The following is a 107687-nucleotide window of genomic DNA, read 5'->3' as shown; positions in this document are numbered from 1 at the left end:
AAATTGTTAAAGAGCAGTTGCGACGCGCTTCAGCGCTCTGTCGCGAGGTGGCGTATATTACGCTTTCCTCTTTCAGAGTCAACCCTGATTTTCAGGATTTTTTCTCTTCAACCGACCGGTCTGTTTGTGAAGTGATTCACATCCGCCGTGTCGATGGAGGCGCATTATAGGGAGTTCCCGGGCGACCGCAACCGAAAAGTTGCAAAAAGATGACTGACTGCTGTATTCCCCAGCAAAACCCCGCCTTATACCCTTTTACGCACAGACTTATCCACAATACAACGCATAAGCACAATAAGAACCCACGGATTGAGGGGGATAATCAACTATACTATTGGCAAATATTCTCCCCGACAGACGACATCCATGACCACACAACGCCTCACCCGAGACTGGCGGCTCCCTGGCGCAGGCCTCATGACGCTGCTGCTTCTTATTGCGGGCTTCACTCTGCACGCACACTGGGGTGCTTTCATCCAGTGGTGCCTTGCCACACAAATTACCCTGCACCGTTATCTGGTGATGTACCTTCTGCAGCTTAATAACCATCAGTACAGCGGTGGATTATGGCTTTTAACCGGCGCTTTCCTCTATGGCGTACTTCATGCTATCGGGCCGGGGCACGGCAAATTTATTGTCACGACCTATCTCAGTACCAATAAAGAGAGCGACCTTGCCGCCCGGGTTGTCCCTTTTTTTGGCAGTATGCTGCAGGGCGTCAGCGCCATTCTGTTTGTGTTTATTCTGGCGGTGGGGTTTAACCTGGCTTCAGGGGATATCAGTACCAGCCGCTGGTATGTCGAGAAGATAAGCGCGGTCCTTATTGGCGCATTCGGCGCGTTTGTCATTTACCAGGCGCTGAAAAGCCTGCGTCCGCGCAGGATGAGGATCTCCGCCATTACGCCTCTTCATCAGCATGACGAACAGTGTGGCTGCGGCCATCACGGCGTAGGTGCAGACCTGACGCAGGGTGACTGGAAAACCCGTCTGGGTGTGATTCTGGCGATCGGTGCGCGTCCGTGTAGCGGGGCCATTATGATCCTGATGTTCTCGAACGCGCTGGGCATTGTCACCTGGGGAATGGCTGCGGTAATGACCATGTCGCTGGGAACCGCGCTGTCGATTATGGGGCTATCGCTGGCTGTGCGTTACGCCCGCGAGCGTACGGTTTCCTGGTTTGGCGGCAGCACCTCGCTGAACTGGCTGGTTCCGGCGGTCAAGATTGCTGGCGGGATTGTTCTGATCCTGTTTGCGACCATCCTGTTCCTGACGGTGATCCCCATCAGCGCCAATGGCGATTACATCGCCGCAGGATGCTAATAAAAGAAAACCCGCCAGCGGCGGGTTTTTTTATTACTCGTTGATGCGTGGATGTTGGTCCACCAGTCGGGAGCGTTTTTTCTGCAGTTCTTCAATCTCTGCGTCAATATCTTCAATCTTCTGCTCGACGTTATCGTAGTGCTCGCGCAGGATCTCTTTCGCTTCCTGGATATCTGATGCCGCAGGCGTCGCCCCTTTCAGAGGACGGTTCGCCGTCTCCTTCATGGTAATCCCGGTAATCAATCCAATCACCGCGATCACCATCAGGTAATAAGCGGGCATCATCAGATTCTGCGTGCTTTCCACCAGAGAGGCGGCAAGCGTCGGCGTCAGACCGGCAATCAGTACTGAGATGTTAAAGGCCGCCGCCAGTGCACTGTAGCGGATATGCGTCGGGAACATGGCCGGCAGTGTAGAGGCCATCACCCCGATGAAGCAGTTGAGGATCACCGCCAGCATCAGCAAGCCGGCAAAAATCAGGCCCAGCACATTGCTGTTAATCAAAATGAATGCCGGAATGGCAAGGGCAAACAGCGCAACGCTACCCAGAATAATGAACGGTCGACGGCCGAAGCGGTCACTCAACAGACCCATAATCGGTTGCACAAACAGCATACCCACCATGATGGCGATAATGATCAGCACACCGTGGTCTTCCGAGTAGTGCAGGTTATGCGACAGATAACTCGGCATGTAGGTCAGCAGCATGTAGTAAGTCACGTTCGTGGAGATCACCAGACCGATACAGGCCAGCAGGCTGCGCCAGTGTTTGGTCGCGATCTCTTTAAAGGAGACTTTCGGGCCATCCTGCAAACCTTCACGATCGCCCTGCTCAAGCTTATCAACGTGCTGCTGGAATGCAGGCGTCTCTTCAAGCGCATGACGCAGGTACAGGCCAATGATCCCCAGCGGCAGCGCCAGGAAGAACGGAATACGCCAGCCCCAATCCAGGAAGTTCTCTTCACCGACCACGGTCGAAATCAGCACCACCACGCCCGCGCCCATGACGAACCCGGCAATAGAACCGAAGTCCAGCCAACTGCCCATGAAACCACGCTTACGGTCCGGGGAGTACTCTGCAACGAAGATCGAGGCACCGGTATACTCTCCCCCGACGGAGAAGCCCTGAGCCATCTTACACAGCAGCAGTAGAATCGGCGCCCAGATACCAATCGTGGCATAGGAGGGGATAAGGCCGATACAGAACGTACTGATCGACATAATGACAATGGTGATAGCGAGGATCTTCTGACGGCCGTACTTATCACCGAGCATACCGAAGAACAGACCACCCAGCGGGCGAATAAGGAAGGGAACCGAGAACGTACCCAGCGCGGCAATCATCTGCAGGCTGGGGTCGGCGCCGGGGAAAAACACTTTACCTAACGCATAGGCCACAAAGCCATAGACACCAAAATCGAACCATTCCATCGCATTACCGAGCGAGGCGGCAGTGATCGCTTTACGCAGTTTTGCATCATCGATGATGGTGACGTCGCGAAGCGTGATGGGTTTAATCTTTTTCCTTCTAAGCATAGCTTTCCTCGTAGACTCAGCCCTGTCCATTACACAGTTCACCCGGTGAACAGTGCAACGGGGATCCGCTCCATGCGAATCGCCTTATTCAAGCGTAGCAGGTTTACTTACATTGACGTTTTACGTCGATACAACCGAACCTGTTGACGCCTGTCTGGGCAGTTAATGACCTTTTTACCCTACCAGCGTTTATATTTGTGATCAACTTCACACATATTTTTCCTTATCGTCAATTGCGTTCAGTATTTGTCAATTACGGCACAGAAGACCTTTCCCAACCATCCCAAAAGCACGTCCTCACGCACGTTATTATTCCGTTCCCAACGTTCAAAAAAACCATTCGGCTTCACATCAGATTTACATAAATTTTAATTATTAAAACATGGTTCGAATATTTACATTGAATATGTGATGGAGATAACTAAAACACTGTTTTATTTTCATTGAATCATCATTCCAATGATCGCATGATAAATCCGAACACAACGTCCAGCGTGTTTTTGAGCAGCGTTAATCAAAAGCACGACATTAATTTCATTGTATGGAAAACGAAGCCCTCCGCTTCGTAACCATTTAATTAATTGAATTTATTGATTTTATTTTTCATAGCATTCCGTCCGCCACGCGGGACATGATGTGAGGGTTGTACATGAAGATTAAAGCCACAATAGAACGCATCCCCGGTGGGATGATGCTGGTTCCCCTGGTACTGGGCGCCATCCTGAATACCCTGGCACCTGATACGGGTGCTTATTTTGGTGGTTTCACAAAAGGAATGATCACGGGCACCGTTCCCATTCTCGCCGTCTGGTTCTTTTGTATCGGCGCATCTATTAACCTGCGGGCAACAGGAACCGTATTACGTAAATCCGGAACGCTGGTTATAACGAAAATTGCAGTGGCCTGGGTTGTGGCAATGGTCTGTGCGCTGTTCATTCCGGAAAATGGAATTCAGACCGGATTCTTCGCCGGATTATCCGTTCTGGCGATCGTCTCCGCGATGGATATGACCAACGGTGGTCTCTATGCCAGCCTGATGAACCAGTACGGTACAAAAGAGGAGTCAGGCGCGTTTGTGCTGATGTCTCTGGAGTCCGGTCCGCTGATGACGATGTTGATTCTGGGCTCGGCAGGGCTGGCCTCGTTTGAACCACACCACTTTGTCGGCGCGATCCTGCCGTTCCTGATCGGTTTTGCTCTCGGTAATCTGGATCACGATCTGCGCGATTTCTTCAGCAAAGCCACGCCGGTACTGATCCCGTTCTTCGGCTTCGCGCTGGGAAATACCATTAACCTGAACGTGATCCTTGATACCGGACTGCTGGGTATTGTCCTGGGCGTGGCCGTGATTATTATCACCGGCATTCCGCTGATCATTGCCGATCGCGTAATTGGCGGAGGAAACGGAACGGCAGGTGTAGCCGCCTCTTCAGCCGCAGGGGCCGCCGTGGCGAATCCGGTGATCATTGCCCAGATTAACCCGGCTTTCGAACCGGTTGCGGCCTCGGCAACGGCGCTGGTTGCCGCCAGCGTGATTGTCACCGCGATCCTGGTGCCGATCATCACGGCGCTGTACGCGAAGCGCTTCGGCAATCTCCCCGAGCCGGATACAGAACCGAAAGCGGTAGAGCTTCATCATTAACACACCGCATCAGACCCTCCCTCTTCCCGCCGGGGAGAGGGGTTCAACCAAAAATTTCTTCCACCATCCCATCCACCAGCCGCTTTGCCGAACAGAGTCGCGGCATACCCAGCGCGACCGTCTGCCAGTTTTGTGTCACTGACCAGCTCACCGGATGTTTATCCGCCTGACACCAGTCCCCCAGCCAGCCCAGCATATCTTTATGATCGATGATCCCCGGCGTGGAGGGCGTAGTCAGCCACTGGTGATAGAAATGGCGGGTAGTGGGAGAGGCATTGATCCCCTGCGCCAGATAATTTGCCGCCATACTGCGCAGGTTATCCTTAAGCATTGCCGCCACGTCTTCATTCGCCAGACGACAGGCATCGCCAAATGCTCCCCAGCGCAGCTCTTCCAGCACAATGTAGCAGCGTCCGGCCAGCGACCAGCCGTCATAGTTTCCGGCTCGCCAGCGGGTAAAAATCTGCTCGCTATGCTCGCCCGCCTGCACCGTTAACCCGCGCTGGGTTAACGCCTTTTCTTTATATGCCGCGCGTTGAATGAAATGCGAAGAGAGTTCAGCATACTGCTGAACCAGGCCCGGCGACTGTTGCACACGTGGAGTGGTTTGCTGGCGCAGCGCAACCAGTTTGTCTGCCATGCGCGTCAGCGCGAGATGACCCGGATCCAGCATACCGGCAAGTTTTTCCGCCAGCCCCAGGCGCAAAGCCGCATTTTCGTTGAGCATTCCCGCCATAGCCCAGGGCCGCAGCCGGGTGTGCGTCATGATCTCCTGAGTCAAACGCTCACGAAACTGCAGCTGTTGCGGCCCCAGGTGGGTATGACGCGCCGCGTCTACCCCCTGGACCAGATCGACCATAAATTTAGGATGGATACACTCCAGCATCCGCCCGGGACCGTCCAGTAGCTGTGTTGTCATGGTTGCTCTGCCGCGAAAAGGGTTTGAATATCATCGCGTAACAGTCGGGTATCTTCCTGAATCCACGTCGCAGTGGTAATACTTTCTTTCAACAGCTGGCTGAGCGCTCGGGTCGAATGCTCATTTTGCTGACGTACTGCGAGGCTATCACGCAAGCTTTCCTGTAACCCGGCAAGGCATAACGAAAATTCTGCAAAGAACGTTGCCATACCCGCCGTAACAGAGACATCGACCTGAGCGGTTAAAGCTTTACGGATTTGTTCACAAAACTGATCAATATGCTGCGTAAATTTGTCATGCAGCTGCGCAATATCGATAACGTATCGCGTGCGTGTCGCCACATACTCTTCCCAGCCCCAGCCAGGATTGTTCAGCCAGCGCGAAACCGTCTCACGCACGCTGCCCGTGGTCGATGGCTGGCCTGCCGGGCGGTTGTCCTGCGCGATCGCATCGTTAAACAGCGCCCGCGTATTGAAGTTAAGCTGGTTCGCCTGAAACGCCGGGAAGCTGATCCGCGCCCGGAAGCCGGCATGGCTCAACTGCTCTTTAATACGCAGTTCAATCGGCCGCATTGCCTCATTCAGCGAACGCGCCAACGTAGACTCCAGTTGATCAAAACGTAGCGCCAGTTCACGGCTGATTTTTGTCTGCGCATCCAGCATGACCTGCTCGCAGGAAGAGCGGATTTTACTCAGCGCAATCTGCGCCTGCCCTTCATCATCCAGCACCAGCTGTGTCAGCGCGTCCGGCTCGTCGTGGCGATGATTCAGCGGATCAATACCGGCCAAATCAAGAATATTGTGACGCTCAAAGACATGTCCAACCGCCTGTTGAAGGGCCTTTTTCTGCAACGCCATAAAATTGTCAGTGGCGTGAAGGGCCTGCTCCACTTCGTGTTTGACTTCCTCGCTGGCCACCCGCTGACGCGTCTGCAGCAGGGCCATATCCTCTTCGAGACGCGTAATATTCAGTTCCAGCGACTCAAAGGCGACCGTCAGTGCCTGATAGCGAAAATCAAGATGCTCCCTGGCATTTTGCGCGTAGTTAAGCAGCTTATGCGACGCCGAACGCAGCGCAAATAACGACGCATTGGCATAGGCGGCGTAAATCAGTTTGCGGATCGGTTGTTCAAATAACGAATCTTCCCACAGCAAATCAGCGGCATGGCGAATATGCTCGATATCGTCCAGGTCCGCCGTACGCCAGCGGCGTCCCAGCGCGGCTTCGGCAAAGTCCTGCACCCAGCGCTGCTCCTGATGATCCGGTAACTGCCCGTGCGTCGCCATCTCATAGCGGGCGCGGTTCGCCAGATAGGCCCACATCGACGAAACAGGGTAAATTTGTCCCGGTGAGATATTCCCTTTCATTAAGGTGCCGGAGATCATCGCCCTGACCTGCTCTTCATCATCGCTGTTGCGATCTTTCTGGTCGAATTTATTCACCAGCGCATATAAAGGCACCGATTTTCCCGCCACCGAAATGGCCTGACGAACCTCTTCATCAGAAATCGATTTGAGCTGCGTATAGTCCATCACCGCCAGTACGGCGGAGGCACGGGACAACTGCTCGGTGAGCATTTTTTGCAGATGCGGTTGCCCGGCTTCATTTGGCCCAGGCGTGTCCAGCAGCGTCAGTTGCCCCAGATGCGCATCCAGACCCGCAAGATGCACAAACTCCACCTCAATCACCGGTATATGTTCTATCGACGCGTACTCAGAGAACGGGAACGCCACGTCCAGTGCCTGAGAGAGCCTGACGAGGTCATTCAGGCTTTTCAGACAATGAAAGATCGGCTGCGCCCCAAGGTGGTGCTTCTCGAAAGCTTCCCCCTTTTCAATTCGCTCCAGCAGCGTATTCATGTCTTTATCAATTTCAAGACGCTGAGCCAGCTTGCCACGATCTTCATCACAGAGCTTTTTCTGCAGCAGCTGGATCAAATCATCGATGGGAGAGACATGCGAGAAATGCAGCACCGGCTCCTTCTGGCCCGGCGTATGACGGATCAGGGTAGGAAGCGCCGTCATCGGTCGATTACGGTTGGGCAACACTTCGGTGCCCACTATCGCATTAATGGTGGTCGATTTTCCCGCCTTCATGGTTCCCACAATAGCCAGCACCATTTCCAGTCGGGTTATTTTGCGTAATTCATTATTCAGCATCGCCTGCTGTGCTTCGACACCACGCGCGCTAAAATGCAGAGGTAAAACGTTGTTCTTTTCACCCGTAATGGCCGTCGCGGTACTCTCCATCATCGCCATCGGCATTGATTTCAACGTATCAAGATTTTGCAGGGCGAGCTGTAACAACCGCTCTGCTTCCTGGCTTAATTCAAAAATGGTCTGTGTGTGCATGATAAAAGCCTTTCCTTAACGCAAATTTATTACTTTTATTAAGCCACCTGGTTTTAATTATCTTTTTCGGCTTATATGATCACGTGTGGAAAACATGTTCACCGAAATATAACTGATTGAAGACAATCAGAAATAATTCGCTATCCTTGCATGGCGTGTAAAGCTCTACTCCTGGCCTGATAGCCAAAAGATAAAAAGCGTAGCCCATTTTTAAGAAACTTCAGGATATATCATCATTATTTACCCACCTAAAAAGAGAGGGAATGGCTCACCGTCATAACAGATGTATGACGACGAAAACCGGCGATAAATAACAATGTGTCGCTTCACCTTATCCGAAATGGAGGAGCGTAGCAATTTGCCGCAATAAAATATTCGATATATTGAGTGTCATTTCTTCCCAACGCGTTAATGAAGTTAGCATCGCTTAACCGACTGACAGAAAGTGTCACTCGCAACACGCTTTTCGGTTTTTTTTTATTAAACAATATCACCGACAACCGTGTGGATTTGCGTTATACTTGCCCTCTTTTTCGGCGCTCTGCCGTCATTTTGCTGGCACTTTCCAGCGTGTTATGCACTTTTTGAGGATACCCCTATGCAACTTCCACACTGCCCGAAATGCAATTCTGAATACACCTATGAAGATAATGGCATGTTCATCTGCCCGGAATGCGCTCACGAATGGAATGACGCAGAGCCGTCACACGATGCCGACGCGCTGATCGTTAAAGATGCTAACGGTAATCTGCTGGCCGATGGCGACAGCGTTACCGTGGTGAAAGACCTGAAGGTGAAAGGCAGCTCTTCCATGCTGAAGATCGGTACCAAAGTGAAGAATATCCGTCTGGTTGAAGGCGATCATAATATCGACTGCAAAATTGACGGCTTTGGCCCGATGAAACTGAAATCCGAGTTTGTGAAAAAGAACTGATTTACCCGCCCGGTGGCGCTTCGCTTACCGGGCATACAACCACTACACTTAATGGGCTTTTCTTACGTGAGGTAAAGATTATGCCGTTAAGTCCCTACATCTCTTTCGCCGGTAACTGTGCAGAGGCAACCGCCTATTATCAGCAGGCCGTCGGCGCAGAGCTCCTCTACAAAATCACCTTCGGCGAAATGCCCAAAGGCGAAAACAGCGAAGAAGGCTGTCCGTCTGGTATGCAGTTCCCGGATTCCGCTATTGCCCATTCCAACGTTCGTATTGCGGGCAGCGATATCATGATGAGCGATGGCCTGCCGCCGGGCAGCAAAGCGCAGTACGCCGGGTTCACGCTGGTTCTCGACACTCAGGATGTCAATGAAGGCAAACGCTGGTTCGACAATCTCGCGGATGGCGGAAATATTGAAATGGCCTGGCAGGAGACCTTCTGGGCACACGGTTTCGGTAAAGTCACCGACAAATACGGCGTGCCGTGGATGATTAACGTCGTTAAGCAACAGCATTAATTTTCTGGCGGTGGGCAGTCTGCCTCCGCCTGTCATCAAACTCCGCTCAACTCTTCAAACTCCCGCAACCTGCACTTAACCCAAATGTCACATTGATGCGCCAGCATGAGGCCACATTTATTGTGAGGCCCAGCATATGCAAACCGTCATCCGCGTCGAGAAACTGAGCAAGACCTTTCATCACAACAAGGCTCTGCATGCCGTTGATCTGACCGTCCAGCAGGGCGACATGGTGGCGCTGCTGGGGCCATCCGGTTCAGGTAAATCCACCCTTCTGCGTCACTTAAGCGGCCTGATTACCGGCGATAACACCCCGGAATGCCACGTCGAGTTGCTGGGCAACACCGTACAGCGTGCAGGGCGACTGGCGCGGGATATCCGCAAAAGCCGCGCGCAGACAGGGTACATCTTCCAGCAATTTAATCTGGTAAATCGACTGACGGTGCTGGAGAACGTGCTGATTGGCGCGCTCGGTAGCACCCCATTCTGGCGCACCTGTCTGCGCTGGTTCTCCCCGTTACAGAAGCAAGAGGCGTTGCGTGCGCTCACCCGCGTAGGCATGGCTCACTTCGCCCATCAGCGCGTCTCCACCCTCTCCGGTGGACAACAGCAGCGCGTGGCCATTGCCCGCGCCCTGATGCAGAAAGCAAAAATCATTCTAGCCGATGAACCCATTGCCTCGCTGGATCCGGAATCGGCCCGCATCGTGATGGAAACCCTGCATGACATTAACCAGAACGACGGCATCACCGTGGTGGTGACGCTGCATCAGGTGGATTACGCCCTGCGCTACTGCGAGCGCATTGTCGCCCTGCGTCAGGGACATGTGTTCTTTGATGGCGCAAGCCACCAGTTTGATAACGAACGTTTTGACCATCTCTACCGCAGCATTAACCGTGTCGAAGAGAACGCGCAGGCTGCATAACGTCCCCACTACGAGGAATGGAAATGAGCTATAAAACGGTTGCCGCGCTGGCTTTCACCAGCATGTTCAGCATCAGCACCCTGTTAAGCCCTGCGCACGCTGAGGAGCAGGAAAAAGCGCTGAACTTTGGCATTATTTCGACGGAATCACAGCAGAATCTGAAGCCTCAGTGGGAACCCTTCCTGAAAGATATGGAAACCAAACTGGGGATCAAAGTGAACGCCTTCTTCGCCCCGGACTACGCGGGCATCATCCAGGGGATGCGCTTTAACAAAGTGGACATCGCCTGGTATGGCAACCTCTCCGCCATGGAAGCGGTGGATCGTGCAAACGGCCAGGTCTTTGCCCAGACCGTTGCTGCCGATGGCTCCCCGGGTTACTGGAGCGTGCTGATCGTCAACAAAGACAGCCCGATCAATAACCTCAACGATATGCTCGCCAAACGCAAAGAACTGACCTTCGGCAACGGCGATCCGAACTCTACTTCAGGCTTCCTGGTGCCGGGCTATTACGTCTTCGCCAAAAACAATGCCTCTGCCAGCGACTTCAAGCGCACCGTCAATGCCAGCCATGAAACCAACGCCCTGGCCGTGGCCAACAAGCAGGTGGACGTCGCCACCAACAACACCGAAAACCTCGACAAGCTAAAGACCTCCGCCCCGGACAAGCTGAAAGAGCTGAAGGTGATCTGGAAATCCCCTCTCATTCCTGGCGACCCCATTGTGTGGCGCAAAAGCCTCTCTGAAAGCACCAAGGACAAGGTGTACGACTTCTTTATGACCTACGGCAAAACGCCGGAAGAGAAAGCCGTTCTGGCGCATCTTGGCTGGGCGCCTTTCCGCCCGTCAAGCGACCTGCAGCTGGTTCCGATTCGCCAGCTGGCGCTGTTTAAAGAGATGCAGGGCGTGAAGGACAACAAAGGCCTGAAGGACGAAGAGAAGACCAGCAAAGTGGCGGCCATTCAGGCCCAGCTGGAAGACCTGGATCGCCTGACCGCCGCACTCGGTGCGATGACCAGCGTAAATAAAGCGGTGCAGTAACGCTTTTCTCCCTCTCCCTCAGGGAGAGGGAACTAAACACAAAGGAGTCGACATGCAAACCATCACCCTCCCACCGCCGAAGCGCAGCTGGTTCTCGCTGTTCAGCTGGGCCATCCTGCTGGCGGTGCTGGTTATCTCCTGGAAGGGCGCGGAGATGGATCCGCTGCTGCTGTTTAAAGACGCCGGTAACATGGCCACCTTCGCTGCCGACTTCTTCCCGCCCGATTTCAGCCAGTGGCAGGACTACCTCGGCGAAATGGCTGTCACCCTGCAAATCGCCGTCTGGGGTACCGCCCTGGCCGTTATTCTCTCCATTCCGTTTGGCCTGATGAGCGCGGAAAACATCGTCCCGTGGTGGGTTTATCAACCGATGCGCCGCCTGATGGACGCCTGCCGCGCCATTAACGAAATGGTGTTCGCAATGCTGTTCGTGGTCGCCGTGGGTCTGGGGCCGTTCGCGGGGGTCATGGCGCTGTTCATCCACACCACCGGCGTACTCTCCAAGCTGCTTTCCGAGGCGGTGGAAGCCATTGAGCCCGGCCCGGTCGAAGGTATTCGCGCCACCGGCGCCAACAAAATTGAAGAGATCCTTTACGGCGTGCTACCCCAGGTCATGCCGCTGCTGATCTCCTATTCGCTCTACCGCTTCGAATCTAACGTCCGTTCCGCCACCGTCGTCGGCATGGTCGGCGCAGGCGGCATTGGTATCACCCTGTGGGAGGCGATCCGCGGTTTCCAGTTCCAGCAAACCTGCGCCCTGATGGTACTCATCATCATCACCGTCAGCCTGCTGGATTTCCTCTCTCAACGTTTGCGTAAGCACTTCATCTGAGAAGCGAGGCTTTGATTGGTATGCACTTATCCAGACATCCGACCAGTTACCCTACCCGCTGGCAAGAGATTGCAGCAAAACTCGAAGTGGAGCTGCGCACCCATTACCGCTGCGGAGACTACCTGCCAGCCGAACAGCAGCTTGCAGACCGCTATGAAGTGAACCGCCACACCCTGCGCCGCGCCATCGATCAACTGGTTGAGCGCGGATGGGTGCAGCGCCGTCAGGGCGTCGGCGTGCTGGTGCTGATGCGTCCGTTCGACTACCCGCTCAATGCACAGGCGCGCTTTAGCCAGAACCTGCTCGATCAGGGCAGCCATCCCACCAGCGAAAAACTGCTCTCCGTGCTGCGTCCGGCCTCCAGCCATGTCGCCGATGCGCTGGGCATTCAGGAGGGTGACAACGTCGTTCATCTGCGCACCCTGCGCCGGGTCAATGGCGTGGCCGTTTGCCAGATAGATCACTACTTCAGCGACCTGAGTCTCTGGCCGGTGCTGCAACACTTCTCCAGCGGTTCACTGCATGACTTTTTGCAGGACGCCACGGGTCTTGTGCTCAAACGTACCCAGACGCGCATCAGCGCCCGCCGCGCGCAGGCGAAAGAGAGCAAGGTGCTGGAAATTCCCAACATGGCTCCGCTGCTCTGCGTGCGCACCCTCAACCACCGTGACGGCGAGATCAACGCGACGGAGTACTCCGTCAGCCTGACCCGCGCCGACATGATTGAATTCACCATGGAGCACTGAATGCATTTCGATACCTCCACCCGTCAGCGCTGGATGCGCGTCCTGGCGCACAGCCAGCCCGTTGCGCTGGCGAGTCGCATGAGCGCGCTCAACCTGACGCCAGACTATGAAACGCTCCGCGCGCCGGAAATTGGCCTGGTACAGATCCAGGCAAGAATGGGCGGCACCGGGGAGCGCTTTTTCGCCGGTGATGCCGCCCTCACCCGCGCGGTCATTCGTCTGACTAGCGGCACGCAGGGCTACAGCTACGTGCTCGGTCGCGATAAACCGCACGCCGAACGCTGCGCGGTGATCGACGCCCTGCTGCAGGAACAACCCCATTTCCAGACCCTGATGGAAACCCTGATTGCCCCGCTGGAAGCCGACCTCGCCGCGCGCACTGCCGCACGTCAGGCGCAAGTCAATACCAGCCGGGTCGACTTCTTTACGCTTGTTCGTGGAGATAACGCATGACGCTTCAACCCGCTTTTACCCTGGCCGTCCAGGATGCCCAACACAGTTTTCGTCGCCTGCTGAAAGCCATGAGCGAGCCAGGCGTGATTGTCTCCCTGCATCAGCTCTCCCAGGGCTGGCTGCCGCTGAATCTGGCGACCACCAGCGTACTGCTGACCCTCGCCGACAACGATACCCCGGTGTGGCTTTCAGGGACATTATCCAATGACATCGCCAGCCAGAATCTGCGTTTTCACACTAACGCCCCGCTGGTTGAGCAGCCCCGTCAGGCGGTGTTTGCCGTTGCCGATGAGCAAATCAGCCATGAGCAGCTCAATGCCCTGAGTGAAGGCAGCGCGGTGGCACCGGAGACCAGCGCCACGCTGATCCTGCAGGTCGCCAGCCTGAGCGGTGGTCGCATGCTGCGCCTGACCGGGGCGGGGATTGCCGACGAACGCATGGTCGCGCCACAGCTGCCGGAGTGCATTATTCATGAACTGACCGAACGCCCGCATCCGTTCCCGCTGGGCATTGATCTGATCCTGACCTGCGGCGAGCGCCTGCTGGCGATCCCGCGAACCACCCACGTGGAGGTGTGCTGATGTACGTTGCCGTCAAAGGGGGCGAGAAGGCCATCGCCGCCGCCCATGCGCTGCAGGCGCACAGACGACGGGGTGATGAACAGCTTCCCGAGCTGAGCGTCGCCCAGATTGAGCAGCAGTTGAACCTGGCGGTGGATCGGGTGATGACCGAAGGCGGCGTCGCCGACCGTGAACTGGCGGCGCTGGCGCTGAAGCAGGCCAGCGGCGACAACGTCGAAGCCATCTTTCTGCTGCGCGCCTGGCGCACCACCGTTCCCCGCCTGGCGGTAAGCGAGCCGGTCAATACGGCAGAAATGCGCCTGGAACGGCGAATTTCCGCCGTTTATAAAGACATTCCCGGCGGCCAGCTCCTTGGCCCTACGTACGACTACACCCACCGCCTGCTGGATTTCACCCTGCTGGCGAACGGCGAAACGCCGCCGCTCAGCACCACGGAGACCGGGCAGGAAGCGTCTCCGCACGTCTTTAGCCTGCTGGCGAAGCAGGGCCTGGCAAAGGCCGAAGAAGAGACCGGAGCGCAACCCGACGACATCACCCGCACGCCCCCGGTTTACCCCTGTTCCCGCTCGTCTCGCCTGCAGCAGTTGATGCGCGGCGATGAGGGCTATCTGCTGGCGCTGGCCTATTCAACACAGCGCGGCTACGGGCGTAACCACCCGTTTGCGGCGGAGATCCGCAGCGGCTATCTCGACGTCGAAATCATCCCGGAAGAGCTGGGTTTTGCTGTGAACGTCGGTGAATTGCTGATGACGGAGTGCGAAATGGTCAATGGTTTTGTCGCGCCAGAAGATGACACCCCACACTTCACCCGCGGTTACGGGCTGGTCTTTGGCATGAGCGAGCGTAAAGCCATGGCGATGGCGCTGGTAGACCGCGCCCTGCAGGCGCCGGACTACGGCGAATCCATTTCCGGCCCGGCACAGGACGAAGAGTTCGTGCTGGCCCACGCGGATAATGTCGAGGCGGCGGGCTTTGTTTCGCACCTCAAGCTGCCGCACTACGTTGACTTCCAGGCCGAACTGGAACTGCTGAAACGTCTGCAACGGGAGCGTGAAAATGGCTAACTTAAGCGGCTACAACTTTGCTTATCTGGACGAGCAAACCAAACGCATGATCCGCCGCGCCATCCTGAAAGCGGTCGCCATTCCCGGCTATCAGGTGCCGTTTGGTGGTCGAGAAATGCCGATGCCCTACGGCTGGGGTACGGGCGGCATTCAGCTTACCGCCAGCGTCATCGGTGAGTCAGACGTGCTGAAGGTCATCGACCAGGGAGCCGACGACACCACCAACGCCGTCTCGATTCGCAACTTCTTTAAGCGCGTGACGGGCGTCAACACCACCGAAAAAACCGAAGATGCGACGCTTATCCAGACCCGCCACCGCATTCCCGAAACACCTCTTACGGAAGATCAGATTCTGATTTTCCAGGTGCCGATCCCGGAGCCGCTGCGCTTTATCGAGCCGCGTGAAACCGAAACCCGCACTATGCACGCCCTGGAAGAGTATGGGGTGATGCAGGTGAAGCTGTATGAAGATATCGCCCGCTTCGGCCATATCGCCACCACCTACGCCTATCCGGTGAAAGTCAACGGGCGCTACGTGATGGATCCGTCGCCGATCCCGAAATTCGATAACCCGAAAATGGACATGATGCCTGCCCTGCAGTTGTTCGGTGCCGGGCGCGAAAAGCGCATCTACGCCGTCCCGCCCTACACCCGCGTGGAGAGTCTCGATTTCGATGACCACCCGTTCACGGTGCAGGAGTGGGACGAGCCGTGCGCCATCTGCGGCTCGAAACACAGCTATCTGGATGAAGTGGTGCTGGATGACACGGGCAAACGGATGTTTGTCTGCTCCGACACCGATTACTGCCGCCAACAGAGCGAGGCGAACAGCCAATGAAACCGCTGCTTTCAGTGAACAACCTGACTCACCTTTACGCGCCGGGCAAAGGCTTCAGCGACGTCTCGTTCGAGCTGTGGCCGGGCGAGGTGCTGGGGATTGTCGGTGAATCCGGCTCGGGCAAAACCACCCTGCTGAAGTCCATCTCCGCGCGCCTGGCCCCGCAGAACGGCGAGATTTTGTATGAGGGCGCCTCCCTCTATGGCATGAGCGAGGCTGAACGTCGCCGCCTGCTGCGCACCGAGTGGGGCGTGGTGCATCAGCATCCGCTGGACGGGCTGCGTCGTCAGGTCTCGGCGGGAGGCAATATCGGCGAACGGCTGATGGCGACCGGCGCGCGGCACTACGGCAACATTCGGGAAACCGCACAGCGCTGGCTGACCGATGTAGAGATCCCCGCCTCGCGCATCGACGATTTGCCCACCACCTTCTCCGGCGGCATGCAGCAGCGTCTGCAGATCGCCCGTAACCTGGTCACCCACCCGAAGCTGGTGTTTATGGATGAACCCACCGGTGGGCTGGACGTCTCCGTGCAGGCGCGCCTGCTCGACCTGTTGCGCGGTCTGGTGGTAGAGCTGAACCTGGCGGTGGTGATTGTCACCCATGATTTAGGCGTCGCCCGCCTGCTGGCGGACCGTCTGCTGGTGATGAAGCAGGGCCAGGTGGTGGAAAGTGGGCTAACCGACCGTGTGCTCGACGATCCACTCCATCCGTACACCCAGCTGCTGGTGTCGTCCGTGTTGCAGAATTGAGGGCGCCCCCCGGCAAAACGAACGCCGTACCTTGTAGGCCGGGTAAGCGAAGCGCCACCCGGCAAGAAAACGCCACGAGGCCAAAATGATCCACGTAGAAAATGTCAGTAAGACCTTTGTGCTCCACCAGCAAAACGGCGTGCGTCTGCCGGTGCTGCAGAATGCCTCTCTGAAGGTGAACAGCGGCGAATGCGTGGTGCTACACGGCCACTCCGGCAGCGGAAAATCGACCCTGCTGCGATCCCTGTATGCCAACTACCTGCCGGACGAAGGCCACATTCACATTCGCCACAACGATGAGTGGGTTGACCTGGTTCAGGCCCCCGCGCGTAAGGTGCTGGAAGTCCGCCGCTCGACGATCGGCTGGGTGAGCCAGTTTTTGCGGGTGATCCCGCGGATCTCAGCCCTGGACGTGGTCATGCAGCCGCTGCTGGATCTCGGCGTGCCGCGTGAAACCTGCGCCGCCAAAGCCGCCAGCCTGCTGACGCGTCTCAACGTCCCCGAGCGCCTCTGGCATCTTGCCCCGTCGACCTTTTCCGGTGGCGAGCAGCAGCGCGTGAATATCGCTCGCGGGTTTATCGTCGACTACCCGATTTTACTTCTTGATGAACCCACCGCCTCGCTCGACAGCAAAAACAGCGCGGCGGTGGTGGAACTGATCGAACAGGCCAAAGCACGCGGCGCGGCGATCGTCGGGATCTTCCATGACGAGAGCGTTCGCAACCGCGTGGCAGACAGACTGCACCCGATGGGGACAAACGCATGATTATCAATAACGTCAAGCTGGTACTGGAAAATGAGGTCATCGACGGCTCGATTGAGATCCGTGACGGCACGATCCGCGCGTATGCCGAAACCCGAAGCCATTTGCCCGAAGCGATGGACGGCGAAGGCGGCTGGCTGCTGCCGGGGCTGATTGAGCTGCATACCGATAATCTGGATAAATTCTTCACCCCACGCCCAAAAGTGGACTGGCCCGCCCATTCGGCGATGAGCAGCCATGACGCGCTGATGGTCGCCAGCGGCATCACCACCGTGCTGGACGCGGTGGCGATTGGTGACGTGCGCGACGGCGGCGATCGGCTGGAGAATCTGGAGAAGATGATCAACGCCGTGGAAGAGACGCAAAAGCGCGGCCTCAACCGCGCCGAACACCGCCTGCACCTGCGCTGCGAACTGCCGCACCACATCACCCTGCCGCTGTTCGAAAAGCTGGTGGACCGCGACCCGGTCTCGCTGGTCTCGTTGATGGACCACTCCCCGGGGCAGCGCCAGTTCGCCAGCCTCGAAAAATACCGCGAGTATTACCAGGGCAAATATTCTCTTAACGATGTGGAGATGGCGCGCTACGAGGAAGAGCAGCTGGCGCTGGCGGCACAATGGTCACAGCCGAACCGTGTTTCGATTGCCGCGATGTGCCGGGACCGTAACATCGCGCTGGCCAGCCATGATGATGCCACGCACGACCATGTCCGCGAATCCCACCAGCTTGGTAGCGTGATCGCTGAATTTCCTACCACGTTTGAGGCGGCAGAGGCTTCCCGCGTACACGGCATGAACGTACTGATGGGGGCTCCGAACATCGTGCGCGGCGGCTCGCATTCCGGCAACGTAGCGGCAAGCAAACTCGCCTCGCTCGGCCTGCTGGATATCCTCTCTTCCGATTACTACCCCGCCAGCCTGCTGGACGCCGCCTTCCGCGTCGCGGATGACGACAGCAACCGCTTCACGCTGCCGCAGGCGATTCGCCTGGTAACCAGGAATCCGGCATCGGCGCTGAATCTTCACGACCGGGGCGAGATAGCCGAAGGAAAACGGGCGGATCTGGTGCTGGCCCACCGTAAGGGCGAGCACATCCATATCGACCACGTCTGGCGTCAGGGAAAACGGGTGTTCTGATGGGAAGACTCATCTGGTTAATGGGGCCATCCGGCTCCGGGAAGGACAGCCTGCTGTCCGCCTTACGGCAGCGGGAACACCCGCAGCTGCTGGTCGCGCATCGCTATATTACCCGGGCGGCGAATGCCGGCAGTGAGAACCATATCGCCCTGAGCGAACAGGAATTCTTCACTCGCGCCGGGCAGAATCTGCTGGCGCTCAGCTGGCACGCCAACGGCTACTACTACGGGATTGGCATTGAGATCGACCTGTGGCTGCATGCGGGGTTTGACGTGCTGGTCAACGGCTCCCGTGCGCATCTGCCCCAGGCTCGCGCCCGGTATGCCTCGGCGCTGCTGCCGGTCTGTCTGCAGGTTTCGCCGGATGTCCTGCGCAGCCGTCTGCAAAGCCGCGGACGCGAAAGCGAAAAAGAGATCGCGCAGCGTCTCGAACGCGCAGCGCGCTACACCCCGGCGGATTGCCACATCCTCAACAACGACGGAAGTTTGCTACAGTCAGTCGATAACGTTTTATCGCTTATCCGTCAGAAGGAGAAACAGCATGCCTGACTGCACGCTTCGCCCCGCCACCGCCGACGATGCACAAATCGTTTACGCGCTGATCTGCGAGTTAAAACAGGCCGAATTTGATCACCAGGCGTTTCACGCCGGGTATCTGGCCAATCTGCAGGACCACAATATGCGTTATCAGCTGGCAGAGCTGAACGGACAGGTGGTGGGTATGATTGGCCTGCATATGCAGTTTCACCTGCACCACGCCAGATGGATCGGCGAAGTCCAGGAACTGGTGGTAATGCCCGAGGCGCGTGGTCTCAAAGTGGGAAGTCAATTGCTGGCATGGGCAGAGGATATCGCGCGACAGGCGGGCGCGGAGCTGACGGAGCTCTCCACCAGCGTCCGGCGGCTGGACGCCCACCGTTTTTATGTTCGTGAAGGGTATACGCAGAGCCATTTTCGTTTCACCAAACCGTTGTAGAGGTGCACGATGAGTCTGACGATCACGTTAACGGGCACCGGCAGTGCCCAGCTGGTCCCGGTGTTTGGCTGCGATTGCGCGGCGTGCCGCCGGGCACGTCTGCAGGATAACTATCGTCGTCGCCCCTGCAGCGCGGTGGTCAAATTCAACGATGCGGTGACGCTGCTGGACGCCGGTATTCCGCACCTGATGGACGACTGGCCGGCCGGCAGCTTTCAGCAGTTTTTGCTGACCCACTACCATATGGATCACGTTCAGGGGCTGTTCCCCCTGCGCTGGGGGGTGGGTGCGACCATTCCGGTCTACGGCCCGCCGGATGAAGCCGGATGTGACGACCTGTTCAAACACCCGGGGATTCTGGATTTCAGCCATACGCTGGAGCCATTTGTGATGTTTGAGCTGCAGGGCCTGCGGGTGACGCCGCTGCCGCTCAACCACTCGAAGCTCACCTTTGGTTATCTGCTGGAGTCCGCCCACAGCCGCGTGGCGTGGCTCACTGATACTGCCGGATTGCCGGAGAAAACGGTCAAATTTCTGCTCAACAACCAGCCTCAGGCGATGATCATCGACTGTAGCCATGAACCGCGCCCGCAGACGCCGCGCAACCATTGTGATTTGAATACGGTGGAAGCGTTAAACGAGGTCATCGGCTGCCCGCAGGTGATCCTGACCCATATCAGCCATCAGTTTGACGTGTGGATGATGGATAACCCGCTGCCGCAGGGCATCGAAGCGGGGTATGACGGGATGGTACTGGTGCTGGACTAAGCGATTTCCCTCTCCCGTGGGAGAGGGTTGGGGTGAGGGCAACAGGCCGCACTTAACCGCGATCGTAATCGTCTTCTAACCGCCGCTCATCCTCTTCCAGGCGTCGTCTGTCGTCATCAAGCTGGCGCTGACGCTCGTCCAGACGGCGGCGTCTGTCTTCGAGCTGCCGACGGCGGTCGTCATACTGACGGCTATCAATGCGACGATTATCGTCATAACGATCGTCATCGTCGTCATCGCTGCTGCGGCTGCTGCCGGGATTATAGGCATCGTTGATCGCCTGCTGAATGTTGCCAATGGCATCATCAATCACATCGGCATGCGCCAGTTGGCTGGAGAGTGACAGCAGACCAAATAACAGAGCGGTAAAGTAACGTTTCATAAGGCCAGACTCGCAGGTGAACTGGCCTTACGGTAATGAACCGCAAACGGGAGAGGTAGCGGAGGAATCTCAAATTCTTTAGCGAGGCGACGCTTCCATTATTTGACGCGCTCGCTGTTTATTCTCTGCGACCAGCACAATCCCGGAGCATTTTTGGTCCGGAGAATGACTCCAGATGCGGTCTTCAGGAATACATCCTCCGTCATATATCACCTTGCTGCCATCATAAGGCCAGAATGCTCCCTGCTCTGTGTCGAGTACAAAAACAGCGATTTGGTCGGATTCACGGGCTATTTTCTGCCAGAGCATCTTTCCACCCTCATATTGCTCGAAGTCGCTGATTAAGGTCACGCCGCAATGTAAGACCAACGCTTCATAGAGACGAGTCGCCAGCCCTTTGTCTCGTTCGGCAGGATCGACGCAAATGCCTTCTACCTGGACAATGCGAGTATCTTCCCAGCATCGTTCTACTGCGATAATGTCCTTTCCCAGATGGGCTTTATGCTGTAAATCCAGAGCAGCAACAACCCGATGTCGGGGAACGCCATCAAAGGTTTCGATATCTGCTTCAATAATTGCAGCCCGGGGCGTCTGGCTATCATAAATGATATGTAACACCCGACCGGAGAGTTCAAATTCATCTACGAGCGTAAATGACCTGGCAACCGTATTCGGGCTGTATGTTGTAGGCATCACGATCATTTGTGAGTCCCCTCTTGTGAGTACCGGCATAATTTCCTTTATATCTTAATCCGCTAAATTTTGCGCAGATTAGCATCACCGACTTTACTCAGGCTCTTGATGAAATCCTAAATTCGCTGTTTAAGCGCTGATTTTCCGCAGCGCCTGCGCCAGCTGTACGCGGGTAAACGGTTTGCGCAGTAGCGCTACCTCCGGCAGCTGCGGGTTGTGCGTCGGACGTAAATCCTGCCCGCTGATCAGCAACACCGGCAGTTGCGGGTAGTGGCTGCGTACATGGTTAATCACCTCCGCCCCGCTCAGGCTGCCCGGCAGCATCAGGTCACTGATAAACATGCCGATATCCGGCGAGGCCGCCAGCATGTTCAGTGCCTGCTCACCGCTTTCCGCTTCAAGCGTCAGGTAGCCAAGCTGATGCAATTGCTCGCACAGGGTCTGGCGAACATCGGCTTCATCTTCCAGTACCAGCACCAGCCGTTCGGTTTCTGCGGATGCGGTGGCAGAGAGCGTTTCATCTTCAGGAACGGCGGGTAGCGTCGAGCGCGGCAGATGGAGCCGCACGGTGGTACCTTGCCCCGGTGCGCTCTCAATTTCCACACGGCCGCCGGACTGACGCACAAAACCGTACACCATCGACAGCCCTAACCCACTTCCACTGCCGGTCTGCTTGGTGGTGAAGAACGGCTCAAAGACCCGGGATTTGACCTCCTGCGACATGCCGCTGCCGTGGTCGATCACCTCCAGCGCCACCATATCCTGTCTGCGCCCGTCGCTGCGGGTCACACGCTGGTTCCACGTGCGGATCTTAATTACCCCCGTCTGCCCCTCCATCGCATCGCGGGCGTTCATCACCAGGTTGATAATGGCGTTTTCCAGCTGGCCGACGTCTATCCACGCCGCCCAGGCCGGGGATTGTGCCTCAATCTCCAGGGTCAGGGTGGCGGGCAAGGAGTGGCGCATCAACTCTCTGAGATTCTCCAGCAGCGGTTTCATCTCTACCGCATGCGGGGTCAGGGATTGCTTGCGCGAAAACGCCAGCAGACGCTGGGTCAATAACGCACCGCGCTCGGCGGCATTGAGCGCACGGACAATACGTGGGGCATCACTGGAGGCGGGATCGGTCAGCTCCAGGCTTCCGATAATCACCGCCAGCAGGTTGTTGAAATCATGTGCCAGCCCGCCCGTCAGTTGTCCGACGGCCTTCATCTTCTGGCTGTGCAGCAGCGCCTCCTCCAGTCCCTGACGCTCAATGCGGTCGATCTCCATCTGGGAGGTTTTCTCTTTCAGCAGCCGGGTTGTGTGCTCCAGTGAAGCGGTATTGCGGGCAAAGACGTTAAACGCACGCGCCAGCTCCCCCAGCTCATCACGCCGCTGCAGCGCGGGCACCGAAACATCCTGCTCACCGTGGGCAAGACGCGACATCGCCCGGGAGATCGCCGTCAGGTTAGAGCCGAGGTTGCGGTAGATATACCAGCAGGCGCATCCGGTGATGATCAACGCCAGCACGGCGAATATGCTGATAAACACGCTGATGGACCGCAGCTCCTGGTGGCTCTGGGCAGTGCGCAGCCGGGAAGCCTCCGCCACCTGCTCAACGTACTGATTGATATCGCTGTTTAATATCGCCACCAGCGCCTTGATGTGAAACATATACCAGCTTATCGCCAGGTCGCTCTCTTCGAGCTGCTTTGACAGCGGGGCAAGCCTGCGCAGCTCGTCGTTGAAATCGGGCAGAACAAGATTCACCACGGGCTGCGTCGCGCGCTGGGGCAACGCTGCGGTAACGGCGTCCAGCTGCTGTAAGGTGGCGCGCGGTGAGGGGGTATCGATGGCGGCGAGAATCAGCCTGTCCATTTCCACGAGCTGCTGTGCATCCGGGATGTTGCTGCCAGACCGACGGTTAATATCCTGCAGATGGCGTAAATAGCTCTGGCTTTGATACAGCGAGCTCAGCAGCGCGTTACGCTGCAGATGGCGCCGCTGTCCGCGCTCCAGCATGCCCGTCACGCTTTGCTGTAACTCATTACTGCGACGAATAATACGCGCCACCAGCCCCGGCTCCTGCTGCGCTAAGGGCGCGTCCGCGAGCTGCTCCAGCGAGTGCCGCAGCGCCATTTGGGTCTGCTTCAGCCTCTCGGCCTCCCCTTTGTATTCCAGCGCCCCCACCACCTGTGAAAGCCGTACCGCCGCAGTGGCCACGCTGGCGGTATCACGGGCGAGGTTCATGCTGCCGGTCATGTCATCCAGCGTCTGCTGTTGAACCTGTTCCTGAATCTGGCTGGCGTGACGAAAGCCGAGTACCGCCACGCCGCTCACCATCAGCGTAACGGCGACCACCAGCAGATTGAAAATCAGCAGGCGTCCGCGGGCGCTGGCGAAAAACGGGGGGCGTGATGGCATGGATTTGGGCTCCTCTGCGATTTGGTGTCCCCTCACCCTAACCCTCTCCCACAGGGAGAGGGAAAAGAGAAATGTGACAGCGATTAACTATTCATAACTATGACAAATATGAACGGCTTCTGACATTTTGCATTTACGCACCTGTGATGAAGTGCAGACATCAACCTTCACAGGAGATCCGCCATGAGCAGAATCCCGGTACTGGAGATGCGCAGCATTGCCAAAACGTTTGGCAACTTCCACGCGCTCAAGGGTGTGGATTTGACGGTCTTTCCCGGTGAGATCCACGCGCTGATGGGCGAAAACGGCGCGGGAAAAAGCACGCTGATGAAGATCCTCGCCGGCGCCTACACCGCGACCAGCGGCGAGATCCTGATTGACGGTCAGCCGTATCACATTAAAGGCCCGAAGGATGCGCTGGCCGCAGGCATTACCCTGATCTATCAGGAGATGCAGCTCGCCCCCAACCTGACGGTTGCCGAAAACATCTTTCTTGGCAGCGAACTCTCGCGCGGCGGACTGGTACAGCGTAAAGAGATGGCCGCCCAGGCTCAGGCGGTCATCGACCGTCTGGGTGCACACTTCAACGCCACCGACCTGGTGATGAAGCTGACTATCGCCGAACAACAGCAGGTGGAAATCGCCCGCGCGCTGCACCGTAACAGCCGCATTCTGGTGATGGATGAACCCACTGCCGCCCTCTCCTCGCGTGAAACCCATCGTCTGTTTGAACTGATCCTGCGCCTGCGGGATGAAGGGATGGCGATCATCTACATCAGCCACCGCATGGCGGAAGTGTACGAACTCTCTGACCGGGTCAGCGTCCTGCGCGACGGGCAATACGTCGGCAGCCTGACGCGCGACAAACTGAACGCGTCTGAGCTGGTGAAAATGATGGTGGGTCGCCCCTTAAGCGATCTGTTCAACAAAGAGCGTGATATTCCGCCTGGCAGCCCGCGCCTTAACGTGCATCACCTCACCGACGGTAAAAAAGTCCAGCCCTGCAGCCTGCAGGTGCGTTCCGGGGAAATCGTCGGGCTGGCGGGGCTGGTCGGTGCCGGTCGCTCCGAGCTGGCACAGCTCATCTTCGGGGTACGTAAAGCCACGGGAGGAATGATTGAAGTGGACGGTGAGCCGGTGGTGATCCACTCCCCACGCGCGGCCATTGAAAACGGGATCGGTTTTCTCACCGAGAACCGCAAGGAGCAGGGGCTGTTCCTGGAGCTGGCGGCGCAGGAGAACATCACCATGGCGACGCTGGAACGCGATGCGACCTTCGGCATGCTTAACCGCAAAAAAGCGCAGTCCATTTCTGACGATGCCATCGCCCTGCTTAACATCCGCGTGCCTCACGCCCAGGTGCGTGCGGGCGGTCTGTCAGGCGGTAATCAGCAGAAACTGCTGATCTCCCGTTGGGTGGCGATTGGCCCGCGTATTCTGATCCTCGACGAACCAACGCGCGGTGTCGACGTCGGCGCAAAAAGCGAAATCTACCGCATCATGAACCAGATGGCGCGCAAGGGCGTGGCGATTTTGATGATCTCCAGCGAGCTGCCGGAAGTGGTGGGCATGAGTGACCGCGTCTATGTCATGCGTGAAGGCAGCATCGCCGGGGAACTCCACGGACACGACATCTCTCAGGAAAACATCATGACGCTGGCAACCGGCGTGAACGACTCACATCATCAGGCGGTGCAACTATGACAACTCCAACCCATCCGCAACAGGTGGCAAAATCTGCCTCCGCCAAAAAAATGCTGATGAGCGATCTGATGCAAACGGTCGGCATTTTGCCCATTCTCATCCTGATCGTGGCGGTTTTTGGCTTTATCGCCCCCAACTTCTTTACCGAAAGCAATCTGCTCAACATTACCCGCCAGGCGTCGATCAACATCGTGCTGGCCGCAGGGATGACCTTCATCATTCTCACCGGCGGGATCGACCTCTCCGTCGGATCGATTCTGGGCACCACGGCGGTCGCTGCGATGGTGGTCTCGTTAATGCCGGAATTCGCCGGACTTTCTATTCCCGCCGCGCTGATGCTCGGCCTGGTACTGGGCCTGTTCAACGGCGCGCTGGTGGCCTTTGCCGGACTGCCACCGTTTATTGTCACCCTCGGCACCTACACGGCATTGCGCGGTGCGGCGTATCTGCTGGCCGATGGCACGACGGTGATTAACTCGAACATCAATTTTGAGTGGATAGGCAATAACTATCTTGGCCCCGTGCCGTGGCTGGTGGTGATCGCCCTGGCGGTGATTGCGGTGTGCTGGTTTATCCTGCGCCGCACCACGCTTGGCGTTCACATCTATGCGGTGGGTGGCAACATGCAGGCAGCGCGCTTAACGGGCATCAAAGTCTGGCTGGTGTTGCTGTTTGTATATGGCATGAGCGGCCTGCTCTCCGGGTTAGGCGGCGTGATGAGTGCCTCGCGTCTCTACAGCGCCAACGGAAACCTGGGCATGGGTTACGAACTGGATGCGATTGCGGCGGTGATCCTCGGCGGTACCAGCTTCGTTGGCGGGATCGGCACGATCACCGGCACGCTGGTGGGGGCGCTGATTATCGCCACACTTAACAACGGCATGACGCTAATGGGCGTCTCCTACTTCTGGCAACTGGTGATCAAAGGGGCGGTGATCATCATTGCGGTGCTGATCGACAAATACCGTACCCGACACCATCAAAGTGCATAACAACAATACCCTACGTGAGGAAGAGAGCATGAGATTGAAGCCCATATTGACCGCGCTCTGTGCTGGCGCGCTGCTTGCCGCAACGCCGTTTGCGCAGGCGAAAGATCTGAAGTCCATCGGCGTAACGGTGGGTGACCTGGCCAACCCGTTCTTCGTACAGATCACCAAAGGTGCCGAGCTGGAGGCGCGCAAGCTGGCGGGGGATAACGTCAAAGTAACGCTGGTCTCCAGCGGGTACGATCTGGGCCAGCAGGTGGCGCAGATCGACAACTTCATTGCCGCCAAAGTGGACATGATCATTCTTAACGCCGCAGATTCCAAAGGGATCGGCCCGGCGGTAAAACGCGCGAAAGAGGCTGGGATCGTGGTGGTCGCGGTTGACGTGGCGGCAGAAGGTGCAGATGCGACGATCACCTCCGATAACACCCAGGCGGGGGAAATGGCCTGTAAGTACATTACTGACCGCCTGAACGGCAAAGGCAATGTGGTGATCATCAACGGACCGCCGGTGTCTGCCGTACAAAACCGCGTGGAAGGTTGCCAGACAGAGTTCAAAAAACACCCGGATATCAAAGTCCTGTCGGATAACCAGAACGCCAAGGGCAGCCGTGAAGGGGGTCTGGAAGTCATGACCTCGCTGCTGGCGGCCAATCCGAAGATCGATGGCGTCTTCGCGATTAACGATCCGACCGCGATCGGTGCCGATCTGGCGGCGAAGCAAGCGCAACGCAACGAGTTCTTTATCGTTGGTGTGGACGGTAGCCCGGACGGCGAAGAAGCCCTGAAGCGGGAAAACTCCCTGTTTGTGGCGACGCCGGCACAAGATCCGCAGGTCATGGCGGCAAAAGCGGTTGAGATCGGCTATGACATTCTACAGGGCAAACCGGCACCGAAAGCGCCTGTGCTGATCCCGGTGACGATGATCGATAAAAAGAACGTTGGCACGTATAAGGGGTGGACGGTTAAGTAACGATTGTGCGGCCCGATGCCCTCACCCTAACCCTAACCCTAACCCTCTCGCACAGGGAGAGGGGACTGGGCCGACAAAAAACACAAGGAGTCCCCATGAAACGCTCCGAAATCAACGAAATCCTCGGCCACACGCGGCAGTTTTTCTCCATGCACGACGTGCATCTCCCCCCTTTTGCCAGCTTTCCGCCTACAAAATGGCAGCAGCTCGATCAGGCCGCCTGGCAGGAAGTGTTTGACCTTAAGCTCGGTTGGGACGTAACGGCCTTTGGCGGCAGCAGCTTTGCCGCGCAGGGACTCACGCTGTTTACCCTGCGCAACGGCTCCCCAAACGGCACGCCGTATGAAAAATGCTACGCCGAAAAAATCATGCACGTACGCGACGGCCAGGTCACGCCCATGCATTTTCACTGGCGCAAACGGGAGGACATCATCAACCGCGGCGGTGGAAATCTCATTATTGAGTTATGGAATGCCGGCGCCCATGAAGAGACCGAAAACACCGACGTCACCGTCACGATAGACGGTTGCCAGCAGACCCACGCCCCCGGCAGCCAGCTGCGCCTCACACCAGGGGAGAGCATCTGCCTGACACCCGGCCTGTACCACAGTTTCTGGGGTGAACGCGGTTTTGGCGACGTGCTGGTGGGCGAAGTTTCATCGGTCAATGACGATGAACACGACAACCACTTTTTGCAGCCCGTTGCCCGCTATAACAACATCGAAGAAGACGAACCGGCGGTGCTGGTGCTGTGCAACGAGTACAACCTGTTTCGGATATAAGGGGTAAATGATGCCATTGATTTCTCTTGCCGACGGTCTTGCGCACGCCAGGCAACATCGCTACGCGCTGGGCGCGTTCAACGTTCTCGACACCCACTTCCTGCGCGCCCTGTTTGCCGCGGCGAAGCAGGAGCGCTCGCCTTTTATCATCAACATCGCCGAAGTGCATTTTAAATACGTGTCGCTGGAGTCGCTTGTCGAAGCGGTTAAGTACGAAGCCGCCCGCCACGCGATCCCCGTGGTACTCAACCTCGACCACGGCCTGCACTTTGACGCCGTGGTACGCGCCCTGCGCTTAGGGTTCAGTTCCGTGATGTTCGATGGCTCGACACTGAGCTACGAAGAGAATCTTCGTCAGACGCGTGAAGTAGTGAAGATGTGTCACGCGGTGGGCGTGTCGGTGGAGGCAGAGTTAGGTGCCGTCGGTGGCGATGAAGGCGGGGCGCTCTACGGCCATGCGGATGAAGCGTACTTTACCGACCCGCAGCTGGCGCGGGAATTTGTCGATTCAACCGGTATTGACGCGCTGGCCGTCGCCATTGGCAACGCACACGGCAAATACAAAGGCGAGCCGAAGCTCGATTTCCCCCGTCTGGACGCCATTCGCCAGCAGACCGGCCTGCCACTGGTGCTGCACGGCGGCTCCGGGATCAGCGATGCTGATTTTCGTCGCGCCATTGAACTTGGTATTCATAAAATCAATTTCTATACCGGCATGTCCCAGGCCGCGCTTTCCGCCGTTGAGCAGCGTATGGCCAACCGCCAGCCGTTGTACGATGAGTTTGCCGAGCTGTTGCTGGGCATAGAAGAGGCGATTACCGATACGGTTGCCGAACAGATGCGCATCTTTGGCAGCGCGGGGCAGGCATAATGGAACGCAAAGGGATCATCGCCGCGGGCAATATGCTGGTGGATCACGTTCACCAGATCGTGCAATGGCCGGAACGCGGCTGGCTGGCAGAAATTACCCACAGCGAACGTTCCACCGGCGGCGCGCCGCTCAACGTCCTGCTGACGCTGGCGAAAATGCATGTCGGCCTGCCGCTACAGGCTGTGGGGCTGATTGGCGAAGACAGCGACGGGGATTACATTCTGGCGATGCTCGACCAGTATCACGTCAACCGGCAGCGCGTACAGCGCACCACCTTTGCGCCAACCTCCATGTCGCAGGTGATGACCGACCCCAGCGGACAGCGCACCTTTTTCCACTCACCCGGGGCCAACCGCCTGTTGGATCTCCCCGCGTTTGACCGTCTCGACGGCACAATGAAAATCTTCCACCTCGGCTACCTGCTGCTGCTCGACAGTCTGGATATGCCAGATGACGAATACGGCACCCGCAGCGCACGTCTGCTGGCGCAGATGCGCGAGCAGGGGTATGAAACCTCGCTCGATCTGGTCTCCCGCAAGGGCGATCCGCGCTATCAGCCGCTGGTCCTCCCTGCCCTGCGTCATCTCGATTATCTGGTCATTAACGAACTGGAAGCCGGAGAGTTTAGCGGCCTTGAGATGCGCGACAGCAACGACGCACCGCACGTTGCCCACATCGCTGAAGCCGCCGCGCAGCTGCTGGCGGCAGGCGTCCGGCAGCGGGTGGTGATCCACTGCCCGGAAGGCGCCTGGGGAGAAGCCGCAAACGAAGAAGGACGCTGGATCCCCTCATGGCGGCTGACTCAGGAGGAGATTATTGGCAGCGTCGGCGCGGGCGACGCCTTTTGTGCTGGCTTTTTATATGGCTGCCATGAATCGCTGCCGCTGGCAGAGAGTATTTATCTGGCACATGCCTGCGCCCGGGCAAGCCTGCTGGCCGCGAATGCCATTGATGGAGCAAAAACGCTGGAGGAATTGACGCGCTTTATTCAGGAGAGCAACACCTAAATTAACAAAAATTGCGATTTTTGATTACAGTTCTATGAATTTTGCATAGCCGAACTACACTCTCTGCGTCTGGCACATTCGGCGTGGGCAACATAATGCCCACACGCTTTTCCGAAATGAGAGGTACAGAGGACAAGGAAAAATGTTCGCAGCAATTATCATCGCTATATTTATTATCAGTGTTATTTATGCGCATTCGCGCGGCAAAGAAAAACAGACGCTTTCCCGTCAACTTTTCGACCACTCCACCTTTATGGCGCCCATCAATATGTTTATGACGGCGTTCTCTTCGCTGCCCGCCAGACAGCCCTTTTTTGAAACCGAGCGCTTTCCGGAATTAAATAAACTGACGGAAAACTGGGAGGTCATTCGCGAAGAGGCGCTGCGTTTGCAGGATCATATTAAGGCGGCACAAAATCATAACGATGCCGGTTTTAACACCTTCTTTAAACGCGGCTGGAAACGGTTTTACCTCAAATGGTATGCCGATGCGCATCCCTCGGCTCAGACCCTGTGCCCCGTTACGACACAACTGGTGAGTGAGATCCCATCCGTGAAAGCGGCAATGTTTGCCGAACTCCCGGCGGGCGCGAAGCTCGGCAAGCATCGCGATCCCTACGCCGGCTCGGTTCGTTACCATTTAGGCCTGGTCACGCCAAATGACGATCGCTGCTTTATAGAGGTTGACCAGCAGCGCCACAGCTGGCGTGACGGTGAGGCTGTCATCTTTGATGAAACTTACGTGCACTGGGCGGAGAATAAAGCGGATCACACGCGGATTATTCTCTTCTGCGATATCGAACGTCCGATGAAATGGCGCTGGGCGCAGGCGGTTAACCACTGGGTCGGGACAACGCTGATGTCAGCGGCCAGCTCCCCCAATGACGATAACGACCGCACCGGGGGAATTAACCGTATCTTCAAATATGTGCACGCCGGGCGAGAACGCGGTCAGCGACTGAAGAAGCGCAATCGAAAACTCTATTACGCACTGAAGTACCTGGTCATCACGGCGATTTTCGCCGCGCTTATTGTCGCTGCCATAACGTAAGCACTTACGCCGCCCTATCGGGATGACAGACATCGGCGGCAAAGACGTAGCCCAGCCCGCGGATCGTTTTGATTAATGCGGGCTGGTGCGGATTGGCTTCGATTTTCCGGCGCAGGCGCATGATCAATACGTCGATGGTGCGGTCAAACACATCGGCACTTTCGCTGTGGGTCAACTCAAGCAACTGCTCGCGGCTCAGTACCCGGCGGGCATTCTGGGTAAGCGCCAGCAGCAGGCCGTATTCACCCTGGGTCAACGGTACGGGGTTACGCTGCGGATCGATCAGTTCGCAGCGGGTGGTATCCAGCGTCCAGCCATTAAAAGCAATGCCCGCCACTCGTGGCGCGGGCGTGTCAGCCGCCAGCGCTCCGGTACGCCTGAGCACGGCTTTAACCCGGGCGACCACCACACGCGGATTAAACGGTTTGCCAATGTAGTCGTCGGCACCCATCTCCAGCCCTACCACCACGTCAGACTCACTGCCCAGCCCGGTAAGCATCACCACCGGCAGATCCGGGCGTTGCTTTTGCAGCTGCAGCAGGACCTGCAGGCCGTTGATATCCGGCAGCATCATGTCCAGCAGGACCAGGGCAATTTCCGGTTCCTGATGAACCCGGTTCAGTGCATCCTGTCCGTTATGGCAGACGAGCACCGTAAAGACGTGCTCGCTGAGCACATCCTGCAGCAGCTCGCACACTGCCGTATCGTCATCAACCACCAGAATCGCCGGTTTCATCGCATGCTTCCGTCAGGGGATTATGTTAAGTCTGAACTATTCTGCCGTCGGCTCCAGCCAAATGGATTTTTACGTGACGGAATTACAACCCATGTCACATCCGCTGCCTTTTCGACACGTCAATTTTGACGATTGCCTGCTTTTCGTCAGGGTTTTGCCGTGAGATCGCCCGTAAAGTCGGGTGATACCCACACTGAAAACATGGCATAAAAGCTGCATTATGGCTGCGAAATGATTAACTGGAGCAGACTGATGAAAAAAGTCGTCACGGTTTGCCCTTATTGTGCCTCAGGTTGCAAGATCCACCTGGTGGTCGATAACGGCAAAATCGTCCGGGCGGAGGCCGCACAGGGGAAAACCAACCAGGGCACGCTGTGCCTGAAAGGTTACTACGGCTGGGATTTTATTAACGATACCCAAATCCTCACCCCGCGCCTGAAAACCCCCATGATCCGCCGTGAACGCGGTGGCAAGCTGGAAGCCGTCTCGTGGAACGAGGCGCTGGACTACGTCGCCACTCGCCTGAGCGCCATTAAGTCTAAATATGGCCCGGATGCGATCCAGACCACCGGGTCATCACGCGGGACGGGTAACGAAACCAACTATGTAATGCAAAAATTCGCGCGCGCCGTTATTGGAACCAATAACGTCGACTGCTGCGCTCGCGTCTGACACGGCCCATCGGTTGCAGGTCTGCACCAGTCGGTCGGAAACGGCGCAATGAGCAATGCAATTAACGAGATAGACAACACCGATCTCGTCTTTATCTTCGGCTATAACCCGGCGGATTCTCACCCGATTGTCGCGAACCACGTTATTCGCGCCAAACAGAACGGGGCGAAAATCATCGTCTGCGATCCGCGCAAAATCGAAACGGCACGTATTGCAGATATGCACATCGCGTTGAAAAACGGCTCGAACATCGCGCTGTTGAACGCCATGGGGCACGTCATTATTGAGGAGAACCTCTACGACCAGGCGTTTGTCGCCACCCGTACGGAAGGTTTTGAAGAGTATCGGAAAATTGTCGAAGGCTATACGCCAGAATCTGTCGAAGCGATCACCGGCGTCAGCGCGCTGGAGATCCGCCAGGCAGCAAGGATGTACGCCGGAGCGAAAACCGCCGCCATTCTGTGGGGCATGGGTGTGACCCAGTTCTATCAGGGCGTGGAAACCGTGCGTTCCCTGACCAGCCTCGCCATGCTGACCGGCAACCTTGGCAAGGCACACGTCGGGGTGAACCCGGTACGCGGTCAGAACAACGTGCAGGGTGCCTGCGATATGGGTGCGCTACCGGACACCTATCCGGGCTACCAGTACGTGAAGTTCCCGGAAAACCGCGCGAAGTTTGCCAAAGCGTGGGGCGTGGAAAGTTTGCCGGAGCACACCGGGTATCGCATCAGCGAGCTGCCGCACCGGGCGGCACATGGTGAAGTGCGGGCGGCTTACATCATGGGTGAAGATCCCCTCCAGACTGACGCCGAGCTCTCTGCGGTGCGGAAAGGGTTTGAGGATCTGGAGCTGGTGATTGTTCAGGACATCTTTATGACCAAAACCGCGGCAGCGGCGGATGTGATTTTACCGTCAACGTCCTGGGGTGAGCATGAAGGGGTCTACACGGCGGCAGACCGCGGCTTCCAGCGTTTCTTTAAAGCGGTGGAGCCGAAGTGGGATCTGAAAACCGACTGGCAGATTATCAGCGAAATTGCCACCCGTATGGGCTACCCGATGCACTACAACAACACCCAGGAGATCTGGGACGAGTTGCGGCATCTGTGTCCGGACTTCTACGGTGCAACTTATGAAAAAATGGGTGAGCTGGGGTATATCCAGTGGCCATGCCGGGATGAGTCTGAGGCCGACCAGGGCACGTCGTATCTCTTTAAAGAGAAATTTGACACCCCGAACGGGCTGGCGCAGTTCTTCACCTGCGACTGGGTTGCCCCCATCGACAAGCTCACTGATGAGTATCCAATGGTGCTCTCCACCGTGCGTGAAGTGGGCCACTACTCCTGTCGTTCGATGACCGGCAACTGCGCGGCGCTGGCAGCACTGGCGGACGAACCGGGTTATGCGCAGATCAACACCGCCGACGCTGAACGTCTTGGCATTGAAGACGAAGCGCTGGTATGGGTGAACTCGCGTAAAGGCAGGATCATTACCCGTGCGCAGGTCAGCGATCGTCCCAACAAAGGGGCGGTGTACATGACCTACCAGTGGTGGATTGGTGCCTGTAACGAACTGGTGACGGAGAACTTAAGCCCGATAACCAAAACGCCGGAGTATAAATATTGCGCCGTCAACGTGGAGCCAATTGCGGATCAGCACGCGGCGGAACAGTATGTGATCGACGAATATAACAAGCTGAAAGCCCGGTTACGCGAAAGTGCGATGGGATAACGATGTTATTTAATCGATGAATAAAGGGAGTGAAATATTCACTCCCTTTTTATTTCCGCTTAACTCATTAAAAATATCAATTATTGAACTGGAAAGCTGCTCGCAGAAACAATGTAAATTTCACGAAAGAGAATTACATCTTTGTATTTTGATTCAAATGGATAAGATGTGCGGCGGGTGCTTAAGACTTTCTGTCTTGAGCATTGTTGAGGGACAGAAAGTGGAAAGCCCCGGGAAATAGTCATTTACCCGAGGCTACCCCCAACAACCTACAGGTTGAGAGTAGCCTCTTATTCTTTTTTTGACAAGGAGTAAAAGGCATGACGCCATTAAAAACTGCGTTAGGCATTGTCTTTATTATCTGCCTGACGATAGTGATCTTTACCTTTATTACTCGCGGAAAGTTATGCGAACTGACAATAAAGAGTGAACATCAGGAGGTGGCGGCGAAATTAGCCTGCGTTGCAGGCTAACCTCTGCGGGCGGAATGACAGTTCCGCCCGGCTTGCAGGATGCTGAGGTCTTAACGCACCCGTTTTTTTATTCCATGGCCGCGATTATACTGCGCGGCGTGTACCCAGATGATAAGAATCCATGAAACCATTTTTACTGTTGTTATTACTTGTTACCTCGTTCGTCCATGCCGATGAGATTGGCAGCCAGTACAAAGCGCAGGCGGAGGCGGGCGATGCACGCGCTCAGTATTATCTCGCCGATACCTGGTTCAGCTCCGGCGACAGCAAGCAGGCAGCGATGTGGGCAGAGAAAGCGGCAAAAGGGGGAGATGTCGATGCCATGGCGCTCTTGTCCCAAATCCAGTTTACCCAGGGTGATTACGCCCAGGCCAAAGCGCTGGCGCAGCAGGCCACGATTGCGGGCAGCAAGCGTGGTGCCATTATGCTGGCACGCGTCCTGGTGAATACCCAGGGTGGCAAAACAGACTACCCACAGGCCATCAAACTGCTGCAGACGGCCACCGAAGATATCGACAACGACTCTGCGGTAGATGCGCAAATGCTGCTGGGTCTGATTTATGCCAACGGTGTAGAAGTGGCCCAGGACGATGCTCTGGCGGCATCGTGGTTTAAGCGCAGCTCGTCTCTGTCACGCACCGGCTATGCCGAATACTGGGCGGGGATGCTGTTCCAGCAGGGTGAGAAAGGCTTTATTACGCCCAATAAACAGAAAGCGCTCTACTGGTTAAACCTGAGCTGTACCGAAGGGTTTGATACGGGGTGTGAAGAGTTTGATGCGTTGAGTGGGGAGTAGAATCCCCTCACCCTAACCCTCTCCCCACAGGGGAGAGGGAAGAATACGTTACATTACTGGTCAGCCGTCTTATCAAAACGACCCAGCACCTCGCGTTCATACGCCAGCGCTTTTTTACGGTCGAACTTGTGTTCCCATTTGGCGATAACCAGTACCGCCAGCGCGTTTCCGACCACGTTCAGCGCCGTACGCGCCATATCGAGGATACGGTCAACACCGGCGATAAACGCCAGACCTTCCAGCGGGATACCGACGCTGCCAAGCGTCGCCAGCAGCACCACGAAGGAGACGCCCGGCACACCCGCAATGCCTTTTGAGGTCACCATCAGCGTCAGCACCAGCACAATTTCCTGCCACAGCGACAGATCAATGCCGTACAGCTGGGCAATAAAGATGGCTGCAATGCTCTGGTACAGCGTCGAGCCGTCCAGGTTAAAGGAGTAGCCGGTTGGCACCACGAAGCTGGTGATAGAAGCCGGGGCACCATAGGCCTCCATCTTCTCAATAATTCGCGGCAGCACGCTTTCAGAGCTGGCCGTGGAGTACGCCAGAATCAACTCGTCTTTCAGAATGCGGATCAGGATCCAGATGCTCAGCCCACACAGGCGCGCCACAATGCCCAGCACCACCAGCGCGAAGAACAGGATGGCGAAATGCACCAGAATCACCAGCTTCGCCAGCGGCCACAGGGAGGCAAAACCAAAGTTCGCCACGGTGACCGCGATAAGCGCAAACACCCCTACCGGCGCGTAACGCATCACCATGTGAGTGACTTTAAACATGGTTTCAGAGATAGAACGGAACACGGTGACCAGCGGTTCACGGTGCGTGGCCGGCAGAGAGGAGAGGCCCAGACCAAACAACACCGAGAAGAAGATGATAGGCAGCATCTCGCCCTTCGCCATCGACGCCACAATATTGGTCGGCACCAGCGACAGGATCGTACCCATCAGGCCATGCGCATGGCTCTGCACATCAGCGGTCGTACTTTGGTATTTCGAAATATCCACCGTCGCCAGTTGCGACATATCAATCCCGGAGCCTGGCTGGAAGACATTCGCCATGGTGATGCCGAGAATGATGGCAATCGTCGTGATCACTTCGAAATAGATAATGGTTTTTGCACCGATGCGGCCTAACTGTTTTGCATCACCGACACCGGCGATACCCACCACCAGCGTAGAGATCACAATCGGCACCACAATCATCTTAATCAGATGAATAAAGATATCACCCGCCGGTGAGAGCAGGTTCGCAATCAGCCACTCACGGCTGTCGCTGTGATAATGGAGATAACTCCCCAGCAGGATACCCAGCACAAGGGCCAGCAGGATTTGCCAGGCCAGGCTGACTTTAACGTTTTTCATAGAAACTGACTTCCTCAATGAAGCGCCTTATTCACACAAACTGCATGAATATGGAGACATACTGAAAGGGTATGAATTGTGTTGCGTTGGTTTATGGGATTTTTTAACGCGGCGTATGAGTATCATTTGCGCGGTATGTTGCGCAAGCCTTAAAGAACGACGCATTTCACTACGAAAAGCCGCGATGACGCGAGTTTATGATAATTCTTATAAATAACCGTTTGTTATAAAAACGCTTTTTTAAACGCAAATGTGAATAATCCGCACGGTAAATTATTTTCCTTCAAAGTTTCATTCGCTCATTTTTCATACTATTCAAACAATGCGTGATCTGTAGCCCAAATAATAAACAAAGCTTGTAAAGCCCCTACTATTAACGTTTTTGCGACATATTATTAACATCTTACAAGGAGAAAAAAAGCCATGAGCCAAATACACAAACATGACATTCCCGCTAACATTGCGGACCGTTGCCTGATAAACCCGGAGCAATACCACGAGAAGTATCAGCAATCTGTCTCTGACCCTGACGCCTTCTGGGGCGAGCAGGGCCATATTCTTGACTGGATCAAACCTTACCAGAAGGTGAAGAACACCTCCTTTGCGCCGGGTAACGTTGCTATTAAATGGTATGAAGACGGCACGCTGAACCTTGCGGCGAACTGCCTCGATCGCCATCTTGCCGAACGCGGTAACGAAACGGCTATCATCTGGGAAGGCGACGACGCCTCTCAGAGCAAACATATCACCTATAAAGAGCTGCACCGTGACGTATGCCGCTTCGCCAACGTCCTGCTGGAGAGGGGCATCAAAAAAGGCGATGTGGTCGCTATCTATATGCCAATGGTGCCGGAAGCGGCGGTGGCGATGCTGGCCTGCGCGCGCATCGGCGCGATCCATTCCGTTATCTTTGGCGGGTTCTCGCCGGAAGCAGTTGCCGGGCGTATTGTCGACTCAAGTTCGAAACTGGTGATCACCGCCGATGAAGGCGTGCGTGCCGGGCGCGGTATTCCCCTGAAGAAAAATGTCGACGAAGCGCTGAAAAATCCGAACGTCAAAACCGTCAGCAACGTTATTGTCCTTAAGCGTACCGGTGGCAAGATCGACTGGAACGAAGGGCGTGACCTGTGGTGGAGCGATCTGATTGAGAAAGTGAGCGACCAGCATCAACCGCAAGAGATGAACGCGGAAGATCCACTGTTTATTCTCTATACCTCCGGCTCCACCGGCAAACCCAAAGGCGTGCTGCACACCACCGGCGGCTATCTGGTCTATGCGGCCACCACGTTCAAATATGTCTTCGACTACCATCCGGGCGATATCTACTGGTGTACCGCCGACGTGGGTTGGGTCACCGGGCACAGCTACCTGCTGTACGGCCCGCTGGCCTGTGGCGCAACGACGCTGATGTTTGAGGGTGTGCCGAACTGGCCGACCCCGGCGCGAATGTGTCAGGTGGTCGATAAGCACCAGGTTAACATTCTCTACACCGCGCCAACGGCCATCCGTGCGCTGATGGCGGAAGGTGACAAGGCCATCGAAGGCACGGACCGCTCTTCCCTGCGCATCCTCGGTTCCGTGGGTGAGCCCATCAACCCGGAAGCCTGGGAGTGGTACTGGAAAAAAATCGGTAACGAGAAATGCCCGGTCATGGACACCTGGTGGCAGACCGAAACCGGCGGCTTCATGATCACCCCGATGCCTGGCGCCACCCAGCTAAAAGCCGGTTCCGCAACCCGCCCGTTCTTTGGCGTCCAGCCTGCGCTGGTGGATAACGAAGGCAATCCGCTGGACGGTGCCACCGAAGGCAACCTGGTGATCACCGATTCCTGGCCGGGCCAGGCGCGTACGCTGTTCGGCGACCATGAGCGCTTCGAGCAGACCTACTTCTCAACCTTTAAAAACATGTACTTCAGCGGCGACGGTGCGCGTCGTGACGAGGATGGCTACTACTGGATCACCGGGCGCGTGGACGACGTGCTAAACGTCTCCGGCCACCGTCTGGGCACCGCGGAGATTGAATCCGCGCTGGTATCGCATCCGAAGATCGCCGAAGCCGCGGTCGTGGGTATTCCGCACAACATTAAAGGCCAGGCGATTTACGCCTACGTCACCCTGAACCACGGTGAAGAGCCGTCGCCAGAGCTGTATGCCGAAGTGCGCAACTGGGTCCGCAAAGAGATTGGCCCGCTTGCCACGCCGGATGTGCTGCACTGGACTGACTCTCTGCCGAAAACCCGCTCAGGAAAAATTATGCGCCGAATCTTGCGCAAAATCGCGGCAGGTGACACCAGCAACCTCGGCGATACCTCAACGCTCGCCGATCCGGGTGTGGTGGAAAAACTGCTCGAAGAGAAGCAGGCCATCGCAATGCCATCTTAATCTTTTCTCCCTCTCCCTGTGGGAGAGGGCCGGGGTGAGGGCATCAGACCGCACCTTCCTCCCCTCACCCTAACCCTCTCCCCACAGGGGAGAGGGGATAAAACAAACCAACCTTACTTCTGGAGATTTCTGTGATGAATAACGATATTTGTCAGCAGATAGAGAATAGTGCGCACTACAGGGAGCTCGTCGATAAACGGCAACGGTTTGCCTTCTTACTTTCCATCATCATGCTGATTATCTACGTCGGCTTTATTCTGCTGATTGCCTTCGCTCCGCACTGGCTGGGTACGCCGCTGCATGAGGGCACCAGCGTCACGCGGGGCATCCCGATTGGTATTGGCGTCATCGTGATTTCGTTTGTGCTGACCGGTGTTTATGTCTGGCGTGCGAATGGCGAATTCGATCGTCTTAATAAAGCGGTACTGCGTGAGGTAAAAGCATCATGAAGAGAGTCCTGACGGCGCTTGCCGCCACACTTCCCTTCGCGGCAAACGCCGCGGATGCCATTACCGGTGAGGTACAGCGCCAGCCAACCAACTGGCAGGCGATTGTCATGTTCCTGATTTTCGTGGTGCTGACCCTGTATATCACTTACTGGGCGTCAAAACGCGTGCGCTCCCGTAACGATTACTACACCGCGGGCGGCAATATCACCGGTTTCCAGAACGGGCTGGCGATTGCGGGTGACTTTATGTCCGCCGCCTCTTTCCTCGGGATTTCCGCGCTGGTGTACACCTCCGGCTACGATGGACTGATCTACTCTCTCGGCTTCCTGGTCGGCTGGCCGATTATTCTGTTCCTGATCGCCGAACGCTTGCGTAACCTCGGGCGTTTTACCTTTGCTGATGTCGCCTCCTATCGCCTGAAGCAGGGCCCGATTCGCATTCTCTCCGCCTGCGGCTCGCTGGTGGTGGTCGCGCTGTATCTGATCGCTCAGATGGTTGGCGCGGGCAAATTGATCGAACTCCTGTTCGGCCTGAACTACCACATTGCGGTGGTGCTGGTGGGTGTACTGATGGTGATGTACGTCCTGTTCGGCGGCATGCTGGCGACCACCTGGGTGCAAATTATCAAAGCGGTACTGCTGCTGTTCGGCGCCAGCTTCATGGCCTTTATGGTGATGAAACACGTCGGCTTCAGCTTCAATAATCTGTTCACCGAAGCGATGGCGGTCCACCCGAAAGGGGAAGCAATCATGAGTCCGGGCGGGCTGGTGAAAGACCCGATATCCGCGCTTTCACTCGGTCTGGGTCTGATGTTTGGTACCGCAGGCTTGCCACATATCCTGATGCGTTTCTTCACCGTGAGCGATGCCCGCGAAGCGCGCAAGAGCGTCTTCTACGCCACCGGGTTTATGGGTTACTTCTACATTCTGACCTTTATCATCGGTTTTGGCGCCATCATGCTGGTAGGCGCAAATCCGGCGTTTAAAGACGCGGCAGGCGCGCTGATTGGCGGGAATAACATGGCGGCAGTGCATCTGGCCGATGCGGTAGGCGGCAATCTGTTCCTCGGCTTTATCTCGGCCGTGGCCTTCGCCACCATCCTTGCCGTGGTTGCCGGACTGACGCTGGCTGGAGCGTCAGCGGTGTCGCATGACCTGTACGCGAACGTGTTCCGCAAAGGCGCAACCGAGCGTGAAGAGCTGAGAGTCTCAAAAATCACCGTACTGATACTGGGTGTGGTGGCGATCCTGCTGGGGATCCTGTTCGAGAAGCAGAACATCGCCTTTATGGTGGGGCTGGCCTTCTCGATTGCGGCAAGCTGCAACTTCCCTATCATTCTGCTCTCCATGTACTGGTCTAAGCTGACCACCCGTGGCGCAATGGTCGGCGGCTGGCTGGGGCTGCTGACGGCGGTGATCCTGATGATCCTCGGCCCGACGATTTGGGTGCAGATCCTCGGTCACGAAAAGGCGCTCTTCCCCTATGAGTACCCGGCGCTGTTCTCTATCGCCGTGGCGTTTATCGGGATCTGGGTCTTCTCCGCAACCGACAACTCGCCGGAGGGTAATCTGGAACGCGAGAAATTCCGCGCCCAGTTTATCCGCTCGCAAACCGGCCTGGGCGTGGAACAAGGCCGCGCACACTGAGTCTTTATCCCCGGTCCTCGGACCGGGGAGTTCAGAACATCACCCACGCCACCAGCGGCGCGATCAGCACCATCACCACGCCAGAGAGCATCATCACCAGACTTGCTACCACGCCTTCCTGCTGACCCAGCTCATAAGAACGAGCCGTTCCCGCACCGTGTGACGCCGCGCCCAATCCCGCCCCTTTTGCCATCCCTTCGCGGATGGAGAGCCGCAGAAACAGCATATCGCCCACCGCCATGCCGAAGACACCGGTAACGACCACAAACAACGCCACCAGATCCGGCTGGCCGCCGAGTGGTTTGGCTGCCGCCAGCGCAAACGGCGTCGTCACCGAGCGCACAGCCAGGCTGCGCTGAATTTCATCGGGCAGCGTAAACAACCGCGCCAGCCAGACCGAGCTACAGACCGCCACCACCGTGGCGGTGATCACCCCCGCGCTGAGTGACATCCAGTGGCGTTTGATAATCGCCAGATTGTCGTACACCGGCACTGCAAAGGCGATGGTGGCCGGACCCAGTAGCCACAGCAACCAGTGGGATTCACCGATGTAGTTCTGCCAGGAGATATGGCCGAAAACCAGCATCAGCACCAGCAGGATCGGCGTAAAGACCAGCGGCATCAGCGGCAGGGCGTGAAAACGACGATACAGGCGCTTGTTGGCAAAGTAGATAACCAGGGTGGCAATCAGGCACAGCACGCTGATTTGAAAGTTAGTCATTTTTTTGCCTGCTGATTTCGAACCGATAGACTTTGTCCACCACCCAGGCGGTAGCGCCCAGCACCATCAACGTGCTCAGCGCGATGACTGCGAAGATCCGCCAGCCGTCCACCATCAGCAGTTGCGCATAATTTACCACCGCCACCACGGCAGGGACAAAGAACAGCAGCATCTCCGCCAGCAGCCAGCGCGCGCCGGCGCGTACCCAGTTGAGGGGGATTACGCGACAAAGGATGAGCGTCAACATCAGCAGCATTCCCACCAGGTTGGCAGGCAGCGGCAGATGCAGCCAGCCGACAAGATATTCTGCAAAAACAAACAGTCCCGCGTAGAGCAGTACCTGAACCGGCACCAGGAGTCGTTGCACAACGGCAGGCGTAACACGGCTTAACGCCACGGCCATGGGGGTTTTCCTCAAAAATGAGACGAGGCGCCAGTATAGTGAGCGCACGGTATGGACTGAAATGAATTAAAATCATCGAAGGTATAGTTTCGAGGAATAATCATGGACATAAGAACGCTGCGCTATTTTGTTGAAGTGGTTCGCCAGCAGAGTTTTACCCGCGCAGCGGAGAAGTTATTTGTAACCCAACCCACCATCAGCAAAATGCTGAAAAACCTCGAAGATGAACTCAACTGTACCCTGCTTATCCGCGACGGACGCAAGCTGTTGCTCACCGATACCGGGCGCGTGGTGTTCGAACGGGGGCTGGCGATCCTGGCCGAGTTTCGTCAGTTGGAAGCGGAGCTTGATGATATAAATCATCTGACCAAAGGGGTGCTGCGCCTTGGCATCCCGCCAATGGTCGGGATGATGATGGCCGGGCCGATTAGCCTGTTTCGCCAGCGTTACCCCGGCGTCGAACTCAAAATTTCGGAGTTTGGTGGGTTAACCGTCCAGCAGGCGGTTACTAACGGCGAGCTGGACGTCGCCATGACAGCCCTCCCCGTTGAGGAAGAGAGCGGTCTGGCGACGCTTCCGCTCTTTAGCCATCCGCTGTGCGTGCTGGTTCCCCGCTCCGGTGACTGGCTGAAGCGAGACTCAGTGAAACCTGAACTGCTCGGTGAATACCCTCTGTTGATCTACAACGAAGATTTCGCCCTCAGCCGCCAGCTAATGACGCTGTTTAATCAACATAGCGTGAAGCCGCGCATTGCGGTGCGCAGCGGCCAGTGGGATTTCCTGGCAGCGATGGTGCAGGCAGGCGTGGGGATTGCCATTCTGCCGCAGCCCATTTGCGAGCGTCTGGATAAAAACACGCTGCGCTGGATCCCACTCGAAAGCGATTTGCACTGGCAACTGGGGATGATCTGGCGAGAAGGGATATATTTGTCGCACAGCGCCCAGGCGTGGCTGGCGTGCTGTGAGGGGTTTTGGGGCCCCTCACCCTAACCCTCTCCCACAGGGAGAGGGAACCGATCGAGCGCCACCGGGCAAAATCGCGCTACTGATTCTCGATCAACAACGCTTCCAGCAGATCCAGATCGTGCAGCAGTTTCTGCAGCGTTTCGTTGCTGATTTGCCGCGTGGCACGCAGATGGTACAACTCGGCACGCTCGGAGCGCAGCGCCGCCAGACGGAACCGGCGCTCGAGGTTCTCCTCCTGCAGCGAGCTTTCCACATCGTTACGCCCGTCTGCGCGGCGACGCAAATTACCAATCACGCGTGAGCTCACTTCCGTCAGCAGCTGATTGTCGATGTTCTCTTCGGCATCGGCGGCCAGGCGCTCCTCCATTTTCTGGATGGCCACAATCGCCACTTCGGCGGTAGCGGCGCGGGCAATCCGCTCCTCTTTATGCTGCTGGGTGGCGTCGCCTGCATCAATATGCTGTAGCAACAGCGGCAGCATAATTACCCCGACGAACAGGGAGAAGAGGATCACCCCCGCCGCCAGGAAGACCAGCTCGTAACGCGCCGGGAAGACATCCCCGGTAGGCAAGAGCAGCGGAATGGAGAGCACACCGGCAAGGGTGATCGCCCCGCGTACGCCTGCAAAGGAGGCAATCAGCAGTTCACGCGTTGTCCACGAACCGAACTCCATCGGCTTTTTCTTCAGGAAGCGCACGCTGAACTTTTTCATCGTCCACAGCCAGCCAAAACGCACCAGCATCAGCGCCATATAGATCAGCACGATATCGGTAAACAACATCCAGGTTTCTACGTTAGGGTCGGCTTCGGCCGCCACCAGCGAGGATTCCATAATGCCCGGCAGCTGCAGGCCCAACAGCAGGAACACCATGCCGTTAAAGACAAACTCCAGCATCGCCCAGGTGCTGTTCGCACGCAGACGCATGGCCAGCGGTGCACGGCGCATTACGCCAGAGCGGGTGATGGTCATCCCTGCCGCAACCGCCGCCAGAATGCCCGATACCCCAATGTGTTCGGCAATCAGATACGAGGCAAACGGCAGCAGGAACAGCAGCACGATCTGCGTAGCCGGCTCATCGCCACCCCAGCGACTGAGAAAGCGCAGCGAACGGCCATACAGCCAGCTCACCACAAACCCGGCCAGGATACCGCCGATAGCCACCTTGAAGAATTCCAGCGTTGCGCCACCGATAGTAAAGATCATGGTCCCCATCGCGACGGCCACGGCGAACTTCAGGGCAACCAGACCGGAGGCGTCATTCATCAGCGCCTCTCCCTGTAAAATGCCCATGATTTTCTTCGGAATTCGCCCCTCACCCACAATGCCGGACAGCGCCACGGCATCGGTTGGCGACAGGACTGCGGCCAGTGCAAAAGCGGGTATAAGCGGGATCCCCGGGACCACCCAGTAGATCAGGAAACCAATCCCGACCACGGTCACAACCACCAGCGCCAGCGCCAGACCGAAGATTTCGCGCCCATGTTCCAGAAACTCGCGTGTGGGTGTTTTCCAGCCATCGGCAAACAGCAGTGGCGGGATAAACAGCACGAGGAACAGTTCCGGGTCGAACTCAACGTGCAGGCCGAACGTCGGCCACGCCAGCAGCGCGCCGATGGCAATTTGCATTAATGGCAGGGGGACCTGAAAGGGCAGTACGCGTGTGACCACCCCGGATAATGAGACCACAAGGGTCATGATGAGTATTGTGAAAAAGATTTCCATGCGTTCCCTGTTTGCTGTGTTACTTATGTACTACGGAAGGCGTCGTGCCTTTTATTCTATCCTCCCCAGAGTAACGCAAAAGGCAACGGGATGAGTCCTGAAAATAAAAACGGGCGGCCTGAGCCACCCGTTTTCGCATCAAAGGACAATTTAGATAGCCCAGCCGCCCGCGTAGAACACCACCAGCGCAACGGCGATGACCACGGTGCCGATGTTCAGCTTGCGCCACTCACCGGAGACCAGGCGCCCAATCACCAGTGACGCGAAGCCGATCATGATGCCGGTCACGATGTTACAGGTCAGCACGATAAACACCGCCGTGATCAGGCCTGACATCGCGTCCACAAAGTCCGCAAAGTCAATTTTCGCCACGTTGCTCAGCATCAGCAGGCCGACGTACATCAGTGCCGGAGCCGTAGCGTAGGCTGGCACCAGGTAAGAGAGCGGCGAGAGGAACAGGATCAGCAGAAACAGCACACCAACGGTAATGGCCGTGAGACCCGTTTTACCGCCTGCTGCCGTCCCCGCAGCGGACTCAATATAGACCGCAGCCGGAGCAGCCCCGACCAGACCCGAGAAGACGCTGCTCAGGGAGTCGGTGGTCAGCGCTTTGCCACCGTCGATAATCTGACCGTCTTTATCCAGCAGGTTCGCCTGACCGGCCACCGCACGGATGGTACCGGTGGCATCAAACACCGCCGTCATCACCAGCGCCAGCACGCTTGGCAGGATCACCGGGTTCAGCGCGCCGACAATATCCAGGCTGCCAATCAGTGAGTTACCGTTGTCATCGCTCAGTGACGGCATGGCAAAAATACCGGAGAAATGCACGGTCGGGTCGAAAATCAGGCCGACAATGGACACACCGATAATGGTCAGCAGAATGCCGCCAGGGACTTTCAGTTTTTCCAGACCAATAATCACCGCCAGGCCAATCAGGGACATGATCACCGGGAAGCTGGCGAAGTGGCCCAGCGCCACCGGCAGACCGTCCAGCGGGTTCTTAATGACCAGACCCACGCCGTTGGCGGCAATCAGCAGCAGGAACAGCCCGATACCGATACCGGTGCCGTGCGCCACGCCGTGTGGCAGATTGCGCAAAATCCAGCTACGAATGCCGGTTGCCGAGATAATGGTGAACAGCACGCCCATCAGGAAGACGGCGCCCAGGGCAACCGGTACGCTGATGTGTTGGCCCAGCACCAGGCTAAACGCGGTGAAGGCGGTCAAGGAAATGGCACAGCCAATCGCCATCGGCAGATTCGCCCACAGCCCCATTACGATGGAGCCAACACCGGCGACCAGACAGGTTGCAACGAAGACCGCTGCCGGTGGGAAGCCTGCTTTACCGAGCATGCCCGGCACAACGATGACGGAGTACACCATTGCCAGAAACGTTGTCAGACCGGCAACGATTTCCTGGCGCACGGTGCTGCCGCGAGCAGAAATTTTAAAGATGGCGTCAAGTGAACCGCCGGTACGCGCGGATGGCGTAGACATAGAAAACATCCCCTGAGAGTTTTTATAGAAAGTCCGTAAGCGTGGTGGAGACTCCACTGCCAGCAAAACGTCAAATCCTTGTGCTGCGTTTGCGACGAAAAGGGGCGTCACAAAAAAAGCAAACGTTTAGCTCCGCGCTTACAAAACGGGTGGTCAAATTTAGGCAAACGATTATCCAGCCTAATCACCGCCCTTTTCAACTGAACTTTCTCGTTTTTCGCTAAATTTCCCTTATGACGACGAAGAAATAAGCAGAGGATGCGCAAACGTTATCGTTAATGCGCAATCAGGTTACAAATCACCCTTCCCCCGGAATCGTTAATGGCCCACCTTGTTCCAGCGTTCTCTGCCAGGCAGGACAACTTTCGACCTTTTTCTTCCATGCATGGGTGTGCGGAAGATCCTCGATACCGCCCCGCGCCAGCAGGGCAAAAATCGGGAAACTCATCTGAATATCGGCCATGCTGAGTTTATCTCCGGCAAACCAGCTATGTTGAGCCAGGTGTGATTCAATAAACCGCGCGTGGGTTTCCAGCTGGCGGTTGAGATACGCTTTTTGTACTCCCTGTCCCAGCGCTTTCCCCAGCGTTCGTATTCCAAACGGCACAGGCGGTTTACCGAGGCTGTTAAAAACCAGCTTCATTAACAGTAGCGGCATAAGTGAACCTTCTGCATAGTGCAGCCAGAAGCGGTATTGCACCTTATGGGCAGGATCCAGCGGCTTAAGCTGCGATTCTGTGTCGTAGGTTTCCTGCAGATACTCCAGAATGGCACCCGATTCGGCAAGGATCAGCCCGTTGTCTTCGATGACCGGAGACTTGCCCAACGGATGCACGCGTTTAAGGGCCTCGGGAGCCAGCATGTTCTTTTCGCGCTGGTAGTGAACGATCTCATAGGGCAGAGAAAGTTCTTCCAGAGCCCAGATCACGCGGTGCGAGCGCGACTGGTTGAGATGGTGTACCGTGAGCATGGTTCTCTCCTGTTATTCATACTTTTTAACTATAGAAAATTGAACAACACCGCGAAAAAAATTCGCCTAAAAAACGGTCAGGTCTGCTGGCGAAAAAACGGACCTTGCGTAGAATTAAAGTGTCAGCACAAACCGGAACCTCCTCAACCAGCTCGACATGAGGGGTGCTGATGTCGGGGGAAACCCTCCCGTGAGCCAGCGGGATAGAGAGAAAGACAAAGACCGGAAAAAACTAAAGCGCCCTTATGTGGCGCTTTAGTTCTTTATTATGCTTTTTGCCGGGTAAGGCGCAACCGCCACCCAAAAACAGATGTCAATCCTCCTCCAGCAGCCGCGCCCCCGTCCCCTGTTCGCCCAATTTGTCACCGGGGTTGCGTAACGGGCAATCGCTACGCGACAAACAGCCGCAACCGATGCACCCGTCCAGTTCGTCACGCAGCGCCACCAGCGTATGAATACGCCGGTCCAGCTCCTCACGCCACTGGGATGACAGCTCTTTCCACTCCTTCGGACTTAGCGTGTGGCCTTCCGGTAGCACGCCGAACGCTTCGCCGATGGTGGCCAGGGGAATTCCGATTCGTTGCGCAATTTTGATAATCGCTACGTAGCGGAGTACGTCACGGGTGTAGCGCCGCTGGTTTCCGGCATTACGAATGCTTTTAATTAACCCTTTACTTTCATAGAAGTGGAGCGCCGATACCGCCACACCGCTTCGTTTAGCCACTTCACCCGGGGTTAAAAGCGCTTTTATTCTCGGCAATCTCTTTTCCATAAAACCTCTTTACCTCAAGTTAACTTGAGGAATTATACTCCCCCGCAGAGAAAACGACGAATCAACCAGGAAAGTTGTATCTACAGAGGGCAACCGTATGTCGCATCAGCAAATTATTCAGACACTTATTGAATGGATTGATGAACATATCGACCAACCGTTGAACATTGATGTGGTCGCTAAAAAGTCGGGCTATTCGAAATGGTATTTACAGAGAATGTTCCGGACCGTTATGCACCAGACGCTGGGTGAGTACATTCGTCAGCGCAGGTTACTGCTGGCGGCGCAGGCGTTACGCTCTACGCAGCGGCCTATTTTTGATATCGCGATGGATCTGGGGTATGTGTCGCAACAAACCTTTTCCCGCGTGTTTCGCCGCGAGTTTGATCGCACGCCGAGCGATTACCGTCACCAGTTGAATTAAGGTTTATCAGTGTAAAGGTTGCTGCTGCCAGGTCATAAACTCCTGGGGCGGCATCGCTTTCGCGAAGTGCCATCCCTGACAGAACTGTACGCCGCGCTTCAACAACCAGCTTACCTGCTCGGCAGTTTCTACCCCTTCCGCAATGGTTTTGAGCCGCAGGCTCTGCGCCATCTCGATAATGTGCTCGGCGATAAGATGACTGGTGCTGTTGGTGGTTAAGGTGTCGATAAAGGATTTGTCGATTTTCAGAATATCGACATTCAGCGAGTAGAGGTTGTGCAGGTTCGAGTAACCCGTACCAAAATCATCGATCGCCACTTCATAACCTGCCTGACGGAAGGCCTGGATGACCGGCGTGGTTTTCGGCACATCAATAAATCCGCGTTCCGTGACCTCGATTTTGATCTGCTGCGCACGCACGGCATAGTGCCGCGCCTTGTCGGAAATCATGGCGATCAATCGCGAGGAGTGGAAATCAGTGGCCGACAGGTTAATCGAAATATAGAGGTCCGGATGCGTCGCCAGGAAATGGCCCAGATCGCTGAACACCTCTTCCACCACATAATCCGTAATCCGTTCGCTCATCCCCTCTTTTTCCGCCAGCGGAATAAATTCCGCCGGGCTCATGACCGGCCCGTTAAAGCCAGGCCAGCGCAACAACGCCTCTGCTCCAACGCACCGGTTATTCTTGATATCAATAATCGGTTGATAATGGACACATAGCTGGCGTTTATTGAGCGCCCGGTGCAGTAACCGCCCGGGGGAGTTGAGTTCACGATGAGTGCGAGACCAGACCAACAAAATAATGATACTGCAGATCATTCCCAACGGCAGCGTCAGCGTCGCCTGATGGTAGAGCGTTTCATAAAAGCGTTTATTCGATGTGGAAACGATGGCGGCGATAGGACGTTTATCAGACTTCACCACCGTATAAAAACGGTCATCTTTTTGAAATACCACGTCCTTATCCCGAATCATCGAGTTTAATAAAGAAACGTTGGCTTTCTGACTGACGGAAAAGAAGGCATTCGTCACCGTGTCATACACTCCCCAGGAGAGGGAATGATCGTTCGACATCACTTCACTGTACGAAAGCGGATTAACCACCACGACATAATTCCCGCGCTGCATATATGTCATTTTATAGCCAGTGAAAAATGGCGTATCACGATAATAATAGATAGCGATATCGGGTTTACGGGTGTAATTAGCGGGGGAGATCGCGTAGGGCTGATCCGGGGTAAAAATGGATGAACAACGAAAATTCTGACCTTCGGCATAAATTAAATCAGCGATGAACAGACGGCCACGAACCACGTTCAACATATATTGGCGATGAGACGGCGTACAAACTTTACCCTGATATTTTTCCGCCTCGCCCCGGGCCAGATCAACCTGTTCAATAACCAGTTCAGTTTTGTCTAAAGCCAGTTCAGCAAATGTGCGTAACTGCGCGCTTGTTTCCGACACTGCTCTTAGCTGGGCAAACCATAGGGCAAGCATCACCGGCAGCATAACTACCATGATGATCCCTACCACTCTGAGCATCTTGCGCCGCGCGCTACGATTCATTTCCCGCCCTATATCCCTGCATGTTGTACGCCTGTAGTATTGAAGGCCGGATGCTTTGATAAACAGGTGATTACGTTGCATGAATCATGCGAAGTTAGCAACTGACTTTTAGTATTAAAAATCTTAAATTTCGTTATGACGATAATATTTGTCCGTAAGCTAAACTAAAAGTATTCGTTCCGTTTCTATTAAGGGAAATATTTATCCAGCCTGGACCCGGGGTTTGAAGATAACGCAACAGAGGATCGTTGATTAAGCCAAACTTCTGGCAGCATGAAAAAAGTACAACGTCAACATAACGTTTTATACTATTTGCGCGGGTGTATTTTGATCAATGTTTTATAAATGTTCAGCTATTACCACAATATTTCCAGGATTAGCCGAGAATAACGTTCCACTTATAAAAGTGCCATCGCCGGCGAGTCCGTTCCTCCACCGTTGCTCTCCCCCCGCTCGCCCAGAGGACGTTGGATCCGGCACGTTGTGGGTTCGCTCCCGCGGATGTCGAAGCCGTCCCCTCCTGTAACCTCTCTTTTCCAGAGCAATAAAATGCCCATTATGCGCGCACAGGCACTGGCGAATAAATCAACAAATGTGATATAGTTCACACATATCATGTAACGAGAAACACTGTTTCATTCAGTTCGTCTGTTTTGGAGAGGATGGGTTTTATGGCAACCATTACTACCAGCATGGTTCTCCTGCGCTGGCCTTTGTTGAGTGCGGTACTGATGTTTTTAGCCAGCACGCTGAACATTCAGTTTCGTAAATCTGACTACGCGGGTCTTGCGGTTATCAGTACGCTGTTAGGACTGGGCGCGGCTTGCTGGTTCGCAACGGGTCTGCTTGGTATCACCCTGCTGGATATTGCCGCCGTCTGGGAAAATATTAAAGTAGTGATGGTTGAGGCAATGAGCCATACGCCACCAGACTGGCCGATGGTAATTACCTGATACCAGACTGAATAAAAAAACCCAGACCGATGTCTGGGTTTTTTATTTTGCATATCCGTGAATCAGAACGGAATGTCGTCGTCGAAGTCCATTGGTGGTTCGTTAGACGGTGCCGGTGCGGATTGCTGCTGCGGGCGAGACTGCGCGCCGCCGCTGAACTGGTTGCCGCCCTGTGGCTGCTGAGGCTGGCCCCAACCGCCCTGCTGCTGGCCGCCACCTGCTGGTGCGCCACCGCCCTGACGGCCACCCAGCATCTGCATGGTGCCGCCAACGTTTACCACCACTTCAGTGGTGTATTTCTCAGCGCCGGACTGATCGGTCCATTTGCGGGTACGCAACTGGCCTTCAATATAAACCTGAGAACCTTTACGCAGGTACTCACCGGCCACTTCTGCCAGTTTGCCAAACAGCACAACGCGGTGCCATTCGGTCTGCTCTTTCATCTCACCGGTCGCTTTGTCACGCCAGGATTCGGAAGTAGCCAGCGTAATGTTGGCAACTGCACCACCACTCGGCATGTAGCGTACTTCCGGGTCCTGGCCCAGATTACCGACGAGAATCACCTTGTTTACGCCTCTGCTGGCCATGTTCGTGTCTCCTGAATACGTTTCTTAATAGTGTAAACGCGCGAGTGTACCATTTCCACGCGTCAATTTGCATAGTTGCGTGGCGGGTTCAGAAATCTCTCGCGAACTCGACATTGTTACACAGCTAAACAGAAAATGCATTCCAATACTGTATATTCAAACAGGTTAAATTGTGTCATAATTAGCCGTTTCTGACAGCCGGTTGTCCTTCAAACAAACCAGGCAATCCGTGTTCCAACCGGGAAAGGTGAATGGATAAGATCGAAGTTCGGGGCGCCCGCACCCACAATCTCAAGAATATCAACCTCATAATCCCTCGCGACAAACTCATCGTCGTGACCGGGCTTTCGGGGTCTGGCAAATCCTCACTGGCTTTCGACACTTTATATGCCGAAGGACAGCGTCGTTACGTTGAATCACTCTCTGCGTACGCGCGTCAGTTCCTGTCGCTGATGGAAAAACCGGATGTCGACCACATTGAAGGGTTGTCTCCTGCTATCTCTATCGAGCAGAAGTCTACTTCCCACAACCCGCGTTCAACGGTCGGTACCATTACCGAAATTCATGACTACCTGCGTCTGCTCTACGCCCGCGTGGGTGAGCCGCGCTGCCCGGATCACGACGTCCCACTGGCGGCGCAGACCGTGAGCCAGATGGTGGATAACGTGCTGTCGCAGCCGGAGGGCAAACGCCTGATGCTGCTTGCGCCCATCATCAAAGAGCGTAAGGGCGAGCACACCAAAACGCTGGAAAACCTGGCAAGCCAGGGGTATATCCGCGCCCGTATTGATGGCGAGGTATGTGACCTGTCGGATCCCCCCAAGCTGGAGCTGCAGAAGAAGCACACCATCGAAGTGGTGATTGACCGCTTTAAAGTGCGTGACGATCTGGCGACGCGTCTGGCGGAATCCTTTGAAACCGCACTGGAACTCTCTGGCGGTACGGCGGTGGTCTCCGATATGGACGACCCGAACGCGGAAGAACTGCTCTTCTCCGCCAACTTTGCCTGCCCGATTTGCGGCTACAGTATGCGCGAGCTGGAGCCACGTCTGTTCTCCTTCAACAACCCGGCGGGTGCCTGCCCGACGTGTGACGGTCTGGGCGTACAGCAGTATTTCGACCCGGATCGGGTGATCCAGAATCCTGAACTGTCGCTGGCTGGCGGTGCGATCCGCGGCTGGGATAAGCGTAACTTTTACTACTTCCAGATGCTCAAATCGCTGGCAGAGCACTATAAGTTCGATGTAGAAGCCCCGTGGGCCAGCCTGAGCCCGAACGTGCACAAAGTGATCCTGTTCGGTTCCGTTAAAGAGAACATAGAGTTCAAATACATGAACGATCGCGGCGACACCTCCGTACGTCGCCACCCGTTCGAAGGGGTGCTGCACAACATGGAGCGGCGCTACAAAGAGACTGAATCCAGCGCGGTGCGTGAGGAGCTGGCGAAGTTCATCAGCAACCGCTCCTGCGCCACCTGTGACGGCACGCGTCTGCGTCGTGAAGCTCGCCACGTGTTTGTTGAAAACACGGCGCTGCCGACCATCTCAGACATGAGCATCGGCCACGCGATGGACTTCTTCAACAACCTGAAGCTCTCCGGTCAGCGTGCAAAGATTGCCGAAAAAGTGCTGAAAGAGATCGGTGATCGTCTGAAATTCCTGGTGAACGTCGGCCTGAACTACCTGACGCTTTCTCGCTCCGCAGAGACGCTGTCCGGCGGTGAAGCCCAGCGTATCCGTCTGGCCAGCCAGATTGGTGCCGGCCTGGTGGGCGTCATGTATGTCCTGGACGAACCGTCCATCGGCCTGCACCAGCGCGACAACGAGCGTCTGCTCGGTACGCTGATCCACCTGCGTAACCTCGGCAACACGGTGATTGTGGTCGAGCACGACGAAGATGCCATCCGTGCTGCCGACCATGTTATCGACATCGGTCCGGGTGCGGGCGTGCACGGCGGCCAGGTGGTCGCAGAAGGCACCCTGAAAGACATTATGGCGGTGCCCGAATCGTTAACCGGCCAGTACATGAGCGGCAAGCGCAAGATTGAGGTGCCGAAACAGCGCGTGCCGGCGAACCCGGAAAAAGTGCTTAAGCTCACCGGCGCTCGCGGCAACAACCTGAAAGACGTGACCCTGACGCTGCCGGTGGGTCTGTTTACCTGTATCACCGGTGTATCCGGTTCCGGTAAGTCGACGCTGATCAACGATACGTTGTTCCCGATTGCGCAGACGGCGCTGAACGGCGCGACGCTTGCCGAACCTGCACCGTACCGCGATATCCAGGGGCTGGAGCATTTCGATAAGGTTATCGACATTGATCAAAGCCCGATCGGCCGTACACCGCGTTCCAACCCGGCAACCTATACCGGCGTCTTCACGCCCGTCCGTGAACTCTTCGCGGGTGTACCGGAAGCGCGTTCGCGCGGCTACACGCCAGGACGTTTCAGCTTTAACGTTCGCGGCGGCCGCTGCGAAGCATGTCAGGGCGACGGCGTGATCAAGGTTGAGATGCACTTCCTGCCGGATATCTACGTGCCGTGCGACCAGTGCAAAGGCAAACGCTATAACCGTGAAACGCTGGAGATTAAGTACAAAGGCAAGACCATCCACGAAGTGCTGGATATGACCATTGAAGAGGCGCGCGAGTTCTTTGATGCCGTTCCTGCGCTGGCGCGTAAGCTGCAAACGCTGATGGACGTAGGTCTGACCTACATTCGTCTGGGGCAGTCAGCGACCACGCTCTCTGGAGGTGAAGCGCAGCGCGTGAAGCTGGCGCGTGAGCTATCCAAACGTGGTACCGGGCAGACGCTGTATATTCTCGATGAGCCGACCACCGGTCTGCACTTTGCGGATATCCAGCAGTTGCTCGATGTTCTGCATCAGCTTCGCGATCAGGGCAACACCATTGTGGTCATTGAGCACAACCTGGACGTGATTAAAACCGCGGACTGGATCGTCGATCTCGGCCCCGAAGGCGGCAGCGGCGGCGGTGAAATCCTCGTCTCCGGTACGCCAGAGACCGTTGCTGAGTGCGAAGCCTCGCACACTGCACGCTTCCTCAAACCGTTGCTGTAATCGTCACACGGAGAGTTGCTGTCGGGTCGCTTCCGGCAGCAGCTCAACCGCCTGCTGATAAGATGCGTCCACCAGGTAGTAAATCTGCGACCCCGGGATGGAACCGTCGAGATAGACCGTACTCCAGTGCGCTTTGTTCAGATGTTTACTTGGCCGGACGTCATCGTGCTGCTGACGTAATAGCTCCGCCAGTTCCGGGCTGGTTTTCAGCGATGCCGCCGGGCGGCCTTCCACCTCTTTCACCATCGCAAACAAGACATCTCCCACTTTAATCTGCGTAGCTTTCCAGTCGCTGTGCACACTCTGCTCCGCGCCAGGCTTACTCATGCAGTACTGAAGTAGCTCCGAAATTGTCATCTTTATTCCCCTTGTAGCGTTGCGATAATTTTACGCGAACCACCGTGAATGCGATGTTCTCCCAGCCAGATCCCTTGCCATGTTCCCAGCAATGGCCGCCCGTTATGAACCGGCAGCATCAGCGATACGCCCAGCAGCGAAGATTTGATATGCGAAGGCATGTCATCCGCCCCCTCATAGTCGTGATCGTAAGGGGCATTGTCCGGAACGGTCTTCAGAAAATGCTGCTCCATGTCAGACCGGACGGTGGGATCGCAATTTTCATTAAGCGTGAGAGAGGCCGACGTGTGCTGAAGCAGCAGATGCAGCAAACCCGTTTTGACGCGCGACAGGTCGCGGATTTGCCCGATAACTTCGTCAGTCACCAGATGAAATCCGCGAGGTTTAGCGCTTAAGGTCAGGGTCTGTTGGTACCACATGTGCTGCTCCGTTATGAAAGTGAATCTTTCTAAGTGTGCAGCAAGAAGGCGAAAGGTAAAACCCACAGCGACGAGATTTGCTTAAAAAAGAGCCAAACTCGCCGCCTGCGGTTTAATATTCAGAGTTCACAATGACCTCTTCGCCAAACTTCCCGGCCATCGGCAGCGGTCGATAGGTCGAGTTAGAGGCGCGTAACACCCTGATTCCTCTGGCACCCACATCACGCGCGGCGCTGATATCGTTGTCAGAATCGCCGTAGAAGACTTTGATATTTTTCTGCTCCAGCCACTGGGTTTTGGTGTTTTGTCCCGGTTTGTCGCCAGCGAAAATCACCGGGTTCATGCTGGCCGCCGGGATGCGGAAATCGTCCTGCAGCGTTTTAGAGACCGTTTCCGTTTTGGTCTGGCTGCGCCCGGTTACGAAGTAAATGCTGTCGCCACGCTTAACGTGCATATCGATGAGCGCGCGGGCCACCTCTTTCGGAATGCTGAATTCGTCCCAGCCGTTGTTCATCTTTTCCCAGAATTCCGGGTTTTTCAGATACGCTTCGCTGTCCGGTGAGTATGTTTTTTTACCACGCCAGAAACCCGGGCTTGAGAAGAGGACGGTATCGTCAATGTCGAAGCCCACGGCCATTGGCGGGCGACCCATCAGGCTGTTTTCAATCTGAGCCACAGAAACCCAGTGAATGGGGGCTTGTTCAGCCAGAATGGCAGCGGTGGTGCCGGTGTAAAGCGGCGTCGGTGCGGAAGCGCGCGCGACGACCGTACTGTTAAGCGAGAACAATAAGCAGGCGGCGCTGAGCGCCAGTGTGATCTTGCGCATATTTTCCCCTGAATATTCAGTTTGTTATCGTTTTAATTTGAGCGACCGGTCAAAAATCTATCCGACCATAACCCCAGCGGGAGATGAAGGGAAGGAGTTTTTGCTTATGAAACTGAATAAAAAGAAGAAGATCACAAAGCGAGATGTCGACCTGAGCGGCCTGATGCCCTCACCCATGCCCTCTCCCACAGGGAGAGGGCGGAATAAATGATAGTGAGTACTTACATTACTGCAGCAAACGCCTGCGCAACGCGATGAACGTTACTGGCATTCAGACCCGCCACGCACATACGTCCGCTGGCAATCAGGTAGACACCAAACTCTTCGCGCAGACGATCGACCTGTGCGGCGCTCAGACCGGTGTAGCTGAACATCCCGCGCTGTTTAAGCAGATAGTCAAAGTTATGTCCCGGTACGGCCTCCTTCAGGACATTAACCAGCTCCTGACGCATCGACAGAATGCGCTTACGCATGGATTCCACTTCGGCAAGCCAGTTGGCTTTCAGCTGTTCGTCACCGAGCACGGTCGCCACCACCTGCGCGCCAAAGTTAGGCGGGCTGGAGTAGATGCGACGTACGGTCGCCTTCAACTGACCCAGCACACGGCCCGCCGCTTCGGCGTCTTCGCACACCACGGAAAGGCCACCTACGCGCTCGCCGTACAGGGAGAAGATTTTTGAGAAAGAGTTGCTGACCAGAACGGGCAGCCCGGCGCTGGCCACGGCGCGGATGGCATAGGCATCGTCTTCCATCCCGGCACCAAAGCCCTGATAGGCGATGTCGAGGAATGGGATCAGGTTGCGCGCCTTCAGCACCTCAATTACCGCGTCCCACTGGGCGTTGGTAAGGTCTGCCCCCGTCGGGTTATGGCAGCACGGATGCAGCAGCACAATACTGCGCTCTGGCAGGGTGTTCAGCTTTTCCAGCAGCGCGTCAACGCGCACGCCGTTGGTTTCGCTGTCGAACCATGGATAGGTCGCCACCTTAAAGCCGGCACCCTCAAAGATCGCCACGTGGTTTTCCCAGGTGGGATCGCTGACCCATACCCCTGAATCCGGGAAGTACTTTTTCAGGAAGTCCGCACCCACTTTAAGCGCGCCTGAACCGCCCAGCGTCTGGATGGTTGCCACACGTTTTTGTGCGAGCACCGCGTGATCGGCACCAAACAGCAGCGGCGCGATGGCGTTACGGTAAGTATTGAGCCCTTCCATCGGCAGATAAAGAGAAGCACCGTGCGGGGCGGCGCTAAGACGCGCTTCCGCTTCAGCAACCGCTTTCAACTGAGGAATAATGCCGTCCTCGTTGTAATACAGACCAATGCTGAGGTTCACTTTGTCGCTGCGAGGATCTTCTTTGAAACGCTCCATTAAGGAGAGAATGGGGTCGCCGGCGTAGGCGTCAACTTTCTGAAACACGCGATGGTTCTCCGGAATTCGATAAGGCAGGGAATTCAACAATAAACCGGATATGACAGAAGATCGAGCGTTTAACCTGTTTCATGCCGGGTCAGGCAACGCTGCCCCCGGCATTCACAGTAGTTTAGTCGATATACTTCATCGCCACCCTTGACGTCAGGCGCGTAATAAGTTCGTAAGCACTCACTTTCGTGATTTCCGCGATGCGTTCGACGGGCAAACCGTCACCCCACATCACCACATCGTCGCCTGCTTTGTCCTGCGCATCGGGGCCGAGATCTACGCAAATCATGTCCATCGCCACGCGACCAACAATCGTTACTTCGCGGCCATTGACCAGAACCGGCGTACCGGACGGCGCAGCGCGTGGATAACCGTCGCCATACCCCATCGCTACCACCCCCAGTCGGGTGTCACGCTCGCTGGTCCAGGTGCCGCCGTAACCCACCGGCTCACCCGCTTTATGCTCGCGCACTGCAATCAGCTTAGACACCAGAGACATCACCGGCTGGAAACCAAAGTCCGGCCCCCAGGGTCTGTTCTCCAGCGGCGATACGCCGTAAAGAATAATGCCCGGACGCGCCCAGTCGAAGTGCGACTGCGGCCACAGTAAAATCCCGCCAGAAGCCGCGATAGAGCGCATACCCGGCTTGCCTTCGCAGAAGGTGTTAAAGATATCGAGCTGCTGTTCAGTGGCGCCGCATTCAGGCTCATCAGCCCGGGCAAAATGGCTGACGATATTCACCGGCTGGCGGACGTTTTTGCACTGGCACAGACGCTGATAAAACGCCTGCGCGTTTTCCGGGCGTACACCCAGACGGTGCATGCCCGTGTCGAGCTTCATCCAGACGGTGACCGGCTCACTCAGCTCAGCGGTTTCGAGTGCGGAAAGCTGTTCTTCGTTGTGTACCGCCGTGTGCAGATGCTGGTCTGCAATGGTCGGCAGGTCTGCAGCCTCAAAAAAACCTTCGAGCAATAAAATCGGTTGGGCGATCCCCCCCGCGCGCAGGCGGAGGGCTTCTTCAAGACGGGCAACGCCAAAGGCGTCGGCATCGGGGAGCGTTCGCGCGGTCTCAAGAAGACCGTGTCCGTAAGCGTTCGCTTTCACGACTGCAACAAGTTTACTGGCGGGCGCCAGTTCACGCAGACGTTGCAGGTTGTGTCGCAGAGCGCGGCGGTTAATCACAACAGTTGCCGCTTGCATTTGATTTCCTTAGGAATTACTCATCATCATATTGAGGACCGGCATAGTTGTCGAAGCGCGACCACTGTCCGTTAAAGGTCAGACGTACCGTACCGATAGGGCCGTTACGTTGTTTACCGATAATAATTTCGGCGATCCCTTTCAGGTCGCTGTTCTCGTGATAAACCTCATCACGGTAGATGAACATGATTAAGTCGGCATCCTGCTCGATGGAGCCGGATTCACGCAGGTCGGAGTTGACCGGGCGTTTGTCGGCACGTTGTTCCAGGGAGCGGTTAAGCTGCGAGAGCGCCACGACCGGCACATGCAGCTCTTTGGCTAATGCCTTGAGCGAGCGGGAAATTTCCGCGATCTCCAGCGTACGGTTATCGGAGAGCGACGGCACGCGCATCAGCTGAAGGTAGTCGATCATGATAAGGCCAATACCGCCGTGCTCACGGGCGATACGGCGCGCACGGGAGCGCACTTCTGTCGGCGTCAGGCCGGAGGAGTCATCAATATAGATGTTACGTTTTTCCAGCAGGATCCCCATGGTGCCGGAGATACGCGCCCAGTCCTCATCGTCGAGCTGACCGGTACGGATTCGGGTCTGATCCACACGTGACAGCGACGCCAGAGAACGCATCATGATCTGCTCTGATGGCATCTCCAGACTGAAGATCAAGACCGGTTTATCCTGCAACATCGCCGCGTTTTCGACGAGGTTCATCGCAAAGGTGGTTTTACCCATCGACGGACGCGCAGCGACGATAATCAAATCCGACGGCTGCAGGCCTGCGGTTTTCTTATTGAGATCGTCATAGCCGGTGTTAACCCCGGTTACGCCATCGTGCGGCTGCTGGAAGAGCTGTTCAATACGGGCAACGGTGGCATCGAGGACATCGGCGATGTTTTTCGGGCCTTCGTCTTTATTGGCGCGACTTTCGGCGATTTTAAAGACGCGGGATTCCGCGAGATCGAGCAGGTCTTCGCTGGTGCGACCCTGCGGATCAAAGCCCGCTTCGGCGATTTCATTCGCAACGGAGATCATCTCACGAACAACGGCACGTTCGCGGACGATATCCGCATAGGCACTGATGTTCGCCGCACTTGGTGTGTTTTTTGAAAGTTCCGCTAAATAAGCAAAACCGCCAACGCTGTCCAGTTGCCCCTGCCGCTCCAGCGATTCCGCGAGCGTAATCAGGTCAATCGGACTACCGGACTCCTGCAGACGCGCCATTTCGGTGAAGATGTGGCGGTGCGGGCGGGTGTAGAAATCGTCGGACACGACGCGCTCGGCAACGTCGTCCCAGCGCTCGTTATCCAGCATTAAACCGCCCAACACCGACTGTTCCGCTTCAATCGAGTGCGGCGGGACTTTTAACCCGGCGACCTGAAAATCACGCTCACGAGGTTCAGTCTGTTTGTTGAAGGGTTTGTTTCCTGCCATAGTGAATGGAGTTACCGAGATAAAGAGTGGGTCGAAAGATTACCACATTCTGGAGGAAGCATGGCAACACGTATTGAATTTCACAAGCATGGTGGCCCTGACGTACTCAACGCGGTGGAGTTTACCCCCACGGCGCCTGGCGAAAATGAAGTACAGGTTGAAAACAAAGCCATCGGCATTAACTACATCGACACCTATATTCGCGGCGGCCTCTATCCACCACCGTCACTGCCGAGCGGTCTGGGTACCGAAGCGGCGGGCGTGGTCAGCAAAGTGGGCAGCGCCGTTAAGCATATTAAAGAAGGCGATCGCGTGGTGTATGCGCAATCGGCGCTGGGCGCTTACAGCTCCGTGCACAACGTTCCGGCTGACAAAGTTGCCCTCCTGCCCAATGCCATTTCGTTTGAACAGGCCGCGGCCTCCTTCCTGAAAGGGCTGACGGTCTATTATCTGCTGCGCAAAACCTATGAAATCAAACCCGACGAGCAGTTCCTGTTCCATGCTGCGGCAGGCGGCGTGGGGCTGATCGCCTGCCAGTGGGCCAAAGCGCTGGGCGCAAAACTGATCGGCACCGTAGGAAGCGCGCAAAAAGCCCAGCGTGCGCTGCAGGCCGGTGCATGGCAGGTGATCAACTACCGGGAAGAGAGCATTGTTGAACGCTTAAAAGAGGTAACCGGTGGCAAGAAAGTGCGCGTGGTGTATGACTCGGTAGGGAAAGATACCTGGGAAGCGTCTCTGGATTGCCTGCAGCGCCGCGGTCTGATGGTGAGCTTCGGCAACGCGTCAGGTGCGGTGACCGGGGTAAATCTGGGTATTCTGAACCAGAAAGGCTCGTTGTATGTCACTCGCCCATCCCTGCAGGGTTACATCACCAATCGCGAAGAGTTGCTCGAAGCCAGCAACGAGCTGTTCTCACTGATTGCCAGCGGGGTCATCAAAGTGGATGTGGCAGATGCGCAGAAGTACGCGCTAAGCGATGCGCAACGTGCGCATGAGGTGCTGGAGAGCCGGTCAACGCAGGGGTCAAGTCTGTTAATTCCCTGATCCCATAAAAGAAATTGGGCTTCCCTGAGGAAGCCCTTTCTTTTTTTTAGTTCGGCTGTATGTAGGGTACAGCTCGATGAATTCTTTAGCGGCAGTCATAGTGACAGATTCGATAAGTAAATCCTATTCCGTTCTAAGCAATGCCGCCGGAAAAGTTGCAGGTATGTGACGAACCCCTCAATACCTTAGTAACGAAAGCGGTTATTACGCTGATAAGTGGGCAGTTTTGGTGATTTAATCGCCCGTATCACCCACACCACTGCAACGGCCAGCAGCAGCCACGGCAGAAGTTTGATCGTCAGGGCAAATAATCCACCAATAAACATGACCACCGTCGCCACCACAAGCGCTGCCAGAATGCCGAGCAGCGAAACGCCTGTCGCTAACAGCATGACAAAAAAGCCAATCACAAAAAGTAGTTCCAGCATGGTGCTCTCCCACGAGTTCCCGAATAATGCAGTAAGCATTACAAAATCCATGCCAACATTAACCCATTGTTCTTAAAGCAAAACGCCCCGCAATGCTGTACGGGGCGTGGTGAATTTGACGATTTTTTAGCGAGATTTATCGTTTATCTGCGACCAGACGCAGTGCGTGTTCCAGCACCTCAATATCGGCACCGGCTTTATGGGCGTTCTCGCTGAGATAGCGACGCCACTGGCGCGCCCCGGGGATCCCCTGGAACAGGCCGAGCATATGGCGGGTGATATGGCCGAGATACGTACCGTTGCTCAACTCGCGTTCGATGTACGGATACATGGCTCTCACTACCGCAACCGGATCGCTGTCTGCTCCTTCAACGCCAAAGATTTCGCGATCGACCGTCGCCAGAATGCCCGGATTCTGATATGCCTCGCGACCGACCATCACGCCATCCATATGCGCCAGATGTGTTTTGGCCTCGTCGAGCGACTTGATGCCGCCGTTAATCGACATCGTCAGATGCGGGAAATCACGCTTCAGCTGGTACACGCGAGGGTAGTCCAGCGGCGGAATTTCACGGTTCTCTTTCGGGCTCAGGCCAGAGAGCCAGGCCTTACGCGCGTGGATGATAAACATCCCGCACTCGCCCTTTCCGGCAACCGTATTGATGAAATCACACAAGAATTCGTAGCTGTCCTGGTCGTCAATACCGATACGGGTTTTCACCGTCACGGGAATGGAGACCACATCGCGCATCGCCTTGATGCAGTCCGCTACCAGCTGTGCGTTCCCCATCAGACAGGCGCCGAACATGCCGTTTTGCACGCGATCGGACGGACAGCCAACGTTAAGGTTAATTTCGTCGTAGCCACGCGCTTCTGCCAGCTTCGCACAGTGCGCCAGCGCGGCCGGATCGCTGCCGCCCAGCTGCAGGGCTACCGGATGCTCTTCTTCGCTGTACGCCAGATAGTCGCCCTTCCCGTGAATAATCGCACCGGTGGTGACCATTTCGGTGTACAGCAACGTATGGCGGGAAAGCTGGCGCAGGAAATAGCGGCAGTGTCTGTCCGTCCAGTCGAGCATGGGCGCAATGGAGAAACGGTGTGCAGGAAAAGCAGTCTGGTGTTCTGACGACATGGCGAAGTTTTAAGCATCTGGTGGAAAAGGGGCGCTACTATAGCATAAAGAAAAGCCGGAGGCGCAACGCCTCCGGTGCCCTTTAGAACGTCATACTCAACTGCGCCCCGGCGCCCCAGGTTTCATCTTCACCGTACAGCCCCATCAGGTCGACGTGAACCGTGTTAAACGGTGCAAAACCGACACCACCGGTAAAGACGTTACTGTCATTCCCTTTCATATCGGCGCGATAACCCGCACGCACGGCCAGCCAGCTCAGCGGCGTCACTTCCGCACCTACGCCAACATACTGCGAGGTATCCTCGCTTTTAAAGCCCTTGGTTTCTGTCAGATCGCCATCGGCGGTCAGGGTCACGAGATCGTTGTGCCAGGCAGCCCCCGCCGTCACCAGCGGACGGATTTGATAGGTGTCTTTATAGCTCACCACTTCCCCCGTGCGCCCGTTGCGGATGCGAATATCTTTGGTGTCGATATCGCGTGACATCAGGTTTTGCCCACTCACCCCGACCGTCCAGTGTTCGCCGAAATCTGCCGCGATACCCGCATCCACGTTAAAGCCGGTATCGTCTGTCCGGTAGCGGCTGTCGTTCCACTTGTTACTGTCGTAATCGTAAATGGAGGTGGTGTAGTTATAGACCCATGTTTTCTGCAGCTTCGGCGTGACGCCAAGGGAAACCGGGACGCCACCCAGATCGAACTGACGGGCAATCGCAACACCATAATCGGAGACAATCGCCGCACGGCCAGACGCCGTAGAGTTGAGGTTTTTTGTGATTTGATCGGTACCGTTCAGGGCCGCATCCAGTGCAACCCCCGCCGCCACCGCATCACTGTTTTGAATACCGCGCAGGTAGTCAATATCTTGCTGATCGATAGAAGAGCTGACGCGCCCGTGGGCATAGCCTTTCGCCATAAAGGCCACGGAGAGCACATCGTTAGGGATACTCACCGCAATCCCCGCGCCTGCCGTTGCACGTGCAGTTTTGCCCTTGAGATAGTCCAGTTCATCGGCAAGATCTTTTGCCGCGCCCTGGAACTGATCGATTGAGCCCAGCGGATTGGTAATCACTTCAATGGGGGTAAGGCTATCAACCACATCCTTGTAGTGTTTGATTTTGTCGTTGATGGTATCAATCTCATCCTGAAGATTGTCTTCATCCGTTACCTGCACGCCGACGGACGGTAAAATAACCGTCACATCATCGTCCGGTTTTGCCTTTGCCAGCAGCGCGGGGTTGATTAACACCCCGCTGCCATAGCTGCCTGAAGCAACGCCCGTGCCACCCATTGCGTCGCTACGTGATTCTGTCCAGGTATTGGCTGCTCCCGCCTGATTTGCCATAAACAGGGAGACAGCGATGCTAACCACCGAAAATTTAAAATGTTTTTTCACAGTATGCTCGTCTTATTGTCGTTAATAACATCACCCTGTCTGTTATCACCCAAACAGGAACGAACTATTGCTGTGAATAAGTACAAAAAGACCCGCTATTTCCTTAAGTAAAACTCCGGACAGGCCTGTTGTTATTTGTGACGGCCCTCAATATTTATAGAAGAGGAAATTATTTTTTCCCAGGTTTTCCATCGTGCGGCCCAAAGAACTGAGGGGGATGATCAACCCAGCGATCTTCACGCGTGGCGGCATACACCGGATTAAGCGGATAGTAGATCCGGTTGTGCTTCTTGTTCGCCTCGCCAACGACCAGTAATCGCACCTCTTCTTCAGTGTTATTAATAAAGGTATGGCAGACGCCGGTGCCAGCAGGAAACCCTACACTGTCGCCGGGTTCAAGCTTCCACAAATAGCCGTTAATCCAGGCTTCCGGATATCCTTCCAGCACATAGATGAACTCCTCTTCGTCGCTTTCCGCGTGGGGATAGGAGGTTCGACGTCCGGGCGGCAAACGTTCGTGGTGAATACCAATCCGCCGGAGGCCAAGGTGGCGGGCCAGCGGTGCACCGATAGAGAAAAGCTCGTTACTGTCGGGATAGGTTGAATTATCTGGCTCTTCCACATCTCGCCAGTGCCGAATACAGTCAGGTTTTTTCATGGTTAATTTCCCGGTTTGCGATGGGTCAGGTATAGCACAGCCTGGCGGATCTCGGCGTTTTTACCAGAACATGATAAAGTGAGGGTTTCCATCCTATAACATCCGAGGTGCTGAATGGATAAGTCCACAAAAGAGCTGTTAGCGCAGGCAGAGAAGCTGTGCGCGCAACGCAATGTGCGCCTGACTCCGCAGCGCCTTGAAGTATTACGCCTGATGAGCCTGCAACAGGGCGCCATCAGCGCATACGACCTGCTCGATCTGCTGCGCGAAAGCGAACCGCAGGCTAAACCGCCTACGGTCTATCGTGCACTCGATTTCCTGTTAGAACAAGGGTTTGTACACAAGGTCGAATCCACAAACAGCTATGTGCTATGTCATCTTTTTGACCAGCCAACCCACACATCGGCCATGTTTATCTGCGACCGTTGTGGCGTGGTGAAAGAAGAAGGTGCGGAAGGCGTAGAAGATATTATGCATACGCTCGCAGCCAGAATGGGCTTTGCTTTGCGTCATAATGTGATTGAAGCGCATGGTCTGTGCTCAGCGTGTGTCGAAGTAGAGGCCTGTCGGCATCAGGATGAATGCCACCACGACCACTCGATCCTCGTAAAGAAAAAGCCACGCTAATCATAGTAAAGGCGGCTCATGGCCGCCCTCAGGGAGTACTTCCTTGTACTTGCGGGTATTATCCGCTTACCAACGGTAGTCGTTGCGTTTTTCCCAGTCGCCGACTTCTTTTTCAGCCTGGTCTTTCGCGTAGCCGTAACGTTCCTGAATTTTCCCGACAAGCTGATCGCGTTTACCTTCGATGACCGTCATATCGTCATCCGTCAGCTTACCCCACTGTTCTTTCGCTTTACCTTTGAACTGCTTCCAGTTGCCGCCGATTTCGTCTTTATTCATCATCGTGTCCTCATAGTTAAGCGTCGGTTCGTAACGTCCGTTACGTTCTTTTCTGCTGGACGTGATAATAATTGTAGTTAAGGATTCGGCGGTTTATTTCATATTCGGAATCTTTAACCGTCACGATATATCGTGACGGGAAGGAAGCCAGGTATTGTTTTGCCAGTGACGGTACCAGATAAAGCCCAGCGACACCCCCCGCAATGCGAGAAAGACCGCCAGAGAGAGCCATAAGCCATGGTTACCCAGCCAGGGGAGCGTCAGTAACGTCAGGGCAAAACCAGCCGCCGCCACCGCCATGCTGTTACGCATCTCCGCACCTCGCGTCGCGCCAATAAACATGCCGTCCAGCAGGTAACACCAGACCCCCACCACCGGCAAAATGACCTGCCAGATGAGGTAATGGCTTGCCAGCTCGCGCAGTGCAGGAAGGGAGGTCAGTAACGCAATAATCTGTTCGCCAAAACAGGCGTAAATCAGCGCAAACACCAGCGCCACCAGCCCCGACTGCCGACAGGCCGCCCGCCAGACATCCCGCAGCTGACCACTTTCACGTGCGCCATATGCCTGGCCGGAATGCGCTTCGACAGCATAGGCAAAGCCATCCAGCGCATAGGCGGTAAAGGTCAGCAGCGTCATCAGAACGGCATTCACCGCAACGATGTCTGGCCCAAGCCGTGCGCCAAAGACCGTCAGTGCGCCGAAGCAGAGCTGGAGCAGCAAGGAGCGCAGCATAATGTCGCGATTGAGCGCCAGCAGCGTGCGAATATTACCGCGCCATGCGCTCTTCAGCAGCGCAAGAGAGATCCCGCGCATGACCAGCACCCGCCAGACCATCCACAGACCGAGGATAAACGTCCCGTATTCAGCAATCGCCGTCGCCAGTGCCGCACCCTGCACATTCATATGCAGGCCCATCACCAGCCAGAGATCGAGCACGATGTTGAGGAGGTTGCCTACCACCAGCAGGATCACGGGCGCGCGGGCGTACTGCACGCCGAGTAACCACCCCAGCAGAACCAGATTGGCCAGCGACGCGGGCGCGCTGAGCCAACGAATTTCAAGAAAGCGTCGTGCCTGCTCCAGTACCGCTTCGCTGCCGCCAACGATATGCAGCGCCAGGTCAATCAGTGGGGTACGCAATATAGCGATTAACGCGCCGGCCCCAAGCGCCAGAATTAACGGCTGAACCAGCGCACGCGCCAGACGCAAAGGATCTTTAGCACCGTACGCCTGCGCCGTGAGCCCGGTGGTACTCATGCGCAAAAAAAGCAGGAGCATAAAAAGGAAGCTGGTCGCCGTCGCGCCAATCGCCACGCCGCCCAGATAGATGGGTGAATCAAGGTGACCAATAACTGCCGTATCCACCAGCCCCAGCAGCGGAACGGTGATATTGGAAAAAATCATCGGCAGTGCAAGACGCCACAATGCCTTATCGGATGCCGTCAGCAGTGACATGAAAAAATACCGGGAGTGGATAAGGGATCAGGCCACGGCGGATCCGTAGCCTGTCAGGATGAGATTACAGCCATTCTCCATTGCGAATAACCCCTACCGCCAGCCCCTCGATAGAGAAGTTTTGCTCGCGCAGGTCAACCACAATGGGGGAAAACTCGCTGTTTTCCGGCAACAACTGGACGGTATTGCCCTGTTTTTTCAGACGCTTAACCGTCACTTCATCATCGATGCGTGCCACGACAACCTGGCCGTTACGCACGTCTTGCGTTTTATGCACCGCAAGCAGATCGCCGTCAAGAATACCGATGTCTTTCATGGACATACCGCTTACGCGCAGCAGGAAATCCGCGCTCGGTTTGAACATGCCAGGATCAACCTGGTAGTGGCCTTCGATATGCTGTTGCGCCAGCAGAGGTTCACCTGCAGCGACGCGGCCTATCAGCGGAATGCCTGTCTCTTCTTCCACCAGCAGGCGGATACCGCGTGAAGCACCCGATACAATTTCAATCACGCCTTTACGCGCCAGCGCTTTCAGGTGTTCCTCGGCAGCGTTCGGAGAACGGAAGCCCAGACGCTGAGCGATTTCCGCACGCGTGGGTGGCATACCCGTCTGGCCGATATGATCCCGGATGAGATCAAACACCTCTTGCTGCCTGGTCGTTAACGCTTTCATTCCGCCCCCTGGGTGTATATACAGTTATGCTGTGAGTATATACAGTCAAAGGCGATTTTGGAACCAAAAACTGCACAAAAAACCAGGGACTTAATTATTCCTCGAGGCTCATCGGAAATGTGACCAAAGCAGCGTGACCCAGGTAATAGCTGCAGTAATAATCGCCAGCAACACGGCAGCAGACCCCATGTCTTTCGCCCGGCCAGAGAGCTCATGGAAATCAGAGCCGATACGGTCTACAACGGCCTCAATAGCGCTATTAAGAATTTCCACTATCATCACCAACAGCACGGAGCCGATCAGAAGCACGCGGGTAATGGCATCAACATCAAGGAAACAGGCGATAATCACGGCGACAATTGCGGCGATGCCCTCCTGGCGAAATGCGGCTTCGTTGATCCACGCGGCACGGAAACCTTTCCAGGAATAGCCGGCGGCTTTGATGATTCGGGTTAACCCAGTGGTATTATTGGCCATTAAAAGAACCTTTTATGAAAAAGAGCGTCAGTAACAGAAGGTGCAGCGTGTTGCGCTGCAGCCTGAAGTATGACGGGTAACAACAGAAATTTTGCGCGCTTTCTGTTATCCTTGCGCCGCAATTGCATTATTAACCAGAGGCTTTACATCGTTTATGTCCGGCTGGCCACGAATTTACTACAAATTACTTAATTTACCATTAAGCGTCCTGGTAAAAAGTAAGTCTATCCCAGCAGAACCCGCGCTGGAATTGGGGCTCGATACGTCGCGCCCTATTATGTATGTTTTGCCTTACAACTCGAAGGCAGACTTGCTGACGCTTCGCGCCCAGTGTCTGGCGCATGACTTACCTGACCCGCTTGAACCGTTAGAAGTCGACGGTACGCTGTTGCCGCGATACGTATTCATTCACGGTGGGCCACGCGTGTTTACCTATTACACGCCAAAAGAAGAGTCCATTAAGCTGTTCCACGACTATCTCGACCTGCATCGCAGCAATCCCGATCTGGATGTGCAAATGGTGCCCGTTTCGGTGATGTTTGGTCGTCGCCCGGGCCGCGAGAAAGGGGAAGAGAATCCGCCATTGCGCATGCTCAATGGCATTCAGAAATTCTTCGCCGTCTCCTGGCTGGGACGCGACAGCTTTGTGCGTTTCTCCCCTTCCGTCTCGCTGCGCAGAATGGCGGACGAGCACGGCACCGATAAGATCATCGCGCAAAAACTGGCGCGCGTGGCGCGCATGCATTTCGCTCGTCAGCGTCTGGCCGCCGTGGGACCGCGTCTTCCGGCACGTCAGGACCTGTTCAACAAGCTGCTGGCCTCCAAAGCGATCGCCCGTGCCGTTGAAGACGAAGCGCGCACTAAGAAGATTTCTCACGAAAAAGCACAGCAGAACGCTATTGCGCTGATGGAAGAGATCGCCGCGAACTTCTCCTATGAGATGATCCGTCTTTCTGACCGCATCCTTGGCTTCACATGGAACCGCCTCTATCAGGGCATTAACGTCCATAACGCCGAGCGCGTTCGCCAACTGGCGCATGACGGCCATGAAATTGTTTATGTGCCCTGCCACCGCAGCCACATGGACTACCTGCTTCTCTCGTATGTGCTTTATCACCAGGGGCTGGTGCCTCCGCACATCGCGGCCGGTATCAACCTGAACTTCTGGCCAGCAGGCCCGATTTTCCGCCGTCTGGGGGCTTTCTTTATTCGTCGTACCTTTAAGGGCAACAAGCTCTACTCTACCGTGTTCCGCGAATATCTGGGCGAGCTGTTCAGCCGCGGTTATTCCGTTGAGTACTTCGTGGAGGGGGGACGTTCACGCACCGGCCGTCTGCTGGACCCGAAAACCGGCACGCTGTCGATGACCATCCAGGCAATGCTGCGCGGCGGTACCCGTCCGATCACGCTGGTACCCATTTACATTGGCTACGAGCACGTCATGGAAGTGGGGACTTACGCCAAAGAGCTGCGTGGGGCGACCAAAGAGAAAGAGAGCCTGCCGCAGATGCTGCGCGGTCTGAGCAAGTTACGCAATCTCGGCCAGGGCTACGTGAACTTCGGCGAGCCAATGCCGTTGATGACGTACCTGAACAACCATGTCCCTGAGTGGCGCGAGTCTATCGATCCTATCGAAGCGGTGCGTCCGGCCTGGCTGACGCCAACGGTTAACGGTATCGCGGCTGAGCTGATGGTGCGTATTAACAACGCCGGTGCCGCAAACGCCATGAACCTGTGCTGTACGGCACTGCTGGCGTCACGTCAACGCTCGCTGACCCGTGAACAGCTTACGGAGCAGCTGGATTGCTATCTTGACCTGATGCGCAACGTTCCCTATTCGGTGGATTCAACCACGCCTGCCAGCACGGCGAGCGAGCTGATCGACCATGCGCTGCAGATGAACAAGTTTGAAGTCGAGAAAGATACGATTGGCGACATCATCATTCTCCCGCGCGAGCAGGCGGTGCTGATGACCTACTATCGTAACAATATCGCCCACATGCTGATGCTACCGTCGCTGATGGCGGCGATCATTACCCAGCATCGCCGTATTTCTCGTCAGGAGCTGCTGCGTCATGTAGAGACGCTCTATCCGATGCTGAAAGCAGAGCTGTTCCTGCGCTGGAGCAAGGATGAGCTGGCGATTGAGCTGGATAAAATGACTGAGGAGCTGCGTCGTCAGGGGCTGATTACCGTCGTTAACGATGAGCTGCATATCAATCCGTCACGCTCCCGTACGCTGCAACTGCTGGCGGCGGGTGCGCGTGAAACGCTGCAGCGCTACGCCATCACCTTCTGGCTGCTGAGCGCGAACCCATCCATTAACCGCGGTACGCTGGAGAAAGAGAGCCGGACGCTGGCGCAGCGTCTGTCCGTTTTGCACGGCATCAACGCCCCGGAATTCTTCGACAAAGCGGTCTTCAGTTCACTGGTACTGACGCTGCGTGATGAAGGGTTCATTAGCGACACGGGCGATGCCGAGCCGGAAGAGACGCTGAAGGTGTATCAGATGCTGGCAGAGCTGATTACCTCCGACGTGCGTTTGACGATTGAGAGTGCGACGCAGGGCGAGTGATGTGAAAAAGCCGGGTGGCGGCTTCGCCTTACCCGGCTCACAATCTGACGCTTCATATCATGCAGGCCCGGTAAGCTTCAGCGTCACCGGGCTTTTTTTTAGCCAAAATAGCTCATCGCCAGCCCCAGAAACAGCACCAGGCCCACGTAGTTATTATTCATAAACGCTTTAAAACAGGCATCACGCTCACGCTTTGCGATCAGCTTCTGCTGGTAAGCAAACAGCAGTCCCGCCACCAGCACTGACCAGTAAAACTCCCAGTTCAGCCCGTTCAGGCGGCCAATCGCCACCATCAGTGCCAGCACGGCAATCTGCAGGATACCGATAATCAGCTTGTCGTGACGACCAAACAGAATGGCGGTCGATTTAATGCCAATTTTCAGATCGTCGTCGCGGTCTACCATCGCATATTGCGTGTCGTAAGCCACAGCCCAGAGAATGTTCGCCAGGAACATCAGCCAGCAGCTCAGCGGTACCGACTCACTGACCGCCGCAAACGCCATCGGGATCGACCAGCCAAACGCCGCGCCCAGCACCACCTGCGGCAGATGAGTATAGCGTTTCATAAACGGATAGACCCAGGCCAGCGCGAGAGCCGCAACGGAAAGCAGGATGGTCATGGTGTTGAGGGTTAACACCAGCAGGAAGGAGAGCAGCACCAGCACGATGAACAGCACCCGGGCCTCTTTCTCTGTGACCTGCCCGCTGGGTAACGGACGATTGGCTGTCCGTTTCACATGTCCGTCGAATTTACGATCGGCGTAGTCATTGACCACACAGCCCGCCGCACGCATCAGCCAGACACCGGCCACAAACACGCCCAGGATCCACAGCGGTGGAACGCCCGGCGTCGCCACCCATAGCGCCCATAATGTCGGCCACAACAGCAGTAGCGCGCCGATGGGTTTATCGGTACGCATTAAGCGGTGATAGGCCAGCAGCTTGTTCTGCGTCAGGCTCCACTCCATTTTTTCTTCCTCTCAGTACAACGGCGATGCCGGTAAAAAAAGCTCCGTCAGTATTAACGGTTTACCGCTCAGGCGAAGACGGGAACGACGTCCCAACAGTTCGGCATCGCGACCAATCTCGATAAAATCCCGGGTAAGTTCAGACGAAGTGAAAAGGTACCGCCCGAGCGGGGTATTTCCCAGCCGTTGCAGTGCCAGCTCTGGCCCGGAAAGGGTGGATTCAGGCACCACCGTTCGCCCGGCGAGCCACGGCTCACCATCCGCGCAGAGCAAAATTTCACGCAACCAGTAGCGTGCTTCTTTTGGCAACAGCGGCAGTTCACTGGCAATGTCAGCGGAAGTGACAAACCCTTCCTGAATCATCGTCACCGTAACCGTCTTGCCCTGTTGCTCAAAACGTTTAGTCATGGAATCTTCCAGCAGCAACCAGTCAAGCTGCTGCGGGTCAAGCGCAGGTATTTGGTCAAAATAGCGCAGCGCACGCAGTTGCGTTAGCGCGGGGTGTGACATGCCGGACTCTCCGATACATAACGTAAAAGCATTGTATCGCAGATTGGCAAAATGAGGACGGACAAACAAAATTTAACGATCACTATCGCAACAGGGGCGCAACAAGGCGGGAGAAATGTTCGTGGCAGCAACAGCAGAACTTGATTTTGGTTAAGTATCGCGCGGATAAATTGTGAGCTAATGCAGCTCTTGGGAAGGAATATCAGAAACTTAATACATGGATGACAATAAAAATAGCCCCCCTAATCGGTCTTATCATCGTCCCATCTGGGATGACGATGGCACGTTTCATTATAAGCTTGTTCCTCAGCCAAAGGACAAAAACCACACGTCGGTTTGCCTTGTGCCGCCTGCAAAAGTGATCCCGGTGATTTTTATTCCTGGGGTGATGGGGTCAAACTTAAAAAATGAGGATGGTGAAGTCTGGCAGTTCAGTGCAGCTTCGCTCGTGAAATTGCCATTAGCCAATGCAAAAAAAAGAAAGCAACTGCTTGATCCGACGACCACCGTCGTCGATGACTCCGGGGAAATTTTAAACGACGGTGCGGATGGCAAAAAATTCCCGTCCCGTCGCGCCCGCGGATGGGGAAGTGCGTTTTACATGAGCTACGGAGAGGCGCTTGACCGGCTGCAATATCTGCTCAGCGACGACGATATCCTGATGGATAATTACTTTCGGGAGACACAGTTGCAAACGGCACGGCAGCGTTTTATCGGTGTCAGAATCGGTGACGAGCCTCAGGAGCAGGTGCTGAGCGAAGAAGAAGTGGCTCACGGGCACAAGTTCTTATTCCCGCTGCACGTTTTTGGTTACAACTGGCTGCAATCGAATGCGGACTCTGCGGCGTTGCTGGGCGAATATATCCGTAAGGTGCTGAGTGCGTACCACGGACGCCTGGCAGTCAACAAGGTCATCCTGATCACCCATTCGATGGGCGGACTGGTCGCCCGCCATTACTCGGAAAATATGGGCGGACAAGACTCAATCCTGGGCATTGTACACGGCGTTATGCCGGATCTCGGCTCACCGGCAGCTTATCGCCGCATGAAGATCGGTGAGCGTGGCATCACTGGAATGATTATCGGGGACAGTGCAGAAAAGCTGATGCCGGTGCTGGCACAGTCTCCCGGTCCGTTACAGCTTCTGCCGGGCATGGCTTATGGTCCGGGATGGCTGAAAATCAACAGTAAAGAGACTCAACTTTCCCTCCCGGTGGCCGATCCGTATGAGGAAATTTATCTAAACAAAACAGCCTGGTGGCGGCTATGTGAGCAGGATTTGCTGCTGGATGATACCAGAGTCGAATGGAATAAATATGAGAAAACAATAAGTAATATCGTTAAAAAATTTATTGAGAAGTTAAACGGCAAATACCACCCCCAGACCTGGCTATTTTACGGAGCCAGCAAATGCAACCCGTCCGATGGGTTCCTGACATGGGAAGAGCGGATCCCCCAGAGCGTCAAGGAAGCGCAGAGGTACAGGATGAATGCAGGTAACTCTTTTGAACTGTCCCCGTTAAGGTCCCATCAACTAATTTCATCCGCAAGCCCCGGCGATGGGACCGTGCCGATCACCTCCGTCTACACCTCCTCTTCACGTATTCAGGGCGTCCTGGCGACAGATGTCGATCATGAAGGAGCTTATGCTGTCGATCCTGTCGATCGCTCCCGCTCGGTATACAGCGATCTCTCCGACGCACTGGTATTCACGGTTCGCTCGGTGGTGAAAATTGTGCAGCAGGTTCCCGCCCCATGAAAAAAGACACCTCCCCCCTGATTGTCACGCTGACGCTCCTGTTGCTGGCGGCAGGATATTACATCCATAACTATGTGACATTCGTGCATGCGCCCCCGGCGTTAACGAACAAGGAAAAACGTATGGTTAATACCCTTTTTGCCACCACCAAATCCCAGTGCGTGGGGCGCTATGTGTTCGAGGTTCCGGCCTCATTCGAAAATACCCTGACTGACCGGGCACAGATTAATGAGATCCGCATCAGCAGCAAGCGGCTCTACCGCCCGGCATTTGAGCAGCGTATCCGGTTGCGGGAACAGAAACTGAAAAACAGCGCTACCGTGGACCCTGTAGATCAGCCATTTCTCAAGCAGATATACAAGCTGAGTGATAATGCTGTCATTTTTGACCGTAATGAAAATGAGAGTGTGGCGGGATTTGGGCGCGTTCTGGAGGGTCATCTCTACGTTGACGGAGTGGCGTTTATCCTCATGCAGGAGATTACCGATTATTCTGATCCGCGCTTCGCTAAAGAGCGAGCGTTTTATCTGCGCAAGGAGGCGGGAAGACCTGACTGGATGGCGAATGATAAACCTCAGAAACTGGCGGAATTACAGGACCTCATGTCCCGGCTGAGCGGACGGCAGAATGAGGATATTCCTTCCGTGCCCGGCACCTGTATTCCGCAAGGGTTTATCCGCGACGGAAACGGCAAGCCTAAGGAAGATATTACCTTTGTATATCCACATAACCCGGTCTTTTCCCTGTCGGTTTCCACTAATACCTATCTTGGCGATCCAGCGAGTATGCTGGAGCGAAGTGATGAGATTCAGCCCTACCTGACCCGGATCAATGCGAAGACTCTGCGTAAGGCAAAAACAGAAATTGCAGGATTTGAGGCTGATGAATGGCTCAATACCGCACCATCAGAAAAATCTCCGGGCAACCCGTCCGGGCAGTTGCTTTTTAACGTGATAGCTAATGAAAAAGTGGTCGATTTTCGGCATCCAATTATCGATGTGACAATGAGCAATCATACCCTGCCCCCACCGGATTACAGCGACGCTGAACTGGTGGAAATCTGGGATCGCATCATTCGTTCTTTCCGCGTCAGGGATAATGCGTTCTGAACAGATTGCCCCTGAGTAGTGGCCAAAAAAAGTGCGCCCGTTAGGGCGCACTAAACTACTAACAAAATCAGCACTGTGGGGAAACGGTTACCCCTTGCCTTTTACACTGCTGATAAAGGTGGAACGGGCAGTGGTTGAACCTAAACGTTCGGCTTCATCAAGCAGTTTCAGCGCCTTATCGACATCACCGCGCTTCACCGCCTGCTTAATGGCGTTGTTGAAGTATTCTTCGGTGTCGTTCAGTACCGGCTCAGCTTTCTTCGCCGGAGCAGGGGCTGCGGTCGCGGCTACCGTAGCCGCTGGCGCGGTATAAACAGGTGCAGCGGTATTCCCCACGGTCACCGGACCTGGACCAGACGAGCCAAACAGTGGGCCAACGAGTACGCTGGAAGCGCTGTTGGTGGAAACTTTCAGTTTGACCAGACCATCAGTGGTATGACGGGCAAGCGGATCCGGAATATCCGGGACAGAGTTACCGGTGCCTTTGGCATAAGCTTTCGCCGGGTCAACCAGCTTTGTTGTCTGCTGCAGATCTTTCTCGGTCGTGAATACCAGAACATAAATTTTTTGCTGACCCAGGGCAGGCGTCAGGCGCATAACACCTTCCAGCCGATCTGCACTCATCACGCCCGGTTCCTGATAGCTAAAATAGTCGCTCGGGAAGAACGCCGATGGCGTCATGTTTTGATCGAGGATCAGGACGTTTGGCGCAAACACGCTGGTCTGTTTGTTCACTTCGCTGGTCAGCGTCAGGGTCAATTCACCAATGTTCGCCGGTACGCTATAAGCCGCAACGGGGCCAGAAATCCCCGGCACATTCAGCTGTTGGCCGCCCATAGAGAGCTGGGTTGACTGCGTTTTGGATTGATCAACCGGCGTCCATGTCAGTTGCTGGAGTGCCGCTGCCGGGATAGCCGGCGCAGCACTGGTATTTTGTGGCACGAAATTCACGTCTGCCAGGGAGACGGCCGGAACACAGGCTAACAGCCCCGCAGAGAGGCACAGCGCGACGAGACTTTTCTTCATTTTCATTGTTATTACCTCTGATAGCGTGAGCACTGCGGTGGCCAGGCAATAGCGCGCAGTACCCTAAGGAGAGAGGGGCTTACGCCCCTCTTTTCAGGTCATTACGTCAGGTCTAACGAATTACCACCAGATTTCCATCTGGGCGCCGAAGGTCCACTCATCGTTGTCGCCACGGCTGAAGGTTTTCGCAGAGGTGTCACTGTAAGCCACACCAGAGGTGTAACCAGTGTCGCTGTTGTTTGCGTAACCCCATTTCTCATCCCACTTCGCGTAGGTTGCGAAGACACGGATAGCCGGACGGGACCAGATGCTGTCGCCAGCCTGCCATTGCTGTGCCAGGGTGATTTTGTACTGGCTGTTTTTCTCGTCAGTTCTCTGAGATTTGACGTTGTCGTAGCCCACTTCCAGCAGGGTGCTCATGATTGGCGTCCATTTGAACATCGGACGAACACCCACAGTCCACCACTCGGTACCGTTGTTATTGTCACGATCGATGTTCTGGTACATACCGACGTACATCAGGTCCCAACGGTCTGCCAGGGTGATTGCACCGTGGTCCAGCACACGCCACATGGAGCCGTCGTTATCAACGCTGCCACCCTGTGGAATACCCTTACCGTTAGAGGTCATGGAGTCCGTACCGTACTGCAGTACGAATTTGTTGAAGCCCTTCATCATGCTCTGGGTGTGTTCAGCAGTGAACAACCAGCCATCTTTAGAAGCGCCAGGCTGCAGGTAGTAGTCGTCAGGAATGTTGGTGTGACCATAGTCAACGCCCAGTTCCAGCGTACCGCCCGGGTTGGTTTCCAGACCGGCTAAACGCACGTCGAAGACGTCATTTGGTACAACATTGTCATAAATACGGTCGCCGTTGGCATCACGATCGGCGAAGGTTGCAGAACCGCCTGATTCAGAAGAGCGGGTGGCTGCCAGAGAGAGTTTACCAAAGCCCAGATCGATGTTTTCAATACCGGCACCAGGACCTGAGATGTCCCAGTAGTAGAAGTCGATCATATGGACGTCATGACGCTGATAGAAGCGCTTACCGGCCCAGATGGTGGAGCCTGGCAGCCACTCAATCAGGTTTTTACCCTGCACGTTAGCTTCACGGAAGGCCGGGCTGGTGGATTCCCAGTCGTTCTGCTGAGAAACGGAATACGCTACGTTAGTGTCGAAATAGAAGCTCTTGTCGCCCTCTTTCCACACTTCCTGGCCCAGTTTCAGCTCAGCGTACGTCTCACATTCGTTACCGAGACGGTATTTACTTTGAGCACCGGTTGCCTGGAAACATTGTTGTTCACCGCCACTCCCGGTCCAGCCAATGCCGGAACGAGCATAACCTTTAAAGTCTACAGCGCCTGCCTGGGCAGACATAATGCCTGCCGCAATGGCGAGTGCCAGAGGGACTTTGCGCAGAGTAATCATCATTCTATCTCCTGAGATCATTGCTTTTCTTTGAACACTTGACCTGTCGGTTTCGTGTCTTCTTTTGGGATTGCTTAAACGCCTGGCTCTTTGTGCAGCCGACGACATGCAGTGCCATCTTCACGGAACAGATGGCAACGCTCTGGCGGCAAACCGATAGCGAATGTGGCACCCTCTTCTACCAACACCACGTCATTCTGGCGGTAGACCAGGTTCTGACGGATGGCGGGGATCTGGATATGAATCTGTGTTTCGTGACCAAGTTGTTCGACGACCTGAACTTCACCTTCCAGCGTCACATCGGCGATGTGGCTCGGCAGTAAATGCTCAGGACGAATACCGAGGGACATGTTGGCCCCCACCTGTACGTTGGCGCTGTCGACCGGCAGCCAGACTTGCTGACGGTTTGGCAACTCCACCTGTACCTGTTCAATGGCTGTCGCCGTGACCTTGACGGGCAGGAAGTTCATCTTTGGCGAGCCAATAAAGCCCGCAACAAAGCGGTCTGCCGGATAGTGATACAGCTCCAGCGGTTTACCCACCTGTGCCACGCGGCCGGCGTCCAGCACCACAATTTTGTCGGCCAGCGTCATCGCTTCGACCTGATCGTGGGTGACGTAAATCATCGTGCGGCCAAGACGTTTATGCAGACGGGAGATTTCGATACGCATCTGGACGCGCAGCGCGGCATCCAGGTTAGAAAGCGGTTCATCCAGCAGGAAGACGCGCGGTTCGGCAACCAGCGTACGGCCAATCGCGACGCGCTGACGCTGTCCACCAGAAAGCGCCTTCGGTTTACGCTCCAGCAGGTGTGCCAGCTGTAACACTTCCGCCACCTGCGTGACGCGCTGGTTAATCACCTCTTTTTTTGCCCCCGCCAGCTTCAGGCCAAAGGACATGTTCTCGGCGACGGAAAGATGGGGATAAAGTGCATAAGACTGGAACACCATGCCGACGCCTCGTTCGGCAGGCGGGATGTCGTTCATTCGGGTATCACCAATCAGCAAATCACCGCTGGTGATGGTTTCAAGACCGGCAATCATACGCAGCAGAGTTGATTTACCGCAGCCAGATGGGCCAACAAACACCACGAATTCACCTTCGTGGATGTCGAGATTGATGTCTTTTGACACCACCACATCGCCCCAGGCTTTCGTTACATTACGCAGCTGTACGCTCGCCATGCCCTTCTCCCTTCGTTACAACCTGTCACCGACAGAAACATTCAAGATAAGTTCACTATGGGGTATCCATTACTTTCGCGAATCCTCCACCCCCCGGCTTTTTTATGGGGGAGGAGGCGGGAGGATGAGAGAGCAGGCTCTGCGACCGCAGCTGGCGGGCTGAGGCAAAATTCGTGAAGCCACCTGCAAAATTCAGCGTGTTTTTATGTGCGCCAGCACTCATAACTTAAATTTATGCAACACAGATCACACAAACCGGGGGTGGGGCGTAGGGGTTGGGAGGATGGAAAGAGGATGTCAAATAAGGAGACTGAGACACGTTGAACCACCTCAGTGTATCCACGAGCACATCACCAAAAAAGGATGGCAGATATGAAGATCAAGACTGGCGCACGCGTTTTCGCATTGTCCGCCCTGGCAGCAATGATGATTTCCGCACCGGCTCTCGCCAAAATTGAAGAAGGTAAGCTGGTTATCTGGATTAACGGCGACAAAGGCTATAACGGCCTGGCCGAAGTGGGTAAAAAATTCGAGAAAGACACCGGAATCAAAGTCACCGTAGAACACCCGGACAAGCTGGAAGAGAAATTCCCGCAGGTTGCGGCAACCGGTGACGGCCCGGACATCATCTTCTGGGCGCATGACCGTTTCGGAGGTTATGCACAATCCGGCCTGCTGGCGGAAGTCACACCTGATAAAGCCTTCCAGGACAAACTGTTCCCGTTCACCTGGGACGCCGTTCGCTATAACGGCAAGCTGATCGCTTACCCAATCGCGGTGGAAGCCCTGTCTCTGATTTATAACAAAGACCTGGTGCCTAACCCGCCGAAAACCTGGGAAGAGATCCCGAAACTGGATAAAGAGCTGAAAGCGAAAGGTAAGAGCGCGCTGATGTTCAACCTGCAGGAGCCGTACTTCACCTGGCCGCTGATTGCTGCCGATGGCGGTTACGCGTTCAAGTTTGAAAACGGCAAATATGACGTCAAAGACGTGGGCGTGGACAATGCGGGTGCGAAAGCGGGTCTGACCTTCCTGGTCGATCTGATCAAGAACAAACACATGAACGCGGATACCGATTACTCCATCGCGGAAGCGGCGTTCAACAAAGGCGAAACCGCGATGACCATCAACGGTCCGTGGGCCTGGACCAACATCGACAAGAGCAAAATCAACTACGGCGTGACGCTGCTGCCAACCTTCAACGGCAAACCGTCTAAACCGTTCGTTGGCGTGCTGAGCGCAGGTATCAACGCCGCCAGCCCGAATAAAGAGCTGGCGAAAGAGTTCCTCGAAAACTACCTGCTGACCGATCAGGGTCTGGATGAAGTGAACAAAGACAAACCGCTGGGTGCCGTCGCGCTGAAATCCTTCCAGGATCAGCTGGCGAAAGACCCACGTATCGCGGCAACCATGGATAACGCCCAGAAAGGCGAAATCATGCCGAACATCCCACAGATGGCCGCGTTCTGGTATGCCACCCGTACTGCGGTGATTAACGCCGCAAGTGGTCGTCAGACTGTCGATGCCGCGCTGAAAGATGCACAGGGTCGTATTACTAAGTAATGCCGTAGTCCCCTCTCCCTCTGGGAGAGGGTTAGGGTGAGGGTTGTCGCTATCTGCACGCCCTCACCCCGGCTCTCTCCCCCAGGAGAGGGAGAAAAGATCAAACGTTGTAGAGGAAGAACCCCATGGATGTCATTAAAAAGAAACATTGGTGGCAAAGCGACGTGCTGAAGTGGTCAGCGATCGGTCTGCTCTGTCTGCTGGTGGGTTACCTTGTTGTTTTAATGTACGTACAAGGGGAATATCTGTTTGCCATCATGACGCTGATTTTAAGCTCTGCTGGCCTGTATATTTTCGCCAACCGTAAGGCGTATGCCTGGCGTTATGTCTATCCGGGCGTGGCCGGGATGGGGCTGTTTGTCCTGTTCCCGCTGATCTGTACTATCGCTATCGCATTCACTAACTACAGCAGCACCAACCAGCTCGCGCAAGAGCGCGCCACTCAGGTGCTTCTGGACCGTTCTTATCAGGCAGGCAAGACCTTCAACTTTGGTTTGTATCCTGCGGGTGACGAATGGAAATTAGCACTGACTGACGGCGAGAGCGGCAAAACCTTTATTTCAGACGCTTTCAAATTTGGCGGCGAGCAGAAGCTGGTCTTAAAAGAGGCCCCTGCCCTGCCGGAAGGCGAACGCGCAAACCTGCGTATCATTACCCAGAACCGTCAGGCGCTGACTCAGCTCACCGCCGTGCTGCCAGATGAAAGCAAAGTGACCATGAGCTCGCTGCGCCAGTTCTCCGGCACGCAGCCACTCTACACCCTGGCAGATGACGGCACGCTGACGAATAACCAGAGCGGCGTGAAGTACCGTCCGAACAACGATATTGGTTTCTATCAGTCTGTAAACGCCGACGGCAGCTGGGGTGATGACAAACTCAGCCCGGGTTATACCGTGACCATCGGCTGGGACAACTTTACCCGCGTGTTTACCGACGAAGGGATCCAGAAGCCGTTCTTTGCTATCTTCGTCTGGACGGTGGTCTTCTCCGTACTGACGGTACTCCTGACCGTTGCCGTGGGTATGGTGCTGGCCTGCCTCGTGCAGTGGGAAGCCCTGAAAGGCAAAGCGATCTACCGCGTGCTGCTGATCCTGCCGTATGCCGTACCGTCGTTTATCTCAATTCTGATTTTCAAAGGGCTGTTTAACCAGAGCTTCGGTGAAATCAACATGATGCTGAGCGCGCTGTTCGGCATCAAACCGGCCTGGTTCAGCGACCCGACTACCGCCCGTTCGATGATTATCATCGTCAACACCTGGCTGGGTTATCCGTACATGATGATCCTGTGTATGGGCCTGCTGAAGGCCATCCCGGACGACCTGTACGAAGCCTCGGCAATGGATGGCGCGGGTCCGTTCCAGAACTTCTTTAAGATTACGCTGCCGCTGCTCATCAAGCCGCTGACCCCGCTGATGATTGCCAGCTTTGCCTTCAACTTTAACAACTTCGTGCTGATTCAGCTGTTGACCAACGGTGGCCCGGATCGTCTCGGTACCACCACGCCGGCCGGCTATACCGACCTGCTCGTGAGCTACACCTATCGCATCGCCTTTGAAGGCGGCGGCGGTCAGGACTTTGGTCTGGCGGCAGCGATTGCCACCCTGATCTTCCTGCTGGTGGGCGCACTAGCGATAGTGAACCTGAAAGCCACACGAATGAAATTTGACTAAGGAGGGCATCGATCATGGCTATGGTACAACCCAAATCTCAGAAACTGCGCCTCCTGGCGACGCACTTAGGGCTGCTGATTTTTATTGCGGCGATCATGTTCCCGCTGCTGATGGTCATCGCCATCTCCCTGCGTTCGGGTAACTTCGCTACCGGCAGCCTGATCCCGGACGAAATCTCCTGGGAGCACTGGAAGCTCGCGCTGGGCTTCAGCGTGGAGCATGCCGATGGCCGCGTCACCCCGCCGCCGTTCCCGGTGCTGTTATGGCTGTGGAATTCGGTGAAAATCGCCGGGATCACTGCGATAGGTATTGTGACGCTCTCCACGACCTGTGCATACGCTTTCGCCCGTATGAAGTTCCCGGGCAAGGCCTCACTGCTGAAAGGGATGCTGATTTTCCAGATGTTCCCGGCGGTACTGTCTCTGGTCGCGTTGTATGCCTTGTTTGACCGCCTGGGCCAGTATGTCCCGTTTATCGGCCTGAACACCCACGGCGGCGTGATCTTCGCCTATCTTGGCGGTATCGCCCTGCATGTGTGGACCATCAAAGGCTATTTCGAAACCATCGACGGCTCGCTGGAAGAAGCGGCGGCGCTGGATGGCGCGACGCCATGGCAGGCGTTCCGTCTGGTTCTGCTGCCGCTGTCGGTGCCTATCCTGGCGGTGGTGTTTATCCTGTCGTTTATCGCCGCCATCACCGAAGTGCCGGTCGCGTCTCTGTTACTGCGTGATGTGAATAGTTACACCCTCGCCGTGGGTATGCAGCAATACCTCAACCCGCAAAACTACCTGTGGGGCGACTTTGCTGCGGCGGCCGTACTCTCTGCCATCCCGATTACCGTGGTGTTCCTGCTGGCCCAGCGCTGGCTGGTCAACGGCCTGACGGCGGGCGGTGTGAAAGGTTAAGTTTCATCTGTTATGCCACTGCAACCCTCAACTTTAGACGTATTGTATTAACCCAACTTGTGACTGTTGTTAGGCGCTCTTCGGAGCGCCATTTTTTTATTCGCGCTTCAGCCGCTTCGAATTACACAACCAGAGGGTGATCACCAGCAGCAGGATCGCCGCCGAGTAGATCAGCACATCAAGGGGAGATTTATGATCGACGATGATCAGCCGCACTATCGCGGTGATCCCAATGTAGACAAAATAGCGCAGCGGGAAGTGAAAGCCTGACTGGAAATACTTCACAATCAGGGCGATAAATTCAAAGTAGAGAAAGTAGACCACCAGGCCTTCCACCAGCGCATATTTGCTGGTTTGCTCGGGGGCGAACAGCACATCTGCCAGATGCACCGTCTCTTTACCCAAAAAGACGACCAGGATCAGGCCAAGGCTCAGCAGACCGAGGTTCAGCACGGTCTGGAGGATAGTTGAGATGAACTCAACGCGCGGGCGAGTCAGGGATGTCATACAGCACCTCATTCTCCAGGGCGGGGTTCCTGTATAACGCAAAAATGTGACGTGGATCTATATTTTTTAATTATGTTTTATGTACGGAGGTAACGGATGGAGCGCAGACCTACCGGGGTTCGCAACGTAACCTGTGGCGAAAATGTCACTCTTTATGAGCCCTGCAATCTTTATGACTGCGTGCTTGGCAACGGTGTGTTTGTCGGCCCGTTTGTTGAAATCCAGGGCCATACGCGCATTGGCGATGAGAGCAAAATTCAGTCGCACACCTTCATTTGCGAATATGTCAGCATAGGCGAACGCTGTTTTATTGGTCATGGGGTGATGTTTGCCAACGATATGTTTCGCGACGGCAAACCCAATGCTGACCGGAACAGCTGGGGACGCATTACCGTGGGAAATGATGTGTCGATAGGCAGCGGGGCGACCATCCTGGCGGTCTCCATCTGCGACGGGGTGGTGATTGGTGCGGGGAGCGTGGTGACCAAATCCATCACCGAGAAAGGCATTTATGCGGGAAACCCGGCGAGGCTGCTGCGCCGCTTGTGAGTTGCCCGGTGGCGCTGGCGCTTACCGGGCCTACAACAGAAAAGGATAAGGGCTATCAGCGGAAGTTAATGTTCTTATCGCTGGTCATGTCATATAGCTGGAACTTACGACCCAACTGCTGGCCCCCATCGCGCGTCAGCGGCGTCCAGCCAATGGCCGCACGGCTGCGGGTTGGGCCGGATGAGAACAGATCCAGTGGAATCGACACATACACCCCTTTGGTGAAGTCCCCTTCCCCGTATTCGTCCGGCGAAACGTTGGTGATGGTGGCGTAACCGCCTACCACCACTCCGCTGTCGAAGTGTTTGGAGATATCCAGCGTGCCGCCCTTATCGCCCGCCAGGTACTGACCCACGCTGGCTTTCACCAGCACGTCCTGGGCGAACGACGGCGTCCAGTAGGCCGTCAGGTGACCGGTTTTCACGCTATAGTCGGTGAACTTCATCATGTCCTGCGCGCTACGCCAGTCACGCTGTTTAACGTAGTTGGCATCAATACCAAACGCCCAGTTGCTGTCCACCGGACGATAAAGCACTTCCGCACCCGCACCGCCGTACATGGTTTCCAGATAGCCGCCGTAGACCTGACCGTAGAAGCCATTACCGAAGTACTGGAAGTAGTTGGCCTGCAGGTTGTTTACGTAGGCATCGTTCTGCACATACTCACGGACGCGGGTACGCACGCGGGGCAGCTTCGAGTCGTTCGGCGGATTGGTGTAGTTGAACTTGTCGTAGTTGTTGGCAAGGTTGCCAAACAGGCTGCCGGTGGTCAGCAGGTGGTCGGTCACCCACAGATCCGCCGTTGCCATCACGCCCAACTGGTACATGTAGAAGTTTTCCGGCCCACCGACAGACTGGTTTAGCACCGGGTCGATGTGGAAATCGAAGCGCGATTTATCGATATACCAGCCCTGCTCGGTCGTCTCCGGCACGATCGGCTCAACGCGTTTTTGTACCAGCTCGGTTTCATGCCCCAGCGGCTCGCCCTCCAGATGGCGCTTAAGGCTGGCCACGTCCGTTTCCGTCGTCACCTGCGGCAGGTTCAGGCGGTTCTCCGTTACGCGGATCGTGCGGATCCCCTCCGGCAGATCGTTCATGATGATCCGGTTGGCACGTTCGATCCCTTCCCGCGAGTCGCGATATTTCACCTGCTCGCCGGTCACGTACAGCGTATCGCCTTTCACCTGAATCTTCGGATCGGCCAGACCAGCGTTATATTTCAGCAGTGTCAGCTGATTGGCCACCACGGAGTGCTGCAGAATGGCATCCTGAGGCTCTGGCTGATATGCAGGCCGCGCGTTGTCGTTATAGTGCGGTCGCATATCGTTAAAGTTCGTGCGCAGCGTAAAGCCGAACATGACGGTATTGCCGCGCTCGTAGCTGAGGTTAACGTCGGCCCAATCGGTGACGCGGTAAATGGCGCCGACGTTAAACTTGCTCTTCTGCTCAATTTTCCCGGCGAAGTCCTGTGAGTAGTCGTTTCCTTCGTACTCCAGCTTCAGGCGCAGCGGCTGCCACGGCGTCTGATACTCCACGCCGCCAAACAGGGACGCCGGGCCATGGAACATCTGGTCACCGTTAATGGAACCCGCTTTCTGATAGCTGTTATCGCGATAGCAGAATTTGTCGCTGTAAGTGCAGAACGGGTTTTTCACGTTGCCGCTGGTACCGAGATAGCCCCAGCCAAGCCCCAGTGAGAAGTCAAACGGCCCCCAGGCCTTACTGGCGACAATGTACTCCGCGTCGAACAGGCCGGTACCGCCGATATCTTTCGCCCCCACGGAAACCTGCGGCATCCAGTAGCTCTCTTCCCACAGACGCAGTTTTACGTCGAAGGCTTTATCTTTGTAGGTTTGATCGCCGGAGAACGCGTCCACGCTGCTGTACTGTTTCGTCCGTACGTCGGTGTAACGCAGCGTGGTTTCGAGCCATGGGAACAGCTGTACGGATGCAGAATAGTAGCGGTACTGGTCGTTATCACGATAGTTAAGGCTAATTTCCCCTTCTCGCGCCATACGCGCGGTAGGGGTTTGCAGTAAACCGACGCCACCGAAGTCTGACTGAGACGGGCCAATGGGTGCCGGATACGTTTCTGCATGACAGGCGGCACTCACACACAGTGCCAGCATGCTATAGAGATAGGTTTTTTTCATTATTCCGGTATCCGCTGTATCAGGGAATGAAGGATATCGGCATTCAGCCCGTCATACGCCTTCGTCCAGAAGTGGTCGGCAAAACCGACAAAAATTATGCTGCCTGGCATAGGTTCGATATGCCGCTTGTTCCAGTAGGCGACCGGTGCTTTTTGCGTGTTCCCGTCAGGGTAAATCACCCAGGCGTAGCTGTTATCCGCACCACTCAACAGGCTCTGCTCGTCGAGATAGCTCGCCACGTCGCGGCCGGGGGTAAAAGGCTTTTTCCCCGGACTGCTGATAAGCCCCATCACGGTGATGGTGGTAGGCTGCGCGGGGAGCCAGAGCGTGTAGTCGCCCTCGAGTGCCGGATTGCCTTTTTCCGTCACGCGGACTTCATCCGGATCGAGATTGACCTTTTGTCTTCCGGTGACCTTCAGCGCCAGAAGCTGCTGGCGAAGGCTGTTAATGGCTGCCGCATCGTCACCGTCTTCCTGCTCTGCTAACCCGGTTAACCTGGCGAGCAGCGCCTTGTGTTTTTGTTCCGCCTCAACCGTTGCCTGCCGCTCACCGATCACCGCCCCTGGCCACCAGCTGTTTGCCAGTCTTGGCTGGCCGACGAGATCAATCAGATGCCCGGCGTTCGTCAACGTTTTGGGCTGCGCGTTGTCCGGTGTGTAGACCTTCACCGTCCCGGCAGACCAGGCGAGCGGTGTGGCAAAGCTTGCGATCAGCGCAACGCGAATAAGTGTTTTCATGATTTCGCGGCCTTGATCAGCGTGGTTTTGACCGGGAAGAATCCGGCACCCAGATACTGCAATGACTGGCGGATCTGCCCGTCCTCATCCACCCAGAAACGGTTATGCCAGGTCGCCCGATCGGTCGTGACCTCTTCATCCAGTACGCGAACCTGAGTTTCGTCGCTGCCTACCCTGACGCTGTCCGTACCGTCCCAGCGGAAGGTAGAGCGGGCGGTGGCGTAACGAACCTGCTTGTGTTCCGTCCACCCCATTGTCCGCGTCCAGCTTGCACCGTCGGTGATCTGGTTCGGTTTGATGAGCGGATCGGCCGCGAGGTTGTTGACCTCGAGGAGGTTGTCGCCACCGAGCAGGGTTTTCACAATACGGCTATGTTGCGTCACGATGGTGGCCTGATCCTGCGTCACCCATTTCTGCTGCCCGTTTTCATCGAAAGCGAGCACCACAAACAGTTGCGGCCCTTCGTTGAGCTGCATGTACTGACTGGCATACGGCATGTTCTGAAGTTCATCATCGGTCAAATGCACGCCCGGTGTACCGAACATGCTTTCCCACAGTGAATTACCCAGCCCTTTGGTGGTGGCCGAGCACGCCTGCAACAGCAGGCAAATCAGGATGATTGCAGGTCGCTTCACGACTCTTCTCCGAAGGGGCGAAATAACCACACCGAAGTGTGGTTATGATTAAAACACCCGCTATTACTGGGTGCTGGTCGTTGTGGTGGTCGTGGTTCCGGTATTGGAGCCATCACCGCCACCGGTTGCCGCCAGCGCGACACCCACGGCTGAGCTTACGGTGCTGGCGCTGGCTGCGGTAGAAATCCCCGCAGACGCAGACGTCGCAGCCGACCCTGCTGCTTCCCCGACCTGAACCGGAGCTGCATAAACAGATGTCGCCGCAAGCGCAGATATGGCAAAAATGCCATACAGTACTTTCTTCATAACAATTTCCCTTCAATGAATGAATGGAGATTTGCCCGAAAAGAATTCCAGGCGGATTCGAGTATACACAACTAAAGCAGAGGGATTGCCGTACGGATAAATAGAGGAAGGGTTTTCGGACTATTGGATAAAATTGAAATACAAGAACAATTTAGAAATTAAAGAATAAATAAAAATCAAATAGATATAATTACACTCAGTAAAATCACTACTCCGTATAATCCTAAAATAAACCGTACTCATTAACCGGTCAAAGGGTATTTTCAGATAAAACTCAGAACGGGAATTTGAGCTAAATAACAGACATCAGGAATTATCCGATAAAAAAATGCCGGCATATCGCCGGCACGTTTTTATGAAGATTTAATTACGCACGCCATGCTTTATAGCGGTTAATCAAACCATTTGTCGAGCTGTCGTGGCTGCTAATCGCCTTATCATCACCCAGCTCAGGCAGAATGCGGTTCGCCAGCTGTTTGCCCAGCTCAACGCCCCACTGGTCAAAGGTGAAGATGTTCAGGATAGCGCCCTGCGTGAAGATCTTATGCTCATAAAGGGCAATCAGCGCGCCCAGGCTGAACGGCGTGATTTCACGCAACAGGATGGAGTTGGTTGGACGGTTGCCTTCGAACACTTTGAACGGCACAACGTGTTCCAGGGTGGCTGGATCTTTACCCTGGTCACGGTATTCCTGCTCTACTACCTCGCGGGATTTACCAAACGCCAGCGCTTCAGTCTGAGCGAAGAAGTTAGACAGCAGTTTCGGATGGTGATCAGACAGCGGGTTATGGGTGATAGCCGGGGCGATGAAATCGCACGGTACCATTTTGGTTCCCTGGTGAATCAGCTGATAGAACGCGTGCTGACCGTTGGTGCCTGGCTCACCCCAGATGATTGGGCCAGTCTGGTAATCCACCGCGTTGCCGTTACGGTCAACGTATTTACCGTTGGATTCCATATTGCCCTGCTGGAAGTAGGCCGCGAAGCGGTGCATGTACTGGTCGTATGGCAGGATCGCTTCGGTCTCAGCGCCGAAGAAGTTGTTGTACCAGATGCCGATAAGTGCCAGCAGCACTGGCAGGTTTTTCTCAGGTGCGGTGGTGGAGAAGTGTTTGTCCATCGCGTGCGCGCCGGAGAGCAGCTCAACAAAGTTGTCGAAGCCCACGGAGAGGATGATGGACAGACCGATCGCGGACCACAGAGAGTAACGGCCACCCACCCAGTCCCAGAATTCAAACATGTTTGCAGTATCAATACCGAACTCACCGACCGCTTTACCGTTGGTGGACAGAGCCGCAAAGTGCTTCGCCACGTGCTTGTTGTCGCCCGCGGTTTTCAGGAACCAGTCGCGCGCACTGTGGGCGTTGGTCATGGTTTCCTGGGTGGTGAAGGTTTTAGACGCCACCAGGAACAGGGTGGTTTCCGGGTTCACGTTCTTCAGCACTTCGGCGATGTGGGTACCATCGACGTTAGAGACAAAGTGCATGTTGAGGTGGTTTTTGTATGGACGCAGCGCTTCGGTCACCATGAACGGGCCGAGGTCAGAGCCGCCGATACCGATGTTAACCACGTCGGTGATCGCTTTGCCGGTGTAGCCTTTCCAGCTTCCGGAGATGATCGCTTCAGAGAAGGCTTTCATCTTTTCCAGCACCGCGTTCACTTCCGGCATCACATCTTTGCCATCAACGATGATTGGCGTATTGCTACGGTTACGCAGTGCCACGTGCAGCACGGCACGGTCTTCGGTGCGGTTGATCTTCTCACCGGAGAACATGGATTTGATGGCGTCGGCAAGCTGAGTCTCTTTTGCCAGATCCTGCAGTTTCGCCAGCGTCTCTTCGGTAATGCGGTTTTTGGAGAAATCCACCAGCATCAGGTCATCGAAGGTCGCGGAGAATTTGTTGAAACGATCGGCATCGTTCGCGAACAGCTCCGCGATAGTGACGTCTTTCATTTCATCAAAATGTTTTTGTAGTGCCTGCCAGGCAGCGGTCTGCGTTGGGTTGATGTTTTTCATTAGCAATACTCTTCTGATTTGAGAATTGTGACTGCGGTCGATTGTAGCGCCTGCAAATAAAAATTGTGATGGTTTTTATGCCATTGCCCTGGCCTGCATCAAACGCAGGTGAAAAGACCCGAAAAGTATAGCTGCTGACGCGCCCACCCGTGGCGGCGAAATGTCGGTCAAAACCGGGTAAAATGAAGCATAAAATATGGCCCTGTTATAAGTCCTGTTTCTCAGGGGTACCCCCCCATGAAAAATCCGCATAATCCCGGCATTGACAGGACCTCCCCCGCATTTTATTTATAGGGCCGTATTTTGCGCCTGCACCTGTTTTCGTTTCATTCTTGTGCCATGGTCGCTTTATTCATTCCCTGACACGAGGTTGTTATGACGAGTTTTGTGGTCGCCAAGTTTGGCGGCACCAGTGTGGCAGATTACGATGCCATGAACCGCAGCGCCGATGTGGTGCTGGCCGATCCGAATACCCGCCTGGTAGTGCTTTCTGCCTCTGCTGGCGTGACGAACCTGCTGGTTTCTCTGTCTGAAGGACTGGAGGCCACCGAGCGCTTCGTTAAGCTGGACGCACTGCGCAAAATTCAGTTCGACATCCTTGAACGTCTGCAGAATCCAAACGTGATCCGCGAGGAAGTAGAGCGCCTGCTGGAAAATATCACCACGCTGGCAGAAGCCGCTTCTCTGGCCACCTCCACCGCCCTGACCGATGAACTGGTCAGCCACGGTGAGCTCATGTCCACCCTGCTGTTTGTTGAAATCATGCGTGAACGTCATGTTCAGGCACAGTGGTTCGACGTGCGTAAAATCATGCGCACCAGCGATCGCTTTGGCCGCGCCGAGCCGGACGTGGAAGCGCTGGCCGAGCTGACCAATCAGCAGCTGGCCCCGCGCCTGGATGAGGGTATCGTGATCACCCAGGGCTTTATCGGCAGCGAAGCCAAAGGCCGCACCACCACGCTTGGCCGTGGCGGCAGTGACTACACCGCGGCGCTGCTGGGCGAAGCGCTGCACGCGACCCGCGTCGATATCTGGACTGACGTCCCGGGGATCTACACCACCGATCCACGCGTCGTCTCTGCGGCAAAACGTATTGATGTGATTGCGTTTGAAGAAGCGGCGGAAATGGCGACCTTCGGTGCGAAAGTGCTGCACCCGGCAACGCTGCTGCCTGCCGTGCGTAGTGATATCCCGGTCTTTGTCGGTTCAAGTAAAGATCCGAAAGCGGGCGGTACGCTGGTATGCAAGAAAACCGAAAACCCACCGCTGTTCCGCGCGCTGGCCCTGCGCCGTAAGCAAACGCTGGTCACGCTGCACAGCCATAATATGCTGCACTCGCGCGGCTTCCTGGCGGAAGTGTTTGGCATCCTGGCGCGTCATAATATCTCCGTGGATCTGATCACCACCTCCGAAGTGAGCATCGCGCTGACGCTGGACACCACCGGTTCAACCTCAACGGGTGACACCCTGCTGACGCAGTCGTTGCTGATTGAGTTGTCTGAACTGTGCCGCGTGGAAGTAGAAGAAAACCTGGCGCTGGTGGCGATCATCGGTAATAAGCTGTCGCGCGCCTGTGGCGTGGGCAAAGAGGTCTTCGGGGTACTCGATCCGTTCAATATCCGTATGATTTGCTACGGTGCCTCCAGCTACAACCTCTGCTTCCTGGTGCCAGCTGAGCAGGCGGAGCAGGTTGTGCAAAAACTTCATCAGAATTTGTTTGAATAAAATTCGTTAGCACGATAAACAATACCTATAAGCCGGGCACAGACCCGGCTTTTTTATAACTAAACAACACGACAATACTGCAAGGAATACCTATGTTATCCGCCATCACCCGGCTGTTCCCGTTATGGGCGCTGCTGCTCTCCATACTCGCGTATTACACCCCCACTACGTTCACGGGCATTGGTCCGTGGGTGACTACGTTGCTGATGCTGATTATGTTCGGCATGGGTGTACACCTAAAAATCGACGACTTTAAACGCGTGCTGTCACGCCCGGCTCCGGTGGCCGCAGGGATTTTCCTGCACTACCTGGTGATGCCCCTTGCGGCCTGGCTGCTGGCAATGGCCTTTAAGATGCCACCCGACCTCTCCGCCGGGATGGTACTGGTGGGCAGCGTGGCCAGCGGAACCGCGTCGAATGTCATGATCTATCTGGCAAAAGGCGATGTGGCGCTCTCCGTGACCATCTCTTCGGTATCCACGCTGGTTGGCGTCATTGCCACACCATTGTTAACCCGCTTGTATGTGGATGCGCATATCCAGGTGGACGTGATGGGAATGCTGCTGAGCATTTTGCAAATCGTGGTGATCCCGATCGCATTGGGTCTGGTCATTCACCACCTGTTCCCGCGCGTGGTGAAAGCCGTTGAACCGTATCTGCCTGCGTTTTCGATGGTCTGTATTCTGGCCATCATCAGCGCCGTGGTGGCAGGTTCCGCGTCGCACATTGCATCTGTGGGCTTTGTAGTGATTATCGCGATCGTGCTGCATAACACCATTGGTCTGCTGGGCGGCTACTGGGGCGGGAAACTGTTTGGTTTCGATGAATCCACCTGCCGGACGCTGGCCATTGAGGTAGGAATGCAGAATTCCGGCCTGGCGGCGGCGCTCGGGAAAATCTACTTCTCGCCGCTGGCGGCTCTGCCTGGTGCGCTCTTCTCGGTCTGGCATAACCTGTCCGGTTCACTACTGGCGGGATACTGGTCCGGTAAACCGATTGATGAACAAACGAAAAAAGATGCGGTGAAACAGGGTTAATTTACGGTACTTGCTTTACACTGAAGCCTCTCTCTCAGGAGGCTTCAGCAATGGCGACACCACGATTAACCCAGAAAGACATGACGGAAGCCGAGCAGCGTGAACTTAAAACGCTTCTTGACCGCGCACGCATCGCGCATGGCCGCACGCTGACAAACGCCGAAACCAATCAGGTGAAAAAAGAGTACATCGACAAACTGATGGCGCAGCGTGATGCCGAGGCGAAGAAAGCCCGCAAACTGAAAAAGCAGCAGGCATATAAGCCGGATACTGAAACGACCTTTTCGTGGTCGGCCAATACCTCTACCCGTGGAAGGCGCTAATTAGCGCCCCTTCTTTTTACGGCCCGGCTGGGTAAAACGTTTCCCGTTGCCCGGCTTGCCGCGCCCTTTTTCTTCCGCCTGAGGCGCCTTTACGACCGGACGCTTCATCGCCTGAGTTTTCGGTTTCGCTTTGGCCTTCGGCTTTGCTTCGGACGAGGAGTTCTCGATAAGTTTGAACAGCTCAATCAGCTCGTCGTCCGTTAGGTCACGCCACTCGCCCAGCGGGATCCCGGACAGGCTGACGTTCATGATGCGCGTGCGTTCCAGCTTCGTCACTTCATAACCGAAGTATTCGCACATACGACGGATCTGGCGGTTCAGGCCCTGCACCAGGGTAATGCGGAACGCGAAGGGTGCCTCTTTTTTGACCTTACACTTCTTCGTCACGGTGCCCAAAATCGGTACGCCTGCACCCATTCCTCGGATAAATTCGTCCGTCACCGGCTTATTCACCGTCACGATATACTCTTTCTCGTGGTCGTTACCGGCACGCAGAATCTTGTTCACCAGATCGCCGTGGTTAGTGAGGAAAATCAGCCCCTGGGAGTCTTTATCCAGACGGCCAATCGGGAAGATACGGCTGCTGTGGTTAACGAAATCAACAATGTTGTCCCGCTCGCCCTCTTCCGTGGTACTGACGATACCAACCGGTTTATTCAACGCGATAAACACCAGGTCTTCTGCATCACGCGGTTCGATGAGCTGACCATTCACTTTAACCACGTCGCCAGGCATCACCTGGTCACCAATAGTGGCGCGTTTGCCGTTGAGGAACACATTACCTTGTTCGATGTAACGGTCCGCCTCGCGACGTGAGCAGATCCCGCTCTCGCTAATGTATTTGTTTAATCGGGTTGATTGAGTTGGCAGCATAGTTTCTCCTGTGAAGGGCGAAATATACCTTACCTTGCGGCTGACAAAAAAGTCCTAGTAACCGTTGATCAGAAAATCGAGTGCATCCCGCAATGAAGCACTGTTGTCAGTGAGATCGGCAACGCGTTCACCTAACTCTTTTGAAGATATGCCTGACAGCATATGCATCATGACAACGCAAGGCTTACCCGCGATTTCAACGACAGGGCACACTTTCGCAGGCGGACGAATGCCGCCCAGCAGGCTTAATTCAACGGCGGGAGCGACAAGTACATGTTTCATCGCATTAGCAACAGGGTGCTGCATATTAATAAGCCATGGATAGGCTTTTCTCCCATTGCCTTCATTCTCATAAGCAAAATATTGCTCCATCAGAACGACCTCTGAAAATCACTAAAGGAGCCGTTTTCATCAACCCACTGGTTGATGGCCTCTATAGACGCTTTATTTTCTGCTAACCACTCTGCGCGCTGATGCGCACGAAACTGCTCCTGTAGAGCGGCCGTGAGTACAGCAGAGAGATTGAGTTTCAGCCGTCGCGCTTCTTCAAGAATTTCAGGTGCTAACGAAACATTGACTGATTTTTTAATGCCATGGGTAGTGCGCATGAGAACCCCCATTGGAATGCGCATGAATTGGCGAAGTGTAGCGTAATAAACGAGCATTTTCTATTCCCTTCAAAATATAAGGTCTGAATAGTAAATTGCGCTTTATAAAGCGTCACGCCTCGCAAATGGGTTTTGCGAGGCGCTTTCAGAGATTAATACTCATCCCGCTCGTCATCTTCATCCGGCTGTTCCATCACGCTGTACGCCACCGCACAGAACAATGAGTTAAGGCGTTTCATATCCCCCAGCAGCCCCAGATGCAGGGAGCTGGTTTCGATACTTTGCACGTTTTGCTGGTGCAGACGTTCAACGTGGGCGTGCGAGTAGCGGCGGTTGAGGATACGGAAACGATGTTTGTTGCGGCGCAGGCGGCGTGCGCTCGGCACATCACTTGAGAAGAAGACCAGCATCGCCAGCTTCAGGTTACTCAGAAGTTGTTCGTGCAGGGCTTCCAGCTCCTTCAGCCCTTCGACGGAGAACGCACGGCGGGCGGCCAGGGATTTATCAGCAATTTCACTGCCCATCCGCTCCACAATATCCGAGGCCTGCTCAAGGTTAAGCGACATTTCAATGATTTCCGCCCAGCGGCGGGACTCCTCTTCCGCCAGTTCATCCTGCGGGATGCGCGCCAGATAGAGCTTGATGGCGGTATAGAGCACGTTGATATCATCCGCGAGCCTGCGCAACTCTTTCTCTTCCCGCGGCTCGCCGTGCATTACCTTTTGCAGGCCTTCGAGCATGGTTTCCATCGCATCACCCATGCGCAGCGTTTCGCGGGCGGCATTGGCCAGCGCCAGCGCAGGGGTATCCAGCGCGGAGGTGTCCAGATGCTTCGGTTTCAGGCGCGCATCCAGCTCCGGCTCGTCGCGGATAAGCCGTTCACAGAAGCGCGCCATTGGCTCAGCAAACGGCACCATCGCCAGGCAGCGCACCAGGTTGTAGAAGACGTGGAAGTAGATCACCAGCTCTGCCTTCGGCAGAGAGAGGTTGTCCATCAGGTTCGCCAGTGGGTGCACAAACGGCAGAATAATCAGGCTGCCCACCAGCTTAAACAGCAGACTGCCGAGCGCCACGCGGCGGGCGGCAGCATTGGCGGCGCTGTTATTGAGCATCGCCAGCAGGCCAGAACCGAGGTTAGCCCCGATGACCAGACACAGTGCGACCGGAAAGGAGATCGCCCCGGCGGCGGTTAAGGTCGCCGTCAGCAGTACAGCCGCCAGGCTGGAGTAACTGACGATGGCAAATACCGCGCCAATCAGCGCATCCAGCATGATGTCACCGGTCAGCGAGGCAAAGATGACCTGCACGCCGTTGGCTTCGGTAATGGGCGTTACCGCCTGCACAATCAGTTCCAGCGCCAGCAGGATCAGCCCAAGGCCAATTCCCACGCGTCCAAGCTGGCCAGCGCGTGTCTGCTTACGCCCAAGGAAGAAGATAACCCCGATAAATATCAGCAGCGGTGACAGCCAGGAGAGGTCGAAGGTGAGGATACGTGCCATCAGCGCGGTACCCACGTCAGCCCCCAGCACAATAACCAGTGCAGGAGCCAGCGCCACCAGATCCTGCGCGACAAACGATGTCACGAGCAATGTGGTCGCATTACTGCTCTGAACCAGCGCCGTTACGCCAATACCCGCGCAGAAGGCGAGCGGTTTCTTCTCTACGCTGCTGCTGAGAACGGTACGTAAACGTGCGCCAAACACGCGCATCACGCCGGTACGGACAATATGGGTGCCCCAGACCAGCAGTGCGACTGCCGAAAGCAGATGTAACAGGGTCAGCACGGAAGGTTATCCTCCTTATCGTTATTCGTTTTCCTTAGGTCAGTATAAGGGTTTAAACGTAAGAAAGAGACAGGGCGCTCATTGAGCGCCCTGTTAGTTGTAAGGAAAAGTGACGTCAGTCGGCGTCGTAGCCGAGATTCGGCGCTAACCAACGTTCCACTTCAGAGACGCTCATGCCTTTACGCAGTGCATAATCTTCGATCTGATCGCGCTGCAGCTGCGCCACGGCGAAGTACTTGCTGTCCGGATGACTGAAGTACCAGCCGGAAACCGATGCCCCTGGCCACATCGCGAAAGATTCGGTCAGTTTCATCCCGGTATGGGCTTCAACGTCCAGCAGCTGCCAGATAGTGCCCTTTTCGGTATGTTCCGGACAGGCCGGGTAACCCGGCGCCGGGCGGATCCCCTGGTAGTTTTCGCGGATCAGCTCCTCATTGCTGAGATTTTCATTCGCCGCGTAGCCCCAGTACACCTTACGCACGCGCTCGTGCAGATACTCTGCGAAGGCTTCCGCCAGGCGATCGGCAATCGCTTTGACCATGATTTTGTTGTAATCATCGTGCTGCGCTTCAAAGGCGTCCGCCAGCGCATCCTCTTCCAGACCGCCGGTCACAGCGAAGGCACCGATGTAGTCGGCTTTACCACTCAGCTTTGGCGCGACAAAATCGGCCAGACAGTAGTTGGCAAACCCGACCTTTTCAGTTTGCTGGCGCAGGTGATGGCTTACGGTCAGCACGTGAGTGCGCGTCTCATCGCGATAAATTTCGATGTCATCGCCCACACGGTTCGCCGGGAACAGCCCCACCACGCCGCGCGGGTTGAGGGTTTTCTCTGCGCTCAGCTTGTCGAGCATGTCGTTGGCATCGTTAAACAGGCGCTTCGCCTCTTCACCTACTACCTCATCTTCAAGGATGCGCGGATATTTGCCCGCCAGCGACCAGGTCATAAAGAACGGCGTCCAGTCGATGTAGTTGCGCAGCGTTTCAATGCTGGCGGTCACCTCCTGCACGCCCAGACGATGGGCAACCGGCGGCGTATAGCTCGCCCAGTCAAACGCCAGATCGTTATCGCGCGCCGCCTGCAGCGTCACCGGCGGGGTGCGCGGTTTTTTGCGTGCATGCTGAATGCGGACGGTCTCGTACTCTTTGCGGGTCCGTGCCACAAAGTCATCGCGCTGGGTGTCGGAGAGCAGCGCAGAGACCACCCCCACGGTGCGCGAGGCGTTCTGTACATAGACCGTCGGACCGCTGTAGTTCTGCTCGATTTTCACCGCCGTGTGCGCTTTCGAGGTGGTTGCCCCGCCGATCAGCAGCGGAATGGTGAAGCCCTGACGCTCCATCTCTTTTGCCACATTGACCATCTCGTCAAGCGACGGGGTAATCAGCCCGGAAAGGCCAATCAGATCAGCATTGACTTCGCGCGCGGTCCTGAGGATTTTATCCGCCGGCACCATTACGCCAAGATCGATAATCTCGTAGTTATTGCACTGCAGCACCACACCGACGATGTTCTTTCCGATGTCATGCACGTCGCCCTTCACGGTGGCGATAACCATTTTACCGTTGCTGGAACCTTGCTCTTTGCTGGCTTCGATAAACGGCTCCAGATACGCCACGGCCTGCTTCATCACGCGCGCAGATTTCACCACCTGCGGCAGGAACATTTTGCCCTCGCCGAACAGATCGCCGACCACGTTCATGCCGTCCATCAGCGGGCCTTCGATAACCTCGATGGGCCGTGCGGCCTGCTGACGTGCCTCTTCGGTATCCTGCTCGATAAACTCGGTGATGCCTTTTACCAGCGAATATTCCAGCCGTTTCCTTACATCCCAGGCACGCCACTCGGCCTGCTGAACATTGGCAGCGTCGTCCGATTTGCTGCCGCGGTATTTTTCTGCCAGATCGAGCAGTCGCTCGGTGGCGTCGTTGCGGCGGTTCAGGATCACGTCCTCTACGGCATCGCGCAGTTCGGCAGGAAGGTCGTCGTAAATCGCCAGCTGTCCGGCGTTGACGATCCCCATGTCCATTCCATTGCGAATGGCGTAATAGAGGAATACGGCGTGGATCGCTTCACGCACCGGGTCGTTGCCGCGGAACGAGAACGACACGTTCGACACGCCGCCGGAGATCAGCGCATACGGCAGCTCACGTTTGATGTCTTCACACGCGCCGATAAAGTCCTGGGCGTAGTTATTGTGCTCTTCAATCCCGGTCGCAACGGCGAAGATGTTCGGGTCGAAGATAATGTCTTCCGGCGGGAAGCCCACCTCTTCAGTCAGTATCTTGTACGCGCGGCGGCAAATTTCAATTTTTCGCTCGCGGGTATCGGCCTGGCCCACTTCATCAAAGGCCATCACCACCACGGCCGCGCCATATCGACGGACCAGCTTTGCATGGTGAATGAAGATATCGACGCCTTCTTTCATTGAAATGGAGTTGACGATACCTTTGCCCTGAATGCACTTCAGCCCTTTTTCGATGACTTCCCATTTGGAGGAGTCAATCATGATCGGCACGCGGGCGATATCCGGCTCGCCAGCGATCAGGTTGAGGAAACGCACCATCGCCGCTTCGGCGTCGAGCATCCCCTCATCCATGTTGATGTCGATGATCTGCGCGCCGTTTTCAACCTGCTGGCGGGCAACGTCCAGCGCTTCGCTGTACTTCTCTTCTTTGATCAGCCGTTTGAACTTTGCCGAGCCCGTAACGTTTGTACGCTCCCCAACGTTCACAAACAGGCTGTCATCGCCGATGGTCAACGGTTCAAGGCCGGAGAGACGGCAGGCAACCGGCAGCTCGGGCAGTTTACGCGGCGGCAGACCGGCCACGGCATTGCTCATAGCGGCGATGTGCTCCGGCGTGGTGCCGCAGCAGCCGCCAACGATATTCAGGAAACCGGATTCAGCCCATTCGCGGATTTGCGCCGCCATGGTGTCCGCATCCAGGTCGTATTCGCCAAAGGCGTTTGGCAGTCCGGCGTTCGGGTGGGCGGTAACGTAGCATTCCGCGATGCGCGACAGCTCCTGCACGTACTGGCGCAGTTCATCCGGCCCCAGCGCGCAGTTCAGGCCGAAGGAGAGCGCTTCAGCGTGGCGCAGGGAGTTATAAAACGCTTCGGTGGTCTGGCCTGACAGGGTACGGCCAGAGGCATCGGTGATGGTGCCGGAAATCATGATCGGCAGGTCAACGCCCAGCGCCTCGAACTCCTCTTTCACCGCGTATATCGCGGCTTTGGCATTGAGGGTATCGAAAACCGTTTCAATCAGGATCAGATCGGAACCCCCTTCCACCAGCGCTTTGGTTGATTCACGGTAGGCCGCAACCAGCTGGTCAAAGGTAATATTACGAAACGCCGGGTCGTTCACGTCCGGTGAAATGGAGGCGGTGCGGTTGGTTGGACCCAGCACCCCGGCAACATAGCGCGGTTTCTCCGGCGTGCGGGCCGTCCATGCGTCGGCACAGGCGCGGGCGAGTTTCGCCGCCTCAAAGTTTATCTCCGCCGACAGGGACTCCATCTGGTAATCCGCCATGGCGATGGTTGTCGAGTTAAAGGTGTTAGTTTCAACGATATCGGCACCCGCCTCGAAGTAGGCGTTGTGGATATCCGCAATCACCTGCGGTTTGCTTAACACCAGCAGGTCGTTGTTACCTTTGAGGTCGCATGGCCAGTCCGCGAAACGTTCGCCGCGGAAATCGTCTTCACTGAGACGATAGCTCTGGATCATGGTGCCCATGCCGCCGTCCAGCACCAGAATTCGTTCATTTAACTGCGCACGCAGTTGCTCTACTTTGCTGCTCACACTTGCTCCCGACAACGCTCAACCAGGCCAAAAGGCTGCGGTCCATACTGGCACAATCTTGCAGGGTGGAAAAGTCACACGGCGGTAACATGAGACATGTTCACCATCACTCCTCCGATCAGTCAGGATAACGGTTGCAAAATTACCAAATAAAACGAAAATGATTTCCACGATACAGAAAAAGGAGATCGTCATGGTCACGACCGTTCCCGCGAAACGCGGCAGAAAACCTGCCGCCACCCCCGCCGCACAACAGGGCGGACAGGTTCAATCGCTCACGCGCGGTTTGAAGCTGCTGGAGTGGATAGCCGAGTCGCACAGCAGCGTGGCCCTGACGGAGTTGGCTCAGCAGGCTGGTTTGCCGAACTCCACCACGCACCGGCTGCTGACCACCATGCAGCAGCTTGGTTTTGTGCGTCAGGTTGGCGAGCTGGGGCATTGGGCAGTCGGCGCCCATGCGTTCATTGTCGGCAGCAGCTTCCTGCAAAGCCGCAACCTGCTGGCGATTGTGCATCCTATCCTGCGCAAATTAATGGAAGAGTCGGGTGAGACCGTGAATCTGGCCGTACTCGACCAGAGCGACCATCAGGCGATTATCATTGACCAGGTACAGTGTACCCAGCTGATGCGTATGTCAGCCCCCATTGGCGGTAAGCTGCCTATGCACGCGTCCGGTGCGGGGAAAGCCTTTCTGTCACAGCTGAGCGAGGAACAGGTGACGGGGCTGCTGCACCGTAAAGGGCTGCACGCCTATACCCACGCCACGCTGGTTTCACCGGTGCATCTGAAAGAAGATCTGGCGTTGACCCGTAAGCGCGGCTATTCGTTTGACGACGAGGAGCATGCCCTGGGCCTGCGCTGTATTGCGGCCTGTATCTTTGACGAGCATCGCGAACCGTTTGCCGCCATCTCCATCTCCGGACCAATTTCGCGTATGACCGATGACCGCGTAACCGAGCTGGGTGCGCTGGTGATTAAGGCGGCGAAAGAGGTGACGCTGGCGTATGGTGGGATTCGTTAGGATTGAGTGCGGTCTGATGCCCTTACCCTGCGGGAGAGGGAGAAAATCGGATGCAAAACCGCTGTTTACGACGGTAGGCGTACACATCTTCCACATGTCCGTTTTTGATCCGCGTTTGCAGCCCGCGCCAGTAGCTGGCACGAAACAGATCGGCATGCATCTCTTCAAATAATGGCCCAATACGCGGGTCGGCGCACAGCCAGTGGCGAAACTCCTCGGGAAAGACATCGCCCGGTGAGACGCTGTACCACGGCTCGCCGGAGAGTTCATCTTCGGGGTAACGGGGCGGCGGGATATCGCGAAAATTCACCTCCGTCATATAGCAAATTTCATCGTAATCATAGAATACGACTCGCCCGTGACGGGTGACGCCGAAGTTTTTAAACAGCATATCGCCCGGGAAAATATTGGCGGCGGCAAGCTGGCGAATCGCGTTGCCATACTCTTCAATGGCATCTTTTAAAGCCTGACCGTCGGCCTGTTCCAGCCAGATATTCAGCGGCACCATACGACGTTCGATATACAGATGACTAATCGCTATTTTGTCACCCAGATCGGTGATTTTTGCCGGTGCTTCCTGCAGTAACAGGGCCATTAGAGCCGGATCGATCTGCCGCTTATCCAGCACAAAATTTTCAAACTCCTGTGTATCCGCCATACGCCCGACGCGATCGTGTTCTTTCACCAGCTGATAGCAGGCACGAACATGCGCTGCGGTCATCTCTTTCTGCGGCGCGAATGTATCTTTGATGACCTTAAACACCCGGTCAAACCCCGGCAGCGTAAAGACCAGCATCACCATGCCACGAATGCCGGGCGCTTCGATAAATTGCTCATCAGCGGTGGTAACATAGCGCAAATACTCCCGGTAGCTTTCCGTTTTGGCATGCTTCTGACAGCCAATCGCCATATACAGCTCGGCGGTGGTTTTGCCTGGCAGGATCTCACGCAGCCACTCCACCAGGGCGGCAGGCAGCGGAGCGTAGACCATAAAATAGGAGCGGGCGAAGCCAAACACAATGCTGGCCTCGGCGCTGGTGGTCAGGCAGGTATCGACAAACAGTTCGCCGTCATCGGTACGGTGGATGGGCAACAGAAACGGCACGGTGGCGGAGGGCGTCACCAGCTTGCCCACCAGCCATGCGGCTTTATTGCGGTAGAAAAGCTCGTTGGCGACCTGCAAATGGCAGTGGCTGAGTGCCTCTTCGCCAAAGGATTCGTGGAGGTGGGCGATGATAAAGCCAATATCGCGGGCTTTATTCTCCCAGGGCAAGCGCAGCGGTAAGTCTGTTAACACGCGGTGCAGGAGCTTCTCCCAGCCGTGATCGGGGAAAAAATCCTTCGCCAGCGGGCGCGGAATGGTGCGAAAACGACGCTCCGGCTGGGAGCTGAAAATAAATAACCGCTCAGGAGATAAAGAGCGGTGGTCAAATAACCGGCAATACACGGAGTTGAAAAAGCTCTCCGCAATCTCGAAGCGCGGGTAGTCTGGCAACAAATGGGTGTAGTGCTCCTTAACGCGCAGTAAAAATTCCGCGTCCGGGTTTTTACCGTCGGTGATGCAGCGCAACTGCTCCACCACCAGACCCACATGATGGTCGTAGAGGTGAATACGCTGCTTCATGGCCTGCTGAACCGCATGCCAGTCGGCGTGCTCAAAGCGCTGCTGCGCGCCAGAGGTGACTTCCAGAAAGCGACCATACTGGGCATCGAAACCCTGCAAAATAGTCTGTGCAATCAGTAATTCCAGGCCACGCGACATAGATTCCCCCTCACCCCAACCCTCTCCCCAGAGGGGAGAGGGGGAAAAGATTAGAACTGAGCTTCTTCCGTTGAACCCGTTAAGGCAGTGACGGAGGAGGTGCCGCCCTGAATAATCGTGGTCACATTATCAAAGTAGCCGGTGCCCACCTCCTGCTGGTGAGACACGAAGGTGTAACCGTCTTTGCCCGCGGCAAATTCCGGCTGCTGCACCTTTTCAACGTAGTGCTTCATGCCCTCACCCTGTGCATAGGCGTGCGCCAGATCGAACATGTTGAACCACATGCTGTGGATGCCTGCCAGGGTAATGAACTGGTATTTGTAGCCCATGTCGGACAGCTGCTGCTGGAAACTGGCGATGGTTTTGTCATCCAGCTTTTTCTGCCAGTTGAAGGACGGCGAGCAGTTGTAGGCCAGCAGTTTGCCCGGGTATTTGGCGTGGATAGCATCGGCAAAACGTTTTGCCAGCGCCAGATCCGGCGTGGACGTTTCACACCAGACCAGGTCTGCGTACGGTGCATACGCCAGGCCACGGCTGATGGCTTGCTCAATGCCAGCATGGGTACGATAGAATCCTTCGCTGGTGCGCTCGCCGGTAATGAACTCGCTGTCGTACGGGTCACAGTCAGAGGTGATCAGGTCAGCCGCATCCGCATCGGTACGGGCAATCACCAGCGTCGGCACGCCGAGCACGTCGGCGGCCAGACGCGCAGCAACCAGCTTCTGAATCGCTTCCTGGGTTGGGACCAGCACTTTGCCGCCCATGTGTCCGCATTTCTTCACCGATGCCAGCTGATCTTCGAAGTGAACGGCCGCTGCACCGGCCTCAATCATCGATTTCATCAACTCAAAGGCGTTTAGCACGCCGCCGAAACCCGCTTCTGCATCCGCGACGATCGGCAGGAAGTAGTCAATAAAGCGCGGATCGTTTGGCTCGATACCTGCCGCCCACTGGATCTGATCCGCACGGCGGAAGGTGTTGTTGATCCGATCCACCACCGACGGCACCGAGTTTGCCGGATAGAGCGACTGATCCGGATACATGCTGGAGGCCAGGTTAGCATCCGCCGCGACCTGCCAGCCGGAAAGATAAATGGCTTCGATACCGGCCTTCGCCTGCTGCAACGCCTGACCGCCGGTCAGCGCACCGAGGCTGTTGATGTAGCCCTTTTTGGAGCCGCCATGTAGCAGATGCCACATCTTCGCCGCGCCATTTTGCGCCAGTGTGCATTCCGGATTGACAGAGCCACGCAGCTTCACCACTTCCTCAGCGCTGTACGGGCGACGGATGCCTTCCCAGCGCGGCTGTGTCCACTCTTTCTTCAGTTCTTCGATTTGTTGGGTACGGGTTTTCATGTGCAGATGCTCCATATTGTTATGTGGTGGATTTACGCAAGCAGGCGGTAACCTGGCAGGGTGAGGAAGTCGATTAAGTCATCTGAGGTTGTGATTTGCTCCATCAGGCGGGCGGCATCATCAAAACGTCCGCTGCTGAAGCGATGTTCGCCCAGTTCGTCCTGAATGACGCGCATCTCTTCGGCCAGCATCTGGCGGAACAGGGATTTGGTCACCGGCTTGCCGTTGCTGAGCGTTTTCTGATGGTGGATCCACTGCCAGATAGAGGTACGGGAGATTTCTGCCGTCGCCGCGTCTTCCATCAGGCCGTAGATGGGCACGCAGCCGTTACCGGAGATCCACGCTTCGATGTACTGCACGGCAACGCGGATATTGGCGCGCATGCCCTCTTCCGTGCGTTCACCCGAGCACGGCGCCAGAAGTTGCTCTTCTGCGATTGGGGCATCGTCATCACGGGTGACAAACAGCTGGTTTTTGTTGTCGCCGAGCACATGGTTAAAGACTTCCATTGCCGTATCGGCCAGGCCCGGATGGGCGATCCACGTGCCGTCGTGACCGTTACGCGCTTCAAGCTCCTTGTCAGCTTTCACCTTGTTGAGCACCTGATTGTTACGCTCAGCGTCTTTGCTCGGAATAAATGCCGCCATGCCTCCCATCGCAAAGGCACCGCGTTTGTGGCAGGTTTTAATCAGCAGGCGCGAGTAGGCGCTGAGGAAAGGTTTATCCATGGTGACAACCTGACGATCCGGCAGTACGCGATCCGGGTGGTTTTTCAGCGTCTTGATGTAGCTAAAGATGTAGTCCCAGCGTCCACAGTTCAGACCCACGATGTGATCGCGCAGGGCGTGGAGGATTTCATGCATCTGGAATACGGCAGGCAGCGTTTCAATCAGCAGGGTGGCTTTAATGGTGCCACGCGGCAGGTTGAAGCGATCTTCCGCATAGCTGAAGACCTCACTCCACCAGGCCGCTTCCTGCCAGGCCTGGGTCTTTGGCAAGTAGAAATAGGGGCCGCTGCCTTTCGCCAGCAGATTTTTGTGGTTGTGGAAGAAATAGAGGGCAAAATCAAACAGGCTGCCCGGAATGGCTTCCCCACGCCAGGTGACATGCTTTTCCGGCAGGTGCAGGCCGCGAACGCGGCAGATCAGAACTGCCGGATTGGGTTTTAACTGGTAAATTTTACCGGCTTCATTGGTATAGCTGATGGTGCCGTTAACGGCGTCGCGCAGGTTAATTTGCCCGTCGATCACTTTACGCCAGTCCGGGGCCAGTGAATCCTCAAAATCCGCCATAAAGACTTTGACGTTGGCGTTCATGGCGTTGATCACCATTTTGCGCTCTACCGGGCCAGTGATCTCAACGCGACGATCCTGTAAATCTTCAGGGATGCCGCGGATTGTCCACTCACCATGCCGAATGGAAGCGGTTTCCGAAATAAAACTAGGCAACTTGCCATTATCAATTTCCTGCTGTTGGTGAATGCGTGCCGCCAGCAGCTTATTGCGCTGTGGCGTAAAGCGGGTCACCAGCTCAGTCAGAAATTCGACCGCCTCTGCCGTCAAAATTTGCTGTTCTTGTTCGCCATACGGCTGGGTAAAGGCCAGTTCATCGACCGTCGTTGCCTGTTGAGTCATCACTCTGCTCCTCATCAAAGATCCAAATTCACATCCCCAATGCGAACGAAAGATCGTTGTGTAGTTTTCGCTCAGCAGAATTAAGACTATCTCTATTTTTTCTAAAATCAAAAACAATTTCCATTTTAATTAAAAAATACGTACAACTTATTGATAATAGTAGAATTAAAGTTTACGTAAATGTTGAGCGTCATTTCGGAAATAAAAAAGGCACCCGAAGGTGCCTGATGTGAATAGCTGAAACGCTTTAGGATCATTTAAAGCAGAAGATTACTCCAGCGTCGGATTCATGTGACGCAGATCGTATGGCGTTATCTGGTAGACGTAATAGTTGAGCCAGTTGGTAAACAGCAAATTCCCGTGACTGCGCCAGGTGGCTCGCGGCTTGTTCTGGGGATCGTTTTTCGGGAAATAGTTATACGGCACATCCGGATTAAGACCCGCTTCAACATCACGGAAATACTCTGACGCGAGGGTATGCGGATCGTACTCAGGATGCCCGGTCACAAAGGCAATACGCTTATCTTTGCTGGCAAACAGGTACGCATCACCATCTTCTGTTTCGGCCAGGATCTCCAGATCGGTGTAGTCACGAATCAGCTGCGCTGGGAAATCGGCGTAGCGTGAATGCGGGGCCAGGAAAGTGTCATCGAAACCGCGAGTGAGCAATGCATGAGGGTGAAGAATGTGGTGTTCGTATACGCCGGAGAGTTTTTCGGTGCGGGTTTGCTTAGGGATGCCATAGAGGATATTCAGCGCGGCTTGTACCGCCCAACAGACAAACAGCGTGGAGGTGACGTGATCCTTTGCCCACTCCAGTACCTGTTTGATCTGCGGCCAGTAGGCGACATCATTGAATTCGACCAGGCCCAGTGGCGCACCGGTGACAATCAGTCCGTCGAAGTTTTCCTCGCGGATATCGTCGAAGTTACAGTAGAAGTTGTTCAGGTGCTCAGAAGGCGTGTTACGCGACTCACGGGCATCGATCCGCAGCAGCTGAATATCTACCTGAAGCGGAGAGTTCGAAAGCAGGCGCAGGAACTGGTTCTCTGTTTCGATCTTTTTCGGCATCAGATTAAGGATGAGCACCTTCAGCGGGCGAATTTCCTGACCTGTCGCGCGTGAAGTGGTCATTACAAAGACGTTTTCTTCACGTAAGAAATTGACGGCTGGTAGCTCGTCCTGCACCCGAATCGGCATAACCTTGTATCCTCACAGCATACGTATAAACGTTTAGACATCCAGACAGCCAACGATACCCAGTATTGGCGTGAATGTCGAGTCTGCAAGCTAAAGGTGAGAAAGTTTCAAGGAGAGGGGGAAAACAAATGCAAAAAACCCCGCACCTTACGGTACGGGGTTCTTCTTGTTTGATGCCTGGCAGTTCCCTACTCTCACATGGGGAGACCCCACACTACCATCGGCGCTACGGCGTTTCACTTCTGAGTTCGGCATGGGGTCAGGTGGGACCACCGCGCTAAAGCCGCC

98 protein-coding genes, 1 rRNA gene and 1 pseudogene are annotated in these 107687 nt (G+C 55.6%); 48 read left to right on the top strand and 52 right to left on the bottom strand.

Annotation, left to right across the window (positions count from 1 at the left end; genetic code table 11):
• The first annotated feature begins 366 nt into the window (after positions 1–366).
• Complete coding sequence (locus ACTJJI_RS23580) at positions 367–1320, top strand: nickel/cobalt transporter (protein ID WP_125366494.1); 954 nt, start codon at positions 367–369, stop codon at positions 1318–1320.
• A gap of 33 nt (positions 1321–1353) precedes the next feature.
• On the opposite strand, the gene proP is transcribed toward ACTJJI_RS23580, so the two are convergent.
• On the bottom strand, positions 1354–2856 hold the full coding sequence (proP, locus tag ACTJJI_RS23575; RefSeq protein WP_440655766.1) for a glycine betaine/L-proline transporter ProP: 1503 nt from the start codon (positions 2854–2856) through the stop codon (positions 1354–1356).
• A gap of 649 nt (positions 2857–3505) precedes the next feature.
• Here proP and kdgT point away from each other — a divergent pair.
• Entirely contained in the window at positions 3506–4498 is a 993-nt protein-coding gene (gene kdgT, locus ACTJJI_RS23570) for a 2-keto-3-deoxygluconate transporter (protein ID WP_014830332.1), read from the top strand.
• A 43-nt stretch (positions 4499–4541) separates the two neighbouring features.
• Here the strand turns inward: kdgT and ACTJJI_RS23565 are convergent, their stop codons facing one another.
• Positions 4542–5417 carry a diguanylate cyclase regulator RdcB family protein gene (locus ACTJJI_RS23565; RefSeq protein WP_046889683.1) on the bottom strand — a complete coding sequence of 292 codons (876 nt, stop codon included), beginning with the start codon at positions 5415–5417 and terminating at the stop codon, positions 4542–4544.
• Positions 5414–7768 (bottom strand): clamp-binding protein CrfC, encoded by a 2355-nt coding sequence (gene crfC / locus ACTJJI_RS23560; RefSeq protein WP_046889684.1) that lies wholly within the window; start codon positions 7766–7768, stop codon positions 5414–5416. The genes ACTJJI_RS23565 and crfC overlap by 4 nt, the downstream gene beginning before the upstream one ends.
• 598 nt (positions 7769–8366) lie before the next feature.
• Between crfC and ACTJJI_RS23555 the strand changes: the two genes are divergently transcribed.
• The 16 genes from ACTJJI_RS23555 (at position 8367) to phnP (ending at position 20093) form a co-directional block, all read left to right on the top strand.
• Positions 8367–8702, top strand: coding sequence for a zinc ribbon domain-containing protein YjdM (locus tag ACTJJI_RS23555; protein ID WP_014830329.1), 336 nt, complete (start codon positions 8367–8369; stop codon positions 8700–8702).
• An 80-nt stretch (positions 8703–8782) separates the two neighbouring features.
• Complete coding sequence (gene yjdN, locus ACTJJI_RS23550; protein WP_014830328.1) at positions 8783–9220, top strand: VOC family metalloprotein YjdN; 438 nt, start codon at positions 8783–8785, stop codon at positions 9218–9220.
• A 136-nt stretch (positions 9221–9356) separates the two neighbouring features.
• Complete coding sequence (gene phnC, locus ACTJJI_RS23545) at positions 9357–10145, top strand: phosphonate ABC transporter ATP-binding protein (protein ID WP_046889686.1); 789 nt, start codon at positions 9357–9359, stop codon at positions 10143–10145.
• Between the two features lie 23 nt (positions 10146–10168).
• Complete coding sequence (gene phnD / locus ACTJJI_RS23540) at positions 10169–11185, top strand: phosphonate ABC transporter substrate-binding protein (protein ID WP_050861311.1); 1017 nt, start codon at positions 10169–10171, stop codon at positions 11183–11185.
• Between the two features lie 52 nt (positions 11186–11237).
• Positions 11238–12017 carry a phosphonate ABC transporter, permease protein PhnE gene (phnE, locus tag ACTJJI_RS23535; protein ID WP_440655762.1) on the top strand — a complete coding sequence of 260 codons (780 nt, stop codon included), beginning with the start codon at positions 11238–11240 and terminating at the stop codon, positions 12015–12017.
• Positions 12018–12037: 20 nt separating this feature from the next.
• Positions 12038–12763 (top strand): phosphonate metabolism transcriptional regulator PhnF, encoded by a 726-nt coding sequence (phnF, locus tag ACTJJI_RS23530; protein WP_013095110.1) that lies wholly within the window; start codon positions 12038–12040, stop codon positions 12761–12763.
• Positions 12764–13216 (top strand): phosphonate C-P lyase system protein PhnG, encoded by a 453-nt coding sequence (phnG, locus tag ACTJJI_RS23525; RefSeq protein ID WP_440655760.1) that lies wholly within the window; start codon positions 12764–12766, stop codon positions 13214–13216. It abuts the gene before it with no gap.
• A complete protein-coding gene (phnH, locus tag ACTJJI_RS23520) occupies positions 13213–13797 on the top strand; it encodes a phosphonate C-P lyase system protein PhnH (RefSeq protein WP_014830323.1) in 585 nt (194 codons plus the stop codon). The genes phnG and phnH overlap by 4 nt, the downstream gene beginning before the upstream one ends.
• Positions 13797–14861, top strand: coding sequence for a carbon-phosphorus lyase complex subunit PhnI (locus ACTJJI_RS23515; protein WP_058681253.1), 1065 nt, complete (start codon positions 13797–13799; stop codon positions 14859–14861). Before phnH ends, ACTJJI_RS23515 begins: the two co-directional genes overlap by 1 nt.
• Entirely contained in the window at positions 14854–15699 is an 846-nt protein-coding gene (phnJ, locus tag ACTJJI_RS23510) for an alpha-D-ribose 1-methylphosphonate 5-phosphate C-P-lyase PhnJ (protein WP_013095106.1), read from the top strand. The genes ACTJJI_RS23515 and phnJ overlap by 8 nt, the downstream gene beginning before the upstream one ends.
• The gene (gene phnK, locus ACTJJI_RS23505; RefSeq protein WP_013095105.1) at positions 15696–16451 is read left to right on the top strand and encodes a phosphonate C-P lyase system protein PhnK; all 756 of its coding nucleotides are present in this window, start codon (positions 15696–15698) and stop codon (positions 16449–16451) included. Before phnJ ends, phnK begins: the two co-directional genes overlap by 4 nt.
• 85 nt (positions 16452–16536) lie before the next feature.
• Positions 16537–17217, top strand: a complete 681-nt coding sequence (gene phnL / locus ACTJJI_RS23500; RefSeq protein WP_050861308.1) for a phosphonate C-P lyase system protein PhnL — start codon at positions 16537–16539, stop codon at positions 17215–17217.
• A complete protein-coding gene (gene phnM / locus ACTJJI_RS23495) occupies positions 17214–18350 on the top strand; it encodes an alpha-D-ribose 1-methylphosphonate 5-triphosphate diphosphatase (RefSeq protein ID WP_440655756.1) in 1137 nt (378 codons plus the stop codon). Before phnL ends, phnM begins: the two co-directional genes overlap by 4 nt.
• On the top strand, positions 18347–18898 hold the full coding sequence (gene phnN / locus ACTJJI_RS23490) for a ribose 1,5-bisphosphokinase (protein ID WP_096928758.1): 552 nt from the start codon (positions 18347–18349) through the stop codon (positions 18896–18898). The genes phnM and phnN overlap by 4 nt, the downstream gene beginning before the upstream one ends.
• Positions 18891–19325 (top strand): aminoalkylphosphonate N-acetyltransferase, encoded by a 435-nt coding sequence (gene phnO, locus ACTJJI_RS23485; protein ID WP_440655754.1) that lies wholly within the window; start codon positions 18891–18893, stop codon positions 19323–19325. Before phnN ends, phnO begins: the two co-directional genes overlap by 8 nt.
• Before the next feature lie 9 nt (positions 19326–19334).
• The gene (phnP, locus tag ACTJJI_RS23480; protein ID WP_046889693.1) at positions 19335–20093 is read left to right on the top strand and encodes a phosphonate metabolism protein PhnP; all 759 of its coding nucleotides are present in this window, start codon (positions 19335–19337) and stop codon (positions 20091–20093) included.
• Between the two features lie 52 nt (positions 20094–20145).
• Here phnP and yjdP read toward each other — a convergent pair whose 3' ends face one another.
• The 3 genes from yjdP to ACTJJI_RS23465 form a co-directional block, all read right to left on the bottom strand.
• Positions 20146–20475 carry a DDRRRQL repeat protein YjdP gene (gene yjdP, locus ACTJJI_RS23475; RefSeq protein ID WP_083021981.1) on the bottom strand — a complete coding sequence of 110 codons (330 nt, stop codon included), beginning with the start codon at positions 20473–20475 and terminating at the stop codon, positions 20146–20148.
• A gap of 78 nt (positions 20476–20553) precedes the next feature.
• Complete coding sequence (locus ACTJJI_RS23470) at positions 20554–21177, bottom strand: GNAT family N-acetyltransferase (RefSeq protein WP_262788599.1); 624 nt, start codon at positions 21175–21177, stop codon at positions 20554–20556.
• A 120-nt stretch (positions 21178–21297) separates the two neighbouring features.
• Positions 21298–23574: a hybrid sensor histidine kinase/response regulator gene (locus tag ACTJJI_RS23465; protein WP_050861304.1), complete on the bottom strand. Its 2277-nt coding sequence runs from the start codon at positions 23572–23574 to the stop codon at positions 21298–21300.
• A 183-nt stretch (positions 23575–23757) separates the two neighbouring features.
• Between ACTJJI_RS23465 and ACTJJI_RS23460 the strand changes: the two genes are divergently transcribed.
• From ACTJJI_RS23460 to lpxO, 7 genes are all read left to right on the top strand, one after another.
• Positions 23758–25278, top strand: coding sequence for a sugar ABC transporter ATP-binding protein (locus ACTJJI_RS23460; protein WP_440655750.1), 1521 nt, complete (start codon positions 23758–23760; stop codon positions 25276–25278).
• Positions 25275–26270 carry an ABC transporter permease subunit gene (locus ACTJJI_RS23455; protein WP_014830313.1) on the top strand — a complete coding sequence of 332 codons (996 nt, stop codon included), beginning with the start codon at positions 25275–25277 and terminating at the stop codon, positions 26268–26270. The genes ACTJJI_RS23460 and ACTJJI_RS23455 overlap by 4 nt, the downstream gene beginning before the upstream one ends.
• A gap of 28 nt (positions 26271–26298) precedes the next feature.
• Positions 26299–27240 (top strand): ABC transporter substrate-binding protein, encoded by a 942-nt coding sequence (locus ACTJJI_RS23450; protein ID WP_014830312.1) that lies wholly within the window; start codon positions 26299–26301, stop codon positions 27238–27240.
• A 95-nt stretch (positions 27241–27335) separates the two neighbouring features.
• Entirely contained in the window at positions 27336–28022 is a 687-nt protein-coding gene (locus ACTJJI_RS23445; protein ID WP_046889699.1) for a D-lyxose/D-mannose isomerase, read from the top strand.
• 10 nt (positions 28023–28032) lie between these two features.
• Positions 28033–28893, top strand: coding sequence for a ketose 1,6-bisphosphate aldolase (locus ACTJJI_RS23440; RefSeq protein WP_063411721.1), 861 nt, complete (start codon positions 28033–28035; stop codon positions 28891–28893).
• Entirely contained in the window at positions 28893–29900 is a 1008-nt protein-coding gene (locus ACTJJI_RS23435) for a carbohydrate kinase family protein (protein WP_046889700.1), read from the top strand. Before ACTJJI_RS23440 ends, ACTJJI_RS23435 begins: the two co-directional genes overlap by 1 nt.
• Before the next feature lie 142 nt (positions 29901–30042).
• On the top strand, positions 30043–30951 hold the full coding sequence (gene lpxO / locus ACTJJI_RS23430) for a lipid A hydroxylase LpxO (protein WP_046889701.1): 909 nt from the start codon (positions 30043–30045) through the stop codon (positions 30949–30951).
• Between the two features lie 4 nt (positions 30952–30955).
• Here lpxO and ACTJJI_RS23425 read toward each other — a convergent pair whose 3' ends face one another.
• Positions 30956–31687, bottom strand: coding sequence for a response regulator (locus ACTJJI_RS23425; protein WP_046889702.1), 732 nt, complete (start codon positions 31685–31687; stop codon positions 30956–30958).
• Between the two features lie 252 nt (positions 31688–31939).
• On the opposite strand from ACTJJI_RS23425, the gene fdhF reads away from it, so the two are divergent.
• The 3 genes from fdhF (at position 31940) to ACTJJI_RS23410 (ending at position 35356) form a co-directional block, all read left to right on the top strand.
• Positions 31940–34087: a formate dehydrogenase subunit alpha gene (gene fdhF, locus ACTJJI_RS23420; protein ID WP_440655745.1), complete on the top strand. Its 2148-nt coding sequence runs from the start codon at positions 31940–31942 to the stop codon at positions 34085–34087.
• A gap of 320 nt (positions 34088–34407) precedes the next feature.
• Complete coding sequence (locus ACTJJI_RS23415; protein ID WP_013095084.1) at positions 34408–34560, top strand: Hok/Gef family protein; 153 nt, start codon at positions 34408–34410, stop codon at positions 34558–34560.
• Positions 34561–34681: 121 nt separating this feature from the next.
• The gene (locus ACTJJI_RS23410; RefSeq protein ID WP_014830306.1) at positions 34682–35356 is read left to right on the top strand and encodes a tetratricopeptide repeat protein; all 675 of its coding nucleotides are present in this window, start codon (positions 34682–34684) and stop codon (positions 35354–35356) included.
• 53 nt (positions 35357–35409) lie between these two features.
• On the opposite strand, the gene gltP is transcribed toward ACTJJI_RS23410, so the two are convergent.
• The gene (gltP, locus tag ACTJJI_RS23405) at positions 35410–36723 is read right to left on the bottom strand and encodes a glutamate/aspartate:proton symporter GltP (RefSeq protein WP_014830305.1); all 1314 of its coding nucleotides are present in this window, start codon (positions 36721–36723) and stop codon (positions 35410–35412) included.
• 423 nt (positions 36724–37146) lie between these two features.
• Between gltP and acs the strand changes: the two genes are divergently transcribed.
• The 3 genes from acs to actP all read left to right on the top strand — a co-directional run bounded on the left by acs (position 37147) and on the right by actP (position 41200).
• Complete coding sequence (gene acs / locus ACTJJI_RS23400; protein WP_096928753.1) at positions 37147–39105, top strand: acetate--CoA ligase; 1959 nt, start codon at positions 37147–37149, stop codon at positions 39103–39105.
• Positions 39106–39239: 134 nt separating this feature from the next.
• Positions 39240–39554, top strand: a complete 315-nt coding sequence (locus ACTJJI_RS23395) for a DUF485 domain-containing protein (RefSeq protein WP_013095080.1) — start codon at positions 39240–39242, stop codon at positions 39552–39554.
• Complete coding sequence (gene actP / locus ACTJJI_RS23390; protein ID WP_046889704.1) at positions 39551–41200, top strand: cation/acetate symporter ActP; 1650 nt, start codon at positions 39551–39553, stop codon at positions 41198–41200. Before ACTJJI_RS23395 ends, actP begins: the two co-directional genes overlap by 4 nt.
• Positions 41201–41231: 31 nt before the next feature.
• Here actP and ACTJJI_RS23385 read toward each other — a convergent pair whose 3' ends face one another.
• Together ACTJJI_RS23385 and ACTJJI_RS23380 are read right to left on the bottom strand one after the other, a co-directional pair.
• Complete coding sequence (locus tag ACTJJI_RS23385; protein ID WP_083021987.1) at positions 41232–41921, bottom strand: LrgB family protein; 690 nt, start codon at positions 41919–41921, stop codon at positions 41232–41234.
• Positions 41914–42324, bottom strand: a complete 411-nt coding sequence (locus tag ACTJJI_RS23380) for a CidA/LrgA family protein (protein ID WP_014830301.1) — start codon at positions 42322–42324, stop codon at positions 41914–41916. The genes ACTJJI_RS23385 and ACTJJI_RS23380 overlap by 8 nt, the downstream gene beginning before the upstream one ends.
• A 102-nt stretch (positions 42325–42426) precedes the next feature.
• Between ACTJJI_RS23380 and ACTJJI_RS23375 the strand changes: the two genes are divergently transcribed.
• On the top strand, positions 42427–43314 hold the full coding sequence (locus ACTJJI_RS23375) for a LysR family transcriptional regulator (protein WP_014830300.1): 888 nt from the start codon (positions 42427–42429) through the stop codon (positions 43312–43314).
• Positions 43315–43366: 52 nt separating this feature from the next.
• Here ACTJJI_RS23375 and ACTJJI_RS23370 read toward each other — a convergent pair whose 3' ends face one another.
• The 4 genes from ACTJJI_RS23370 to soxR form a co-directional block, all read right to left on the bottom strand.
• Positions 43367–45013 carry a Na+/H+ antiporter gene (locus tag ACTJJI_RS23370; RefSeq protein WP_014830299.1) on the bottom strand — a complete coding sequence of 549 codons (1647 nt, stop codon included), beginning with the start codon at positions 45011–45013 and terminating at the stop codon, positions 43367–43369.
• A gap of 150 nt (positions 45014–45163) precedes the next feature.
• A complete protein-coding gene (gene ghxP / locus ACTJJI_RS23365; RefSeq protein ID WP_014830298.1) occupies positions 45164–46513 on the bottom strand; it encodes a guanine/hypoxanthine transporter GhxP in 1350 nt (449 codons plus the stop codon).
• A 298-nt stretch (positions 46514–46811) separates the two neighbouring features.
• Entirely contained in the window at positions 46812–47483 is a 672-nt protein-coding gene (locus ACTJJI_RS23360; RefSeq protein WP_014830297.1) for a glutathione S-transferase family protein, read from the bottom strand.
• A 313-nt stretch (positions 47484–47796) separates the two neighbouring features.
• Entirely contained in the window at positions 47797–48255 is a 459-nt protein-coding gene (gene soxR, locus ACTJJI_RS23355; protein WP_013095072.1) for a redox-sensitive transcriptional activator SoxR, read from the bottom strand.
• Positions 48256–48352: 97 nt separating this feature from the next.
• On the opposite strand from soxR, the gene soxS reads away from it, so the two are divergent.
• Positions 48353–48679, top strand: a complete 327-nt coding sequence (gene soxS, locus ACTJJI_RS23350) for a superoxide response transcriptional regulator SoxS (RefSeq protein ID WP_013095071.1) — start codon at positions 48353–48355, stop codon at positions 48677–48679.
• Between the two features lie 6 nt (positions 48680–48685).
• Here soxS and ACTJJI_RS23345 read toward each other — a convergent pair whose 3' ends face one another.
• Positions 48686–50251 carry an EAL domain-containing protein gene (locus ACTJJI_RS23345; RefSeq protein WP_047360212.1) on the bottom strand — a complete coding sequence of 522 codons (1566 nt, stop codon included), beginning with the start codon at positions 50249–50251 and terminating at the stop codon, positions 48686–48688.
• A 671-nt stretch (positions 50252–50922) separates the two neighbouring features.
• Between ACTJJI_RS23345 and ACTJJI_RS23340 the strand changes: the two genes are divergently transcribed.
• On the top strand, positions 50923–51204 hold the full coding sequence (locus ACTJJI_RS23340; RefSeq protein WP_008503385.1) for a YjcB family protein: 282 nt from the start codon (positions 50923–50925) through the stop codon (positions 51202–51204).
• Between the two features lie 62 nt (positions 51205–51266).
• Here the strand turns inward: ACTJJI_RS23340 and ssb1 are convergent, their stop codons facing one another.
• Positions 51267–51791, bottom strand: a complete 525-nt coding sequence (gene ssb1 / locus ACTJJI_RS23335; protein WP_008503384.1) for a single-stranded DNA-binding protein SSB1 — start codon at positions 51789–51791, stop codon at positions 51267–51269.
• A gap of 251 nt (positions 51792–52042) precedes the next feature.
• Here ssb1 and uvrA point away from each other — a divergent pair, with 251 nt between their 5' ends.
• Entirely contained in the window at positions 52043–54865 is a 2823-nt protein-coding gene (gene uvrA / locus ACTJJI_RS23330) for an excinuclease ABC subunit UvrA (RefSeq protein WP_440655738.1), read from the top strand.
• A gap of 3 nt (positions 54866–54868) precedes the next feature.
• On the opposite strand, the gene ACTJJI_RS23325 is transcribed toward uvrA, so the two are convergent.
• The 6 genes from ACTJJI_RS23325 to dnaB form a co-directional block, all read right to left on the bottom strand.
• The gene (locus ACTJJI_RS23325) at positions 54869–55222 is read right to left on the bottom strand and encodes an MmcQ/YjbR family DNA-binding protein (protein ID WP_014830294.1); all 354 of its coding nucleotides are present in this window, start codon (positions 55220–55222) and stop codon (positions 54869–54871) included.
• Between the two features lie 2 nt (positions 55223–55224).
• The gene (locus ACTJJI_RS23320) at positions 55225–55641 is read right to left on the bottom strand and encodes a secondary thiamine-phosphate synthase enzyme YjbQ (protein WP_047360211.1); all 417 of its coding nucleotides are present in this window, start codon (positions 55639–55641) and stop codon (positions 55225–55227) included.
• Positions 55642–55753: 112 nt separating this feature from the next.
• Positions 55754–56467 (bottom strand): acid phosphatase AphA, encoded by a 714-nt coding sequence (aphA, locus tag ACTJJI_RS23315; protein ID WP_050859517.1) that lies wholly within the window; start codon positions 56465–56467, stop codon positions 55754–55756.
• Positions 56468–56688: 221 nt separating this feature from the next.
• Positions 56689–57882: an aromatic amino acid transaminase gene (gene tyrB / locus ACTJJI_RS23310; protein WP_096928751.1), complete on the bottom strand. Its 1194-nt coding sequence runs from the start codon at positions 57880–57882 to the stop codon at positions 56689–56691.
• A gap of 124 nt (positions 57883–58006) precedes the next feature.
• Positions 58007–59086 carry an alanine racemase gene (alr, locus tag ACTJJI_RS23305; RefSeq protein ID WP_047360209.1) on the bottom strand — a complete coding sequence of 360 codons (1080 nt, stop codon included), beginning with the start codon at positions 59084–59086 and terminating at the stop codon, positions 58007–58009.
• 16 nt (positions 59087–59102) lie between these two features.
• A complete protein-coding gene (dnaB, locus tag ACTJJI_RS23300) occupies positions 59103–60515 on the bottom strand; it encodes a replicative DNA helicase (protein ID WP_013095063.1) in 1413 nt (470 codons plus the stop codon).
• A gap of 60 nt (positions 60516–60575) precedes the next feature.
• On the opposite strand from dnaB, the gene ACTJJI_RS23295 reads away from it, so the two are divergent.
• Positions 60576–61559 carry a quinone oxidoreductase gene (locus tag ACTJJI_RS23295; RefSeq protein ID WP_050859519.1) on the top strand — a complete coding sequence of 328 codons (984 nt, stop codon included), beginning with the start codon at positions 60576–60578 and terminating at the stop codon, positions 61557–61559.
• 185 nt (positions 61560–61744) lie between these two features.
• On the opposite strand, the gene pspG is transcribed toward ACTJJI_RS23295, so the two are convergent.
• The 4 genes from pspG to ACTJJI_RS23275 all read right to left on the bottom strand — a co-directional run bounded on the left by pspG (position 61745) and on the right by ACTJJI_RS23275 (position 65170).
• A complete protein-coding gene (gene pspG / locus ACTJJI_RS23290) occupies positions 61745–61987 on the bottom strand; it encodes an envelope stress response protein PspG (RefSeq protein ID WP_013095061.1) in 243 nt (80 codons plus the stop codon).
• Between the two features lie 136 nt (positions 61988–62123).
• Positions 62124–63119, bottom strand: coding sequence for a tRNA dihydrouridine(20/20a) synthase DusA (dusA, locus tag ACTJJI_RS23285; protein ID WP_014830288.1), 996 nt, complete (start codon positions 63117–63119; stop codon positions 62124–62126).
• An 82-nt stretch (positions 63120–63201) separates the two neighbouring features.
• A complete protein-coding gene (traF, locus tag ACTJJI_RS23280; RefSeq protein ID WP_153908347.1) occupies positions 63202–64461 on the bottom strand; it encodes a conjugal transfer protein TraF in 1260 nt (419 codons plus the stop codon).
• Positions 64462–64681: 220 nt separating this feature from the next.
• The gene (locus ACTJJI_RS23275) at positions 64682–65170 is read right to left on the bottom strand and encodes a cupin domain-containing protein (RefSeq protein WP_118284003.1); all 489 of its coding nucleotides are present in this window, start codon (positions 65168–65170) and stop codon (positions 64682–64684) included.
• Positions 65171–65284: 114 nt separating this feature from the next.
• On the opposite strand from ACTJJI_RS23275, the gene zur reads away from it, so the two are divergent.
• Positions 65285–65797: a zinc uptake transcriptional repressor Zur gene (zur, locus tag ACTJJI_RS23270; protein ID WP_014830285.1), complete on the top strand. Its 513-nt coding sequence runs from the start codon at positions 65285–65287 to the stop codon at positions 65795–65797.
• A 66-nt stretch (positions 65798–65863) separates the two neighbouring features.
• Here the strand turns inward: zur and ACTJJI_RS23265 are convergent, their stop codons facing one another.
• The 5 genes and pseudogenes from ACTJJI_RS23265 to ACTJJI_RS23245 all read right to left on the bottom strand — a co-directional run bounded on the left by ACTJJI_RS23265 (position 65864) and on the right by ACTJJI_RS23245 (position 68681).
• The gene (locus ACTJJI_RS23265) at positions 65864–66073 is read right to left on the bottom strand and encodes a CsbD family protein (RefSeq protein ID WP_014830284.1); all 210 of its coding nucleotides are present in this window, start codon (positions 66071–66073) and stop codon (positions 65864–65866) included.
• A gap of 49 nt (positions 66074–66122) precedes the next feature.
• Positions 66123–66197: pseudogene (locus tag ACTJJI_RS23260) on the bottom strand (hypothetical protein); the annotation flags it as partial.
• Entirely contained in the window at positions 66194–67531 is a 1338-nt protein-coding gene (gene dinF / locus ACTJJI_RS23255) for an MATE family efflux transporter DinF (RefSeq protein ID WP_014830283.1), read from the bottom strand. The gene dinF and the pseudogene ACTJJI_RS23260, both read right to left, overlap by 4 nt.
• 64 nt (positions 67532–67595) lie before the next feature.
• Positions 67596–68204, bottom strand: coding sequence for a transcriptional repressor LexA (gene lexA / locus ACTJJI_RS23250; RefSeq protein ID WP_014830282.1), 609 nt, complete (start codon positions 68202–68204; stop codon positions 67596–67598).
• A 108-nt stretch (positions 68205–68312) separates the two neighbouring features.
• Positions 68313–68681 (bottom strand): diacylglycerol kinase, encoded by a 369-nt coding sequence (locus ACTJJI_RS23245; RefSeq protein WP_063411730.1) that lies wholly within the window; start codon positions 68679–68681, stop codon positions 68313–68315.
• Between the two features lie 154 nt (positions 68682–68835).
• Between ACTJJI_RS23245 and plsB the strand changes: the two genes are divergently transcribed.
• The gene (gene plsB / locus ACTJJI_RS23240) at positions 68836–71256 is read left to right on the top strand and encodes a glycerol-3-phosphate 1-O-acyltransferase PlsB (protein WP_014830280.1); all 2421 of its coding nucleotides are present in this window, start codon (positions 68836–68838) and stop codon (positions 71254–71256) included.
• A gap of 98 nt (positions 71257–71354) precedes the next feature.
• Here plsB and ubiA read toward each other — a convergent pair whose 3' ends face one another.
• Positions 71355–72224 carry a 4-hydroxybenzoate octaprenyltransferase gene (gene ubiA, locus ACTJJI_RS23235; protein WP_014830279.1) on the bottom strand — a complete coding sequence of 290 codons (870 nt, stop codon included), beginning with the start codon at positions 72222–72224 and terminating at the stop codon, positions 71355–71357.
• A gap of 12 nt (positions 72225–72236) precedes the next feature.
• Positions 72237–72734 carry a chorismate lyase gene (gene ubiC, locus ACTJJI_RS23230; protein WP_014830278.1) on the bottom strand — a complete coding sequence of 166 codons (498 nt, stop codon included), beginning with the start codon at positions 72732–72734 and terminating at the stop codon, positions 72237–72239.
• A gap of 217 nt (positions 72735–72951) precedes the next feature.
• Between ubiC and ACTJJI_RS23225 the strand changes: the two genes are divergently transcribed.
• Entirely contained in the window at positions 72952–74493 is a 1542-nt protein-coding gene (locus tag ACTJJI_RS23225; protein ID WP_262762753.1) for a GPI inositol-deacylase, read from the top strand.
• On the top strand, positions 74490–75602 hold the full coding sequence (locus ACTJJI_RS23220; protein WP_050859527.1) for a T6SS immunity protein Tli4 family protein: 1113 nt from the start codon (positions 74490–74492) through the stop codon (positions 75600–75602). Before ACTJJI_RS23225 ends, ACTJJI_RS23220 begins: the two co-directional genes overlap by 4 nt.
• Before the next feature lie 87 nt (positions 75603–75689).
• Here ACTJJI_RS23220 and malM read toward each other — a convergent pair whose 3' ends face one another.
• The 3 genes from malM to malK form a co-directional block, all read right to left on the bottom strand.
• On the bottom strand, positions 75690–76634 hold the full coding sequence (gene malM / locus ACTJJI_RS23215) for a maltose operon protein MalM (RefSeq protein WP_063411732.1): 945 nt from the start codon (positions 76632–76634) through the stop codon (positions 75690–75692).
• 114 nt (positions 76635–76748) lie between these two features.
• On the bottom strand, positions 76749–78056 hold the full coding sequence (locus ACTJJI_RS23210; RefSeq protein ID WP_014830276.1) for a maltoporin: 1308 nt from the start codon (positions 78054–78056) through the stop codon (positions 76749–76751).
• Positions 78057–78127: 71 nt separating this feature from the next.
• Positions 78128–79237, bottom strand: coding sequence for a maltose/maltodextrin ABC transporter ATP-binding protein MalK (gene malK, locus ACTJJI_RS23205; protein ID WP_008500080.1), 1110 nt, complete (start codon positions 79235–79237; stop codon positions 78128–78130).
• Between the two features lie 372 nt (positions 79238–79609).
• Here malK and malE point away from each other — a divergent pair, with 372 nt between their 5' ends.
• The 3 genes from malE (at position 79610) to malG (ending at position 83375) form a co-directional block, all read left to right on the top strand.
• Positions 79610–80800 (top strand): maltose/maltodextrin ABC transporter substrate-binding protein MalE, encoded by a 1191-nt coding sequence (malE, locus tag ACTJJI_RS23200; protein ID WP_014830274.1) that lies wholly within the window; start codon positions 79610–79612, stop codon positions 80798–80800.
• A gap of 125 nt (positions 80801–80925) precedes the next feature.
• On the top strand, positions 80926–82470 hold the full coding sequence (gene malF / locus ACTJJI_RS23195) for a maltose ABC transporter permease MalF (RefSeq protein WP_440655727.1): 1545 nt from the start codon (positions 80926–80928) through the stop codon (positions 82468–82470).
• Between the two features lie 14 nt (positions 82471–82484).
• Positions 82485–83375 (top strand): maltose ABC transporter permease MalG, encoded by an 891-nt coding sequence (malG, locus tag ACTJJI_RS23190; protein ID WP_014830272.1) that lies wholly within the window; start codon positions 82485–82487, stop codon positions 83373–83375.
• A 96-nt stretch (positions 83376–83471) separates the two neighbouring features.
• On the opposite strand, the gene psiE is transcribed toward malG, so the two are convergent.
• Complete coding sequence (psiE, locus tag ACTJJI_RS23185) at positions 83472–83882, bottom strand: phosphate-starvation-inducible protein PsiE (RefSeq protein WP_000202963.1); 411 nt, start codon at positions 83880–83882, stop codon at positions 83472–83474.
• A 96-nt stretch (positions 83883–83978) separates the two neighbouring features.
• Here psiE and ACTJJI_RS23180 point away from each other — a divergent pair, with 96 nt between their 5' ends.
• Positions 83979–84431 carry an acyltransferase gene (locus tag ACTJJI_RS23180; protein ID WP_046887573.1) on the top strand — a complete coding sequence of 151 codons (453 nt, stop codon included), beginning with the start codon at positions 83979–83981 and terminating at the stop codon, positions 84429–84431.
• 55 nt (positions 84432–84486) lie between these two features.
• On the opposite strand, the gene ACTJJI_RS23175 is transcribed toward ACTJJI_RS23180, so the two are convergent.
• The 5 genes from ACTJJI_RS23175 to pgi all read right to left on the bottom strand — a co-directional run bounded on the left by ACTJJI_RS23175 (position 84487) and on the right by pgi (position 90278).
• A complete protein-coding gene (locus ACTJJI_RS23175; RefSeq protein WP_014830270.1) occupies positions 84487–86583 on the bottom strand; it encodes a YjbH domain-containing protein in 2097 nt (698 codons plus the stop codon).
• On the bottom strand, positions 86583–87320 hold the full coding sequence (locus ACTJJI_RS23170; protein ID WP_072094899.1) for a capsule biosynthesis GfcC family protein: 738 nt from the start codon (positions 87318–87320) through the stop codon (positions 86583–86585). The genes ACTJJI_RS23175 and ACTJJI_RS23170 overlap by 1 nt, the downstream gene beginning before the upstream one ends.
• Complete coding sequence (locus tag ACTJJI_RS23165) at positions 87317–87955, bottom strand: YjbF family lipoprotein (RefSeq protein WP_203461770.1); 639 nt, start codon at positions 87953–87955, stop codon at positions 87317–87319. Before ACTJJI_RS23165 ends, ACTJJI_RS23170 begins: the two co-directional genes overlap by 4 nt.
• A gap of 63 nt (positions 87956–88018) precedes the next feature.
• Entirely contained in the window at positions 88019–88261 is a 243-nt protein-coding gene (yjbE, locus tag ACTJJI_RS23160) for an exopolysaccharide production protein YjbE (RefSeq protein WP_014830267.1), read from the bottom strand.
• A 367-nt stretch (positions 88262–88628) separates the two neighbouring features.
• Positions 88629–90278 (bottom strand): glucose-6-phosphate isomerase, encoded by a 1650-nt coding sequence (gene pgi, locus ACTJJI_RS23155; RefSeq protein ID WP_014830266.1) that lies wholly within the window; start codon positions 90276–90278, stop codon positions 88629–88631.
• A 375-nt stretch (positions 90279–90653) separates the two neighbouring features.
• On the opposite strand from pgi, the gene lysC reads away from it, so the two are divergent.
• The 3 genes from lysC (at position 90654) to ACTJJI_RS23140 (ending at position 93363) form a co-directional block, all read left to right on the top strand.
• Positions 90654–92003 (top strand): lysine-sensitive aspartokinase 3, encoded by a 1350-nt coding sequence (gene lysC, locus ACTJJI_RS23150; RefSeq protein ID WP_014830265.1) that lies wholly within the window; start codon positions 90654–90656, stop codon positions 92001–92003.
• A gap of 92 nt (positions 92004–92095) precedes the next feature.
• Positions 92096–93040: a ketopantoate/pantoate/pantothenate transporter PanS gene (gene panS, locus ACTJJI_RS23145; RefSeq protein WP_047360201.1), complete on the top strand. Its 945-nt coding sequence runs from the start codon at positions 92096–92098 to the stop codon at positions 93038–93040.
• 50 nt (positions 93041–93090) lie between these two features.
• Entirely contained in the window at positions 93091–93363 is a 273-nt protein-coding gene (locus ACTJJI_RS23140; protein ID WP_014830263.1) for a DUF3811 domain-containing protein, read from the top strand.
• On the opposite strand, the gene rluF is transcribed toward ACTJJI_RS23140, so the two are convergent.
• From rluF to metH, 5 genes are all read right to left on the bottom strand, one after another.
• Positions 93364–94236: a 23S rRNA pseudouridine(2604) synthase RluF gene (gene rluF, locus ACTJJI_RS23135; RefSeq protein ID WP_063425612.1), complete on the bottom strand. Its 873-nt coding sequence runs from the start codon at positions 94234–94236 to the stop codon at positions 93364–93366.
• A gap of 54 nt (positions 94237–94290) precedes the next feature.
• Positions 94291–94608, bottom strand: a complete 318-nt coding sequence (locus ACTJJI_RS23130; RefSeq protein WP_014830261.1) for a CcdB family protein — start codon at positions 94606–94608, stop codon at positions 94291–94293.
• A complete protein-coding gene (locus ACTJJI_RS23125; protein WP_014830260.1) occupies positions 94608–94901 on the bottom strand; it encodes a type II toxin-antitoxin system CcdA family antitoxin in 294 nt (97 codons plus the stop codon). The genes ACTJJI_RS23130 and ACTJJI_RS23125 overlap by 1 nt, the downstream gene beginning before the upstream one ends.
• 95 nt (positions 94902–94996) lie before the next feature.
• Positions 94997–96628 (bottom strand): Na/Pi cotransporter family protein, encoded by a 1632-nt coding sequence (locus ACTJJI_RS23120; protein ID WP_013095027.1) that lies wholly within the window; start codon positions 96626–96628, stop codon positions 94997–94999.
• 115 nt (positions 96629–96743) lie between these two features.
• Entirely contained in the window at positions 96744–100427 is a 3684-nt protein-coding gene (gene metH, locus ACTJJI_RS23115; protein WP_440655720.1) for a methionine synthase, read from the bottom strand.
• Positions 100428–100620: 193 nt separating this feature from the next.
• On the opposite strand from metH, the gene iclR reads away from it, so the two are divergent.
• Positions 100621–101448 carry a glyoxylate bypass operon transcriptional repressor IclR gene (gene iclR, locus ACTJJI_RS23110; RefSeq protein WP_013095025.1) on the top strand — a complete coding sequence of 276 codons (828 nt, stop codon included), beginning with the start codon at positions 100621–100623 and terminating at the stop codon, positions 101446–101448.
• Between the two features lie 22 nt (positions 101449–101470).
• Here the strand turns inward: iclR and aceK are convergent, their stop codons facing one another.
• From aceK to rrf, 5 genes are all read right to left on the bottom strand, one after another.
• Positions 101471–103210, bottom strand: a complete 1740-nt coding sequence (gene aceK / locus ACTJJI_RS23105; RefSeq protein WP_014830258.1) for a bifunctional isocitrate dehydrogenase kinase/phosphatase — start codon at positions 103208–103210, stop codon at positions 101471–101473.
• A 50-nt stretch (positions 103211–103260) separates the two neighbouring features.
• Positions 103261–104565: an isocitrate lyase gene (gene aceA, locus ACTJJI_RS23100; protein ID WP_014830257.1), complete on the bottom strand. Its 1305-nt coding sequence runs from the start codon at positions 104563–104565 to the stop codon at positions 103261–103263.
• Positions 104566–104597: 32 nt separating this feature from the next.
• Complete coding sequence (aceB, locus tag ACTJJI_RS23095) at positions 104598–106199, bottom strand: malate synthase A (protein WP_440655717.1); 1602 nt, start codon at positions 106197–106199, stop codon at positions 104598–104600.
• A gap of 270 nt (positions 106200–106469) precedes the next feature.
• Positions 106470–107399, bottom strand: a complete 930-nt coding sequence (metA, locus tag ACTJJI_RS23090) for a homoserine O-acetyltransferase MetA (protein ID WP_194516889.1) — start codon at positions 107397–107399, stop codon at positions 106470–106472.
• A gap of 175 nt (positions 107400–107574) precedes the next feature.
• Positions 107575–107687: ribosomal RNA gene (gene rrf / locus ACTJJI_RS23085) — 5S ribosomal RNA — on the bottom strand; the annotation flags it as partial.

The organism is Enterobacter sp. 22466 (genome assembly GCF_052044775.1).
GTDB lineage: Bacteria > Pseudomonadota > Gammaproteobacteria > Enterobacterales > Enterobacteriaceae > Enterobacter > Enterobacter dissolvens.
Note: the sequence above shows the minus strand (reverse complement) of the source record. Positions and strands in the feature narration are given on the sequence as shown.

Coding starts and splice junctions, on each gene's coding strand:
- ACTJJI_RS23580 (WP_125366494.1), top strand. CDS start 367: ATGACCACACAACGCCTCACCCGAGACTGGCGGCTCCCTGGCGCAGGC.
- proP (WP_440655766.1), bottom strand. CDS start 2,856: ATGCTTAGAAGGAAAAAGATTAAACCCATCACGCTTCGCGACGTCACC.
- kdgT (WP_014830332.1), top strand. CDS start 3,506: ATGAAGATTAAAGCCACAATAGAACGCATCCCCGGTGGGATGATGCTG.
- ACTJJI_RS23565 (WP_046889683.1), bottom strand. CDS start 5,417: ATGACAACACAGCTACTGGACGGTCCCGGGCGGATGCTGGAGTGTATC.
- crfC (WP_046889684.1), bottom strand. CDS start 7,768: ATGCACACACAGACCATTTTTGAATTAAGCCAGGAAGCAGAGCGGTTG.
- ACTJJI_RS23555 (WP_014830329.1), top strand. CDS start 8,367: ATGCAACTTCCACACTGCCCGAAATGCAATTCTGAATACACCTATGAA.
- yjdN (WP_014830328.1), top strand. CDS start 8,783: ATGCCGTTAAGTCCCTACATCTCTTTCGCCGGTAACTGTGCAGAGGCA.
- phnC (WP_046889686.1), top strand. CDS start 9,357: ATGCAAACCGTCATCCGCGTCGAGAAACTGAGCAAGACCTTTCATCAC.
- phnD (WP_050861311.1), top strand. CDS start 10,169: ATGAGCTATAAAACGGTTGCCGCGCTGGCTTTCACCAGCATGTTCAGC.
- phnE (WP_440655762.1), top strand. CDS start 11,238: ATGCAAACCATCACCCTCCCACCGCCGAAGCGCAGCTGGTTCTCGCTG.
- phnF (WP_013095110.1), top strand. CDS start 12,038: ATGCACTTATCCAGACATCCGACCAGTTACCCTACCCGCTGGCAAGAG.
- phnG (WP_440655760.1), top strand. CDS start 12,764: ATGCATTTCGATACCTCCACCCGTCAGCGCTGGATGCGCGTCCTGGCG.
- phnH (WP_014830323.1), top strand. CDS start 13,213: ATGACGCTTCAACCCGCTTTTACCCTGGCCGTCCAGGATGCCCAACAC.
- ACTJJI_RS23515 (WP_058681253.1), top strand. CDS start 13,797: ATGTACGTTGCCGTCAAAGGGGGCGAGAAGGCCATCGCCGCCGCCCAT.
- phnJ (WP_013095106.1), top strand. CDS start 14,854: ATGGCTAACTTAAGCGGCTACAACTTTGCTTATCTGGACGAGCAAACC.
- phnK (WP_013095105.1), top strand. CDS start 15,696: ATGAAACCGCTGCTTTCAGTGAACAACCTGACTCACCTTTACGCGCCG.
- phnL (WP_050861308.1), top strand. CDS start 16,537: ATGATCCACGTAGAAAATGTCAGTAAGACCTTTGTGCTCCACCAGCAA.
- phnM (WP_440655756.1), top strand. CDS start 17,214: ATGATTATCAATAACGTCAAGCTGGTACTGGAAAATGAGGTCATCGAC.
- phnO (WP_440655754.1), top strand. CDS start 18,891: ATGCCTGACTGCACGCTTCGCCCCGCCACCGCCGACGATGCACAAATC.
- phnP (WP_046889693.1), top strand. CDS start 19,335: ATGAGTCTGACGATCACGTTAACGGGCACCGGCAGTGCCCAGCTGGTC.
- yjdP (WP_083021981.1), bottom strand. CDS start 20,475: ATGAAACGTTACTTTACCGCTCTGTTATTTGGTCTGCTGTCACTCTCC.
- ACTJJI_RS23470 (WP_262788599.1), bottom strand. CDS start 21,177: ATGATCGTGATGCCTACAACATACAGCCCGAATACGGTTGCCAGGTCA.
- ACTJJI_RS23465 (WP_050861304.1), bottom strand. CDS start 23,574: ATGCCATCACGCCCCCCGTTTTTCGCCAGCGCCCGCGGACGCCTGCTG.
- ACTJJI_RS23460 (WP_440655750.1), top strand. CDS start 23,758: ATGAGCAGAATCCCGGTACTGGAGATGCGCAGCATTGCCAAAACGTTT.
- ACTJJI_RS23455 (WP_014830313.1), top strand. CDS start 25,275: ATGACAACTCCAACCCATCCGCAACAGGTGGCAAAATCTGCCTCCGCC.
- ACTJJI_RS23450 (WP_014830312.1), top strand. CDS start 26,299: ATGAGATTGAAGCCCATATTGACCGCGCTCTGTGCTGGCGCGCTGCTT.
- ACTJJI_RS23445 (WP_046889699.1), top strand. CDS start 27,336: ATGAAACGCTCCGAAATCAACGAAATCCTCGGCCACACGCGGCAGTTT.
- ACTJJI_RS23440 (WP_063411721.1), top strand. CDS start 28,033: ATGCCATTGATTTCTCTTGCCGACGGTCTTGCGCACGCCAGGCAACAT.
- ACTJJI_RS23435 (WP_046889700.1), top strand. CDS start 28,893: ATGGAACGCAAAGGGATCATCGCCGCGGGCAATATGCTGGTGGATCAC.
- lpxO (WP_046889701.1), top strand. CDS start 30,043: ATGTTCGCAGCAATTATCATCGCTATATTTATTATCAGTGTTATTTAT.
- ACTJJI_RS23425 (WP_046889702.1), bottom strand. CDS start 31,687: ATGAAACCGGCGATTCTGGTGGTTGATGACGATACGGCAGTGTGCGAG.
- ACTJJI_RS23415 (WP_013095084.1), top strand. CDS start 34,408: ATGACGCCATTAAAAACTGCGTTAGGCATTGTCTTTATTATCTGCCTG.
- ACTJJI_RS23410 (WP_014830306.1), top strand. CDS start 34,682: ATGAAACCATTTTTACTGTTGTTATTACTTGTTACCTCGTTCGTCCAT.
- gltP (WP_014830305.1), bottom strand. CDS start 36,723: ATGAAAAACGTTAAAGTCAGCCTGGCCTGGCAAATCCTGCTGGCCCTT.
- acs (WP_096928753.1), top strand. CDS start 37,147: ATGAGCCAAATACACAAACATGACATTCCCGCTAACATTGCGGACCGT.
- ACTJJI_RS23395 (WP_013095080.1), top strand. CDS start 39,240: ATGAATAACGATATTTGTCAGCAGATAGAGAATAGTGCGCACTACAGG.
- actP (WP_046889704.1), top strand. CDS start 39,551: ATGAAGAGAGTCCTGACGGCGCTTGCCGCCACACTTCCCTTCGCGGCA.
- ACTJJI_RS23385 (WP_083021987.1), bottom strand. CDS start 41,921: ATGACTAACTTTCAAATCAGCGTGCTGTGCCTGATTGCCACCCTGGTT.
- ACTJJI_RS23380 (WP_014830301.1), bottom strand. CDS start 42,324: ATGGCCGTGGCGTTAAGCCGTGTTACGCCTGCCGTTGTGCAACGACTC.
- ACTJJI_RS23375 (WP_014830300.1), top strand. CDS start 42,427: ATGGACATAAGAACGCTGCGCTATTTTGTTGAAGTGGTTCGCCAGCAG.
- ACTJJI_RS23370 (WP_014830299.1), bottom strand. CDS start 45,013: ATGGAAATCTTTTTCACAATACTCATCATGACCCTTGTGGTCTCATTA.
- ghxP (WP_014830298.1), bottom strand. CDS start 46,513: ATGTCTACGCCATCCGCGCGTACCGGCGGTTCACTTGACGCCATCTTT.
- ACTJJI_RS23360 (WP_014830297.1), bottom strand. CDS start 47,483: ATGCTCACGGTACACCATCTCAACCAGTCGCGCTCGCACCGCGTGATC.
- soxR (WP_013095072.1), bottom strand. CDS start 48,255: ATGGAAAAGAGATTGCCGAGAATAAAAGCGCTTTTAACCCCGGGTGAA.
- soxS (WP_013095071.1), top strand. CDS start 48,353: ATGTCGCATCAGCAAATTATTCAGACACTTATTGAATGGATTGATGAA.
- ACTJJI_RS23345 (WP_047360212.1), bottom strand. CDS start 50,251: ATGAATCGTAGCGCGCGGCGCAAGATGCTCAGAGTGGTAGGGATCATC.
- ACTJJI_RS23340 (WP_008503385.1), top strand. CDS start 50,923: ATGGCAACCATTACTACCAGCATGGTTCTCCTGCGCTGGCCTTTGTTG.
- ssb1 (WP_008503384.1), bottom strand. CDS start 51,791: ATGGCCAGCAGAGGCGTAAACAAGGTGATTCTCGTCGGTAATCTGGGC.
- uvrA (WP_440655738.1), top strand. CDS start 52,043: ATGGATAAGATCGAAGTTCGGGGCGCCCGCACCCACAATCTCAAGAAT.
- ACTJJI_RS23325 (WP_014830294.1), bottom strand. CDS start 55,222: ATGACAATTTCGGAGCTACTTCAGTACTGCATGAGTAAGCCTGGCGCG.
- ACTJJI_RS23320 (WP_047360211.1), bottom strand. CDS start 55,641: ATGTGGTACCAACAGACCCTGACCTTAAGCGCTAAACCTCGCGGATTT.
- aphA (WP_050859517.1), bottom strand. CDS start 56,467: ATGCGCAAGATCACACTGGCGCTCAGCGCCGCCTGCTTATTGTTCTCG.
- alr (WP_047360209.1), bottom strand. CDS start 59,086: ATGCAAGCGGCAACTGTTGTGATTAACCGCCGCGCTCTGCGACACAAC.
- dnaB (WP_013095063.1), bottom strand. CDS start 60,515: ATGGCAGGAAACAAACCCTTCAACAAACAGACTGAACCTCGTGAGCGT.
- ACTJJI_RS23295 (WP_050859519.1), top strand. CDS start 60,576: ATGGCAACACGTATTGAATTTCACAAGCATGGTGGCCCTGACGTACTC.
- pspG (WP_013095061.1), bottom strand. CDS start 61,987: ATGCTGGAACTACTTTTTGTGATTGGCTTTTTTGTCATGCTGTTAGCG.
- dusA (WP_014830288.1), bottom strand. CDS start 63,119: ATGTCGTCAGAACACCAGACTGCTTTTCCTGCACACCGTTTCTCCATT.
- traF (WP_153908347.1), bottom strand. CDS start 64,461: ATGGCAAATCAGGCGGGAGCAGCCAATACCTGGACAGAATCACGTAGC.
- ACTJJI_RS23275 (WP_118284003.1), bottom strand. CDS start 65,170: ATGAAAAAACCTGACTGTATTCGGCACTGGCGAGATGTGGAAGAGCCA.
- zur (WP_014830285.1), top strand. CDS start 65,285: ATGGATAAGTCCACAAAAGAGCTGTTAGCGCAGGCAGAGAAGCTGTGC.
- ACTJJI_RS23265 (WP_014830284.1), bottom strand. CDS start 66,073: ATGAATAAAGACGAAATCGGCGGCAACTGGAAGCAGTTCAAAGGTAAA.
- dinF (WP_014830283.1), bottom strand. CDS start 67,531: ATGTCACTGCTGACGGCATCCGATAAGGCATTGTGGCGTCTTGCACTG.
- lexA (WP_014830282.1), bottom strand. CDS start 68,204: ATGAAAGCGTTAACGACCAGGCAGCAAGAGGTGTTTGATCTCATCCGG.
- ACTJJI_RS23245 (WP_063411730.1), bottom strand. CDS start 68,681: ATGGCCAATAATACCACTGGGTTAACCCGAATCATCAAAGCCGCCGGC.
- plsB (WP_014830280.1), top strand. CDS start 68,836: ATGTCCGGCTGGCCACGAATTTACTACAAATTACTTAATTTACCATTA.
- ubiA (WP_014830279.1), bottom strand. CDS start 72,224: ATGGAGTGGAGCCTGACGCAGAACAAGCTGCTGGCCTATCACCGCTTA.
- ubiC (WP_014830278.1), bottom strand. CDS start 72,734: ATGTCACACCCCGCGCTAACGCAACTGCGTGCGCTGCGCTATTTTGAC.
- ACTJJI_RS23225 (WP_262762753.1), top strand. CDS start 72,952: ATGGATGACAATAAAAATAGCCCCCCTAATCGGTCTTATCATCGTCCC.
- ACTJJI_RS23220 (WP_050859527.1), top strand. CDS start 74,490: ATGAAAAAAGACACCTCCCCCCTGATTGTCACGCTGACGCTCCTGTTG.
- malM (WP_063411732.1), bottom strand. CDS start 76,634: ATGAAAATGAAGAAAAGTCTCGTCGCGCTGTGCCTCTCTGCGGGGCTG.
- ACTJJI_RS23210 (WP_014830276.1), bottom strand. CDS start 78,056: ATGATGATTACTCTGCGCAAAGTCCCTCTGGCACTCGCCATTGCGGCA.
- malK (WP_008500080.1), bottom strand. CDS start 79,237: ATGGCGAGCGTACAGCTGCGTAATGTAACGAAAGCCTGGGGCGATGTG.
- malE (WP_014830274.1), top strand. CDS start 79,610: ATGAAGATCAAGACTGGCGCACGCGTTTTCGCATTGTCCGCCCTGGCA.
- malF (WP_440655727.1), top strand. CDS start 80,926: ATGGATGTCATTAAAAAGAAACATTGGTGGCAAAGCGACGTGCTGAAG.
- malG (WP_014830272.1), top strand. CDS start 82,485: ATGGCTATGGTACAACCCAAATCTCAGAAACTGCGCCTCCTGGCGACG.
- psiE (WP_000202963.1), bottom strand. CDS start 83,882: ATGACATCCCTGACTCGCCCGCGCGTTGAGTTCATCTCAACTATCCTC.
- ACTJJI_RS23180 (WP_046887573.1), top strand. CDS start 83,979: ATGGAGCGCAGACCTACCGGGGTTCGCAACGTAACCTGTGGCGAAAAT.
- ACTJJI_RS23175 (WP_014830270.1), bottom strand. CDS start 86,583: ATGAAAAAAACCTATCTCTATAGCATGCTGGCACTGTGTGTGAGTGCC.
- ACTJJI_RS23170 (WP_072094899.1), bottom strand. CDS start 87,320: ATGAAAACACTTATTCGCGTTGCGCTGATCGCAAGCTTTGCCACACCG.
- yjbE (WP_014830267.1), bottom strand. CDS start 88,261: ATGAAGAAAGTACTGTATGGCATTTTTGCCATATCTGCGCTTGCGGCG.
- pgi (WP_014830266.1), bottom strand. CDS start 90,278: ATGAAAAACATCAACCCAACGCAGACCGCTGCCTGGCAGGCACTACAA.
- lysC (WP_014830265.1), top strand. CDS start 90,654: ATGACGAGTTTTGTGGTCGCCAAGTTTGGCGGCACCAGTGTGGCAGAT.
- panS (WP_047360201.1), top strand. CDS start 92,096: ATGTTATCCGCCATCACCCGGCTGTTCCCGTTATGGGCGCTGCTGCTC.
- ACTJJI_RS23140 (WP_014830263.1), top strand. CDS start 93,091: ATGGCGACACCACGATTAACCCAGAAAGACATGACGGAAGCCGAGCAG.
- rluF (WP_063425612.1), bottom strand. CDS start 94,236: ATGCTGCCAACTCAATCAACCCGATTAAACAAATACATTAGCGAGAGC.
- ACTJJI_RS23130 (WP_014830261.1), bottom strand. CDS start 94,608: ATGGAGCAATATTTTGCTTATGAGAATGAAGGCAATGGGAGAAAAGCC.
- ACTJJI_RS23125 (WP_014830260.1), bottom strand. CDS start 94,901: ATGCTCGTTTATTACGCTACACTTCGCCAATTCATGCGCATTCCAATG.
- iclR (WP_013095025.1), top strand. CDS start 100,621: ATGGTCACGACCGTTCCCGCGAAACGCGGCAGAAAACCTGCCGCCACC.
- aceK (WP_014830258.1), bottom strand. CDS start 103,210: ATGTCGCGTGGCCTGGAATTACTGATTGCACAGACTATTTTGCAGGGT.
- aceA (WP_014830257.1), bottom strand. CDS start 104,565: ATGAAAACCCGTACCCAACAAATCGAAGAACTGAAGAAAGAGTGGACA.
- aceB (WP_440655717.1), bottom strand. CDS start 106,199: ATGACTCAACAGGCAACGACGGTCGATGAACTGGCCTTTACCCAGCCG.
- metA (WP_194516889.1), bottom strand. CDS start 107,399: ATGCCGATTCGGGTGCAGGACGAGCTACCAGCCGTCAATTTCTTACGT.